Genomic DNA, 115,343 nt, shown 5'->3' with positions numbered 1-115,343 from the left:
GCCATCTAAAGCTGTGATTACATGATATTCTGCCTGTTTTAAATTGTATTCTAATAATGTTGATATCGAAATTTCATCTTCAATAATTAAAACCTTTGGGTTCATGTTTTTGCCTCCGCAGTAGTAGAAAACTTTATAATGGATGTGTAGGCGGAACTGCGACAATAGTTCCTTTTAATACAATCTCTTCTTTACTGTCTTTTCCTTCGACTGAAATAATAACTTCAGATTGCTCACGTTTGATTTCTTTCAATATTAACTCAATACTTATCGTATCGTAATGATACAAGGGTTTTGGGTATTGGAAGTGTTGCTCTCTTATATAGGCGCCTGGTCCTGGCAGATGCTTAGAAACGGCAGAACTAACAACACCTGCAAGCATGATTGCAGGCACTACGGGTTTTTCAAAAGATGTTTCCGCAGCATAGTCATGTTGAATGTATAATGGGTTATTGTCATTGGTAAGACCTAAATACAACAAGAGATCTTTATCTTCAATTTTCTCAGTCAGCAAGATTGAATCGCCTACGGCTAGTTCTTCTAAACTTTTTCCGAGTTTTCTTTTTTTATCGAGTAACACAAGAACCCCCCTTTAGAGCTTTCTATATTTCCATAGTATCAGCAATTGACTGAAAAATCGAGTTATTATCCAAAATTAAAAGGGATAGGCAACTATCACCTATCCCCCTACTTCAGATGCTAGGAAAGTACATTCATCACATTTTTTACGGCTTCAGCCGAGTTGTCCAAAGAGGCTTTTTCATCTGTGGTTAAGTCCAACTCAATAATCTTCTCGATGCCGTTGCCTCCGAGAATTGTTGGTACTCCAAGATATATCCCATTGTAGCCGTATTCACCTTCCAAGTAGGCAATGGAAGGTAAAATCCGACGTTGGTCACGTAAGATGGCCTCAGCCATTTCTACAAGAGCAGCAGCCGGTGCGTAGTACGCAGAACCATTACCAAGCAAGTTAACGATTTCTCCTCCACCTGTCCGTGTGCGGGCCACAATTTCATCTAGGCGTTCCTTTGGAATTAATGTTTCAAGCGGTATTCCCCCAGCATACGAATAGCGGGTAAGCGGCACCATTGAATCGCCATGACCACCAAGCACGAAGCCAGTAATATCTTTAACAGAAAGATTTAATTCCTCAGCGACAAACGTGCGGAAGCGGGCAGTGTCTAGAACTCCTGATTGGCCAATAACACGATTTTTGGGGAAGCCTGACTCTTTATATACGGTGTATGTCATCGCATCAACCGGATTGGTCAACACGATAATAGTAGAACCAGGCGAATGCTTTACAATCTCTGCAGTTACAGATTTCATAACAGATTGATTGATTTGCACCAAATCATCTCGGCTCATACCGGGCTTTCTAGCAACACCTGCTGTAATAATGACGATATCCGAATCTTTGGTATCTTCGTAGTTTGCTGTGCCGATGACTTTCGCGTCAAATCCTAGTACAGGTGCAGCTTCTGCCATATCTAAAGCCTTACCCTTCGTAGAATTCTCTGCTTGAGGAATATCAACTAAAACAACATCACCCAATTCTTTTTGCGCTAATAAAAATGCCGCTGTTGCACCAGTAAAACCTGCTCCGATAACGGAAATTTTTTTTCGATTAGTTGCCATTCTTACCCGCTCCTTTTCGTATAGTGTAAAAAAAGGAAAAGGGAGCAAAACTGTTCCCTTTTCCTTTTTGTTAAATTACATATTTTTGATTAGTTCATCTGCGAATTCAGATGTTTTTACTTCTTTCGCACCGTCCATTAGACGTGCAAAGTCATAAGTTACAACTTTAGAAGCAATTGTATTTTCCACAGAAGCAGTGATTAAATCAGCAGCTTCTTTCCAGCCTAAGTGTTCAAGCATTAATACGCCTGAAAGTAGTACTGATGATGGGTTTACTTTATCTAAACCAGCATATTTAGGAGCTGTACCATGTGTAGCTTCGAAAATAGCGTGTCCAGATACATAGTTGATATTCGCTCCTGGAGCAATACCGATACCACCAACTTGTGCAGCCAATGCATCAGAAATATAGTCGCCGTTTAAGTTCATTGTTGCAACAACATCAAATTCTTTTGGACGAGTCAAGATTTGTTGTAAGAAGATATCAGCGATAGAATCTTTAATTAGGATTTTACCAGCAGATAATGCTTCTTCTTGAGCTTTATCAGCAGCTTCTTGACCTTTTTCTTCTTTAATAGCATCATATTGGTTCCAAGTGAAAGTCTTGTCTGCAAATTCATTTTCAGCTACTGCATAGCCCCATGATTTGAAAGCACCTTCAGTGAATTTCATAATGTTACCTTTATGCACTAAAGTAACCGATTTGCGGCCTTCTTTGATTGCATAGTTGATTGCAGCGCGTACTAAGCGTTCTGTACCTTCTTTGGAAACAGGTTTAATACCGATACCAGAAGTTTCTGGGAAGCGGATTTTGTTTACGCCCATTTCAGTTTTAAGGAAGTTGATGACTTTTTTCACTTCATCTGAACCTTCTTTGTATTCAATACCAGCATAGATATCTTCAGTGTTTTCACGGAAGATTACCATGTCAACATCTTCTGGACGTTTAACTGGAGAAGGAACACCTTCAAAATGACGTACAGGACGCAAGCAAACATAAAGGTCAAGTTGTTGGCGAAGCGCCACGTTTAGAGAGCGGATACCTCCACCGATTGGTGTTGTAAGAGGACCTTTAATAGCGATTAAATATTCATTGATTTTGTCTAAAGTTTCTTGTGGCAGCCATTCACCTGTTTTGTCGAATGCTTTTTGGCCAGCTAAAACTTCAAGCCATTCAATTTTCTTTTCACCATTGTACGCTTTTTCTACTGCAGCATCGATAACTCGTGAAGCAGCTGCCCAGATATCAGGACCGATACCGTCACCTTCGATAAATGGAATTACAGGATTGTTTGGTACGTTTAGTACACCGTTTTCTACTACGATTTTGTCATTAGCCATTTGTTCCTTGCCTCCTATATTCATACACATAGGGCAAGCGCTATAGAAGCGTCGCCCTATTTATTTTACCCTACATTTACGTGCACGACACCTTCTTGGCAGCCGCTGCCTGTAATGCTGGGTTCAACGCTCAAACATTAGGAATATTCCAATGTTTGCCGTTTACTTACCAAATCTTGCAAACTATCTTTCTTCTACTGGCACATAAGTTTGCATACCCGGTCCAACGTATTCTGCACGTGGACGGATTAGACGGTTGTTCGCATATTGTTCAAGAATATGAGCTACCCAACCAGATACGCGTGAAACCGCAAATACTGGTGTAAATAGATCGTGTTCAATACCTAACGCGTCATAAACAGATGCAGAGAAGAAATCAACATTTGCTGGAAGGTGTTTTTGCTCTACGATCATATCGTGAATTTTCACTGACATTTCGTAAAGTTCAGGATTGCCATTAAGTTTTGTTAATTTTTCAGACATATCACGTAAGTGCTTCGCGCGAGGATCGCCTTGGCGGTATACGCGGTGTCCGAAGCCCATGATTTTTTCTTTGTTGTCTAATTTATTTTGGATATAAGATTCAACATTATCAATAGAACCAATTTCTGATAACATTTTCATCACTTGTTCATTGGCACCACCATGAAGAGGGCCCTTAAGAGCGCCAATCGCTGCAGTAACACCTGAATACATATCAGATAATGTAGCTACACATACACGAGCAGTGAATGTAGAAGCATTTAGTTCATGGTCTGCATGAAGCACTAAAGCTTTATTGAATGCTTCTTCTTCGATTGGTTCTGGAATATTACCAGAAAGCATGTACAAGAAGTTCGCCGCATAAGATAAATCTTTTTTCGGTGCAATCGGTTCTTTGCCTGCACGAATACGAGCAAATGCTGTTACAACTGTTGCCATGCGAGCTTGCAATTTGATTGCTTTGCGATAGTTCGCTTCGTCTGACATAACTTCAGCATCTTCATCATATAAAGCTAGTAAAGAAACTACTGTACGCAAGGCAGCCATAGGATGTACTGCTTTGATGTCGTAAGTTTTGAAGTGGTCTAGCACTGCTTGTGGCACTTCCATTTGATCAGCTAGCTGTTGTTTCATTTCTGCTAGTTCGTCCGCTTTAGGCAAGCGTGTGTGCCATAGTAAGTACACTACCTCTTCAAAAGATGCGTTTTCAGCTAAATCATCAATGTTATAGCCTACATATGTAAGAGTATCATCAATGATTGAGCTAATTTTTGTTTCAGCTGCTACAACGCCTTCTAAACCTTTAGTTGTTGCCATTTTATCTCGCTCCTTTTTGTACCAAATTATGTTGATAATATCAACATTGAACGTGATCCATATGAACCTATAAGTAAATCGCTTACAATGATATTATAATAAACTTTGTCGTATTTGTGAATGAAAAACACTCATTCATTAAAAAATTGGGTTTTTGGAGATTATCTATGCATTTATTAAGCAATTAATAGAATTTTCGATTTAATGTAACTAAAAGGAATTAGTGGAAGTTGGAGGAATAATTATAAAAATTTCTGATAAAAAATTGCAATCAAAGCTCAAATTTTGGGGCTTTGTACTGCTTTTAGCTCTATTTTCTTGGGCCATATTGCCAATTACGCTCGCCATTGTGTTCGCATACTTTCTATCGCCTATTCTTCATTTTTTACATAAACGTTTGAAAGTCCCCTCATTTTTAGCAGCATTACTGGCTGAAATTTTCATTATTGCGAGCATTGCTGCTGTCTTTTTATTTATAGCAACCGTTCTAATCGATACGTTGCCTGTGCTTAAAAGCCGTTTATCCGAAATGTCTGCATTGATTCATATTCCATCAGGGATTATCGCTCAAATTCAAGATCAATTACTATCTCTTATCGATGTTATGTTATCGAAGATTTTTCAATCCATCCAAGATATTATGCAAAATCTAGTGGAAGTAACGATATTTATCATTGCTTTCTACTTTGCCCTATATGAAACAAGCAGGAATAGACAATGGTTTTTTGTCTATATTCCTGCTCGTTTTAGAGAATCTATTCAAAGGATTTTTGAAGAAGCTGCTTTATTATTTAGCTATTTCATTGGTGTTGAAATTCGGCTTGCTATATTAACATTTGCGTTACTGTCGATATCCTTTTATGCACTGGGTTTCGAACAACCTGTTGGTAAAGCTTTCTTAGTTTCCGTTTGTGACTTTCTGCCTTTTTTAGGAATAGGTTTATTTCTAATTCCTTTAGGCGCCGTATTCATCATTATAGGAAAAGTTGCTCTAGGCATCCAACTTCTCGTGATTTATGTGGCTATTCAACTAATCAGGCAATTTGCAGAATCCATGATGTGGGCTTCTACAATGCAAATCCGTTCAGTCCATGCATTTATCATCAGTGCCATTTGCTTACTACTTTTTGGAGTAGCAGGCATTATCATCAGTCCATTTGTTCTTTTAATAGCCGTTAAATTCAAGCAACATCCTATCTTTGCATCAAGATAGTTTGCTTACTCTTCATTTTTTTACGTAGCCAGTAATAAATTCCTGGTTTCGCCATTTTTCTTACGAATGGAAGCATAAGCAATAAACCTAAAATATCCGAAACAAAGCCAGGCAATACTAATAAAATAGCACCTATCAACGTTAATACTCCATCAATAATAGCATCACCAGGAGCTTGTCCGTTTTTGATCGACTTCTGCAGCTGTTCAAAGGCTTTTAATCCTCTTGTTTTCGCCATATATACACCTAATATCCCTGTGAAAAGGATCAATAATAGTGTGGGTAAAAGCCCAATCATCTTTCCACAAAGCATCACAAAAATCAGTTCAATGAACGGGATTGCGATTAATAGTAGGAGAAACTTTTTCATGTCCTTCACCTCTTTTTGTTGGAGAAGCACCATTACTGAATATAGTCATGGCTAATTAGCAACTGTTAAAAACTACAGTATACGCGAAGAACCGTAATAGATTACCCCAGAAACGGCATCCATTGATACTTCTTGCCCTTCTGAAATAATTTTTGTAGCATCTTTAACACCTACGATAACTGGTATGCCTAAGTTCAGGCCAACTACTGCGGCATGGCTTGTTAAGCCGCCTTCTTCTGTAATCAAACCAGCACATTTACTTAAAGCAGGCATCATATCCCGATCAGAACCTATTGTTACTATAATGCGATCTGTCGAATCTTGTGCTAATGCTTCCTCAGCATTGCGTGCTACTAGTGCTTTACCGATTGCTGTAGTCTTGCCGATGCCCTGTCCTTTTGTAATCATATCTCCAATTACATGCAGTTTCATTAAGTTGGTTGTACCAGCTTCACCTACTGGTACACCCGCTGTAATGACAACTAGGTCCCCATGTTTTACGTAACCTTTTTCTAGACTAGAATGGACTGCTTGTTCCAATACTTCATCTGTTGATGTAACTTTTGGTCCTACTACTGGTACGACGCCCCATACTAAAGCCAGGTTGCGGCAAACTTCTTGTGAAGACGTCATAGCGATAATTGGAACACCTGGACGGTATTTCGCAATCATTTTAGCTGTGTTTCCACTTACAGTCGGTGCTAAGATGGCCGCAACTTGCAAGTTCAATGAAGTATCTGCTACTGCTTGGCTAATCGACTCTGTCAGATTTGTTCCTTTTTCTTTGCTGCGCTCATTAACGAAACGTTGGTGGTCTAATGTTTCCTCAATTCGGTGGGCAATTTTGTCCATCGTTTTAACAGCTTCTACAGGATATAGGCCTGCTGCTGTTTCTCCTGAAAGCATGATAGCATCTGTACCATCAAGTATAGCGTTGGCTACATCACTTGCTTCTGCACGTGTTGGACGTGGGTTGCGTTGCATAGAATCCAACATTTGAGTAGCTGTGATAACCGGTTTGCCAGCACAATTACATTTAGAAATCAAACTTTTTTGGACAACAGGTACTTCTTCTGCTGGTATTTCTACACCTAAGTCACCGCGAGCCACCATTAAGCCGTCAGAGACTTGGATAATCTCATCAATGTTATCAACGCCTTCTTGGTTTTCGATTTTAGGGATGATATGGATATGGCTGCCTTCGTTTTCCTCTAGCAAATGGCGAATTTCCATTACATCTGATGGTCGACGTACAAAAGAAGCTGCGATAAAGTCTACATTTTGCTGAATACCAAATAAGATATCTTCGGCATCTTTTTCTGTAATTCCTGGCAATTGAACAGAAACGCCTGGAACATTCACGCCTTTTTTATTTTTAAGTACACCTGCGTTCACGACAAGCGTATGGATAATACCTGCCTCATTATCTATGCCTGTCACTTGAAGTTCGATTAATCCATCATCGAGTAGAATGACAGAACCTTCTTTCACATCTTCAATTAATTTTTCGTACGTAATTGAGAACATTTTTTCAGTGCCAAGCACTTCAGACATAGAGATATCAATCGTTTGTCCTGCAGTAAGCTCAATAGCACCATTCTCCATATTATGTGTACGTATTTCAGGTCCTTTAGTATCAAGCAAGATTGCTACTACTTTGCCCGTTGCTTGAGCTGCTTCACGGATCGTTTTAATTCGCGCTCCATGTTCTTCATGACTTCCGTGTGAAAAGTTTAATCGAGCCACATTCATTCCAGCCTCTATTAAGGCAATCAGTGTTTCTTTTGATTCACTAGCTGGTCCAATCGTACAAACAATTTTAGTTTTTCTCATTATAGTACCACTCCAATTTTAGATCGATAGTTCTTGCGAAAGGGTATACATAGATAATTCCGCTTTATGTGCTTTATTAAACGCTTCACTCAATTCATAGTCTACCACCTGATGGTTACGAATGCCAATTGCCACTCCGCCTCGGTCTTCCATTAAAACTTCCACTGCCTTTGCACCGAGTTGGCTAGCCAATACACGATCGCGACCCGTCGGCGAACCACCGCGTTGAATATGCCCTAATACTGATACTCTTGTTTCTATATCCGCTTTTTCTTTTAATAGTGTAGCTAACTCGCCTGCAGACATAACACCTTCTGCGACGATAATAATACTATGTTTTTTGCCACGTTCATATCCTTGCTCTAAGCGTCTGACAAGTCCATCAATATCTGATGGAACTTCTGGAATAAGGATAGTTTCAGCACCGCCAGCAAGGCCAGCCCATAATGCTAAGTCACCTGCATCGCGTCCCATTACTTCAATAATGAACGAGCGCTCATGGGAAGTTGCTGTATCCCTGATTTTGTCTATGCTTTCAATAATGGTATTTAAAGCTGTATCAAAACCGATGGTGTAATCAGTGCCAGGAATATCATTATCAATCGTTCCTGGTACACCTACGCTAGGGAAACCTAATTTGCTCAAAGCCAAGGCTCCTCGATAAGAACCATCTCCGCCGATAACGACTAAGCCCTCGATGCCATGCTCTTTAAGCTGGCTGATTGCTTTTCTTTGTCCTTCTTCTGTTTTAAATTCTAGACATCTGGCAGAATGTAGCATCGTGCCACCCCGCTGGATGATATCACCTACATCACCTACGTCTAGATTTTCAATATTACCATTGATTAATCCTTGATAGCCGTGATAAATGCCCGCGACTTCCATGCCGTGAAAAATTGCTTTTCTGACAACTGCCCGAACAGCTGCATTCATACCAGGCGCATCTCCACCGCTTGTTAACACACCAATTTTTTTCATTTGTATAAATCCTCCTGCTGATAGGATTGATCCTATAGAATGAAAGAAATAGGCTGATTCAAACGACTTTTCTTCGTTTAAAACAGCCTTTTACTTTATAATATACCATTAATTGCACTTGTCAGACGTCTTTTTGTACTATTCTTCGGAAAAAACACCAATTTTCCTAAATTTGTTGTAGCGTTGGTCGATTAATTGTTCTTCATCTAGTGTTTTCAACTCACTCAATGATTTAGAAAGAACTTCTTTCAAATAAGATGCTTGTGTATCTATATCCTTATGTGCTCCTCCTAAAACTTCTGGAACAATTTCTTCAATTATTTCTTCTTCTTTTAAATTTGGAGCGGTAATACGCATCGCTTCTGCCGCTTTTTGAGCTAGCGTTGCATCTTTCCACAGTATAGAAGCGGCACCTTCAGGCGAAATAACAGAGTAAGTGGAGTTTTCCAGCATATGCACATGGTTTGCAACACCTAAAGCAAGTGCACCGCCGCTTCCTCCTTCACCGATAACAACACTAATAATCGGCACCTTCAATCCTGCCATTTCTAATAAATTCCGAGCAATCGCTTCACTTTGTCCGCGTTCTTCTGCTGCTTTTCCGGGATAAGCTCCTTTTGTATCAATGAAGCAAATGATAGGTCGTTTAAATTTCTCAGCTTGCTTCATTAAGCGTAACGCTTTTCGGTAACCTTCGGGATGAGGCATACCAAAATTGCGACGAATGTTTTCTTTTGTATCTTTCCCGCGTTGATGGCCAATAATCGTGATTGGTGTTCCTTCAAATGAAGCGACTCCCCCTACGATTGCTTCGTCATCACCGAAATTACGGTCACCGTGAAGTTCGATAAAATCGTCAAATAAAACCTTCACATAATCAAGTGTTGTCGGACGTTCAGGATGGCGCGCTATTTGCACACGATCCCACGGTTTTAAATTATGATATATATCTTTTTCAAGATTGGTGAATCGTTCTTCTAATTGTGTAATTTCTTTTGTTAAATCTACTTCTGCGTCAGAAGTATATTCCTTCAACTCAGTAATTTTTGTTTTCAATTGAACAAGTGGTTCTTCAAAAGGTAATGTTTTTACCATTAGACTGCCTCCTTCACGTGCAATTTCACTAAAGTGCCGACCGTTTTACGCATATCAGAGCGAGGGACAACAGCATCTAATTGGCCATGTGCCAATAAGAATTCTGCTGTTTGGAAATCATTCGGCAATTTTTCCCTTACAGTTTGTTCGATTACTCGGCGCCCTGCAAAACCAATCAGCGCTTGTGGTTCCGCCAAGTTAATATCTCCAAGGGATGCAAAGCTGGCAGATACTCCCCCTGTTGTAGGGTGAGTCATGATGGAAATAAACAAATTACCCTTTGCTCCGTGACGTTCTAATGCAACGCTAGTTTTAGCCATTTGCATGAGCGATATTACACCTTCTTGCATTCTCGCACCGCCGCTAGCTGTGAAGATAATAAATGGTACACCAAGCTCTGTCGCCTTTTCAATCGCTCTTGTAATTTTTTCACCGACTACAGATCCCATAGACCCCATGCGGAAGAAAGAGTCCATCACAGCGACAACCACTTTATTTCCTTCTAACATGCCTGTGCCCGTTAAAACAGCTTCATTTAAGCCTGTCTTTTTCATATCAGATTTCACTTTTTCAACATACCCGGGGAAGTTTAACGGATTGACTGTTTGCAAATGATCATCAAATGATTCGAAAGTGCCTTCGTCCAAGAAATCCTCTATACGTTCTTGGGAAGTTAATTTGTGATGATATTGGCAATTCGGACATACTTTTTGATTTTTTTGCAAATCTTTTGTCAGCATAACATGATTGCATTCAGGACATTTTGTCACAATTCCTTCAGGTACATCATGCTGTCCCTTGCTTGTCATCGTTTTTCGATTAGGTTTATTTTTCTTAAATATATCGCGAATACTCATATCATTCTCTCCCTTTATGTAGTAGCGCTGCCCATTCTTCAAAAGCCACAATCGCTTTTTGTGTATGGCCTAGCATCAGTTCACTCAAAAACATTTTAATTATCGGCTGTTCTTCGGCCGTTGATTGATTTTTATAGGGTTCATTACTGTATTGTTTTAAGAGAATCCAAATTTTTAAGACAAGCCTATTTTGTGATGCAATCATAATTTCTCTCATGACGTCTTCACGCTCAATCTTTCCATTTATAATCACATTTGTTAATAGACTTTCCCAAACCGGCAGATTTCTGAGCACCTCATCCTCAGCCACTATTCGAATGGCATCACGCTCAATAATCATCCTTGCCGCTTGTACGTTTCTAATATCTTTTTCTTCTTGCAGTATAAACATAGCTAATACTTCGACTAATTGATGATTATTAAAATCAGCTACAAAGGTCCCTCCACCTCTGCGCGTCTCAATTAAACCCAGCAATTCTAGGCTACGGAGCGCTTCTCTTATGGATGAACGCCCAACATTTAAACGTTCAGCCAGCACTCGTTCTGATGGAATTTTGCCCCCGGGTGGAATTTCTTCATCTTGAATAATCCCCCGTAATTCCCGCACAATTTGGATAAACATTTTTGTAGCAGGCTTTTCAGCGCTCATGCTATATCTCCCTACTATAAATAAATTGTCGAAAAATGTGGTCAGACCACTTTTGTTTATAATGATAGCAAAAAATATATATTTTAGTAAAGTGCTATAGAAAAAAACTGTGCGATAGTCACACAGTTTAGACAAATTCTCTATGATTTCATAGTGATTTTTGGTTTTACAGCAAAGTTTGTAAAAGAGTTAAAAAGATAGGCTGACAAACTAAAGCGCCTCAATCATTTCAACTCTATTTCCGAATGGATCTCTGAACTCAAAACGGTTGAAACCAGGAATTGGAACGCCCTCAATAATCTGAATTCCGTTCTGCTCTAATTTTTCTTTCCAGCTTGATAGATTCTTCACTTGATAGGCCAGATGGGCTTTTGTTGTTAATCGGTCAAAGCCTTCTTCTGTTCCAACATGGACTTCTCGATCTCCGACTTCCAACCAAAAACCACCTCTACCCTTCAGTGATTCAGGCTTTTCCCTTTCTGACAATCCGAGAATGCCACAATAAAATTCTCTCCCTTGATCTTCAGTTCCTTTAGGTATCGTAATTTGAGCGTGGTGCAATCCGAGTATCATAAAAATCCCTCCAGCAAATTTTTTCCTTCTCTAGGGGGTATTCTTTTTAATCAACTCAATATCCTCTTTTTTACGATGAAAGGACGGTCCCTTTTTTATAGATTACCTGAAACTGCCCTTTTCTTTGCTCCAAGTTGCCCTCTGCCATTATAATCTGTTCTTCCTTTAGCCATTCGATTGCCTGAAGATATTCTTTCGGGAATACGGTAAGCGAAAGGATACCCGTTTCGTCTTCTAGTTGTACAAAGGCCATCAATTCGCCTTTTTTCGTCCGAATTTGCTTTATCTCTGTTACTAAACCAACCACTTTCACAAAATGTCTTCCTGTTAGCCCTTTTAGGTTATCAAAAGCTGGTGTTACCAAATGTTGAGCCTGCTTCACCTTTTGAATCGGGTGCATCGATATATATGTACCGAGCACTTCTTTTTCGTACTGGAGCTTTAATTTTTCTGGAATTGGGCTCGCATTAGCGTGCTTTGGCTTTCCAAAGAAGAAGGAGTCATCATCTAATAATGTTGTTTCTTGATCTGGTCGATACAATTCCGCATGCTTCACAGCCGCATCAATCGTAGCCAACAGTACAGCACGATCCTTGCCGAATTCATCTAGCGCTCCAGCTTTAATAAGTGGCTCTACGGTTTTACGATTAAAATGGACAGCTGTTAAGTCTAAAGCTAAATCAAATATATCCTGCCAATTTCCATGACCATTTCTTCTCAGCTCTATTAGCTTGTTTAAAAATGGATGTGGAACGCCTTTAATAGCTGAGAGAGCATAGCGAATGGATCCATTCTGTACGTAAAATGAACGTCCACTACGATTGATGGATGGCGATAGAATAGCGATGCCTTTTTGCTTCGCCTCTTGCAGAATTTTATTAAATCGTTCTTGATTACCCATAGCAGATGTGAGCATGGCTGCATAAAAATAGGCCGGAAAATGAGCTTTCAAATATGCCATTTGATATGAGATCATACTATACGCTACCGCATGGCTCTTTGGAAATCCATAATTAGCAAATTTGACAATGAGCTGATAAACTTCCTCTGCTACTTTTCTGTCAAACCCTTGTTCAATACTACTTGTGACAAAGTGTTCTTGTTCTGAATCTAGCAATTCCTTCTTTTTTTTACTTACAGCTCGGCGTAAGAGATCAGCTTCTCCCATCGAGAATCCGGCCATACGGGAGGCAATTTGCAATATTTGCTCTTGATAGACGATGACACCATATGTTTCACCTAAGATCGGCTCTAGCACAGGGTGCAGCATTTCAACTTTTTCTAGCCCATGCTTTCTTTTACTATAGACAGGAATAAATTCCATAGGGCCGGGTCGATATAAAGCATTCACGGCAACAATATCATTGAAGGAAGTTGGCTTAATCTCTTTAAGGGCTTGCTTCATGCCTTCTGATTCTAATTGAAAAATACCATTGGTATCACCATTTTTCAGTAATTCAAAGGTTTTCGAATCATGTAATGGAATTTTCTCAAACTGTAAAAAGCGTTCTTCATTATATAAAATCATAGAGCGTATTCTCTCTAAGATTGTTAAATTGCGAAGTCCTAAAAAGTCCATCTTTAATAATCCGACAGATTCTACATCTCCCATCGGCCATTGTGTTAAATAGAGTCCTTCATTGCCTTTTTCTATCGGGACAATGTTGACAAGCGGCTCTGGCGATAGCACAACGCCCGCCGCATGTGTTGATGCATTTCGCGGTAAACCTTCCAATTGAAGAGCTATTTGAAACCATTTCTTATGCAGATCGCTAGAATTGACATGGTTTCTGAGGACATCTGATTGCTGCCACGCTTCTTGCAATGACAGCCCAGGCCTACTTGGCAAGAGTGAGGATATATAAGATAGTTCTTCAGTATTAAAGCCGAATACTCTCGCTACATCCCTTGCGACTGCCTTCGCGGATAATGTTCCAAATGTAATAATTTGTGATGTATAGTTTGCCCCATACTTCTCTGCTACATAATGAATGACTTCTTCTCTACGATAATCGGCGAAGTCGACATCTATATCAGGAAGTGTAATACGTTCGGGGTTTAGAAATCGTTCAAAAAGCAAGCCATATTGCAATGGGTCGACATCTGTAATACGCATTGTATACGCCACTAATGAGCTGGCTGAAGATCCCCGGCCGGGTCCTGTCAATATATTTTTGCTCCTTGCGTATTCAATATAATCAGCTACAATCAAAAAGTAATCTGCAAACCCCATTTTGGTGATAATACTTAATTCATATTGTAGGCGGCTATAATAATTTTCGTTTGCATTTGGAACTCTTTCGCGTAATCCAGTTAGACATTTATCCTTCAAAAGATCGGTTGCATTTACTCCATCGGATGTAGGGAATTTGGGCATATAGCTTTTCTTGTAATCTAGTTCTACCTGACAAGAAAGAAGCAAAGTTTCTGCTGCCTTTAACCACTCTTCTTTGTCCTGGAACCACTCTTTCCAATTAACTGAAGTAGGTATATATTGCTGTCTTTCTCGTAATGTCAGTTTTTCCTGATCTGCCATTTTGGTTCCTGATGCGATCGCCCTGGCCACTTGAAATGCATCAGCATGATCTTCTTGTAGAAAAGTGCTCAAATGAGTGGCGCAAATCGTAATAGCACGTTCTGTACAATAGTGAACTATTTGGTCTTCCCTAGGCGATTTAATTCCACCTGGTCGGTCTATGCCAATAGCAAAGTGCTCTGCATCAAAGATTTCCGCAATTTGCTCGATATCCTCAAATACCTTTTCCTGTTGCCAATTCTCATCATTAATAGGAAGCAAAGCAATGCAACCTGTCCGATACCCATGCAGCCATCGCAGCGGCAATGCTTCGTTTTCTCGCAATGATGTCGACGAACTGATTTTCAATAGATGATAATATCCTTCGTTATTTTGGGCATACAGTACAAGCGGCCTGCATATACCAGCGGAGAACTCAACTTGTACCGTTAAGCCAATGACAGGGTGTATTGAACTTTGCTTGAATGCTCGCCAAAAAGGCAATAGACCATATAATTTAGAATCAGTAATCGCTGCTGCCTTGGCCCCTTCCCTTTTTAAAAATGCAAGGAGTTCATCGATGCGTATGGTACTTTTGAGCATATCAGCCGCTGTAACGATTTGTGAATAGACAGGCTGCATTATCATCTCTACCTTTCTTTTTAATCCTTAATGGCAAAGTGTTTTTAGTTGTTGAATCACTTCGTCAGCCTCTGACCACTGATAGATTGTGGCACCAGATGCCATAGGATGACCTCCACCACGGTATTTTTTAGCCAATTCATTGATGATAGGACCCTTAGAACGTAATCGAACACGTATCTGGCTATCTTCCTCTACAAACATGGCCCATGCTTTAATTCCTTTAATATCGCCAAGCGTGCTCACTAATGCTGAAGTGTCGCTTGCGCTCACGCCATATTCTTCTAGTAGCTGTTTTGACAATTTTATATAAGCCGCGCCTGTTTCATCCATTGCGAAATTTTGATAAATATACCCTTGTAGTTGTAACAGATTAGGATCCAATTCATACATACTATTAAAAAGCTCAGTCCGATCAAAACCATAGGAGATGAGGTCACCCACTACTTTGAAGGTAGTTTCTGTTGTACTTGGATAAATAAAACGTCCGGTGTCCCCCACGATACCTGCGAATAATAACCTGGCACCGTTTTGGTCCATCTTCCAGCCGGCTGTTTCGCTACCTTCCTTATACAATTCATAAATCATTTCACTCGCTGAACTAGCAGCAGTGTTCACCCATAGTAAGTCGCCATATTGATCATCATTGGGATGGTGGTCTATCTTTATTAAAAAGTCACCGGTATGATAACGTTGATCATCAACTCGTTCCGTGTTGGCTGTATCTGTGCAAATGACTAAAGCTTTGTTATAGGCCTCATCCGATACTTCATCCGGCAAACCTAAGTAACTAAAGACATGGTCGTGCTCTCCTACCGCGTAGATTGTTTTCTCTGGATAAGTTGCTTGTAAAATAGCTTTTAACCCTAACTGTGAGCCGTATGCATCTGCATCTGGACGAACATGTCGGTGAATTATAATCGTGTCGTACTCAGCAATTGTATCGATAATCTCTTTTTTCATATTTTTTATCTCCTTTAAACGATAAATGAAGCTCCAATAGTTGAATTGTGCTTTCTTCGCTAATCTATTAATTATCTGTCTGCACATTTAATTACAAACTCCCGTCTCCTACTTTCTACTATCTTTTTCTACACAATATCAGTAGAATAAAGATAGCTTTGCATTTAGGAGGAACACGATGAGTAATATAGTAAATATTATTTTAGCATTATTAGTCGTGATAACGGTTGTATTTTACCTATATTTCAAAACAAAACAATTCCGAACAAACTTACCGATTCGCAAAAAGTGGTATGCAGGCCGTGCAGGTGTATCGCTTGGAGTATTGTTAGTCTTGTTTGGCATAAACCAAATCATCCTTTATCATACAGTACTTACATATGTGATTTGCGCTATTTTGATTGTATTTGGCTTCTTTGTTTTCATAAGCTACAGCAAACGAGTACGTCATTATGGTCAATATATCGCTGAAGAAGAAAAATTGAACAAAAAGTGATGCACAGCTGTGCATCACTTTTTTCACTTCTTTAACCGATTACGTCTATACGGTTTGCTTTATTTTCACCCACATGGGGATTATCCCTTATCGCTCAAGCAATTGGAAAGTAGCTAAAGCCTTGCCGACAAGCAAGTCTTCACTATAAACCTCAAAGTCCATCTTAGCGAATTTGCGGCTCATGTCTAAAATTCGTGGCTTTACTGTAATAGTTGACTCGATTTGGATCGGTTTAATGAAGTAAATCGAGATATTCTCCATTACACTTTCACCACGTTTTACTTTTTTAAGTGCGAAGGAACCCGATTCGACGATTAATGTAGTAAAAGCTCCGTATGAAATCGCGCCAAATTGATTGGTCATTTGAGGGGTCACGTTAAATTTGATCACCATCTCGTCGTTTGACACGTCCATCTCCATTTCCTTCTTCACCAAATCATCAATCGTCTCTCCGTGCTGTGGTTGCCTTTGTGCCATTTGCAGTGCTTTCAAGACATCCTGTCTGCTTACAACCCCCTGCAAAATGCCATGTTCATCTGCTACAGGAAGCAAATCAATCCCTTCCCAAATCATCTGATGGCCAGCTGTTGCTACACTCGTTTTTAATGATACTGTAATTGGATTTCGGGTCATTAATCGATCGATATGATCACTTTCATGTTTACCAATCAAATCACGTGATGTTACAATACCTACAATTTTGCCATGCTTATCAATTACAGGGAATCCGCCATGAGTAGTTTCAGCATTCAATAAGTTATATTCTCTTACTGTATCTGTTGTCTTCAAGTAGGATGTTCTTTTTAACGGAATCACGATATCCTCAATTAATAAAATTTCTTTCTTGATTAACTGGTCATAAATGGCTCGGTTAATCATCGCTGCAACTGTAAATGTGTCATAGCTTGTTGAAATGAGTGGAAGCTCAAGCTGGTCTGCCAGTTTTTTCACTTCTTCAGTGGTATCAAAACCACCTGTAATGAGGACAGCAGCTCCTTCTTTTAGAGCCATCTCATGCGTACGCGCCCGGTTGCCGACGATAAGCAAGCTCCCCGCTTCTGTATAGCGCATCATATCTTCCAGTTTCATGGCGCCAATCACAAACTTCGTAAGGGTTTTATGCAAACCGTTAATGCCGCCTAATACTTGTCCATCCACAATATTGACAATCTCAGCAAATGTAAGCCGCTCAATATTTTCTTTTTTCTTTTTCTCAATCCTGATGGTGCCCACACGTTCAATCGTACTGACAAGACGCCTTGACTCAGCTTCTTTAATCGCGCGATAGGCAGTACCCTCGCTAACAGACATTTCTTTTGCGATTTGGCGGACTGAAATTTTATCGCCCACTGGCAATGATTCAATATATTGGAGTATTTTTTCATGTTTTGTAGCCAAAAAATCACCTATTTCTTAACGGTCTCTTGGCTTAAGTGTACCATATTTACTTCAAACTGTTATAGTTACAATTCAAATTGATCGCCGGCATTCATAATTCTTACAGAACCATTGCCTACCATGTTAGAAAAAGCCTGTGGATCCTGTTCAATTACAGGGAAAGTATTGTAATGAATAGGCACAACCTCTTTTGGATTTAAAAATTCGACAGCTTTTGCAGCATCTTCAGGCCCCATTGTGAAATTATCTCCAATCGGTAAAAAGGCTATATCAATCGGATGCATCTCTCCGATTAATTTCATATCACTGAATAAAGCTGTATCACCTGCATGGTAAATTGTCTTTCCTTCGATAAATAAAAGGAGCCCGGCAGGCATACCTGTATAAATAATTTGCTTGTCCTCTGTTACATAAGATGAGCCATGGAATGCTTGAGTAAGCTTGACCTTACCAAAATCAAATTGACGTGCTCCGCCAATATGCATTGGATGTGTTTCTAATCCTTGCCATGACAGATAATCTGCTAATTCATTCGGAGCTACCACAAGTGCATTGGATTTTTTAGCAATTTCAACTGTATCTCCTACATGGTCATTATGTCCATGAGTCAGTAAAATGACATCCGGATTTTGATCATCTACATTTAAATCGGTTTGGCTATTTCCAGTGATAAAAGGATCAATTAAAATAGTATGGTTGATGGTTTGAATTTTAACAATCGAATGTCCATGGAATGAAATTTTCATAAAGTAATCTTCCTTTCAAAAGTTTCTCATAGTTGTATTCTCGCTTGGTACTTCATTTCCCTCTTTTTATGATAGACTGTATAGGGAGAGTATTTATACTCAATAAATAACACTCAAAGTCTCTAGTCTCTAAAGGGAGGATTTTTTTATGAATAAAGTGCAGCTGATTCAACAATACTTACAAGAAAAAAATATTGACGCGGCATTCATTACTACGCCAGACAATGTCTTTTACCTATCAGGTTTCCGTAGTGACCCACATGAACGCTTGTTGGGTATCATGATTTTTAAAGAAGCAGAACCATTTATGATTTGCCCTAAAATGGAAGTGCCTGATGCAAAAGCTGCTGGGTGGGCGTTTGAAGCTGTAGGCCATGAGGATACAGAAAACGCATGGGAAATCTTCCACCATACTACTAATACCCGAAACGTCCCATTACACACACTTGCAATTGAAAAATCACACTTAACAGTAGAACGTTTAGAAGCTCTTCAACATTTCTTTAACGACACAAAATATGTTGGTCTAGATGAGCAACTAAACCAAATGCGCCTCATTAAATCTAAGGACGAATTGGAAAAATTGCGTGAAGCAGCAAAATTAGCGGATTATGCGATTGAAGTTGGTTGCAATGAAATAGCTGAAGGCAAAACTGAAATCGAAATACTATCTGCCATTGAAGCAGCAATGAAGGCAAAAGGCGTTTATATGTCATTTGACACAATGGTTCTGACAGGATTAAACGCAGCTTCTCCGCACGGAACACCAGGAACGCAAAAAATCCAAAAAGGCGATCTTGTGCTTTTTGATTTAGGCGTTGTTTACGAAGGCTATTGTTCAGATATTACGAGAACGGTTGCATTCGGCGAAATCTCAGATGCTCAAAAAGAAGTTTATGAAACAGTGAAAAAAGCAAATGAGGCAGCTATCGAACTGGTTAAACCAGGTGTACTCGCTAAAGAACTTGACCATGCATCACGTAAAGTAATTGAAGATGCTGGGTTCGGCGAGTATTTTACACACCGTCTAGGACATGGTCTTGGCATTTCAGTGCATGAATTCCCTTCTGTGCATGGCGCGAATGAAATGGCGATGCAAGAAGGTATGGTCTTTACCATTGAACCAGGAATTTATAAAAATGACACGGCTGGCGTACGCATTGAAGATGATGTATATGTAACAGAGAACGGCGTAGAAGTGCTTACAAGCTTCCCGAAAGAATTGCAAATCATTCAACCAAAATAATGTTTACTATGAAAAAGGATGAACACAACTCATCCTTCTTTTTTGTGTAAATCTCATGAAACTCGAAAAAAGGCAAACCTGTAAGTTGGTTTGCCTTTAATCTATCTACTTATAATAATGAATCAACAGATACATATGGATAGTTTAATGCTTCTGCTACTGCCTCAAATGTTACATTTCCATCAAGAGTATTAACCCCTTTTTTCAACGCTTCATTTGTAAGACATGCGCGGCTATAGCCTTTGTTTGCAATTTCAAGTGCAAATGGCACTGTGTTGTTTGTTAGGGCCATAGTTGAAGTACGTGGAACTGCACCAGGCATATTCGCAACTGCGTAGTGTACAACGCCATGCTTGATGTAAGTTGGCTCATCATGTGTTGTGATACGGTCAGAAGTTTCAAAAATACCGCCTTGGTCAATTGCAATATCCACAACAACAGAACCAGGAGACATTGATTTAATCATCTCTTCTGTTACCAGTTTAGGAGCTTTTGCACCAGGAATTAGTACAGCGCCAATAACTAAATCAGAATTTTTTACAGACTCTGCAATGTTGTACGGATTTGACATTAATGTTTGTACATCTGTGCCAAATTGATCATCTAACTGGCGAAGACGTTCAGGGCTTAGATCAATAACTGTTACTTCTGCACCCATGCCGATAGCGATTTTCGCTGCATTTGCTCCAGCCATACCGCCACCAATAATTGTTACTTTACCGCGAGTAACCCCTGGTACACCGCCAAGTAAAATGCCTTTGCCGCCTTCTTGTTTTTCTAAATATTGCGCCCCAATTTGTGTTGCCATACGTCCAGCTACTTCGCTCATCGGCGATAATAGCGGTAAACTGCGATTTGGTAATTGAACTGTTTCATAAGCAATCGCAACCACTTTATTATCTAGTAATGCTTGAGTCAATTCTGGCTCAGGAGCTAAATGTAGGTAAGTAAAGAGAATTTGTCCTTCATAGAAATAACCGAATTCAGAAGAGATCGGTTCTTTTACTTTCATCACCATTTCTTGTTTCCATGCTTCAGCAGCAGTCTCTACAATATGAGCACCTGCAGCTTTGTAGTCTTCGTCTGTAAAGCCAGAGCCTAGACCCGCATTCGTTTCAATAAAAACTTCGTGACCATGCATTGTTAAATTCACAACACCTGCTGGCGTCATTGCTACACGGTTTTCGTTGTTTTTAATTTCCTTTGGAACACCGATTTTCATACCCCATCCTCCTAAATATAAAAAAGTGATCATTGTTTGTTATGTATTTGAATGTTCACATAATAACATGTCTATTGTAACAAATATTCTTCTATTTTTGTCAATAATTTTGAATATTAATAATAGCGGCTCGTTCACTACTTTTTATAATCTTCTTAAATATGTAAAAAAGTGAACGTAAATTGATGGGAAATGGTGGTATACTAGATTTATAAAAAGGAGGAATCGAATATGGCATTAGATTATAAAAACATTATTGTGGCAGTAGATGGTTCAAAAGAAGCGGAGTATGCATTCAAAAAGGCCGTTGCAGTAGCTAATCGTAATGAGTCTTCACTTTATTTAGTCAATATTATTGATACACGTTCATTTGCAGCCATTGAAGCATATGACCGTTCCATTCAAGAACGCGCGCAAGGATTCGCGGATGAGCTATTAGCTGGCTACAAGAAAGAAGCAGAAGCTGCTGGCATAAAAAATGTCAATATCTTAATCGAATACGGTTCACCTAAAACAATTATTACTAGAGATGTATCTAAAAAAGTAAATGCAGATTTAATTATTTGCGGTGCTACAGGGCTCAATACAGTTGAACGATTTTTAATCGGTAGTGTATCTGAAAGCATTGTACGATCTGCAAAATGTGATGTGCTTGTGGTACGCACAGATTCAGTAGAAGAAAGCAAATAATAAAAAGCCTGCAGAGCATTTAGTTGCTCTGCAGGCTTTTATCTTTTTGATTATGCTTTGTTTTCTTTTTTCCATTTGCGCACTTTAGCGAAGAACAGCTCTAATGCTTGCATGTTTTTCATATTTGGCACTTTTGCAAGCAACACTTCTTTGACGGCTTTTCCGCCATCCATTTTCTTTTGCAAAACAAATAAACTTTTTGCATGTGCTTTACTTGAGAACAAAGTATCCGGCAGTTGGACAACTGCCTGTATCCAAGCAGTTTTAGCAATCATCTTATTTAAAAGCTGTGATTGCTCTGATTCGAATAGATGATCAGGCACCAAGAAGAATAAATATCCGCCATCTTTTGTATATCTCAACGATTGCTCAATGAACAAATGATGGGCATATGTCATTCCTTCATCAGCTTTTACATCATATTGCTTAGCTATTTCTTCGTTTGGATAATAGCCTACTGGCAAATCACAAATAACAGCATCTACTGGATCAATCATCAAGTTTTCAAGAGCATCTTGTAGATATAACGACAATGGCTGCCCCTCTAACTCTGCAGATGATGCCGCAATTTGAATTAAAAGCTCATCAATTTCAATACCGAATCCCTCAATCTTGTCACCTAAGAGATTCATAACCGTCATCAGCAAATTCGCTGTGCCGATCGCTGGATCAAGCATTGTAATTTGGTGATCTTCTTTGATTTCTTTCTCGAAAAACTGTTCCACAAAGTAACCTACCAAAAGGCCAAGCGAATCAGGCGTCATCTGATGATTCGGTTGAGAGCTTTGTCTCATTCCTTTAAGAATCGCCAACTGGATAGCTTTACGAATTTCTTCTTTTGTTGGTTCAACTTCAGGCTTTATTTCAGCATCTAGCCATCTGTTTAACGTTATTAATAAACCGTCTAGATAGGTTGATTGATCTGATTCTGCATGTTTTTCTGTTTCTTTATCTATAAATGAAAAAAGGACTTCAATAGTTTCCATAATGCTCTCCTTCAAAACGGAAACCCACTCGACGATAGAGTGGGTCCCCAGCTAGAAATTTACTTATTTGCTAAGTGATTTGATAGCATCAATTGCATGGTCGTAATCAGGATGGTCTGTTCCTTCAGGCACATATTCTACATATGCCACTTTTCCATCTTGGTCAACAACGAAAATAGAACGTGCTAGCAAACGCAACTCTTGCATATGTACGCCATATGCATCACCAAATGACAAATCGCGATGATCTGATAAAGTATAAATATTTTCTATACCGTTTGCACCGCACCAACGTTTTTGTGCAAAAGGAAGGTCACAAGAAATTGTTAGAACCACAACGTCTTCACCTAAGCCTGTTGCCTCTTCATTGAAACGTCTAGTTTGAGCATCGCAAACACCTGTATCTAATGATGGAACCACACTGATTAAAACTTTCTTGCCTGCGAAGTCTGATAAATGTTTTTCTTGCATGTCAGTAGATAATGCAGTGAACTCAGGTGCCTTGTCACCAACTTTAATTTCTGGACCTACTAATGTTACGGGATTATTTTTAAATGTTACTTGTACCATTTCAACGCCTCCTTGACTTAATATTACTTGAATCTTTTAGCTTGTTGCAACTAGGAAGACTCTTATCATGAAACTTGACTCAGTATGTTTTCTATTACACGCACTGAGATTAAGAACGCTCACGATTTACATACTATTATCCCCAAACCCAAAAATTCTTTGATTCTCAATTTTTGAGTATGGGGAATCTATCTTATTAACACAAATTCAGTCACGGTAATTAAACTGTATGCGCACTCTGCTCTATTGCAATCGTTTTTTCTACCTTTTCATAGCTTTTCTCATGAATGACAGCAGTATCTGCAATATAATCATGGACAGCTTTATGCTTCGGTGTAAATGCGGCCACAAAATATAAAATTAAAATCTTTACAGATATAAAGCGCCCTATCCATTCTCTAAAAAGTATAGTACCCCATGTTAATGGGATTCCTTTGTCACTTACTACCTTAATACCGAAAACCATCTTTCCGAGTGTTTGAGCTCGCCACTTCGTCATTAAAACAAAATAACCATAAAACAGAATGGCTGCAGCAAATTTGTAGGGAGATAGATAAAGAATTCGTGCATCATCCCAACCCATCAAATCAAAAAGTGGGCCGATAGTTAAGGCTGTAAACGAACTGATCACGACCAAATCAATCAAATAAGCCCAAAAACGAGTCCAAAAACCTGCTGCCTTTAAATGGTACTCTGGTACTTTCTTTATTTCGAGTGGGCTTAAACTTGTTGCAGATTCATTTAGTGTCTCTGACATTTCAACGCCCCCTTTATTCTTCACCGTATAAGTACATCATTCTTGGCGCGCTGCTAGTAGACAACATTTTGCTAATTGCTTCTTTTTCAGCAGAAGGCATAAGTTTACTACTTAACTTCGCAGAGAAAATGGATCCCCAACCTTCGTCAGTACTATATTCAAATACCTCTGCTCCTTGAAGTTTGTTATCTTTCATCAGCGCTTTTAATGCATCCTCACTATAACCTAAACGATCCACTAAACCTGCTTTCACCGCTTGAGAACCATTCATAATGCGTCCATCAGCAATAGATCTAACTTCTTTTTCAGACATGCCGCGTCCATCTGCTACTACTTTAACAAAACGTCCGTAAGAATCATTCACCATGTTTTGAAGCAATTTCTTTTCTGCAGGTGTCATTTCACGCGAACCGTTCATTATATCTTTATACGGACCTGTCTTAATTGTGTTAAATTCAATCCCTAATTTTTTCGCTAATTTACTATAATCCATCCCTTGCATAATGACACCAATGGAACCAGTTAATGTTTCTTCATCAGCATAAATAACATCTGCTGGTGCAGAGATGTAGTAACCGCCTGAAGCGGCCATTGAACCCATTGAAACATAAATAGGAATGTTTCTTTCTTTTTTTATTTCCTTTATTTTGTCATAAATTTGTTTAGATTCATTCGTACCTCCACCAGGCGAATTTACTTTAAGCAACACACCTTTAACACTCTTATTCTTTTTGATATCTTCTAGCTGATCCATAAAATATTGGTGATTATATGTTTCACTACTGAAAATAGAAGTGCTCTCACCAGTGTCTTGTATCGTTCCATTCACAGTAAGGACTGCAATTTGCTTCGATGGATTTCCATTTTTTAACACATTATAATCATATGTACTATCTAGATCAGCAACAGATTCTAACCCTTTTTTGAAGTCCATTTTAGCAAATGATAAAGCAATACTTACAAAGGCAGACATAGCAAATAGTGCGATTGCTATGCCAAGCGCCACCCATCTTTTTACTGTCATTTATGACCCTCCTTTTCACCCTGCATTATAAACATACGAGACAAACCGTTAAATGTTTCATCATTTTCATGACTTGTGTGAAAGTCTGTATGTTTTTCTCATTTCCAAGATGGTCGAAATCGAAAAGATAATTAAGGCTAACCAAATAAATGAGAATGAAATTAATTCTGTGTGGCCAAATGATTCATGATAAAGAAATACGCCTAGAATTAACGTCATGGTTGGTGCAATATATTGTATAAAGCCCACTAAATATAAAGGGATATTTTGTGCCCCTACTGCGAATAAAACAAGCGGTAGAGCCGTTACAATACCTGTTCCTATTAAAAACACATTTGTTTTCATATCGACATGAAGAAACGACATATTTCCCTGGAAATAAAGATAGAAATAATAGATAATCGCTACTGGGAAGATAAACATTGTTTCAATGACAAGCCCTCTTGTTGCATCCAAAGCGATTTGCTTTTTCAATAATCCATAAAACCCAAAACTTAAAGCTAAACCAATGGATATCCATGGAATCTGCCCATAAGATGAAATTAAAATAATAACGCCAATAGCCGCCATTAGTAGCGCTAGCACCTGTGCTTTCGTCATTCGTTCTTTCAAGAAAATAATGCCAAGCAAAATAGAAAAAATCGGATTCATATAATAACCTAAGCTTGTCTGGATAATATGATCATGATTTACTGCCCATATGTAAATAAACCAGTTTGCCGATACTAAATAAGCTGCCAAGCACAAACTCCAAAATGCTTTTTGATTTTGCCATAATTCCCGAAAATCTTTAACTAATACTTTACCTTGCTTAATCAGCAGGACAAAAATAAGTGTAAGAATAAATGACCAAATCACACGGCTAGCCAATATTTCACCACTTGTAACATGCTGAATCACTTTCCAATAAAGAGGAAATAGTCCCCACAATATATACGCAAAGACTGATGCAACTATCCCCTTTTTTTCATTTTCCATCCTACTCGCCTCCTTTTGGCTTCTAGCCATAATTAAAAGACTACCAATAATAAGTAGTCTTTTCAATAACTTAAGAATGCAGTTTTCTATTCTCGTGTTCTCGTAACTCTATTCGTCTTATTTTTCCGGATGTCGTTTTAGGAAGTTCCTCAACAAATTGTATCTTACGCGGATATTTATAAGGTGCTGTCAGTTCCTTTGCATGATTTTGAAGCTCTTTCACTAATTCGTCTGAAGCTTTTGAGTGATCCTTCAATACAACAAATGCCTTTACTATGCTGCCGCGTACCTCGTCAGGACTCGCAACTACTGCGCATTCCTGAACTAACGGATGCTTTACGAGAGCATCTTCCACTTCAAATGGACCAATTGTATACCCTGAACTAATAATGATGTCATCGTTCCTACCTTCAAAGAAAAAGTATCCGTCTTCATCTTTTCTAGCACGATCTCCTGTAACATAGTAATCTCCTCTGAACTGTCTTGTCGTTCTTTCTGGATCATTCAAATATTCTTTAAACAATGCTGGAGTTGATCGATGGACAGCTATATCGCCCACTACACCAGCTGGACATGGAATACCTTCATCATCAATCACTTCTACAAGATTGCCCGGTGTAGGTTTGCCCATAGAACCTGGTTTAAATGGTTCATCCTTCAAATTGCCAATCAATAATGTATTTTCGGTTTGTCCGTAGCCATCCCTTACATCTAAATCGAAATGTTTTCTAAAGAGATTAATCACTTCTTGATTCAGCGGTTCGCCGGCGGAAACTGCGCTTCGCAATGTCGTTAAATCATATGCATCAAGATTGTCTACCTTTGCCATCAGCCTATATTCAGTAGGTGTACAGCACAATACTTGAACCTTGTATTTTTCGAGAAGTGATAAATATTTTTCCGGCTGGAAGCGGCCATTATAAACAAAACCAGTTGCTCCGCTTCCCAGTACTGACAGGAATGGACTCCAAATCCACTTTTGCCAGCCAGGGCTTGCTGTTGCCCATACTAAATCTCCCTCTTGAATACCAAGCCAATGTGCAGCTGCTGTTTTTAAATGGGCATATGCCCATCCATGCGTATGCACTACACCCTTTGGATTACCCGTTGTACCACTGGTGTAAGAAAGAAATGCCATATCGCTGCTTTTCGTATCAGCCATTTCATACACATCTGACGCTTGCTCTGTTTCTTGAATCAGTTCAATCCATGGTGCAGGGGCTTGGCCAATCACATACTGTTGGACGTCCTGAAGATTCTCTACCTGTTCAAATTGTTCTATAAAAGGTTCATAAGCAATAACAGCTTTGGCTCCGCTATGTGCTAGACGATAGTCAATCTCTTTCGCCCTTAACATTTCAGAACTTGGTATCACAACAAGACCTGCTTTTAATGCTGCGATATATGTAATATAAGCGTCAATTAAACGCGGTACCATAATAAGAACAACATCGCCTTTTTGCAAACCATGGCTCGCAAATACGTTTGCCATTTGATTTGCCTTCTGGATTAATGCCTTATATGTGATGGTATCTGTACTTCCATGCTCGTTTTCAAAGCGTAAAGCCGTTTTCGTAGGTTCCGCTGCATATTTCTCTATTTCTTTGACCAAATTATATACTTCAGGTGCAATTAATTCCTCTCGTTTCATTGAAAATCACTCTCCTTTGTTGAAATATTATATAGAATTTTCAGAATACTGTCCAATTTTAGCCATAAAAAAAGCCAAGGAAGAAATACTTCTTCCTCAGCTTTTTCTCTATATTCAATTATTTGTTTTGGGAAAAACCGTTCATTTGTTGTTCAGCCATCGCAACTAAACGCTTAGTAATTTCTCCGCCAACGGATCCGTTAGCACGCGCTGATGCTTCTGCCCCAAGGTTTACACCGAATTCTTGTGCGATTTCGTATTTCATTTGGTCGATCGCTTGGCGAGCACCGCGTACTTCTAATTGTCTTGAACCTGAATTGTTGTTTGACATGTTGTTAACCTCCCTTTTTTGAAGTGAATAAACTTATAATAAAGCTTATTTCAAATCCTATCCTTTGTGAAAATTGGGTATGCTAAGGTATGACCCAACTTATTTTTGTAAACCGTTCATTTGTTGTTCAGCCATTGCTACTAAGCGTTTAGTAATCTCTCCGCCTACTGAACCGTTTGCACGAGAAGATGCTTCTGCACCAAGGTTTACACCGAACTCTTGTGCGATTTCATATTTCATTTGGTCAATCGCTTGACGAGCGCCGCGTACTTCTAATTGTCTTGAACCTGAGTTGTTGTTTGACATGTTGTTCACCTCCTTGTGCATATAGAATGTCTCAGAAGCGAAAAAACATACAAGGTATTTTAAAAAAAATTAAAACCTCTTACAACAACTCAGAAAAATCATCACTTTTTGTTTTAGGGAATGAGTGAATTTCACGGTTTTTCACAGCACGTTGAATCATTTCTTCGAAATCAGTAAAGCTTTCGTAGTAATTCATTTTTTCAACTCTCGGCTTTGTTTTTGGATTAGCTGGCGTAAATACTGTACAGCAATCTTCATAAGGTCGAATTGAAATATCGTACGTACCGATTTTTTGGGCTACATCGATGATTTCTAACTTATCAAATGTTATTAATGGACGCAAAATAGGTGTTGTCGTTACATCATTGATGGCAGCTAAACTTTCTAGTGTTTGGCTAGCAACTTGTCCTAAATTTTCGCCTGTAACAAGCGCTTTTGCATCTATTTCTTTTCGTACCTCGTCCGCAATTTTCATCATCATTCGGCGTGTAGAAGTCATTGTGACGTTTTCAGGTACACTATTTTGAATAGTTTGTTGGGTTTCAGTAAAAGGTATAATATGCAGGCGAATATTACCGCCAAAACGGCTAATCTTATCGCATAGTTCTTTCACTTTAGTTAATGATTGATCACTTGTAAATGGCGGACTGAAAAAATGGATGGCTTCAATTCGAACGCCACGTTTCATCATATAATAAGCTGCAACAGGGCTGTCAATTCCACCAGAAAGAAGTAGTAGCGCCTTTCCGTTCGAGCCAATAGGCAAACCACCTGCACCTGCAATAACATCTACCATCATGTAAACAGCTTTTTCACGTACCTCTACTCGCAGTTCAATATCTGGTTTTTTCATTTGAACGGTCATGCCTGGCAATGTTCCTAATACATGACTGCCTATTGTTTGTTGCAATTCATACGTATCTAGAGGAAAGTTTTTGAATGAACGTTTTGCATTTACCTTGAATGTTTTTCCTTCGTAGTCCAACCCTTGTACGATTTCAACAGCTAATTCCTTCATAGCTTCAACTGTTGGTTCACATTCTGCTACAGGGCTAAAGGAGTGAATCCCAAAGATATGAGGCAGACGGTTCAGAATTTCCTCCATCTCAGTGTCTACCTCACTGCTCAAATACATACGATCTCTTTCAGAACGGATACGCATATTAGGAATATCTGCAAACGTATACCGCAAATTTTCTTTAAGACGATTAATAAATAATTTTCTGTTTTTGCCTTTTGTTGTGATTTCTCCGTATCTTATTAATATTTCATGCCATTTCATCTATTTAAAACTCCTTTACTTGCATCATTACTTTTTTAAACGCAATTTTAAATGCTTGTATATCTTTTTCAGTAATACCTTCACCAAGGCTTATCCGAATTACTCCTTTTTCATAAGAAGGATCAATTTCTATGGCCTTAACTACATGACTGATGCTATGATCCTTAGAAGAACATGCACTTGATGTAGAAATAATAAACCCTTCATGCTGCATAGCATTGACTAATATTTCGCCTCGAAGCCCTTGTACAGCACAGCTTATTATATGTGGTGCACCATTGTTAGAGGATAGAGTGCGAACATACGGAAACTGTTGTAAAAAGGCATGCAAATCATCACGCCATTGGCTAAATTGTTCTTCATGTGCTGGTTGTGTTTCATGCGCCATTCTTACAGCTTTTGCTAAAGCGACAGCCTGTGGTACCGCCACCGTACCGCTTCTCAATCCCATTTCTTGCCCGCCGCCATGAATTATTGTTTCGATATTTACTTGTTTGCGAAGAGCTAGGAAACCAGTGCCCTTCAAACCATTAATTTTGTGGCCAGAAACAGTAAGAGCATCTGGTCCTTCTTCCCCAGCAAAATGAACAGGAATTTTCCCGAAACTCTGCACAGCATCCATATGGAAAAAGGCACGGCTGTTTTCATGCACAATACGAGCAATTTCTGAAATAGGTTGAAGCGCTCCTATTTCATTATTTACATGCATGATGCTGACTATAACCGTATCTTTTGTTAATTTCTTTTTTAAGTCTTCTATTGAAATAACACCGTATTCATTTACTTGAACTTTTTCTACTGTATAACCTTCTTTTTCAAGCGCTTTGGCACTTTCTTCAACAGACGCGTGTTCGATAGCAGAAATTAGTATCTTTGTGCCACGGTGTTTATTAGCTCTTGCTAATCCTTTGATGGCAAAATTGTTCGATTCAGTTCCACCAGAGGTAAAAATAATTTGTTCAGGTTCTGTTTTTATAATAGCCGCTATTTGTTCTCTTGCTCTCGACAAAAGCGTGTTTGTTTCAACACCCATTTGGTGTAGAGAAGCTGGATTTGCATAATAACGTTCGTTGGCTTGGACAAATGTTTCTAAAACGGATTTATTCGGTTTTGTTGTCGCACTATGGTCTAAATAAATCATTATTGGTACCTTCCTTCCAAAAGAAAACCACCTGCACAAAAACCTGTGCGGTGGCTTAATGCATTTCTATTATGAACGCCAAACCTAATCCTTGGCAAGTACTTGAATTTTTTTCATAGCCCCTGGCTCAGCCGCTTCTACGGCAGTTGCAGCCGTCTCCAGAGCTTTGGCATACCTCATATCACGAAATGCTGCTTCAGCTTCTAATAATTGTTGATGCATGGCTGGATTTGTCTTGCGGTAACGGTTGCCATACTGAATAATTGATTCAATTAATTGAACATTCTCAAGCATTTCAACTGCTGTTTGTCGAACTTCTTCTATACATTTTTCTGCAATTTCCAAGTTCTTATAAACCGTTTCCATATTAAGAGGGATCTCTTGCAGATTGTTGACCACAATAAAGATTCTTTCAGTAGCTTCTTCTAATCTAGCATCCATTTCCTCCGGAATACCTGGAAGATTTGCTTTATGTATCATTCGTTCAGTATCAGACAGCATTTTTCTTAAGTTGTTCAATGTAGCTCTTGCTTTATTTTCATCTATGCGAAGGTTGTTCATGCGTTCAGCAAATTGTTTTTGTTCTTGGAATAGATTTTCTATTGAGTCCTTCAGCTCTTTTAGAACCTCTTCCATGCTTGAATAAGCAGATTGTTCTTCTCGTACCTCTACAGCTAAAAAGTCATAGCGTTGTTGAAGAGCCAGCAGCTGTTGTTTGCAGTTTTTAGGAATTTCTGCTTCCCGTGAAGGCAATCGATAGCTTTTTTGGACTGCTTCCGCTTCTATAGCCATTTCCTCTGTCGCTTTTAAAGTTGATTCCAGTTGCTCGCCGATAGAGACAAAATGAAGATCAACATATTTCTTCCCAATGACTTCTTTTTCTAATGCATCGTAGAAGGATTCAATCTCATCTTTTATTACTTCTACTTGCTGTTGAACATTATCAATATCCAAATCAGCTACTTTTTGTTTGAATTCAGCTAAACTTTTTTCCATTTCCTCTAGCTTGTCTAAAATCTCCAAATGTACAAGGAAGTAGGATTGGTCTTCCATCTCTCGATGCCCATTTCTAATTTCGTGAATATCTGATGGAATTTTGTGTTGAATTTCTGTAAGGAGCGTTGGGATTTCATTAATCAATTTAAAGGTTTGTTGTCCTTCATTACTTAAATTCACAACTAATTCCCTTGCCTTCAGGTAATTTCCTGAGCTCGTTAATTCCTCGTATTCTTCGAATTGTGGAGTAAATGTTTCTAGTCTTTTCTCAAGCGGAACAGCAGCAGGACCATATGAATATTGATGGGCAAGGAGAGTCTTACGAGCCGAACGATATTGTTCCTTCAACTGTTCAATCTCAACTCTATTTTTCTCTTCGCTTCCAACTAATTCATCCAACTCTTTCAAGATGATGGCCATTTCATTGTCATACTCAGTTATGCGCGAATCGATATCTTTTTCTATTTCTGTCGCCTTGCCAAAACGAAACTTATCTACTTGCTCTTCTGCATCAAAGAGCAGTTCGTCAATTTTCGGCATCTCAACATCCATGAGCTCTGTCCATTTATTTCGCCAACGTTCAAACATTTCTTCTGTTTGACCATTCATGTTGAGTGCCTTTACTTTCATCAACTCTTCTAGCACTGGCTTATTTTGAATTTGTTGCTTATTTTGTTCTAGTCTTTGAATTTCAGTTCGATGTTTTCGACGAAATATAAAGACAATTGCTATAATTATACATAATACGATGATTGCGGCAATGAAAAAACTCATCGTAAGCCCCCTGTCCCTAATCAGTTTTTCAGCATCTAATTAAGCTTAATATTACCATGTTTTTTGTTTTTTTGTTTATCTATATGAATGATTTCTCATTAATTTATCTATAATTCGATTAATTTTTTAAAAATGGAGGGATTTTATGAAACGTGACGCCCATATTCATACCCCTTTTTGTCCTAACGGCACTACAATTCCTTGTGAAGATTATATCAAAAAAGCAATTAAATTAGGCTATGAGGATATCACCTTTACAGAACATGCCCCATTGCCTTCAAATTTTGTCGACTTTTGCCCGAAAGAAGGCCGAACAATGAGTCCAGGACGTTTACTTGTTTACATGGATGAAATGCAAAGACTTAAAGAAAAATATAAAGAACTCATTCATATTCGCATTGGCTTTGAGGTAGATTATCTTGAAGACTATGAAAGAGAAACGACAAGTTTTTTAAACCTTATAGGCCCACATATCGATGATGCAATGTTAACTGTCCGATTCCTCAAGTGTGGTCAATCTTATACATGTGTCGACCATTCTTTTGATCAATTGACAAGTCTCGCAAGAAAAAAGGATACGCTACAATCCTTTTACAACCTATATTATAAAACCATAACAAAATCTATCCAATCAAACTTAGGGAATTATAAACCAAAGAGAATCAACAATCCTTTGCTTTTCCCTACTGATGAGCTACAAGAAAATCTACTATTTAAACAACAATTAATAGATATTTTAAAACTCATAGCAAAACACAACTATGAATTGGATGTAAATTATGCTACTCTATCAAAACTTTATTGCAATGAGTCACATCCAACCGTATCATATATATCATACGCAAAATCATTAGGAATTCCTATTATTCATGGTTCAGATGCCCATCACCCAGATGATTTGCATCCTTATGAGGAAGGACTTTTTCCATTTGATCGCTAAACAACGGGAGGTATAGGAATGTTTCAAAAAGTAAATTACAGCGGCGATATTACAGCCCAATATCAATTACTAGCTAAGCAGTTGGATGCATTATTAGATGGAGAAATGGATTCCATCTCGAATTTAAGCAATGCTTCAGCTTTACTTAACCAATTTTTAGATAATATTAATTGGTGCGGATTTTATCTTATGAAAAATAATGAATTGCTTCTAGGGCCTTTCCAAGGACTCCCTGCATGTGTGCATATCCCGCTTGGCAAAGGCGTTTGTGGTACATCGGCCTCCACGCGAGAAACATTAGTTGTAGAGGATGTCAATGCTTTTCCTGGGCATATTGCTTGTGACAGTGCTTCGCAATCAGAGATTGTTGTCCCTCTAATCGTTAATGGAGAACTCTATGGGGTGTTAGATATTGATAGCCCTATAAAAAATAGATTCAGTAACGACGATCAAGCTGGTCTTGAACAGTTCGTTAATGTATTAGTCCGTCATATTCACCTATAACAAAAAGCTGATGCTTAAGCATCAGCTTTTTCATTTATATTCGGTCCTTGAAAGATGCAATATTTATTTTTCCCTGTATTTTTAGCTTCATAAAGAGCCACATCAGCATTTTTAAAAACACGTTGGTACGTAAACCGCGCATCGCTTCTCCATAATGCAATACCTGATGAAATAGTAACTGGAGGGCTAGTCACCTTTGGTATGCTATTAATAATCTTGCCAACTAAAGCCATTGTTTCATCAAGTCCTTTGTTAGGCAAATAAATAGCCATTTCTTCTCCTCCCCAACGCGCACAAATACCTTGGTTCTCTACCAAACTCTGTAGATGTTTTGCTATCATAAGTAGAGTAACATCACCTGTCTGGTGGCCGTACGTATCATTTATCTTCTTAAAATCGTCAATATCACATAAAATAAATGCGCCGAAATCATCTACTTCCATAGAATGTTCTATATATCTTTCTAAATATTTACGAGCATACAGTGTTGTTAAGTGGTCTCTATCAATCATTTCCTGGAGTTGCTCTCTAAGTAGAATATTAGAAATTGCTAAGGAGGAATGCCGAATTAAAGACTGCATTAGTTTATAACTATCAAATGAGAAATAGTAAGAGTCCACATGGAATATTGCACAATATCCTTGTACCTTCTCATTTATAATAATAGGGACAACGATCATTGAATTATACTTTGTCTTTTCTGCCACCACTTGGCTAAACTCAGCTATAAAGAGAGGCTCCATACTTTTCTCAAAGTGTGTTGCTATAAACTCTTTGTACACAGAAGCGTTTTCCTCGCAAAAGAAAGCAGCCGTATCTCCCATATATTGATAACCATCATGAGATTTAAAGACAAAACAAATTTCTGATGGCAAAAAAGATTTCTTTAGTTGCATTGTCAAAAAAGTAATGATTTCTTCCTTATTAAGCTTCATATTTAACCTTTGCGATGTTTCATTGATTAGCTGCAGATCTGCTACTAGGCGATGCGACTGGTGATAAAGTTTTGCATTTTCTAGAGCATTGCCAGATGTCTGTGCTAAATGAGACAAGAATTTCTTTTCTTTTGAGCTAAAATGATAATTAGGTGAAGCAAAAATTTGGAGCACACCATATATGCCTTGCTTTCCAATAATAGGCACATTCAGCAAGTAGCTGTTGATATCCTTGGCTTCCTCCGATGTAATCTCTCCTGATACATAAGCTTCAATCGTAGAAGGTCTTTCTAATAAATAATCAAATACCTCTACATCTTCAATTTGTAGACGGTCTTGGTCATTCGATAAGATCAATTTTGATTTAAATTGTGGAAATGTCCTTTTAATGCTTTGAATCATCGCCTCTAAAATCGTATTAATATTCATAGTGGAATGAAAAATAGCCGTCATTTCATATAATTCTCGATTTAATTTTGCTTCATAAAAGTTTTTCTCTTTACTTATAAGAGACAGTATTAGAGTTGATAACAACGTTTCTAATTCTTTTACGTAAGGCGTCGAGGCAAAACATTGCCACTCGGGTGTGCTTTCAACAATAATTAAAGCAAAAATATTGTCTTTTTCATCTTTTAGGATGATGGCGTCACTATCTATTTTAAGTACTTTATTTATCAACTTTGCACTTGTGTCAGATAAAGGATGTGTTTCTCCAACATAAGGTGCAATTGAATTAAACGGAAGTGCTTGTAAGGTTGAATTTGGTAAAGGACATAATAAGCCGTGTTCTAGCTTTAAATATTCTACTTTTTTCATTTTAAATTCTTGTTTGGCGATCATTTGAAATTCATGCAAATATTCAGTATCTGTCAACGACTGATCTACATGAGCAATCCAAAAATCCAATAGGTAGCTTTTAATGTTTTGTATTATTTGGAGATTTCTCAATATTATATCACCTTTTTCTTTGACCATTATCTAAGTAGTTATGACTATTTCCGAATAAAATAAATAAGTATATTAAACTATTAATAATTAATAATTTATTCCGATAATCTCAATTATAAATCACTGTGTAATTTTTTGCCACTGGATTTCTCAACTATATTTAATTGATTTGCTTGACAGAAAACAGTCCAAATACTACAATATACTTTGTGTAAAATAAACGCAGCGGTTGTATGGTTTGGTTGTTCATTTTATTCCTCTATTTAATAGACGGTGTATTGGTAACTCTTCGGCTGCATGAGCGAAGATACATGAAAATAAAATGGCAATGGAGCTAAATACAATTGGTTTTTATTTTATGCTAAATAAAAAACCAAAGGAGGAGACTATTAATGTCTCGTTATACAGGTCCATCTTGGAAACTATCACGTCGCTTAGGTATTTCTTTAAGCGGTACAGGTAAAGAAATCGAAAAGCGTCCATACGCTCCAGGTCAACACGGCCCAACTCAACGCAAAAAATTGTCTGAGTACGGCTTACAATTACAAGAAAAACAAAAACTTCGTCATATGTTCGGTATGAACGAACGTCAATTCCACAACCTATTTGTTAAAGCTGGTAAAATGAATGGTGTTCATGGTGAAAACTTCATGATCCTTCTTGAAACTCGCTTAGACAACCTTGTTTACCGTCTTGGTTTAGCTCGCACTCGTCGTGCTGCTCGCCAATTAGTAAACCACGGTCACGTATTAGTTGATGGCAAACGCGTTGACATTCCTTCATACAGCGTTAAACCAGGTCAAGTGATTTCTCTTCGTGAAAAATCTCAAAACCTTGCAATCGTTAGCGAATCAATCGAAGTAAACAACTTCGTTCCAGAATATCTTTCATTCGATGCTGACAAAAAAGAAGGTACATTTGTACGTCTTCCAGAACGCAGCGAATTATCTGCTGAAATCAATGAAGCGTTTATCGTTGAGTACTACTCAAGATAGTCTTTAAAGATTTCAAAAGAACTCTTTTTAAAAGCCTTGTTCCCGTTATATCAACGGTTGCAAGGTTTTTTTGTTTTTCTCTGTTCCCCAATCCTCCTCATAATCACCCGTTTATTTTTGGGGGATGTACTGGGGGAACCCTCTGATTAATCATCAATATGCAGCTTCAAAAGCACTGGGGGAGCCTCCAAACCCTTGATAATACTGTTGGGGAGTATATTAATATTACAGGCAGCCGAAAAAACGGCATTCCTCTTCAGATACTTTTAAAGAGTGCCGTTATTTATACTTTTTCATGATGTATAACAAATCGGTTTCTAAATAAGTTATTTTAACCTATATTTTACTAAGGTTCGATAAAAATTCGAATTCAGCGCCCCTATCCAATATCGTTAGAGATTTATCCTTTACAATAATTTTTAAATAATGGTTTTTAACTTCTTCTTTATTTAACTTTTAATTTGGTGTGAAACTAATCCAAACAGTCCATAAGAGAATAACTTTTTTCAATAGAATAACACTTCCTAATAAAAGGTATGTTCTTTTTTACTGAACCTACCTATATCGTTTCTCTTATATAGATTTCATTAAAGATAGCTCTTATTATACTTTGATAGCTATGTTTTTAACCTCAACCAATTTTTTAGATGTAGTTGCAATAATTCTCATTAAGCTAACCTTAAAATAACAATAGACGCGCTGATAACTGCTGGAATCCCTGCAACATTCCCATTGAATAAATTTTTTGGAGCAGTATTAATATTTCTTAAAGTAAGGACATCTGATGCGTTTAAAGATGTGATTACTTGACCATTTTGTGTTGCAGTATTAGGAATACCTCCATAATTTGATCCTGCTATTTGGTTATCGCCATTAAAAAGAGCAAATGCATAAGGGCCAGCCAAAACAGTCACTTCAAAGATAATAAGATAATTACCTGTTTGATTTATAGTAATCGGTGCTGTACCTGGTATATGTGTTACAAACCCTGCAGGTGTAATATTGCCATTTGTATTGAAAGTAATTGAGCCATTGCTTGGGACAACTTGTGGTTCAGTATCATAAATATAAGCAAACCCTGGAAGCCCCGTACCTACAGGTTGTTCTGGAACCTGTACTCCATGAAAATTGTTTTTGTTATTACAACTTTCTTCGCAGCTTTCATTTAATCTGTAAATTTTTTTATTTCTTGCTCCCTTTTTAAAATTTTCAAAATCCATTTTATCACTCTCCTTGTCTTACTATATTATTCAATGGAGGGACAAATGAATTAGATAATTCGACTAATCCTGTATGAGATTTTAATAATTAAATAAAAAACCACTATATAAGTCATATTTTGAACAATGGATATATTGGTACATAGAATATCCCTAGTAGCGGATATAAGCATTTTTTAAAAGAAATAATGTATAAGTACTATTTGGATGCACATTCTATTTAAGTCATATTATTAAAATACGAGTGGAGTGTTAAGAATGGGTATGTTAAGCGGAAATCCGAAAGAACAGCCATTAAATTATGGAGAAGCAATCACTATTTGGACGAATTTTGCCACTAATAATGGTTTAATTGCGGCTTACCAAACATTATACAATCATACAGGCGATAAAGAATTAGGCAAACTCCTTGAAGAGGCCATTCAATGCTGTAAAGAAGAAAATGAACAATTAGAAACTTTGTTGAAAGTGAATGGAATTGCCCTTCCTCCAGCACCACCTGAACGACCAAATGCTAATTTAGAGGATATTCCAGCTGGTGCTAAATTTAACGATCCGGAAATCTGTGCAATGCTTGCTGCAGACACTGCTGCTGGATTAATGGCTTGTAGCCAAGCTCTCGGCATGTCTATCAGAGAGGACATCGCCATGATGTACGCTCAGTTCCATATGAAGAAAGGCCAATTTGCAGGAAAAGTGCTCAAATTGGAAAAAGAAAAAGGCTGGCTTATTATGCCGCCATTGCATTTAAACTATCCAGATGAATAAAAAGAGTGAGGCTACCTATGAACTCTGGGTAGCCTTCCTTCATTTTTAGCTTCACTATTAAACCTTGTGATTTTACCAGTACTCCTCTATAGTTTTATACATAAACTATAACAACAGGAGGATTCTTGAATTGCCTACAGACAAAAAATTCATTTATAAACTAGGAATTGGACTTTTAATCTTCTCTATGGTTCTATGGCTAATACCTGTTATAACTCCATTTTTCCCAATTTCATTAAAGTTAAAGGCAGGAATTATAACTAGCGTGCTTATAATTGCGGAAGTTATCTTTTGGATCGGTGCTTTGCTCGTTGGTAAAGAGGCAGCAGCAAAGTTCAAAAGTTATTTAAATCCTAATACGTGGAAAAAAGCAAAAAGAAATAAATGACCCATCACTTACTCAAAAAAATTTCTATTTTCTTTACATAATTAGGTTTCTATTAAAGTTGCAGTATGGAAAAACCCATTGCATCAATAGGCAAATGACCGCTGTGTTTATTTTCAAGTGTCATATCTTATTAAGGACACACACCTTAACACACAAAGGAGGTCATTTGAATGAATAGAAGACATCCCCACCATTGTCAGCCTTGCAATATGCCAGAATTTTGCCCACCGCACATGTTACCTGCACAATATGATCCGCCGCGGGTATCTCCTACACGCCAAGTTGTAAGAACTAATATTATTCCTACTGTCGTACCACATATACATCCAACACATGTAACAACAGTTAATCGGCATGTAATCAACAATCAACACTACTTCCCACAAACACATTCTGTTGTGGAAGAATGCGTTGAGAATAACACAGTTTGCCCTATGCCAATGCCTCATCCAAGACACCAAATGCATCACAGAGGTCGCTGTTAGTCAGTGAATAATGAATAAAGCTAAGGCGTACAAACGCCTTAGCTTTTATTATTTTACTAAACACTCAAAAGTACATCCCACCAAATTTTTGCTGCTGTTATGATTAGCAGGCCAGCGAACGTCCATTGTAATTTTTGAACAGATAATTTTTTACTAATACGAACACCAATAGGAGCACCAATTAAACCAGCAACCGCCAGCCAAATGGCCAATCGATAATCAATGCTATGTGATAATATTTTTCCAATGATGGTGCCTATAGAGGATAAAAAGGTTATGGCAAGAGATGTCGCCATGGCTGTACGTGTTGGAATTCGGATAACTTGAATCATTAGAGGGACAAAGAGAAACGCTCCTCCTGCTCCTATCATACCTGCAACAAAGCCGACGATAATACCTGTAGCAACAGCTAATACACCTGTCACATTTTTCGCCCATCTACTTTCCCCTGCATCCTTCTTAGGAAGAAACATCATCAATACTGCAACAATCGCTAGAATGCCATATAACATATTTAAATATGTATCAGGTACTTCCTTGGAGACTAATCCGCCTATAAAACCACTGACTAACGCAGGAAGCCCTATTAGCCATATAAGATTGCCTCGCAGGGAACCATCATTTTTATGTGTCAAAATACCGCTCAATGTTGAGAAAAATACTTGAAATGCCGTTAAGCCGGATACTTCTAACGAAGTAAATTTTTCGAAACCAAGCAAGGGTGGTACGAAAAATAATAAAGGGTACATCACAATGGCCCCACCGACACCTACTAACCCTGAAAAAAACGAACCGATAATCCCAAGTATGATTAATACAACGATTAGCCCCATTCTTCCCCTCCTATTCTCATATTAACTACAAGCAAAAAAGGGCACGCGGATTGCATACCCTATTTTCATCTATATAGCTAGCTATTCAATAGGACCGTCCCAAGCCAACATTCCGCCTTCCATATTGACCGCTTGAAATCCCTGTTCCTCCAAATATTGAGTTGCTTGTCCACTTCGATTGCCTGAACGGCAGACCATAATATATTCCTTATCTTTGTCTAATTCATTTAGGTTTCCTGGTAATGTGCCTAGCGGAATCTCTTTTGCTGTACTAATTTTCCCAGAAGCTATTTCCTCAGGTTCACGTACATCAATAAGAGAAAGTGCTTGTCCTTCTGCTAATTTCTTTGCTACTTCGCTTGGTGTAATTGTTTTCATGACTATCTCCCCTTTATTATCTGCTTTTTACTAATAATTCAACCGCTTCTTTAATCAACGTTTCTGAATCCTTGCCGTTTGAATTTTTTTCTTCTTTCATACAATGCACTAAGTTGGTGCTCACAATCAGTCCAATAGTACGGTCGATAGCTGAGCGAGAGGCAGAGAGTTGCGTGATGACATCCTTACAATCCTTATCTTCCTCAATCATTCGCAGAACACCTCGTAGCTGCCCTTCAATCCTTTTTAAACGGTTGCGAATTTGATCATTATATTCCATATACTCACCTCACAGGAACTTCTACTCATATGCTTATATAATATACCCAGATAGGTATCAAATCAAGAAGAACAGATTTATTCCTCTTGCATTATAATACCCTATGTTGTATAGTTTACATACCTATTAGGGTATAATCAGGGAGGAAGATATGATGAAACTTGATATAACTATATACTCTACATCGAATTGCGGTTATTGCGATTTGATGAAAAGTTTTTTGCAGGATCAAAATTTACCCTATAAAGAAGTCCACATTGGAAACAATCCAGACGTGGCACAATTTTTAATGCAAAAAACCGGTCGACTAGGAGCACCACAGACTTCTATAAATGGTGAATGGGTGTTAGGATATGATCCGAATACAGCAAGCCGCATTATTAACAGATTTAAAAGATTTTCTTAAATAGATTTGCAAAAAGTTTAAACAATGTATTGAATCTACTTCTAAAATTATAAAACCGCAATGTTGGGAATTTCTAAATTTCCCCCATTGCGGTTTCTTTTTTTTAATTAAATTTCACCATATGATATTTCTTTTTACCTCGACGAATGATAGCAAACGCATCTTCCATACGATCTTTTGCATCGACTACATAGTCTAGATCCTTTACTTTTTCCCCGTTAATTGAAATAGCGCCATTTGTAACATCTTCACGTGCTTGGCGTTTAGAAGAAGAAATGTTTGCTTCAACTAATAGATCTACAATATTTTTTTCTTCTTTTTGCAATTCAACTGATGGTATGCCTGAAAAAGCAACTTTCATTTCGTCTGCTGAAAGTGATTTCAAATCACCAGAGAACAATGCAGCAGTAATGCGAAGTGCTTGATCTAACCCTGCTTCTCCATGGATAAGCTTTGTCATTTCCGCAGCCAATGTTTTTTGAGCCTCGCGAAGATGCGGCTCTGATTCCACTTTCTCAGCCAACGATTCAATATCTTCCCTGCTTAGGAACGTAAAGATTTTCAAATACTTAATCACATCAGCATCCGCAGTATTCAACCAGAATTGATAAAATTCATAAGGAGACGTTTTTTCAGGATCAAGCCAAATCGCTCCTCCTGCTGTTTTACCGAATTTCGTCCCATCTGATTTTGTTACTAATGGAATTGTAAAACCGAAAGCTTTTGCTTCTTCGTCATGCGTTTTACGAATTACTTCAAGGCCTGTTGTAATATTACCCCATTGATCAGAACCACCAACTTGGATTTTAACATTGTAATGATCATATAAATGGTTAAAATCCAACCCTTGAATCAAGGTATACGTAAATTCAGTAAATGACAATCCAGATTCTAAACGAGAAGCAATAGTATCTTTGCTTAGCATGTAATTGATGTTGATTAACTTGCCGTAGTCGCGTAAAAATTCAATGGTACTTAATTTTCCAACCCACTCGTAGTTATTAACAAGTTTTGCGCCATTTTCACCCTCAGAGAAGTCAAAAATTTGTTCTAATTGTTTTTTAATCCCTGCTACGTTGTTATCAATCTGTTCGGCTGTCAAAAGACTACGTTCTGATTGTCTTCCGGATGGGTCGCCAATCATACCAGTTGCGCCGCCAACTACCAATATTGGTCTATGTCCAGCTTGTTGGAAGCGACGAAGAGTTAACATAGGTACAATATGGCCGATATGCATCGAGTCAGCAGTCGGATCAACGCCTACATATAGAGAAACACTCTCTTCAGTCAATAACTTTTCCATGCCTTCCTCATCTGTTTGCTGATATAGCAATCCTCGCCATTGTAAGTCTTCTAGTAGTGCATTTGTCATCATTTTCCCTCCTAATAAAAATAAAAACGCCCCTGCATTTAAAAAATGCAGGGACGTTAATTACCAATTTAACGCGGTACCACCCAGCTTGAAGATTTCCATCTTCCGCTTAAATCGCTTTATCGCAGCGGCTGCGTTCTTGCTCCCCATGTGTAATTCACGTCCATACTATGACTAGCTTGCACCAACCGCTAGCTCTCTAAACAGGAAATATGTCCATTACTCAGGCATGCTTCATCGCAAGAATATATTAATGACTATTTTACTGCATTTTAAGTTGTTGTCAATAAGTAATCTTGTCGTTGATTCGACTTATGGTATAATAGACAATATTTTAAAAGGTTATAAAATAGCACTTTGGATTATTGCTTGTATACTAAAATATTTGTATAAATACATATAGAAAGAGATAGACTATATAAAATGATACTTCACCAATCTGCATTAGGCAGACGTACAAAAAATAGTATTCTTTATTATGTTCTTTTTTATACAAAAACATTAGAATCATAGCATGTATTCGTGCCTATAACCTGGACTTCTTAGTACAACAGATGCTACCAAGGTAGCCTTTGGATGGGCACTATTATAGCAGTAGTGCGCATTTCTTTTGGAATTCATACTATAAAAGGAGGTAGGCCTCTTGCTAAAAGTGGATCATCTAACAAATGATATGATTTTTTAGCATTGGTCGCGTGTGATTGAAAAAATGAAAGAATGGATAGCCACTATAAATCAAAAGCTCGATCAATTAGCCGAGAAAACAGGAATGAAGTATTTCCGTATTACTTCTAGCGTCATTTGGAATTTATTTTTGATCTTCATTCTGTTTGTTGTAATGGGGCTGGTATTTATCGGCTCGATTGGCGCTGGCTACTTCGCTTCGCTTGTAAAGCATGAGCCGAATATGCCAAAAAGCGAAATGCGACAAGCAATCTTTAATTATGAGGAGACGAGTACCCTCTATTTTTCTGGCAATAAATATTTAGGAAAAATGAGGACTGACCTTGAGCGTCAAAGAACAACACTAGACAAAATATCTCCTTATGTTATTGATGCAGTGCTTGCAACAGAAGATGAATACTTCTATCAGCACAATGGAATTGTACCGAAAGCAGTATTACGAGGCGTTTTTCAAGATGTCAGCAACTCCTCTACCCAAACAGGCGGTTCAACTCTAACACAGCAATTAATCAAAAACCAAATACTTACAAATGAAGTGTCCTATGAACGGAAGGCGAAAGAATTACTATTAGCTATGCGTTTAGAACACTTTATGTCAAAGGATGAAATATTACAGGCCTATTTGAATGTTATTCCTTATGGTCGGAATGCCAGTGGACGGAATATTGCCGGCATTGAAACAGCAGCACAAGGTATTTTTAATAAAAGTGCTAAAAAACTAAACCTAGCTCAATCAGCTTATATCGCAGGGATTCCACAATCACCTTACGCGTATACACCCTTCACACAAAAAGGTGTGTTGAAAGATAAAGAAAACCTACGCCTAGGTATTAATCGGATGAAAACTGTATTGTACAGAATGAACGATACAGGCTATATAACTGATAAGCAGTACAAAAAAGCATTAAAGTATAATATTGTGAAAGACTTTAGGAAGCCTGAAGTACAAGCAGAAGAAAAGTATCCTTATGTTACGTATGAAATTGAATATAGAGCCAAAGAAATTATGGCACGCATTTTGGCTAAAAAAGATGGTATTGATACGAATCGACTAAAGAATGAAGACAAACTAAAAGAGAAATACACCATTTTAGCTGACCGTGAACTGAGGTCAAAAGGCTATAAAATTTATTCAACTATCGACCAAAAAATGTATGATCATATGCAAGAAGTTAAAAATAATTTCCCGTATTATGGTCCAACACTTAGCACCCAAAAAACTGACCAAGAAACAGGTAAGGTTAGCACTACCCCTGATCCTGTTCAAGTAGGTAGTATTGTGATAGAGAATAAAACAGGTAAGATTCTCAGCTTCGTCGGTGGTCGGGATCATAATATTAAAGAGGTCAACCATGCATCTCGAACTACTCGTTCAAATGGTTCGACAATGAAACCTTTGCTTGTCTATGCACCTGCCATTCAATATGGCTTGATTGGAGCTGGAAGTCCGGTTCCTGACGTAAAATTCCAAATTGGTGTTGGGGAAAATGCATATAAGCCTACAAACTATACAGAGACAGATGAACGCGGGTTGATATCTGCCCGGGAAGCATTAAAAGACTCTCAAAACTTGCCAGCTGTCCGTTTGTACGCAAAAATTATGAATCGGAAACCTATGGAGCTATTAAAGAAAAACGGGATTACAAGTATAGCACCATCTGATTATACGGCTTATGCAGCTGCACTCGGTGGTATAGCTAATGGTATATCCGTCGAGGAAGATACAAATGCATATGCTACTTTTGCTAATGGAGGAAAGTTTGTTGACGCATATATGGTCAGCAAGATAGTTAATAATGAAGGCAAAGTAGTGTATAAACACAAAGTAAAATCTAAACGAGTTTATAGTGATCAAACATCCTATATTACAACTGATATGCTGCGCGATGTATTAAAATCAGGCACCGGAACAACTGCCAATAGCAATTTGAAATTCAGAGCAGACTTTGCAGCAAAAACAGGTACTTCAACAAACTATAACGATGTTTGGTTTGTAGGTTATAATCCTGATATTTCCTTAGGTGTTTGGATGGGCTATGATCAACCACAAACATTAAATCAAGGTAATGCTGTTTATGGTATTCCAAGTACACGTGTAAACTTATTATGGGCTCGCCTAATGAATGCCTTGTATGATACAAACCCGGGTCTTGCAACAGCAGGAGGAAAAACATTTAAGCAACCTGCAGGAGTAGTCAGCCGAACATTCTGTGGCTATACAGGTAATGCTCTTACATCTGCTTGTGCAGGACACTCAAGAACCGATTTATTCAATGCAAATGTGATGGTACCAGGAGCTGAAACTGGTTTTTCTGGTGGTCGCTTATCAGATACATTTATTCAAAATATGCTGGCTCCGTTTGGTGGGGATCCATCAAAAATCTATGGACCTAAACCATTGAAAGAAAAGAAATCACAAACGCAAAATCGCTCAGCAAACAAGCCAAACAGTAATTCTCAATCAACACAGTCTACGACACGAAACAAACAAAATACTCAACAGAATAACAACTCCTCTACTAGCAATTCAGAGGATAAATCTATAGGCCAAGGCAGCAACCAATCAAATCAAACGGGTCAAACAAATCCAAATAAAGATAAAGACAAAGATAAAGACGAAAATCCGTCAAGCAATAATCAAAATAACTCAAACAATGCATCAGACAACAAAAAAGATGACGGCCAAAAAACTGAGCCAGATGATGATTAAAAAGCAAAAAAAAGCATTTCAACCGCTCCCATACGGTGAAATGCTTTTTTGCTGTTCATGAATCCATAGAAAGTGGATGCAGACCAGCTCTATAAATACCCCTTTAGTTGAACTTTCTCCCTCCAACCACCTTTTATTATAGTACATTTTTACAAGAATATTAATTCTTTTTTGTAGATTGCACAAATTCTCCTTTCTGAAATCATCCATACAATATTCTTAATTCCTCCGTTTTTTTCTGCTTTAGTCATGTATAATACTTATAATAACTCACTGAAGGTGGTGAATGAATGGAACACATCCGGCGTTATCATGCGAGAGAACTAGACACAGCGCATGGCAAGATTATAATTGAAGGCCCTGTCCCACCAGAGGAATTACAAAAACTGTCATTCCATCAAGATTTGACGGCTTTTCGGACACCTGAAAAACAATTTGCTGCTATTATAAAAATAGCGAAACGACCAGAGGGCCGAATGATGATTGCTCGGTTGGATAATACAATTATCGCATACGCCACATTCCTTCATCCAGATCCATTAGAAAGATGGTCCGAAGGCAATTTAGAAAACTTAATAGAATTAGGCGCCATAGAGGTCGCCTCAGAATATCGAGGGAATCGGATCGGTAAAAGCCTGCTTCAGGTGTCGATGCTTGATGATATGATGGAAGATTATATAGTCATTACGACGGAATATTATTGGCATTGGGATTTAAAGCGTACAGGGCTTACAATCTGGCAATACCGAGACATGATGATTAAAATGATGCAGGCAGGTGGGCTAGAGGTTGCTGCAACGGATGAGCCTGAGATTGCCTCACATCCAGCCAATTGCTTAATGGTTCGAATCGGCAAACGTGTAGACCAAACATCGATTGATAGATTTAATTCCTTACGCATAGTCAATCGCTATAACAAGTGATACCTAAAGGGGTGACCATATGTTAATTGAAGAGATTATGAATAAACAAGTACTGACATTACAGCCTACTCACACGATGGCAGATGCTGCAAAGCTCATGAAAGAAAGAAAGATTCGCCATGTGCCAGTTGTAGATGAGAATGGGAAACTCTTAGGCCTAGTAACAGAAAGAGACTTAAAAAATGCATTACCTTCTTCCCTATTAAAAGATGGTGACACATCACTTTACCACCGAACATTGGATCAAATCATGATAACAAACCCTATCATTGGGCATCCTCTAGACTTTGTTGAAGAGGTAGCCCTCATTCTTTATGAGCATCGCATCGGCTGCTTGCCAATCGTCAGCAAAGGTGAACTGGTTGGCATTATCACAGGAACAGATTTACTTTACACTTATATTGAAATTACGGGTGCGACTAAGCCAAGCTCACAAATGGAGATACGAGTCCAGGACCGAATTGGCGCGCTACACGAAGTTACCAAAATTTTTGCTAATCATCATGCAAGTATATTAAGTGTTTTAATCTATCCGGATTCGAAAGACGATGAAAATAAAATATTGTCTATTCGGCTAAAAATAATGAATCCGCTTCCAATTATTGATGAGTTACGCAAGGAAGGATTTGATGTGCTATGGCCCAATATTCCAACCAAATCTCGCCAATGAAAAAAGCGGTGTTCGTATACTCACCTGAACAGTTGGATTATAAATTTTCTGAAACACATCCTTTCAATCAGAAGAGGCTTGAACTTACAGTAGACCTTTTGAAAAGCATTCATGCGTTAGATGACGAGGATATCATAACACCTCGCGCTGCAACAGATGAGGAGCTTTTGCTTGGGCATGATTCCCGCTATATTGAAGCCGTAAAAATGGCGGGGCATGGTCATCTAACAGCAAAGCTTGGAGAGCCTTTTGGTATCGGAACAGAAGATACGCCGATTTTTCAAAATATGCATGAAGCCAGTTCTAAAATTGTCGGCGCTACATTGACAGCCTGCGACTTTGTCATGCAAGGCAAATCACAGCACGCCCTTAATCTCGGTGGCGGACTACATCATGGTTTTAAAGGGCGAGCTTCTGGATTTTGCATTTATAATGATAGTACAGTCGCTATTAAATATATGCAGCAAAAGTATAACGCACGTGTTTTATATATAGATACGGATGCCCACCATGGAGATGGCGTGCAATGGAGCTTTTATGACGACCCCAACGTTTGTACAGTTTCCATCCATGAAACGGGGCGCTACCTGTTTCCTGGCACCGGGGCTGTAACTGAACGTGGCAATGGACCTGGATATGGGACGTCCTTTAATTTTCCGATAGACGCCTTCACTGAGGATGAATCTTTCTTAGATGTTTATCAAACGGCATTAAAGGAAATTACAGCTTATTTTAAACCTGATGTCATTCTTTCTCAAAATGGAGCAGATGCTCATTATTTTGACCCATTAACACATCTATGCGGCACAATGAATATCTATAGAGAAATTCCTAAGCTAGCTCATGAACTTGCACATGAATTCTGTGATGGTAAATGGATTGCAGTTGGCGGTGGAGGATATGATATCTGGCGTGTAGTACCAAGAGCTTGGTCCATGGTTTGGACAGAAATGACGGACAAGGGTACACCGATAGGCAGCATCCCTCAAACTTGGCTTGACCAGTGGCAAAAAGAATCCCCTGTAAGCCTTATTCCAACTTGGGATGATCCCGAAAATATGTATGATCCAATTCCACGCAAAGCTGAGATTAGTGAAAAGAACCAACAAGTATTAGATAAAGCACTATATCAAATACGCACAAAACAGAACTCTCATTAATATAAAAAAGACGCATTCCCTTTCTTAGAGAATGACGTCTTTTTCTTTAAACACTATTTAGTAGAGTTTCTTTCAATCATGCGATATGGCAATATAACTTGGCCATCTTCTACATTTTCTTTGTTCATGTATTTTGTTAATAAACGCATCGATACAGCTCCGATATCATACAAAGGAAGAACAACACTAGTTAATTGTGGCCTTACCATACGTGCAAGTTTTGAATTCTCAAAGCTGATGACTTCATAGTCCTCTGGCACACTCTTGCCTAGATCTTGTGCTCCATGGATGATGCCAATGGCCAATTCATCGCTTCCAGCGAAAAAGGCAGTTGGTGGATCGGCTAGTTGGCTAAGTGTTTCAAAATCCTCCAAACCGCTATCGTATGAATCCTCAGTTGCAATAACAAGATCTTCATCTAAAGCAATGCCCTCTTCTTCTAAGGCCTTCTTATAACCTTCAAACTTAAATTTTTTATTAATGGTTGAAGAGAAAGGACCAGATATATAGGCGATGCGGCGGTGACCATTGGCGATTAGATGTTTCACCGCTTCATAGGCCGCTTGCAAATAATCAATATTGACAGATGCTATTTCCTTCATCTCGTCTAATGTACCTGCAAGTACGATAGGGACAGGTGAATGACTCATTTTATTTTGCAGCTCTTCGCTTACTTGGTCGCTCATCATCACGATCCCATCAACTTGTTTTCCATACATATTATCTAGCAGCTGTAGCTCCTTCTCTTCCCTTTGATCAGAGTTAGATAAGATAATATTATAACGATACATAGTCGCGATATCTTCTATTCCTCTCGCTAATTCAGCATAGAAAACATTTGAAATATCAGGGATAATAACGCCTACAGTTGTCGTCTTTTTGCTTGCTAATCCGCGCGCTACTGCGTTCGGTCTATATTCTAAGCGTTCGATTACATCGAGGACTTTTTTTCTAGTTGTGGGTTTCACATTTGGATTGCCATTGACCACGCGTGAAACCGTAGCCATCGAAACATTTGCTTCGCGTGCTACATCATATATTGTAACGGTCAATTTTTTGCCTCCTTCTTTATCTCGTGTTAACAGACAGTATAACCTTTCGTTTTGATAAAAAGTCAACTGCCCATCACTGCCCGTTTGGGTCCTCCAATACACAGTGAAAGCAAAATATTCTTCCGCTATGTAATGCTACACTTTGTTATACCCTCTATAATACGATAGAATGAAAACGTTTTTCAAGAAATTAAAAACGGCGACTCAACTAACGAATCGCCGTTTGTCTTTGAAAATAGGTAAGATTATATCCAATCTAGGTGAGTGGCACTGACTGCCATTCCCCTAAATATTACTTTTCGATTTGGTAATTTTTCATGAATTGTTGCATTTGATTGTAGAATTCATCAAATTGCGGAATACTCATTTGCTGCTGTGAATCTGACAAAGCAACAGCGGGATCTGGATGAACTTCTGCCATAACACCATCTGCTCCAATAGCAATAGCAGCTTTTGCGCAAGGCAATAACAAATCACGTCGCCCAGTGGAATGCGTAACATCCACTAATACTGGTAAATGTGTTTCCTGTTTCAGAATAGGAACAGCTGAGATATCCAATGTGTTGCGAGTTGCTTTTTCATATGTGCGAATACCGCGTTCACAAAGAATAATTTGATCATTCCCTTTAGAAATAATATATTCAGCTGCATTGATAAATTCATCGATTGTAGCGGCAAGACCGCGTTTTAATAACACAGGTTTCTTCGTTTCTCCAGCAGCTTTTAACAATTCAAAGTTTTGCATATTACGCGCACCAATTTGAATAACATCTATATAATCAAGTGCTTCATCTAGATGTGCTGGCGTAACAATTTCAGAAACAACACCTAGACCATATTTAGCCCCTACTTCTTTTAGGATTTTTAGCCCTTCTAAGCCTAACCCTTGGAAATCATAAGGGGAAGTACGTGGTTTATATGCCCCGCCTCGCATTAATTTTAATCCTTTATGGCTGATTGCTTCTGCCACAAGTGCAGTTTGTTCATATGACTCTACTGCGCAAGGGCCAAATACGAATGTTGGTGAGCCCTGGCCGACCGTTTCGCCATTAATCGTTACAATCGTATCCTCTTTCTTCTGCTTCCGTGAAACTAACAGCTCTTTTTTATGATCAGTCTCTTGAAGTTTCAATGCAGATTTGAAGATTTCCTTAAAGATATGTTCAACAGTCCCTTGGCTCAGCGGACCATCGTGATGTTCTTTTAATAGATTTAACATATGCCGTTCACGAAGGGGATCATAACGGTTGACACCTTGTTTTTCTTTAATTTTTCCAATCTCTTGAACTACTTCAGCACGTTCATTGATTAAACGCAATATCTCAAGGTTTAATTCATCAACGCGGTCACGCAGGTGATCTAAATTTTGATGACTCATGCCGTTTCTCCTCTCTCCCGTGTATCCAGACCTTTCAGAAGTCTGAAAACTATGATACATTTTATGATAATAGGATTATTATAATCGTTTTTAATATGAATGTCACGCATATTTTCTTTAACGCTTCAACGCGATAAAGTTATTCTTAATTATATTCATTTTTTTGAAAGGTTGTGTGTATGTGTTTAGTAAATTTTTTGCGTTAGATATCGGCACCCGCTCCGTTGTCGGCATTATTCTTGAACAACAGGGAGAACAGTTCCATGTAGTTGATTTAATTTCAAAGGAGCATAAGGAACGTGCCATGGTAGATGGCCAAATACATAATGTGATTCATGTCTCTTCAGTTATAAAAGAAATTAAAGAAGAATTAGAGGAAATACATGGTCCTCTTCTTAAAGTAAGTGTAGCTGCAGCAGGACGAGCCTTAAAAACAGAGCAGGCATCAACAAAGCTTAATTTAATCAACCGCCAGCCTCTTACAGAAGATGATATTCATCGTCTTGAATTAGCAGCTGTACAATTAGCAAGCCGGCAGTTACTAGAGCATAAAGAACAAAAGAGAGGCAGTCATTATTATTGCGTAGGTTACTCTGTTTTATACTATCGCTTAGATGGCCAAGAAATTGGTAGCCTCCTAGATCAGCAAGGAGAAGAGGCAGAGGTAGAAGTCATTGCGACTTTCCTTCCTAGAGTCGTAGTCGAATCGTTAATTGCTGCTTTAAAGCGCGCAGATTTAGAAATGGAAGGCCTTACGTTAGAACCGATTGCAGCTATCAATGCGCTAATCCCCTCTACAATGCGTCGATTAAATATTGCATTGGTTGATATAGGAGCAGGCACTTCTGATATCGCTATCACAAATAAAGGCACTGTTGTAGCATATGGCATGGTACCAACCGCCGGAGATGAGATTACAGAAGCCTTAAGCGATCATTATATACTGGATTTCCCTGTTGCAGAAGAAGTGAAAAGAGCCCTATCAACACAGGAAGAAGTGCTGATTGCTGATATTCTTGGTTTTGAGCAAAGCTATCCGAAAGAAGAAATTGTTGATATCTTGCGCCCTGCTGTCACATCGCTTGCGGAAGCTATTGGCCAAGAGATTTTTCATTTAAATAATCATACTGCCCCAAAAGCAATACTTCTGGTAGGGGGTGGAAGCCTGACACCCGAGATCACGACTGAAATCTGCAAATTCCTTCAGATTCCTTCTAATCGTGCTGCTGTTCGTGGAATTGATGCGATTCAAAAGTTGACATTTGAAGAACATGTGTCGGCTTCACCTGAGCTAGTGACCCCTATTGGTATTGCGATGGCAGCAAAAAATACACCGATCAAGTACATGTCTGTCGAAGTGAATCAGCAAACAGTCCGCTTATTCGAGCTAAAAGAAATGACCGTTGCAGATGCCTTGCTATCCGCCAATATCAATATTAATCGACTATATGGTAAGCCTGGATTAGCCATGTGCGTCAATGTGAATGGGCAGGATATATTTGTACCCGGCGGTCACGGCGAACCGACTGAGATCTTTGTAAATAACGAAAAAGCGAGTATCAAAAAACCAATTAAAAATGGTGATAGTATATATTTAATTGAAGGTAAAGATGGAGAAGCCGGTACTGCTACCATTGCAGATATTATCGAGTATAACGGTCCAGCGAAAATAACTATAAATGATAGTTTGCATCAAATCGAGCCAAGCATTAGAATAAATACACAACACGCAGATATCGCTGCAAGCCTATCAGATGGAGATGTTTTGGTATTTGACCATTCCCATACAATAGAAGAGTGTTTACGACTAACAGGACAAAGTCATCTCGTCCAACGGCTAGAGCCATTCCCTATTTCATTGGATGGACAATCCTATACTATCCAAAATGCTGAAGGTTCAATTTTAGTCAACAATCTCCCTGCATCCATCCAGTCTAAAGTGAAAGACGGTGATGTGATTGATATTAAGAAGGGAGAGTATCCCTCGGTACAAACTGTAATGGCGCAGATGAATCTTCTGTCTGCTAAACAGATAACTGTATCCTTTCAACAGAGAGAGGTACGATTAGAAAAAGAATGCTATCAAGCTATCGTTAATGGTGAACCCGTTCCCTTTACAACACAATTAAATAGAAACGATCATGTAGAATTAAAAGCTATCCAACTTGACTCCTTTAAATTCCGTGATGTGTTTCGATATGCTGATTGGAAAATGCCCGATCAATTCAAGGGCACATTTACACTTCTTCGAAATAATCAACCTTCTACGGTAGAAGCAGAGATATTTGGGGGAGATCAATTATCAATTCAGTTAGTTCCTGCTGTGAATTAAAAAACCTAAAGCATAAAAAATACGCCAGAGTAATTAACTCTGGCGCATTTTTTATTTTTTCTGAGATTCTTCTATTGCTGACATTGCTTCTTCTACAGCATTGCTTACTGCCGTAGGTTCATTGTTTTCTGATTCATACTCAGCAATTGTTTTCTCCATTGTTTCCATAATATCAAGCGGCTCTTCACCTTCTGAAGAAACAGTTCCATCATCAAGCGGCGGAGTAGCAGCTGGTTTCAATGATTTCACCTTATCAACCAATTGGCCAGATTGCACTTGGACTTTTTTAGAAATCTCTGCTGTTTTTTCTTTTGCAGAGTTTGTAATGCCAGCACTTTTTTCTTTTAATTGACCTGCTTGTACTACTACATCGTTGCGAAGCTCTTTACCTGCTTTTGGAGCTAAGAATAAAGCTGCTGCAGCCCCTACAATACCGCCGACAAAAGCACCGATGACAAAGTCTTTCATATTGACGCTGTCTTCATCTACCGCGTATAAAGCGTCCGAACGTGATTCATAGGGTTTTGGCAAATATGTTTGATCCTGATTCTCATAACCTATTTTTCTTACGTCGCCATAATTTGGTTTTTGTTCCATCAAAAGTAGCCCCCTTTTAGATATTACGATTATTACTTGTTGCTGCATCATCATAGATGGTATTCGCAGCTTTTTGCTTTTTCATTTGTGCACGAATGCCTAAAACAGCATTTCCCCATTGAATCACTTGTGCGATTTGCTCACTATTTTTTGAGACATTCGTGTTAACAGAAGAAGTGACATGTTTAACTGAATCACTTAACCCTTTCACTGAATCTCCAAATCCTTTAACTGCTGTTACAACTGAATTCAATTCTTGTGATTTCACTTGAATATCAGCAGCAAGTAGATTTGTTTTTTCTAGTAGGTTTGTAGTTTCTCGTGTAATGCCTTGCATTTGTCCTTCGATGCCAGCCATTGTACCAGCAACATGATCCATTGTTTTCTTCAAGGCGCCTAGTGTCTTAGCTAAACTAATGCACAAAATAAGAATTCCTATTCCCACTAGCAACGCAGCGATGTATAAAATGACAATCATTTTTAAACCCTCCATTTCTGTATATATTGGATTTTTCCACAAAATAAGTGTATTTAAACATCACTTACCTAATTACATTCTACAAACTTTCTTGAACTCCTGCCAGTTAAAACTCTAACTAAGCTGATAAAAGAGCCAATTGCCTTATATATAACCGCTTTTAACCATAAAAAAACCGCAGAAACAGAAAAGTCTGTACTGCAGTTTTCATTACTATGCTTCTTGTAAAAGTTCTTCGAATGCGGTCTGGAATTTATGTATATCTCCAGCTCCCATAAATAAAAATACCGCATTTTCATGGCTTAACAATTCGTTGATGTTTTCTTTGTTTAACAAATGGCTTTCCTCAATTAAGTTCGCCAAATCCTCAATTGATAAGGCGCCTCCCTTTTCACGAGCCGAGCCAAAAATATCGCACAAATAAACACAATCTGCCCCGCTTAAGCTATTAGCAAAATTCTTTAAGAAAGCTTGCGTACGTGTAAACGTATGAGGTTGGAAAATTGCAATCAGCTCTTTATTAGGGTACTTCTGGCGGGCTGATTCTATGGTCGCACTAATCTCAGTTGGATGATGCGCATAGTCATCGATTAATATGCGGCTTCCTCGTTCTGTTTCAGTAAAGCGGCGTTTTACTCCATGATACGTATGCAGTCTCTCTTGAATAAGGGCTGCTGGAATACCTTCATAATGGCAAAGCGAAATAACAGCCAATGTATTTAAGATTGTATGATCTCCGTACATTGGAATGAAGAATTTACTATAGTATTCATTGCGAACATACACCTCAAAAGATGTACCTTCTGTTGTTTTTTCTACATTGCGTGCTTCAAAGTCATTTTGAGAGCCAAAACCATAATATACAACTGGAACATTGGCTTGAATTTTTTGTAAGTACTCATCGTCACCACAAGCGACAATCGCCTTTTTCACTTGCAATGCCATGGATTGGAATGCACTAAATACATCATCAATATCCTTATAATAATCTGGATGATCGAAATCTATATTTGTCATTACTGCATAATCGGGATGATAAGCTAGGAAATGGCGCCTATATTCACAGGCTTCCATAACAAAGTTCTTAGCATCTTTCATTCCTCCACCAGTACCGTCTCCTATAAGAAAGGATGTAGGAGTAGCTCCTTCCAGTACATGAGCCATTAAACCGGTTGTTGATGTTTTACCATGAGCTCCCGTAATAGCAATGGAAGTAAATTTTTCCAAATATTCGCCCAAAAATGTATGGTAGCGTATAACTTCCAAGTTCATTTCCTTTGCCCGTATAATTTCCGGATGGCTATCTGGGAAAGCATTTCCAGCAATAATAGTCATCCCTTCCTTAATATTATCAGGGTCAAACGGCAAAATTGTAATATTTCGTTTTCTTAGCGGTTCTTCTGTAAAGAAATGTTTTTCAATATCAGACCCTTGCACAGATTCACCTGAATCGAATAATATTTGTGCAAGTGAACTCATTCCTGAACCTTTAATACCTGTAAAATGATAAACTGTCATGTTGAAACCTCCCGGGAAAGTCTCCTTACCCTTGAATAATCAAATCTCTGTAACGGCTCGCTATAAATTTCATGTCATTCAACAATCCTTTCAAAAGCATAAAGGATGAAGAGATGGCAGATTAGTCTAAAATAAGCAACCAGCCATCTTATATATATAACTCTTTTTATGTCGATGCCTTATTAAAACAACTACCATTATAACATGAAACTATGCGGTTCTAAACTATCCGTATATTTCAATAAAATGAAACTTTCACTTAACGGTGTAATCTTAATCCTCTAACTGAGGAAAGTATTTCAATCAAAAATTATCAGGTTGTTGTCCCCACTTCTATCCCTCTTTATATCACTCTAAGTGCTATTGTGGGGCCAAGCGCCTGTTATTGCGGTATACATTTTGCTTATAAAGTAAATAAAGTATGGGAATTACGCGTGATATTATACATGTGAGCCGTTGAATATGTTTTCAAGATCTTGTTCAGTCAAAAAGACATCTCTTGGTTTAGTGCCTTTGGATTCTGAAATAAAACCTTGCGCCTCCATCATATCTACTAATCTCGCTGCACGGTTATAACCTATGCGATATTTTCTTTGCAATGAGGATACTGACACAGTTCCTTCCCTACAAATGAATCGGCAGGCTTCTTCAAATAGCTCATCTTGTTCTTCAATAGAGTCAACTTTTTTTAGTAGCTCTTCTTGTTGGAATAAGTAATCTGGTTCGCCTAACGACCTTACATAGGATGTAACCTCTTCAATCTCATCATCCGTTACAAATGTTCCCTGTACACGAACCGGAGCAGACATTCCGTTACCTAAATAAAGCATATCGCCTCTGCCTAATAATCGTTCAGCGCCTTGGCTATCTAAGATCGTACGTGAATCCACATGTGATGATACAGAGAATGCAATTCGTGTAGGTATATTAGATTTAATCAACCCTGTAATAACATCAACTGACGGCCTTTGGGTCGCAAGTACAAGATGAATACCACAAGCTCTAGCTTTCTGTGCAATACGGCAAATGGATTCTTCTACTTCTTGAGGAGACATCATCATTAAATCAGCCAATTCATCAATTACAATGACTAAATAAGGCATTTTTAGAGAAAACTTGCGGTCTGCTTCTACCATTTTATTGTAGCGAGTAATATCCCTCGCTCCAGCATGTGCAAATAGCTGGTATCGTCGCTCCATCTCTTCCACAGCCCACTTCAGTGCAGCAGTTGCTGCTTTCACATCAGTGATGACAGGACTTACTAAATGCGGAATATGATTAAATGGCGCTAATTCTACCATTTTAGGATCAATCAACATTAATTTAACATCCTGTGGGCTTGCTTTTAATAACAAGCTAACCAATAGTGAATTAATGCAAACAGATTTACCAGACCCTGTTGCCCCTGCAATCATTCCATGCGGCATTTTCCTCAAATCAATCGTCATCGGTTCTCCTGTCAAATCCAATCCGAGTGCTGCTTCAAGAGGAGAATCTGAGTTAATGAAAGAAGAATGTTTTACGACTTCAGTAAGTCGGACAGCACGTGATGCACGATTTGGTATTTCAATACCTATTGAGCTTTTACCAGGTATTGGAGCTTGAATACGTATATCTCTTGCTGCAAGTGCCAGCTTTAAGTCATCCGCCAAATTCCGGATTTTACTTACCTTCACACCGTGCCCTACCGTTATTTCAAACTGTGTTACAGCAGGCCCTTGCACAATTTGAACAATCTCCCCATCGATTTGGAAGTAAGATAATGCTTCAATCAGCTTTTCACCTTGTGCATCCATCCAACCAAAATCCTCAGTTTGCTCTTCAGGAGGCTTTAAATAAGCGATTGCTTCGTCCAAATGCTCGTTGACTGTAGAAGGTTTGTATTCGACTTGCTCTTTTTTGTCTTCGATAGAAGCTGTTTCCGTATTTATCTGAGCTGAATGAGATTCCTGCAAAACCTCTGGTGACTTTTCGATAATCTCTTCTTGGATTTCTTCCTCTATTTCTGATTGATTTGGCATTGAAGCTGCTGGCACTTCTTTAGGCTGTACAGCTTCTTGTTTTGAAGGAGTACTGAAAGATGTTTTATTCCTCAATGGTGTTTCAATATTGCTGTAAGGGTTTAGCTTTTCCTTATCTGTCTTTAACATCACCACATTAAACGGAACTCTGCTACCTGAATGCTCTGTTGCATTTGGTATTTCAGCTTCATCATTTTCAGGTATTTCTCCTTCAAATGCTTGCACTGTTTCTAATTCAGCTTTCTGTACTTCTAGTAATTCATGCTCTTCAACAGTTACACTAATTGCCTCTGTTGCTTCTTCCTGATTCAACGTCTCTATTTCTTGTACAGTCTCATCATTGACAGGGTTAGTTATTTCTTCTACAACAGGCTGGTTAATTGGCAACTTCTTTCCTGACCATGATATATCTATGTTGCTAAATGGATCTAATTTTTTCTTATCTGTTTTTAGCATGACAACATTAAATGGGATTTTGCTACCTGAAGTTTTGTTTTGTACTGTCTCTTCTGGTATTTCAGTTACTTCAAATTCCTCTAGTTCTTCTAGTTCTTCTAGTTCTGCAGTTACTTCCTGTTCTTCTATTACTTCCTGTTCTTCTATTACTTCCTGTTCTTCTATTACTTTCTGTTCTTCTAGTTCTTCTATTACATCAGCTGCAATCTCAACGTTGGTTTCAATTACCTGCGCTTTTTCATCATGTATAGGTTCTTGCACAATTGCATTACATTCGTCTTCATGCTCATGATCTTCTTCCCCACTCCTATTTGTTTCTACAACCATGTGTTCACTTTCTGATTTGGCAGACAATTTTTCTAGTGTGGGCGATTGCTGAATTTTAGTCTTTTCTTCAACTATATGTTGAGATGTATTATTTGGAACCTGTCCTACTTGTTCTTCTATTCCCTTGTCTAGATTTTTTGGCAACTCAGGCTTTATTACGGACCCGCTAGCAGGTAAATCTGCTTTTGTTGTTTCATTTTCAATAGCCTTTTGCTTGTTCATATGACTATCAATCAAAGCTTCTGTTGTCTTTGGAAGAGGCTCTTTTGCCTTTTTTTCCTTTTCATCTATTAGTTTTTGAATATCTTTTGGACGCTTAGGTCTTTTAAAACCATAGACAGGCGATGGCACATCTGTTGGGACGAACTTCTTTTTCACTGGGTAGTCTACTTGCTTCGTATCCGCTTTTTCTTTCTCTCTATCTTTATTTATCTCTTTTTCTTGAGAAGGATAAATTGCCTTTTTTTCATACTTGGTCTCTTGCTTAAATGCCTTTTTTTCATATTTCATCTCTTGCTTGTATGGCTCGTGAGCTGGTTTTATAGGCTTAGAGTTACTTGATCGAAAAGGGTTATAGTTTTCCCTACTTTGCTTTTCTACTACACCTTTTAATCCTTTAGGCTCTCGACTAAATGGAGAATAGTCTTTAGGCCTTACAGTAGATTGTTGTCTATCTTGCCAAGTTGAATGGATTTTCGTCTGCTGCCTTGGCTGTTCAAAGTGTCCAGACGTCTCTGCAGAAGGAATATTATAGTCCTCAGCTTCTTCCTCATTACTTTCTTTCACATATTCATCTGAAACCATTGGAAAGTTAAATGACGGATGCGGTTCCTGAGATTGTTCTGTTTCTATCATTTCATCTCTATAAGCAGTATAGTCATATTCATTTTCATTATAGTAATCTTCAGAATTGTTTTCTTCAAATTGATCATATGATTGATAGGGTTGATCTTCTTCATATTCATTGTAGGTCTGATTTTTTCCTGGCGTTTCTTCTGCTTCGTCGCCAAGAATTCGAGTTACGATTTTTTTAAACCAACTCATTATATGCACCACTCTTTTCTAAATCATTGACTACATTTTAGCAGTAACAAATAGCTTCATGCAACGCGTTTGAGACGAATCTGTCACAACTCCCTATTTTTTCACGTAGAATTTGGTGATTCGAAAAAAATCGCGGGGATATTTTACTAGAGTTATTTGTTCATTTTTAGGTCAATCCAACACCCAGAGCCCAGGACAGCAGATTTTCTTAACGATGATCTCTTTGAAAAAAACCGCCTCCAAATTCAACAGGAGACGGTCGTATATATTTTAATTCAAATTCTATTTAAATACGCTACTTTAAACAACCAATAAGGCTATAATGGCGGCAAAACTATACTTCAAATGCTGCTCCCACTTTTGAATCTTCATCAAGTACCATAATTCCTTTAACTTGAGGAGCATTAGGGATAGCTAATTCACGTGCTGAGCAGAGCATGCCGTATGAATCTACTCCTCGTAACGCTGAAGCTTTGATAAGCATTCCTGAAGGCATAACTGCTCCTACTTTTGCTACTACAACTCGCTGTCCCTCCGCAACATTTGGTGCTCCGCATACAATTTGTAGAGGTTCTTCTTCGCCAACATCTACCTTGCAAATATGTAATTTGTCAGCATTTGGATGTTCAGATACTTCTTTCACATGGCCAACAACAAATTTAGGAGACAGATCAACATCAAAGTATAAATGAGCATTATTTTTATTGACGGCATCTTTCAATTCAGAGATCAGTTCCTCTGTAATGGGTACATTCCCTGCTTCTTCAATTTTCAAATAGTTGCTTGCATTGAATAAATTAAAGCCTTTAACTTCACCTGTTGCCTTTTCTTTTAAAAATACTAGGTCGTTATGTTTTTCGATTTCTGTTTTTACAATAGGTTCACTTGAAAGCTGAACGAGTAAAACATCCCCGACAAATTCTTTGTTGTATGATACGATCATGATTCTTCTTGCTCCTTCTTCACTCTATTTTTAGCTAAGATAAATATGGGTTCTAGTTTGCCGTCTTCGTATATGAAGGACAATGAGGTAATAGGTACAGCCCCAACCGTAAAGAAATGCATGGTCATTTGTGCAAGCACATCATATCCAGTATTATTTCTTATATCCCCTATAATGAGAACATCTTGATGAGGAACGGACACCGTCATATCCCCTTCTACTTGGCTTTGCATTTCCTTTAAGAAAGCGTCATTTAAAATTCGGCTTGCATCATAGCCATCATTTTCATTTAAAAAGTAAAAGATATTGCCGCCTACCTCATCTTTTTTTACATGAGTAGGAAGTTTACGAACTTGAAAACGTGCAGATTCTTTTACTCTTTCAGCAGGCACACCTAATTGGCTGAGCATTGATTCATCTATAAGCCTATATGTAGTGCCTAAATCAAGTGCATAGTAGATAACCGTTTCAGCTGTATGTTCTGATGTGAGGAACGGTTGTCCTTCTTTAGACTTCTTAGGAAAAGAACCAGAACGAATGACTGGATAGACATTCGAGAGATCTTTGAATCCCTGCTCTTTTTCTGCTTTCAATGCCTCGAATGTCTGTTCAATGGTATAGACAACTTCATCAATCGCTTTATCTTTGCGCTCATCATATTTAGTTAGCACATCACCAAGAGAAAGATCCATCCCCTTGCCAGTTGAACGTTGGTCTATTCGCAATTTGTTGGTCTTATTTTCTAGTTTCCATTCATAGTGAGTTTCCCCTAGACGGTCTTTTAAAATAGCTACTAATTCTTTCGCTTTAATCGTACTCACTCCTTTTGGAAAATTACTGTTTATCAAAAGTCCAGATAGCTCACTGTCCCTCTGCGAATTTTATTGTGCTTGAAGGAATTTTTCGATTTCCTCTTGAGTTTTGCGGTCCTTTGAAACAAAACGGCCAGTTTCTTCCCCATTAGAATAAGCGATAAAACTTGGGATGCCGTATACATTCAATTCCACGCATAAATCAATAAAGTCATCACGGTTGATTGAAACAAAAGTGAATTCGCTAAATTTCTTTTCAACCTCTGGCATAAATGGGTCAATAAAGCGGCAATCCGGACACCAGCCAGCAGTAAATAAGAAGACATGCTTCCCTTGTCCTTTTAATTCATGAAATTGTTCGACAGATTGTAGTGTTTCCATTTAATCGTTACCTCACTTATTTTTTATTTGTACAGAATGGGCAATTTCCATTAGCTCAGGAATCGTATGGTCAATATTTTGTTGGCCTGATACGCCAGTAATTTTGACTCCGCCAGTACTTGCGACTACCCGATAATTGTGATTATCGTCCTCTAACACACTTGCAAAGCCAAATTGACCGTCTTTCTCATAAGTCTGTTCCTTTACAATGGCATCCTTTTCCTTTTGTTGTATAGCCTTGTAGAACTGCTTGCTTTGCTTTGGCTCATGCGGGTTAATGAATAATGAAAAAGTTTCATCACCTTTTTTAAGAAGTATATTTGTTTCATCCGAAGATGATTTAATCGTAAAGTCCTTTGGCAAATAAAATTGCAGATGTTCTGTTGAGGCAGTACTTGTCTTTGGTTTTTGCTCAAAAACTTGGTCTGCACTTTCAAAGCCTTTTGAAATTTTTGTATCCACATTATTGCTACATGCTGCTACAGTGAATACAAACGCACTGCAAATCATTAGTCTTGTACATTGACGGAACATGTCCATTCCTCCATTCGTACTTTTACTAATTTCATTGTAGAATGCCCGATAGGTCAATGCAACTATCATGTTTTTTCATGCTATTTCGATTTTTTTTGATAGAAAAAGTATTGGCCGACTAGCTCTTGAAGAATATGTTCGAACATCTCTTTGCGGTCAATCAATCCATCTGTAAAAACGCCAATCGCACCGGCATTTTGCCTAGTATCCAGCTGTTTTGTGTATTCGTCCATTATTGGGCCAAGCTCTTGTGTGCCAGTCAGTTTGGTGGCAATTTCTTGCGGTAAAGGAATTTGAGCTCCGGCAGCAGTTAACACCTTACCATTCGGCAAAGCTAAGGCTCCCCAATTGCATAGGTACATGATATCTTCTATTATCGTAACGCCGCCTTCCAAACCGAAGGCTAGATCTGCATTTGACTCTGCCAACGTTTTTTTCGCACGGTTGATAGCGCCTCTCCTTGTCTCTTCAGTAGACATAGGCTGAGGAGAAACATCAGAAGAAACCGATAAATGTTCGAACGTTAATATATCATGAAAATGCTTTGTCACCACTGAAATTACCGCTGATACTTTTGCTTTATTTGTTGTACCAATTCCTACTTTCATCATAAACACTTCCTCACAATAAGTTAAGGGGAGATCCCCTTATTAGGAAATCTCCCCTTACTATATCAAATAGGCATGAATAGTTTCCACAATCCAAGCACTGGTATATATCTTTGACTACTGCTGACGGATTGATTCTAGTGTAGACCGGTCCGCATTTTTTACTAATTGAACGAGCAATTCTTTTGCTGCATCAATATCATCTGTATGCACAATAGAAGCATGCGTATGAATGTAGCGTGAGCAAACGCCAATTACTGCACTAGGTATACCATCATTGGATGTATGGACAACACCTGCATCCGTGCCGCCTTGTGAAACGAAATATTGATAAGGAATGTTATTGGATTCTGCTGTATCAAGAACATATTCCCGCATGCCCTTATGCGTAACCATCGTTCTGTCCAATATGCGAAGCAATGTCCCCTTACCTAGTTGACCAAACTGTGTTTTATCACCTGTTGCATCATTTGCAGGGCTTGCATCTAATGCAAAGAATAGATCAGGTTTAATCATATTAGCCGCTACTTTTGCACCTCGCAGGCCGACCTCTTCCATTACATTCGCGCCTGAATAAAGCGTATTCGGCAATACTTCATCTTTTAATTCTTTTAATAATTCGATGGAAAGACCACAGCCATAGCGATTGTCCCAAGCCTTGGCCATAATCTTTTTCGGATTGACCATAGGGGTGAATGGGCAGATTGGAAGAATTGGTTGACCTGGACGGACACCCGCCTTTTCAGCTTCTTCTTTGTTGTCAGCACCGATATCGATCAGCATATTGCTAATCTCCATTGGTTTTTCTCGCATTTCTGGTGTTAATAGGTGTGGCGGTACAGAAGCAATCACACCCGGGATCTTGCTATCTTTCGTATAAAGCTCCACACGTTGTGCGAGCATAACTTGGTTCCACCAGCCGCCAAGTGTTTGGAAGCGAATCATGCCATTATCCGTAATACCTGTCACCATGAATCCTACTTCATCCATATGTCCAGCTACAAGAATGCGTGGACCATTTTCGTCACCTTTTTTCAGTCCAAATATGCCACCTAAGTTATCTTGTACAATTTCATCCGCGTATTTAGATAATTCTGCCCGCATGTATGCACGTACAGCATGTTCATTGCCTGGAGCTCCTGGCAATTCAGTAAGTGTCTTAAACATCTCTAATGTATCTTGTTTCACAGTGAAGCCTCCCTTTATACAGTCTCTTTTATTGTAGACAAAATAGTAGGAAAATTCCACTTCTATATTTCGAATTACGAAGTTTATGACCACCTATTCTATTTCCCTCTGAATGTTCATTTCAATCTATTTGTGATACACTGTATATATGAAAAGGGGGCATTTATAATGAAATTAGGAGACTTCTTATTAGGCGTTGCAACTGGTATTTCAGCTGCTTATGTAGTAAAACGGGTCGGCGAAAAAGTAAGTCCGTACGAAAATGCAGACCATGTTCTCAACAATATAAAAGAAGCTTTTAAAGAACAAGGTCCTATTGATGGTTCATGGATTTATATGCAACCAGAAACAGTTTACAAAGAAAACATTGAAATTCCTGTATACAAAGGCGGTATTTCTCGTGTGCAAGAAGGAGAAACCGTGAACTTTGAATTCTCAGCTGATGCAAGAACAGGTTCAGTAGTCGATTTAGTAAAAGTATAATTTATTAATCTATTCCCCCATCTTACAAATAAGATGAGGGATTTTTTGTTATGCTGTTGTATGTGTCTCTCTCGTACGTGGCAATTCTGCAATAATCTCTTTTCCAGATTGATCCCATTTGATTAATCGTTTATGGGCATCGTGATAGAAACTTACCCAATAGCCGTTCTTTAGTATTTCGTCTACCAGTTTTTCTTTTGCAAAGACAGATGTCATTGGATAATCATCATACGCGAGTACCCATAGCGGATTTTGATGCGCATGTGTCGGCATTATGTCCGCCATATGGATGATTGTTTCGCCTGCTTGTGTTAGCCGAATAATGGCATGTCCCTCACTATGTCCACCAGTATGGAACATTGTAATACCAGGCATTACTTCCAATTCTTCCTCAAATGTTTGAACTTGTCCTATAATTGGCTTCCAATTTTCTTCCCAATACGTATTTGCTGAACGAATATTCGGTTCTCTCATCTCATCCCATTCAATTTGAGAGGCCATAATTTTAGCATGAGGGAACGTAGACACCAATTCATCATTTTGCCACTTGGTCAATCCACATGCATGATCAAAGTGCAAATGAGTCATGAGCACAATATCAATATCTTCTGTTGTAAGTCCTAACTCTTTTAAACTATCATCGATTTTCGATTGCTCTTCCACACCATAATTGCGCAGCTGCTTCTCTGTAAATTTCCCATTGCCCACACCTGCATCAATCAATAAATTTTTCCCTTTATACTGAATCAAAATCGGGTCTGTTCGAAGTTCAATTTGATTATTCTCATTGCTAGGATATTTTCTTGACCATAAAGGCTTTGGCACAACGCCAAACATCGCGCCGCCATCTAAATAGGTTACTCCCCCATTTAACCACGTTAACGTCATATCATGAAATTGAAATGTATCCATTGAAAATCCCCCTTTGTGTAATAAGACCACTGAAAAGTCGGTTAATGTTCATGAAGAAATCAATAAAAATCTCTTATTTTTTCTTCTAGTAGTCTCAAGTTAAGACAGCATCGATAGTAGATACCGTTATAATTGTAACATAATTTAGAAAACTTAGAGTACATCTATCGCTTATGCTGGGAGCCATTATTCTATTCTTTAGTAGAAAACAGTTTCCGGTAAATTAATTCTAATAAAAGCGCATGGCTTTATCTACCATGCGCTTTTTCTATTTCATATTCGCGAAAGTTCAAATATATTAGCTATTTTTTAAGCTGATATTGAGCTTCAAGACGATAGATCGGTTGTCCCTTCGCAGAAAATTTCTCTTCATACTCTGTCATCACGTTATCTTCAGGCATTTCCACATGTAAGTCAAGTGAGACTTTATTTAGCAGCATGCCGTAATGAGACAGGCTGACTAATGAATACTCAAACAACCCTCTATTATCGGTTTTAAAATGGATTTCTCCCTCATCAACTAAGATGGATTCATATATTTTTAAGAAGCTTTCGTGCGTTAGACGGCGTTTGGCATGTCTTGATTTAGGCCATGGATCAGAAAAGTTTAGATAAAGGCGATCCACATCGTTTTTAGTAAAGTATTTCTCTAAATCAGCGCCATTAATAAGCAATAAACGAACATTTTCTGGCGTACCCGCAGCGATCACTTTTTCAGCAGCTTTTACAATAACGCTATCAAATAATTCAATTCCCAAATAATTAATGTCTGGGTTTTGAAGTGCCATTCCGGTGATAAACTGACCTTTGCCGGATCCTACTTCGATATGAAGCGGATGGTCATTCCCAAATAGTTTTTGCCAATTTCCTTTATATTCTTCTGGATTTGGTATAATGATTTCAGGGTGTGCTTTAATAAAATCTCCAGCCCACGGTTTATTACGAACTCTCATTATATTTCCTCATTTCTTTTATTCATATAATCAACATTTAATTATTCAAGAAGTTATAGGTTGAGTCAAGGGCTTTCCGGACAAAAAGATGGCAAAGAGCAGTATTTTTTTCTTTTAATCTCTGCAAACCCTGCTATTAATGCGAAGCTGCATCTTCACCTGGGTCCATCTTATTGTACGAAGTAGTTAACACGTTTTGCAAAAGTGATTGCGCCGCTTTTAATTGCATTGCCTTCATAGGTGATGAATTTTTCTTTAAATAGCTAAACCAATCTGGATATGTTTTTTTATCGATATATTCGATACCAAAACTCGTATTTGTATCATTAATATAACCATTTCTAGATAGCACAATTTTTTTGATAGGCATCTCAATGCCATTTTCCCGAAAAATTTGCTTTACAATACTTTCTGTTCGATTTAATCCAATTAGCGGACTTAAAATCTTTTTGTCAATCTTGCCAATTTTTTTCGTCCAAAAGCGGCTACCATCTGGAATAAAAGCTGCTTGGACCTCCTCTTCCAGTACTCCGATACAGAGACATTGTGTAGGAGTTAACAAGATAATACCCGCTTCTACAGGAGCCCGTTTGATTTGAAAAACAGGTCGATATAATAATAAATAGCTATCTGGCAAACGTTGTGTAAATGCACGCAGCAACGTATCTCTTGTATATCTCGGGTTCAGATGTGATTCCTCTCGCAATGTTGAGCTCGCCCATTTCATTTGAAACTGAAACAACTGATCAATATACATACGTTTTAAATCATCCATTGTTTGCGGTGCGAAATAGAAAGACGGCTGAAACGTATATGCATTTTCTTCTTCGTGCATATCTGGAACCAACTCTCCATTTAACTCTTTTTCATTCTCTGTAAAAAAGGATTCTGTACTACCTTCGATGTTTTCATCATCCTGTGTCTTTTTACTTTTTCTACGGAAAAAGCGTGGCAAAAAGCTCTTTTTTGGTTTTTCTTCTGCTTCTTCTACCTCAAGCTCTCCATGAATATTACCTGTTTCCCAATCGCTTTTCATACGAATCCATTGTACCTTTTTAAGACGGACAAATTGGGTTGTGTATCTCTTTAAATCTTTTTCATATCGAGAAACATAATCTTGCAATTTTACTAGCTGTGCCAAATGAACACCTCCCATATGAAGTTTTCTTTTTATGTACCCCCCATAAAAATGGGGGTATCTCGCAAATTTATTTTACCATGTTTTTTATATACCCATTATTAGCGCCAGTTTAATAACAAGATTTTTTCTGGATTATTGTACTCTAGATACTTATTGTTAATGCGGGCAAATACTTCTTCTGTATCAATCAAATCATTTGTTTTAAGTAATTCCTTTTCAGCATTTGAAAGCTTGTCTTTAATTTCTTTATATTGTTCCCCTGGACCTGTATTTTGCCAAGCAATAAATTGGATGGGTCGGCCCACTTTTTCAAAAGTATTGTATTGGATTTTGGGGTGAATCGCTCCACTAGATAGAATACCACGTTTTTCTGGATCACCTTTGGCCACATTTTTTATTACGTTTTCTGCTATGGTTGGGTTCATCCAGTTCATAATCCGTATAGCATCATTTCTGGTCGTATCAATTATATTTCCATAAATAACGATTTGTTTATGTGGATTTCCCTCTGAATATTTATGAGTTCCGATAGCTCGATCTAAATTCTTAAACTGATTGTTGAGAATTAGAATCCGTTTATTGGCTGTTCGATCAAAATTGCTCCATTCAGAACTCCACCCAAGAGTCGTTTTATCCGGCGTATCTAGGTTAATCGCTTCTTTCACATGTCGAGCTGATGGAATGGAATTGAAAAATTTGTTATCTCGAATAATTACATTTTCCGAGGCGTCCATTTCAATAAAGTGTCCGCCGTTCATATTTTTGAACTGTATATTTTGTATCTGTACATTTTTATTGTGCCCCATGATAATCGCAAAGCTGAATAATTTGAACTTCAGATCAAAAATCACTTTCCCCTTGCCAATAAAGCGAATGTTTTTTTCACCTTTATGACCACCTACAACTCGCTCTTTCTTTGATAAAGAAGGCCGGATCAGCTGGAAGATGGAATTAGAAGGGTTGATGGTCGTACTCCCCGTATGATCACCTTTAATTATTTCGACGCCATCTTCAAACTCAAGTGTCACATTGGACGGCACATATAAAACATTGGTAATTGTATATTTTCCTTTTTTAAAAACAAGCTTTCCGCCACCTTGCTTCTCAAGCTGCTCCATGTATGAGCGCAATGCGTAATACTGCTTTGTCTGGTCTGTATAAGAATTACGTAAGAGGTATTCCTTATTTAAGGTGACTGACTTTGGTGTGACAGTATATACAGCCTTATTAAGATCCTTTAGATTGGTAATCTCAATTTTTTCTAAAAACTGGTCGTGTTCGATGGGGATGGCATATTCTTTAAGCTGTTCACCCTTATTCGAAGCAAGTGCTTTTTTATTGCTAAGAGTGACCGTGTTTTCGCTCACTGTGCCATTCGAAGTATACTCTGCTAGCTTGACGGGAATCTTCATTTTTTTCAATTGGTTCAGACGTATGACAGGCTTGTAGGAACCTAAAACATAAACCCCATAGCCTTTTGCATCTTCTAGAGTGTTGTCTTCAACTGTTGAAAGACGCCAGTTGTTCATCACAATCATATTCGAGCTTGCGTGAGCTATTTTGTTTTTTCGAATTACGATTTTGTTTTGAGGCTTTCCATCTGTAGCATTTTTTGAACTAATCGCTTGGTAAATATCATAGAAATAGTTTTGCTCAATCGTCGTATGCACATTCGGCGTTCCATCATACATACTCCAGCTGACCTGGTAGTTGCCATCCTTTTCTTCTGCTGTATCCAAACTGATGACTGGTTTGGAAGAAGAATGTTGATGAAGGAAGGTGTTGTTTTGAATGGTCGCATGTTTTGTACCAGCTAATTGTATAAAATAGCCTTCATTCGCATTAAGGAATTGAATATTCTTAATAAGCAGGTTCTCATTATGTCCAGCGATTATTCCATTTACATTTTTTTGATGATTCAAATCAATGGTGGCCTTTCCATCACTTATTATACTGATATTAGTAGAACCGTTATAATCATATTCCATGCCAATCTTCTTTACCACGCTAGGCGCTACCAATTGGAACATGGAATACGAAGGCTTTAATGTATTCTTGCTTCCCGTATTCATACTCTTTTTCAAAATCACTCCGCTATTTAGTTGAATAGTTACGTTTGAAGGCACAAATAATGTATTGGTAATAGAGTATTTGCCTTTTTTTAATACAAGCTTGCCTCCACCCTTTTTTTCCAGCTCCTCTAAATAAGATCGAATGGTATAGTAGTTTTTCGTTTCTTTTGTATAAGTGGAATAGCCTTGCATTTTCTTATTGAGGGGTTTCGTATTTGGTGAGATAGTGTAATCTTTTTGCTTCGCTGAGGCATCAAAAAGCTCAAATTTGCAGAAAAGCAATGACATGATAAAGGATAGTAAAATTATGTATAAAAAACGTTTAGCAAAATACATAGAAAGATCACTCCTACTTTACACACTAATTTTCATACTTGGCTTTATTATGTACTGCTGGTATACAATTATCCTTCCAGAACTAATTTCCTTTAAACGCTGTCTTGGTTCCTCTTCACAAAACAACTATTTCAGCAACAACCAAAAAACCTCCATCTAAATTAGACGGAGGTTTCCTATCACTATTTCGTACCAAGCTCCACGATTGCATCTGCATAGATGGCAGCAGCCTTTACGAGATTTTCAATTACTACAAATTCATCTGCTTGGTGAGCGACGTCTGGTTCGCCTGGGAACAACATGCCGAACGCTACGCCTGTTGGCAATTCACGTGCATATGTGCCTCCACCAATAGATAATAATTCCGCTTTCTCCCCCGTATTTCGTTCATATACTTTAGAAAGCTTTTGAATTAATTCTTCTTCTGGTTTTACATAGTGTGGTTCTGAATTATCATCTACGACTAGATCAAATCCAAGTTTAGCAGTCGCTTGCTTACCAGCAGCGATTTTCTCTTCATAAGGATATGTTACTGAATAGCGCATACTGACATCTATTCTTCCACCTTTTCCTTCTTCAAATGACACAATGCCTGCGTTCAACGTTGTATCGCCTGACATTTCATCTGTGAATGCAAGATCTAGCGCATGGCCTCTTGTTTCATTTGCGAAAGCTGTTACGATGAACCCTGTAAATTCTTTAGATTGAGGTGTTGTCAACACTGTGTTTAGATATTGAGCAAGTTTTACCGCAGCGTTAATCCCAGCGTTCGGCTCCATTGCATGTGCTGATTTACCTTTTACTGCTAATTTATGTCCCTCTTCTGTCTTTTCGATGGATCCTTCCAATTGTGATGAAGCTAAATAAGCATTAAAAATAACTTTAGACTCCTCAGGCATATTGCGTACAATGGCTTCAGCAAAATCCGGCACCATATTCATACGATGACCCGCATGGAACGAAATTAATTGTTCGTTTTCTTTTGAAGAAGCTTGTTGACGGAAAGAAACCTCAGCGATTCCTTTTTCAGCATTAATAATCGGGAAGTCTGCATCTGGCGCGAAGCCTAATGTAGGCATTTCTTCTTTTTCTACATATCTTTTAACGCAACGGAAGCCTGACTCTTCATCTGACCCTACAATCATCCGGACTCTGCGGTTTAATGTTATACCTGCATCTTTCACCATCTTCATCGCAAGCCATGCAGCCATTGTTGGTCCTTTATCGTCGATGGCGCCTCTTCCAAATAACTTGCCATCTTCTACTACAGCACCAAATGGAGGGTGTACCCAATCACTTCCTGCTGGCACTACATCAACATGACAGAGAATACCGACTAATTCATCGCCTTCTCCCATTTCTATGTAGCCAACCATATTATCAATATTTTTTGTTTTTAATCCTTGCTTCTCACCTTGTGAAAGCATCCAGTCCAACGCTTTTTTCGGCCCTTCACCGAAAGGCATCTCCTCTGTAGCTATACTTTCATCCAAGACACTTTCGATTCTCACTAATTCTTGCAACTCTGCAATTAGTTCATCTTGTCTTTCCTGTGCTTTTTGTAACCATTCCATAGTTTTTATTCCTCCTTTACATTCCAACTATATTTTACACTGTTTTGAGAGTATACACATAGGACAAACCAAAAATCGAACCTTTTTCCATTTTCTAATATTTTCGTTCGCCTATGGCTCTATTTATGTATGCGCCAAACTTCTTAAATCAAACAAAAGGTTGGAAATCAACTAAAAGATTCGTTATAATGAAATTGTCAAATAACTTTTGACAAACCAATTTGAAAAGGGGATGTCTAAGGCAAACTAAATTAGGAGCCTGAATACCTCGCAATTATTGTCGTCCGCTAGTCTTTTAGAATTAAGATGAAGGAGTGTTCAATATTGAAACACACAACTGATCGGATGCTCAATCGAATTAAGGACGTGTACATGTATATACACAGTAAGGGAACTGTGACTACACAAGACCTTGTCGATGAATTCGGCATCACTCCTCGCACCATTCAGAGAGATTTGAATGTGTTAGCCTTTAATGATTTGGTCGAAAGCCCAAGTCGAGGCAGATGGACAACGACGCGTAAGAAAGTGAAAATGACATCTTAGAAAGATTCGACGAGTTGGATCTCACGCTTTTCGTTGAATAGACGATGAACCGAGCCAATATGCTGATGGCCATTCGTCTTATGTTATGAATGAAATTAAATTTACGTAAAAAAAAGAATGACCATGCTGCGTCGCTTGGTCATTCTTTTTGGTGTTTATTTTTTTATAAAAAACAAATTACTCACTAGTTCCAGCCATCAATCTGTTCAATCTCTTCTGGTGTTAACTCTCTATACTCTCCAGTTTCTAAACTCTCATCAAGTTCTAAGTTCCCCATTGATAGACGTTTCAAATAGGTTACTTTTTTGCTCACCGCTTCGAACATTCTTTTGACCTGATGGAACTTTCCTTCTGATATCGTTAACTCGATTTCTGATGAAGCACCTGATTTTATAATTTTTAATTCACCCGGTTTTGTTTGGTAACCATCCTCCAATACAACACCTTGGCGAAATGCCACTACATCTTCTTCGGTTACACAGCCATCAATTGTTGCATAGTATACTTTCGGCACGTGTTTTTTTGGTGACAGCAATCGATGTGCAAGAGATCCATCATTCGTTATAAGAAGGAAGCCCTCCGTATCTTTGTCCAAACGGCCTACAGGAAACGGTTCGAAATGCGCATAAAAAGGATCAATCAAATCAATAACCGTTTGATCATATAAATCCTCTGTCGCAGAGACGACGCCTGCCGGTTTATTCATCATTAGGTAAATGAACTCCTGATAGATGACACGCTCGCCAAGCACCGTTATGCTCTGTTTTTCAGGATCCACATGTAATGAAGGATATTTGGCCTCTTCCCCGTCGATAGCGACTGCTTTTGTTTTTAATAATTTCTTTATATCTTTCCGTGAACCATAACCCATGTTTGACAATAATTTATCTAAACGCATAACACTCTCTCCTACATTCCAAATTTACGTGCAATTTTTGCAATCTTATCACCTAACAACTTTTGTGCAAGCTTTGTACGGAGTGATAAAAAGGCATACACGAGACCACCCACTGTAATACATACAATGAGATACAGTAGCGCAGCAATTTTAGAATGCGCTACACCAAACATCAGAACAAGTAGCTTATGTGTAACGATGACAGAGGCAGCCATAATGAGCGTCAGTAGAATAATAAGCACTGATCTTCTTACAACCACTTTTGACTTATAATGTAACGCTTTTTTCAATACAAGGATGTTAATAACGATTGACACCATATAACCAATAGCTGTTGCAAGAATCGCGCCTTGTGTTTCCATCGCCTCAATCAGAGGTATATTCAGAGATAGCTTCACAAGAATACCTGTCAATAAACTAAAGACAATCCATTTTTGATAATCGATACCTTGTAACAGCGCAGCCGTCACTTGGAAAAATGCAAACAGAATGGCAACCGGCGCATAAGCAGCTAAAATACTTGAAGCAACAGCGCTCTCTGAATAAAGCAGATGATAGATGTCTGCAGACAATATAGAAATACCTACGACTGCTGGCAACGTGATAAATAAAAGAATTTGATAGGTTTTATCCATTGTATTGATTAAGGCATTATGCTGATTCTTTGTAAAGTAATTAGTGATTGCCGGCACAAGTGCCATAGAAAACCCTGTCGCAAGCATAACAGGTATAATGACAATCTTTTGCGTTGTAAAATTCAGCATTCCTAGATAATCATCCGATACCTTTGCCAGTCCGATATTAGACATCGCTGTATTAAACGTCAGCATATCCACTAGTTGGAATAAGGGATTGGCAATACCGACAAATACATACGGAATGGAATAAGTCACAACTTCTTTATAGATACTTTTATAAGAAAGCTGACCTGTTGAAACGCTGTTCTGTAACTTCAGATTAAACTCCGGCTTAAACTTTCGCCAGTAATACCAAAGGGCGAGCAAACCACCCAAAGCTCCTATAAAAGCAGAAAATACAGCGAATGAAATAGCTGTTTGCGCTGTACCATGAAAAACCCTCATGACTAAGAAAGATCCAATTAAGAGAACAATAATACGAACAATTTGTTCAATTAATTGTGATATGGCAGTTGGTTCCATATGGTCGTAACCTTGGAAGAAACCTCGCACTAAGCTCATGAAAGGAACCACAATCAATGCAAAACTTACCCAACGAATAACGCCCGCAATTTGAGATACACTAAAGATTTGTTCTTCATCTTTGATGACCATATGCGCTATTGGAGTAGCCATAAAATATAGAACTAAAAAAGATAAAAAACCTGTTATGGTCATAATAAGCAAGCCCGAGCGGACAAGCTTACGCCCTGAGTCATAATCACCAAGGCTATTATACTTCGCTACAAACTTTGATACTGCAATCGGTGCGCCTGAGATGGCTACAGATAGCATTATTGTATACGGAACATAGGCATACGAATATAAAGCCACGTTTTTCTGCCCAATAATCGCATAAAACGGAAAAATATAAACGAGGCCCAAGACTTTCGATAAAAACATACCAATCGTTAGAATGGCAGTTCCTTTCATTAATGAAGACATATTACCCAACAATCCTTCCAATTCGGAATCATCCAATTTAACCGGGCTTTGATTGACAATTTCTCGAGCCGCTACTTTTCGTATTGGCTTTTATTGCCCATTAAAATAATAAACCTAAATGTTAGTTTACAACTCGCCATGCAATTACTCAAATAGTTTTCTTTTATCATGTATAATAAATATAAAAAAAGAAAGTGAGTTCCATTTTATGTATGATGTAATCGTAATTGGCGGTGGCCCTTCAGGTCTCATGGCCGCTATCGCTGCAGGCACTGAGAATAAAAAAGTTCTTTTAGTAGAAAAAGGACATAAATTAGGGAGAAAGCTTGCAATATCAGGCGGTGGACGCTGTAATGTCACAAATCGACTCCCGATTGATGAAATTATTAAACATATTCCTGGCAATGGCCGTTTTTTATATAGTCCTTTCTCTGTTTATAACAATGAAAATATTATTTCTTTCTTTGAAAATCTAGGTGTTTCTTTGAAAGAGGAAGACCATGGCCGCATGTTCCCTGTCTCCAATCGAGCCCAAGATGTAGTGGAGGCAATGCTTAGGGAATTAGCACGCTTACAAGTCGAAATCCGCCAAGATACTACCGTTGCGAAATTACTGATGGATGCCGAAAGAATAAGAGGCGTTCGCTTAAAAGATGGTACAGATCTGCAAGCGAAGGCGGTTGTAGTTGCAGTCGGCGGCAAAGCCGTCCCACAAACGGGTTCTACTGGTGACGGCTACCCTTGGGCTGAGCAGGCGGGACATACTGTAACAGATCTATATCCGACGGAAGTCCCTTTAATCTCCAATGAGACGTTTATTAAAAACAAAGAGTTGCAAGGACTAGCTCTTCGCGACGCTGAAGTTTCAGTCTTAAACAAAAAAGGCAAAACTATTATAACGCACAAAATGGATATGTTGTTCACCCATTTTGGTTTAAGTGGACCAGCTATTTTGCGTTGCAGCCAATTTGTTGTAAAAGAAATGAAGAAAAATGGCGGCAAGCCTGTCCGAATTCGGATTGCTGGGCTAACTGGTTATAATGCAGAATCTGCTTTTCAGTATCTATTAAGCTTGGCGAAAAAAGAGCCTAAAAAGGCTTTAAAAAATACATGGAAAGGGATTGTACCTGAGCGCTGGCTGATCTTCTTAATGGAGAAGGCAAATATCGACGATTCTCTAACAGGAGCAGAACTTTCCTCAGAAGCAGCACGCCACCTAGCAAATGAGTTGGTTGGTTTTGAAATGTTGGTCAACGGCACTCAGCCTTTAGAAAAAGCATTTGTTACTGGCGGGGGCGTTTCTGTGAAAGAGATTGAACCAAAAACTATGGCATCTAAAAAGAAAATAGGGCTTTATTTCTGTGGAGAAGTCTTAGATATTCATGGTTATACAGGCGGCTATAATATTACATCTGCACTTGTAACAGGCCGAATAGCGGGAATGAGCGCAGCTTCATCCATCGATTAAACGAAAGATGAGGCTTGGACACCAATGTTACAAAATACTTTTCACAATAGAAAATAATTAAAATAAAGCCGAACAAATGTAATTTTACATTTAGTTCGGTTTTATTTAGTTATTGATTTTTCGATAGATAATGAATAAATTCACTTGTTTGTCAATTTTTTGACTAAATATATGAATATACATTAATTACCTCTTTATTTCTCTCTTATTAAAGCCTATTCTTATAGTAAGAATGCAAAATTATTATTATTTTTAAAGGGGTGAATAATTTGCATGCAAACGACTCCAAAAGAACCATCTTCTATTCCGTTTGAAAATGATCCTAATTTCTATAAACAATTAGCTCAGCAGAATTTCAAACGCATGTACGCTCTGGCCAAATTCTTTCTGTGGGTAAGCTTAGCTCTAGTGCTTGCTACAGTTTGGTGCCATTTCTTTTTCAAGAGTTACCCCCATTACCATAGTGTTTATATAATTCCTTATGGCTTAATGTTTCTTTCCAATTTCATGGTCTTACTATTAGCAAACCCAAAAAAGTTCAATCAAAATGGCAGCCTTGATTATTATAAACAGCTCGAAGAAATTACGGCTTACTATATTTGCTGGCTCTTGATCCTTAGTTTAAGTATCTCACTAATAGACTTTCATTATCAACATCATACAGTTGCTTATATTATGTCATTGGTGATTTGTGCTAGTTTCTTTATTATGCGTCTTCGTTATTTTATAGCACCGTTGATCGTAGCAGTAATCGCATATATATTAAACTACTTTACTTTAGATGAACCTTACATTCGATATACCTTCGAGATGCACCTGGCTATATTTCTTACACCTGTTTTACTTGTTGTAGCCCATTTTAATTATCAAAACTTTATTACTTCCTTTCAACAAGAGAAATATTTGTGTAGGGAGACTACTCGCTCAAGACAATTAGCAAATGAACTTGCTGCAGCCAATACAGAATTGCAACGATTATCTGCAACTGATGAACTGACAAAAATCGCTAACAGAAGAGGCTTTCATCAATACAAAGCTGCTCTTGAGGAACGGGTTCATCCTTACACACTTACCGTTTTAATGCTCGATATTGATTATTTTAAGGTTTACAACGATTACTATGGACATGCTTATGGGGATATGGTGCTAGCTCGTGTGGCAACAGTATTAAATCATATAGCTCTCTCTACAAACTCTTTTGCTGCGCGGATGGGAGGCGAGGAATTTATCATGCTGATACCTGATCAACGACCGGAGGAAATCGTGATTATATATAAACGAGTCATCAGGGATATTCAACAATTCAACCTTTCTAATGCAGCATCCAAGGTATCAGACCAACTTACATTCAGCGCAGGAGCCTATAGAGGTGAGATTAAGACGAATGATGAGATTGAAGAGTTTATGCATAAAGCAGACACCCTCCTTTATGACATTAAAAAAGCTGGTCGTAATGGCTTTAAATTAATGGAAGACGAAGAAGTTCTCTATCATCTTCAGCCGATCATCAAACATAAAAGGCCCTAGCATAGTGAATATCATGCTAAGGCCTTTTCATTTTGGTTATCCTCTAACCATCTCCCATTGAAGAGTCGGGCTGTATTCGAATGCAGGTTGTAATTTCCTACCATTGCCAAGAAGCCATTTAAAGACTTCATGTAGTTGGCTTGTTAGCTCTAATTCTATTTCATCCTCATAACATTCTATTGAACGTGCACATGCCCCCAATATTTGGCTATCATTTAAAATAGCATTTAATTGAGATTCAATAGGCATTTCTTTGGATAATTCAACGACAAGATTATGTTTCTTTAAATAATCTAAATTAATTTTTTCTTGGCCCGGAAGATGTGAATGAACGATGATTGGAAGCTTTTTACGTAAAGCCTCGCTAATCGTCACACCGCCAGGCTTAGTAATAATGGCATCCATTTTATCATATAGCTTGTCCATTTCTGTTCTTGAACTAATATATGACAACGGCTTAATATGTGATTCTTTCCATCCATGAATTTCATCGTAGAGTTTTTTGTTGTTTCCGCAAAGAATATAAAATTGAAATTCAGGATGCTTTTTTAATTCAGTAGTCAGGCTCGATATCCCGCCAAGCCCGCTATTACCGCCAGCTACTAATATATGGGGTCTATCATTTCTCTTATTTCTACTTGTCCCTTTTTTAATTTCCTCATGAACGGGTATGCCTGTAACAATAATGTGTTTTCTAGGGATACCAAATTCACGAATCAGATGCTCTTTCACTTCCTTGCTCGGTACAAAGTGTAAATCGATGCCTTCTTTTGCCCAAATACCATTAATAAAAAAGTCTGTATAGGCATTGATAACAGGGACTTCACATTTCCCTTGCACTTTCAATCGGCTGATCAGACATGATGGAAAGCCATGTGTACAAACGATAGCATCAGGCTTTTCTAGTTCAATCAGTTGCTCCATCTTCTTTAAAAAATGGTTTTCATAGAACTTTTTTGGCTGGTTTGCTGTACAGTATCTTTTACTATAAATAAAATTATAAGAGTTAGGAAATAGGCGAATCCAATTCAAATAGCTTCGAGAGAGCATTTTCTCTAATCCTGGATGCCAATAACTAATCAAATCAATCTTCTTTATCTCATATTCTTCATTGCGTCCCCTCACCATGTCCATTAAAGCATCTGCGACTTGATGATGGCCGGATTGCATCCGCAATAGCGGAAAGAATAATATTTTTTTCATATCGAAGAACCCCTTTTCAAATAGCACGATTTTTAAGATAAGGTTGAAGGGAATTTGTCCTTCTTTACTATCTGTCATTACCCGCTCTCTCTAACTAAAAAACAGTCATTAATCAGAATCATTACTTGACTTATTTTTCTTAGATCGTCCTATTATCTTTTTCACAATATAATAAACAATAAATAATATAAATAATATAATTCCTAAATATGGTACATAATCCGGATTAATATAAATCGTATTCGCAGTAAAATAACCTAACAAAACAAAAGGCATTGTCCAGATAATACTGCCAATGAGAGAAAAAAGAATAAATGGCTTAAGTGGCGTATTGGTTATTCCCGCAAAGTACGGGCTGATTTGACGCATGCCCGGTAGGTAAAAACCGAAAGTAATTGTTCTATATGCATTCTTATTATATTTGTTTTCAATCTTCGCCCACCGCTCTGGATTGAGTCCAATATATTTACCAAAGCGTTTGATGAAAGGAGCCCCTAGGTATTTGCCCAAAAGATACGCTACTATCATTCCAATGAAGGCACCTAATTCTATAAAAATGAGCGAATGAGCCATTGACAGCTTTCCATAACTTATTAGAACTCCTGTCAAAAATAACAATGATTCTTCAGGAGCAGGAATACCGACAATGCCGAAAAATAAACAAATGAAAAGAATTACATATCCATAAAGACTTAAATAATGCATTAATTGATCAATATTCATAGCATCTTATTCCAACACATCTTTCAATGTGATGAATTCTATATTTTTTTCGTGACAATCTTCTAAAAAAAGCTCCAAATTTCGCAGCATATATGAGGGTGCCTCCTTTTCAGCGCCTTGTGTGTCGCCATTATCATGTAGTACAAAGATAGAACCAGGACTTGCATATTGCTTCAGTTCTTCTAGCAAACCATTCCGTGCTTTTTCTACTTTCCAGTCGCCAAAAATATGGGACCACATGATTTTTTTATATGTTTTTCCGACGAATAATGTAAACAAATTAAAATGTCCCCAAGGCGGGCGGTAAAATTGTACCGGTTCACCTGTCGCTTCTTCTATTGCCTGATTAGCCAGCGTTAATTGCTTTTTCAGCTCTAATGGACCAGTTAACCAATTGGAAACATGTTGATTATGATGAATACCTATAGTATGCCCTTCATCTGCCATCCGTTTAACAATTTGAGGGTTTCTTCTCACATGGTCTCCAACTACAAAAAATGTTGCCTTTACGTGATATTTTTTTAATAAGTCCAGTAATTGCGGTGTATAAACTCCGTGTGGTCCATCGTCAAATGTTAACGCAATCTGTTTTCCAGGAATGGTCTTGTAAATCCCTAGCTTGCTTAAGCGAATAAAAACGGTCGGGAGCGGGCCGTAACATAAAAACAAGATGACTAGACAAAGTATAATAATTAACAATAATTTCATATTCCACAGCCCTTTTCCGTCAATAGTAATTCCTTACCCGAAAACTAATCTACTAATCATCATCAAAAATTCGTTTCAGATGGTAGATGAGTCGCAGTAGATTGGTGAATAAATTAATGAAGTCCAAATACAAATTTAATGCCACTAGCGGTACTTCCTCATCCGATATGACCTTTTTTGCAATTTGGTTCATATCATAGAGCGTATACCCGATAAAGAGTAACACTCCAATTCCACTAAGAACGATCATCATCATATCGCTGAATCCTACAAAGATATTAATCACTGAAAAAATTAATATTCCGATGAGTATGATGAATAAGAATTTCCACCAGTTAGAAAAATCTCGTTTTGTATTGTAGCCGATGAGCCCAGCTACGATAAAAATAAGTGCAGTAGAGCCAAAAATAAGCAAAACAAGCTTTCCGCCTAACGCTCCAATATAGAAATTCAGCAAACTATACAGCGTAATGCCAGTTAGAAACGCAAACAGCACAGAAATGAATTTACTCGCTTTCCGAGCAGCACGGCTAACCATAACAATTATCAATAAGATGACTGTTACTATGCTGATTGGCAAAATCATCGGTTGTGGTACATAAACCCCTGCAAATAATCCTATCGCTGTAAACAACCATAACAGAGTGAAGAAACGAAGGACCTTTGGAAATTGTGATTCCATTTATAGACCTCTTCTCAAATTTTTTTCGTCCTTAATTATACGTATTTAGTCACAGAAGGTTTCGTTTTTATGTTGGATTATTTTAGCAAAAAACCTTCTTCCAACTAGGAAGAAGGTTTTTATTTCGCCAATTACTTCGCGACAATATTGACTAATTTTCCTGGCACAGCAATCACTTTCTTAATATCTTTGCCTGCCAATTGTTCTTGTACTTGATCATTTTCAAGCGCCGTTTTCTCTAATTCTTCACGACCTGCATCTTTAGCAACCATCAATTTAGCACGAACTTTGCCATTGATTTGTACAACCACTTCAATCTCATCATCTTCTAATTTAGATGAATCGAATGTTGGCCATTCTTCATATGTGATGGTTTCGTTATGGCCTAATTTTGCCCATAACTCTTCCGCTACATGTGGTGCAATTGGTGCAAGCATCTTAACAAATCCTTCTGCATACTCACGGGGCACAACACCAGCTTTGTAACATTCGTTAATGAATACCATCATTTGAGAAATAGATGTATTAAAACGAATATGCTCGTTGTTGTCCGTTACTTTTTGAACTGTTTGATGATAAACTTTTTCTAATGTTGTATCATTTGATGTTTGAATTTTTTCAGAAAGCTCGCCCGTTTCTTCATTGATGAAGAGTCTCCATATACGATCTAGGAAGCGGCGCGCTCCATCTAAGCCATTCGTAGACCAAGGAATAGATGCTTCTAGTGGTCCCATGAACATTTCATAAAGTCGTAGTGTATCAGCTCCATGGCTTTCAATAATATCATCCGGATTGACAACATTACCTTTAGATTTAGACATTTTTTCATTACCTTCACCAAGAATCATCCCTTGGTTGAATAATTTTTGGAAAGGTTCTTTTGTTGGTACTACCCCTAAATCATAAAGGACTTTATGCCAGAAACGTGCATACAACAAGTGTAGCACCGCATGTTCTTGACCGCCGATATAAATATCAACAGGCAACCAGCGTTTCAATAATTCTGGGTCTGCCAATTGTTCGTTATTATGCGGGTCGATATAACGCAGGAAGTACCAGCTTGAACCTGCCCATTGTGGCATTGTATTCGTTTCGCGTCGGCCTTTTTTACCTGTCTCAGGATCTACGACATTTACCCATTCATCAATGTTGGCCAATGGTGATTCACCGGTACCTGATGGATGGATATCCTTTGTTTTCGGCAACACTAATGGTAAATCTTCTTCTTTTACTGTTGTAATGGTGCCATCTTCCCAATGAATGATTGGAATTGGCTCTCCCCAATAACGTTGGCGGGAGAATAACCAGTCGCGTAAACGGTACGAAACTTTTTTCTCTCCTACTTTATTTTCTTCAAGCCATGTAATTGCCTTTTGAATGCCTTCTTCTTTGTCTAATCCATTCAAGAAATCAGAGTTAATATGTTGGCCATCACCTGTAAAGGCCTCTTTAGAAACGTCGCCACCTTCTAATACAGGAATGATTGGTAGGTTGAATTGTTTTGCAAATTCAAAATCGCGTTCATCATGTGCTGGTACTGCCATAATGGCACCTGTACCATAGCTTGCTAGAACGTAATCTGCAATCCAAATCGGTATTTCTCGACCATTGATTGGGTTGATTGCATAGGCACCTGTAAATACGCCTGTTTTCTCTTTCGCTAAATCTGTACGTTCTAAATCAGACTTAACTTTGACTTTTTCTAGATATGCTTCTACAGCCTCGCGCTGTTCTTTAGTTGTAATTTCATCCACAAGCGCATGTTCAGGTGCAAGGACTGTATAAGTTGCACCAAATAGAGTATCAGGTCGTGTAGTAAATACACGGAACTGCTTATCTGAATTTTTAATAGAGAAGTCTACTTCAGCGCCCTCAGAACGACCGATCCAGTGACGTTGCATATCTTTAATATTCTCTGGCCAATCCACATCTTCCAAATCATCAATCAAACGATCTGCATAGGCTGTGATCTTCAACATCCATTGTTTCATTGGACGTCGTTCTACAGGGTGTCCGCCGCGCTCAGACTTGCCATCAATTACTTCTTCATTCGCAAGTACTGTGCCAAGTGCTGGACACCAGTTGACTGCTACTTCATCGATATAAGCAAGACCTTTTTTATATAGCTGAATAAAGATCCATTGTGTCCATTTATAATAGTTTGGATCAGTCGTATTGATTTCGCGATCCCAGTCATAACTAAAGCCTAATTCTTGGATTTGGCGTCTAAATGTATCAATATTTTTTTGTGTGAACTCAGCAGGGTCATTTCCAGTGTCAAGGGCATATTGCTCTGCTGGAAGACCAAATGCGTCCCATCCCATTGGATGCAACACGTTGTAACCCTGCAGACGCTTAAAGCGTGAAAGGATATCTGTTGCTGTGTAACCTTCTGGGTGCCCTACATGCAAGCCTGCACCTGAGGGATATGGAAACATATCCAATGCATAAAACTTCGGCTTCGATTCTTCATTTGTTGTTTTAAAAGTTTTGTGGTCAGCCCAATACTTCTGCCATTTCTTTTCAATTTCTTGATGATTAAAATTCATTCTTGACCCTCCATACTCATATTCTTGAAAATAAAAAAACTCTCGTCCCTATAAAAGGGACGAGAGCCTATATCTCCCGCGGTACCACCCAAATTAGTGTAAAACACTCAACTTGATTCCTTAACGCGGATTAACGGCAATGGCTATCAATGGTTCACCATAGCGACTCCTGGGCGAGTTCAGTTGAATGATTTGCTGGCTTTCACCTACCGCCAACTCTCTAAAAAAATCAAGTGCAACCTACTATTCCCATTCGCTGTCATTACATATATTGAATCCTATTCTAATTCAATATACTGTAATTGACAAGAGATTTAACAAATTCAATGAATTATACCGTTTCTTTTTCCACTTTGTGTTTATTTTTTAACGGTCGATCATAAAGCATGTATGGGATAAAAGCAATGAGCAGAATCCCGATTAATACATAAAACGTAATCTTCATGCCATATTGGTCTGCTAGAACACCGCCTAAGAATGGACCAATCATTTTGCCTATAGCACTGAAACTATTGACCATACCTTGATAAAACCCTTCTCTTCCCTTAGGTGCTAACGTACTGGCAATTGTCGGTACAATCGGCCAAATAAACATTTCACCAAATGTTAAAATGATAATCGCCACTAAAAACATTTTAAATGTTCCCGCGAAGCTAACCACTACAAAGGAAATGACGAAAATAGCTAAACCAAGAAAAATTTGTTCCTTGAACCGTTCGCCCATTTTTTTAATAATCGGATTGATCAATGGTTGGCCCAGTACGATTAGCAAACCATTCGCTGTCCAAAGCAAGCTGTATTGGTTCAGAGAAATATGCAATGTTTGTGTATAAGATGAAATTGTTGTTGTCCATTGGGTATAGACGAGCCAACTAAGTAAGAAACCAATCCCCAAAATACTCAATGCGTAAAATGATGAACGATCTTTTACTTTTGAGCCTTCACTTATTACAGATGCAGGCGCAATGGCGTATTCTGTAGAAATCCCTTTATATGTGAATGCCACAAAGAAGAAGACGATATACATAGCTAGATTGGCAATAAATAAATAGTCAAAGCTATGCTTTGCAACAATACCTGCAAGAGCTGGGCCAAATGCTACCCCTAAATTTTGAGCGAGATAAATGGCATTAAATCCTTTTCTCCCGCCTTCTGGCCATGCTGTTCCGACCATAGCAAACATACTCGGAAATACAATCCCACCACTAAAACCTATCAATGTCAAAAACCACACATAATGCGGCCAGCCATGCCAAAACACAAGACACGTAAGGCCAATAATGGATATGATTGTTCCTATCATGATGGACTTAAAGCCGCCAAATTTGTCAAAGACATACCCGCCTAAAAGATTGCCTACTACACCAGCTGCAGCATTGGCCATCAGAACGAGCCCGGCTATTGTAAGCGACTGTCCGAGTTCATCATGCATATAAATCGTATTCATCGGCCATAAAAATGAGCTGCCGACAGTATTAATCAGCATACCGATGATTAATAACCAAACACTTCTAGGCATTCCAAGTCCCCCATTTATTTCGAATATCTAAGCAATAGTAACAAATCTTTGATCCTATTTACAACCATCTTTTCATATTTAAGCTCAAATATTAAACGACCGTTTCCATTGTCTTCTAGCAGGTCAATAATTATAGTTGCCAAGATATTCCCAAACCACTTTTTTTCGAGTTTTTTCTCTATTCAATCTCCTCCCTCTAAATAGAAGAATATTGTTTTTTCTATTCTATAGCATTTCACATAAAGTGAAAGTTCACGCGAGATAAGGTTTTTCCCATCTTTACTGAAATTTTATGGGCAGTTAAACCCCCCTCTTAAACTTCTTTGCTAAGCTTACGTTTTGAAGTAGAAGTCTTACTGAAAGTTAAAGCGAGATAAAAGAAATTTTTCCCCTTTGACGTTGTCATGTTAAAATAGATAGTTGAGGAGTGAAATTATACTATGACTGATATTAATTATACTGATTTCCCGTTTCCCTCTGATGGGAAACGTTATTATACATGGAATCGCTATTTGCGTGATGAATTTGGCTGCAAGGTATACAAGGTAGCGCTTGATGCAGGCTTTGATTGTCCTAATCGTGACGGCACTGTTGCATTTGGTGGATGTACTTTTTGCAGTGCAGCAGGCTCTGGTGACTTTGCCGGCGATCGTGTGGACCCTATTTCTGTTCAATTTGAAAAAATTAAAGAGAAAATGCAGCATAAGTGGAAAGACGGCAAAACTATGGCTTATTTCCAAGCTTATACGAACACACATGCACCGCTTCCTGTCCTAAAAGAAAAATTTGAAGCAGCTTTAGCATGTGAAGGTGTTATGGGATTAAGCATTGCAACCCGTCCTGATTGTTTACCTGATGATGTCGTGGAATACTTGGCAGAATTGAATCAACGCACATACTTATGGGTCGAGCTTGGACTACAGACTGTGCATGATAAGACAGCCAATTTAATTAATCGTGCACATGATTATACGACATATGTGGAAGGTGTGGAGAAACTCCGCAAACATGGCATTCGTGTATGTACACACATCATCAATGGCCTACCTCTTGAAGATTATGACATGATGATGGAAACTGCCCGTGCAGTGGCGAAGCTAGATGTACAAGCAATCAAAATTCATTTACTTCACCTATTAAAGGGGACACCACTTGTAAAGCAATATGAAAAAGGTATGCTTGAGTTGATGGACAAGGATGCCTATATCAATCTTGTCGCAGATCAATTAGAAGTCATTCCGCCAGAAATGGTCGTACAGCGAATTACTGGTGATGGACCGATTGACTTAATGATTGGGCCTATGTGGTCTGTGAACAAATGGGAAGTATTAAATGGCATCGATGCTGAACTAGAACGTAGAGGAAGTTATCAAGGAAAGCATTATCAAAAAGAAGAAGTGGGAACACGATGAAACTTCAACGTGTACTGCAATACGCACAATTTCTTTTGAAAGAGACCGTTCATCCTGGTGACATAGTAGTGGATGCAACTGCAGGAAATGGCTATGATACGGCCTTTCTAGCACAGTTAGCCGGCAATGAGGGCCATGTCTATGCATTTGATGTCCAGCAACAAGCGATCTCTTCGACAGAAGAGCGCGTACGGGAAGCAGGCCTTGAAAATCGAGTTACAGCCATTTTAGATGGACATGAACATGTAGCAAAACATGTCTTAAAACCGGTTCAGGCAGCTATTTTCAATCTCGGCTACTTGCCAGGTAGTGATCATGAAATTATTACAACGCCTTCCACAACCTTAAAAGCCATCCAAGACTTACTACAGCTTTTAAAAGTCGGCGGCATGATTATTCTAGTTGTTTATCATGGACATCACGGTGGGAAAGAAGAACGAGATGCGCTGATAGAATATGTGAGTACATTGCCGCAAAAATATATCCACGTATTGAGATATGAGTTTATCAACCAAAAAAATGATCCGCCATTTATCATTGCTTTAGAAAAAGTGAAGCAAATGGCATAAGAAAAAGAGTTGTCCGTAAATCTATGGACAACTCTTTTTTCATTTACTTTCCAAAAAAGCGAGAAAGAATACTATTCTCTTGTACCCTTTGTTTTTTATCTTCCTCATTTTGTTCAATCTCCTGTGTATGCTGCCATACATTCAGTTTATTGAGCACAGCCATAATTGCACTGTTTTGCTGTTCAATACGGTCCATTTGGCGGTTATCATTTTGCCTTTTTTCAGTCAATGGCGCGAGCGATTCAACGACTTGCCTAAATTCCCTTTTCATGGAATCATTTTGCTCTGCCAACAATACATTTTGTTTTCGCTCTTCTTGAATCAATTGAATTAGCTGAGCGTTTTGGACTTCTACTCCATGGATATGCTCTGCCAATAGCTCCATCGCATGGCTCAATTCCTCATATCGCTGGATTTCCTCTTTTCGATCAATGACATCAGGATTGGCTACAGTAATGCTTACCTCTTGGATGTTAAAATTCGGGGCTACTACTACCTCTGCCGCTTCTTTAAGGGTTAATCCTTTATTTTTATGCAGTGAACTATATGCTTGCAATATTGCTACGTCTTGATCTGAAAACTTCCGATAATTTCGTCCGTCACGTTCTACTTGGTAACCGTAATCTTCTAATATTGAAATGTAATGCCGAATCGTCGATTTATTAATGCCAACGATTTGTGCAAAATTTGCCATTGTATATGTATGAGCCACAAAAACCCTCCTAACCTATTGTGACACCTTCTCAATTAACATTATTGTAGCATATTGTTATGTTTCTGTTAGACAGTGTGCATAGTTTTATAGAATTAATTTTAGGGAATACGTATTTTTCCAAATAGTAAATCGTACACTATTTTGATACGAGAAGAAAAAGGAGATCCTAAAATGCCCAAAATCCATGCAGTTAGTACACACTGCCCTCCCCACGCATTACCTCAAAATATGGCAGAGGAATTTATAAAAGAACTTTTTTCTGGGAAAATAGCCAAACTTGATCGTTATTTGAAAGTATTCAAAAATGGCGAAATACATAACCGCCAACTGGCTATGCCAATCGAATGGTATAAAGAAGAACACAGTTTTTCAGAAAGAAATGAATTATACGTAGAACTTGCTACAGAGTATACAGCGAAAGTAATCGAGGACTGTTTAGAAAGCGCATCAGTAGAAAAAGAAGCAGTCGATGCCATGATCTTCATATCAAGCACGGGCATTTCAACACCAAGTATTGAAGCACGCGTTATGAACCAGCTATCACTTCCCAATGATATAGTCCGCATTCCCATTTGGGGACTTGGATGCGGTGGTGGAGCTGCGGGGATTAGCCGAGCAAATGATTATTGCCTTGCACACCCTGATGCAGTAGTGCTTGTCGTATGCCTGGAGCTATGCAGCCTTACATTCCAGCCAGATGATTTGGATAAAAGCAATTTTATCGGGACATCTTTATTCGGTGACGGTGTAGCATGCGCTCTCGTTGCAGGTGACGAAGCATCACTTTCGTCAAAAGAAGCTTTACCTTCAATTAAAGGGAATGCTTCCCGTCTTATGCCTCATTCAGAAGATGTAATGGGGTGGCGAATCGAGGATAACGGCTTGCATGTTATTTTCTCTAAGAGTATCCCGCCAATTGTTGAAAATTGGTTTGCCCCTTTTGTGCATGACTTTTTAAATACTCATGATTCCAAGGCACAAGATCTCACACAATTTATTTTGCATCCTGGTGGCAAAAAGGTTCTTACAGCCTATGAAAAAGCTCTCAATCTGCCAAATGACTTGTTAGCACCTAGTTCTCATATTTTAAAACATCACGGCAATATGTCTTCTCCAACAGTTTTATATGTCTTAAAATATATTATGGAAAACAAGCCATCAAAAGGCGAAAAAGGTTTAATGGCATCACTTGGACCAGGTTTTAGCGGTGAACTTGTTTTATTGGAATGGGAGTGAATGTATGCTATTTATAATTGTATTTGCACTAATTTGCATTCAACGGCTAGTAGAACTCCGTGTGGCAAGAAATAATGAGCGTTATATGAAAAACCAAGGAGCAATTGAATTTGGGCAGGCACACTATAAATATATCGTGATGCTCCATGTCGCTTTTTTGGCTTCATTCTTCATCGAGTACATGGTAAAGGAATCTACATTGAGTCCCATATGGCCATGGCTACTTGCAGTATTTATCGTCCTTCAATTAGGTCGGATCTGGGCAATTAAATCGCTCGGTCACTTTTGGAACACAAAAATTATTGTATTGCCTAACGCTCAATTGGTAAAAAAGGGTCCCTATAAATGGATTCCTCATCCAAACTATGTCATCGTCGCCCTAGAAATTCTTGTCATTCCATTGATATTCCAAGCATATGTAACGGCTATTTTCTTCACCCTTTTAAACATGTTGATGATGTATGTACGAATTCCTGAAGAAGAGCGTGCGCTAAATAGCATTTATAAAAAACAAGAACAATATTAAACGAAAAAAACGAGAGCCTAAATGGCATCTCGTTTTTTATTATCTTTTGCATTCTTTTCTTTATTATATTCAACCCAAAAATCTGCATCTTTTATTCCTAAAGGAGTAGGATCGAATACTGGATCTTTGCCTTCTTTTTTCTGTCTTTCATAATCTTTCAAAGCCCTAATGGCCGGTTTCGCAACAATCAGGATACCAATCACATTAATCCAAACCATCAATCCAAGGCCTACATCTCCAAGAGCCCATGCTAGTGTTGACGCTTTGTATGAGCCATAGAAGTTGGCTGCTAAATACACAATACGTGTAATCCACATTGCTATGACTTGAGTTTTCCCTTTAAATAAGTACGCAATATTTGTCTCAGCAATATAGTAATACGCCATTGTAGTAGTAAAAGCAAAGAAGAACAAGGCTATTGCTACAAAACCTGATCCGAACCCAGGGAATGATTGGTCTACCGCAAATTGCGTATAGGCAGAACCTGCGGATACTTGATCAGCGATAGTGCCTGATCCGAAGTCTCCTAAGAAGATAAATTTCTTTTTAGCTTCATCGAATACATTAAAGGTACCAGAAAATAGAACCATAAATGCTGTAGCAGAACAAACCAATAATGTATCGATATAAACAGAAGCAGCTTGAACTAGGCCTTGTTTAGCCGGATGAGAAACTTCCGCAGCAGCTGCCGCATGAGCTCCTGTACCTTGGCCAGCCTCATTAGAGAAGACGCCACGTTTTACTCCCCATGCAATCGCTGCTCCAAGCATACCGCCAAAAGCTGAATCGAATCCGAAAGCGTTTTCAAAGATAAGCTTTAATACATGTGGAATTTCACCAATATGCATACAAATAATAACAACAGCCATAATCATATACAAAATGGCCATGAATGGCACTACATATTGTGCTACAGTTGCAATGGCTTTAACTCCACCGATAACAATAACTGCTAATAGAACAGTCACAATCAATCCAGTTATCCACTGGCTAACACCAAAAGCATTATGCATAGCATCTGAAATAGCGTTTGTCTGAACACCAGGCATTAGGACGGCCATCGCCATCAATGCTGCAATGGCAAAAATAATACCAGCCCATTTTTTCCCTGTTCCCTTTTCAATATAGTAAGCAGGACCGCCACGATATTGATCATCTCGTTCTTCTTTATAAATTTGTGCTAGTGTTGACTCTACATATGCAGTAGCCGCTCCGATAAAAGCAATCATCCACATCCAAAATACAGCGCCAGGACCACCGAATGCTATGGCAGTAGCTGTACCTGCGATATTACCGGTACCTACACGTCCTGATAAGGCAATAGATAATGCCTGGAAGGATGAAATCCCCTTTTCTGATTTTTCCCCTTTGAACATTAATAAAACCATGTCTTTAATAAATCTTACCTGTGGAAACTTCATAATGATTGAAAAGATTAATCCAACAACCAATATGCCGTAAATCATCCACGGCCCCCACAAAATGTCATTTATTGCTGCAACAAAATCCCCCATAAAAAAACCCCTTTATAGTTTTCTTATAATTCAATATATTTTAAATATTGATAGATTGCAAACAAAATTTTCTAAATAATCTATTTTTATTTTTCTACCATATAAATACATAATTTGTTATGCTATTTCATTTCGACTCCTCCTCAACACATTTAGTAGTAAGATTTACACATGATATGCCGCCTAGAATCTGAATATGTGACAAAAAAAAGACATATGCAAAATTTAAGCATATGCCCAGATTTATATTTTTTTTGCTACGGCTCAAAAGAATTTTACCTGTTAAAAACACACTTCCATTTAATTTAAATTAGATAATATACCCGATATTGCGTAAAGCATTAAACATAAAGGATTCCATATATTGATAGATATCTTCCCGTTCTGGTTCTTGATAAAGATCGTGATAGCAAGATTTCCACTCTTTATATTGGAATTCAGACGTTTCTTGTTGAGAAAGCCATTTTTTACTATAGGCTGGAGACACAATTTTATCGTTGCCCCCATTCATCAGCAAGACCGGGATATCCGGAATTGTTTCTCTCTTTGTCCACAATGCTTTCATAAACTGCTGCAGTTCTTTATACCATCCCACAGTTATGCCTGAAAAATAGTAGGGATCGTCCTTTTGTTCTTTATAAAATTCGTAACTGCGTGAAAGATTTTTGATTGGTATATCATGCTGTATCTTTAAATTCCCTGTTAATTTGCTAATCCCTGAAAGAGCATTAGAAAATTTTGATGGCTGATGTGTAAGATGCAGCCATGGAGATGTTAGTATCATGCCTGCGCATTCGTATTTCCGTATTTGTATTAATTCCATTGCAAGGCTTGCGCCAAGACCATGCCCCATTATAAAGATTGGTAAATTATAATTTATAGCAACCTCCATCATTTGTCGAATGAACTTTAGGTACTCTTTAAATCCTTCATCATGCGCTTTCTTTTTCCGGCTCACTTCGCCATGTCCAGGCAAATCACCTGTGATAACATGCATGCCAGATACACGTAGCTTTTCAATAAGCCATGGATATCTCCGATGATGTTCATATGCACTATGTATAAAAACAACAACAGCTTTCGCTTGTCCCTCTGCTTCCCATTTCCACATTCTATTCCGCTCCTCAATTCTTCACTTTTCCCGTATTAATGGCTACCAAAAATTAGAATGATATGCTTCTTTATTTTGACCATCAATACCTGATAGGTTTAGGTAACAATCAGAGATGATAAAATTCACTGATTGTCGTATCACTCTATTTTAACGTATTTTACAGATTTCAGTTTCCTTCCAATCTACCATTTGTTACGATATTAATAACATCATAGCTTGAAATGAGGCGAATTTTCGATGATTTACTCTTATCACGACAAAAAACCTAATATCGATCCTTCTGTTTTCATAGGAGATCATGTCGTTATCACTGGCGATGTGACAATTGGACCACACTCATCTGTATTTTATAACACAGTGATTAGAGGTGATGTATCCCCTACTATTATTGGAAGTAAAGTGAATGTACAAGATTTGTGCTGTTTACACCAAAGTCCCGGCCGACCGCTTGTCCTTGAAGATGAGGTAACAATTGGCCATCAAGTGACACTACATAGCTGTCATGTAAAAAAAGGTGCGCTTATAGGTATGGCATCCATTGTTTTAGACGGCGCAGAAATTGGCGAGGGAGCATTCATCGGGGCAGGAAGCCTTGTGACACAAGGCAAAGTAATACCTCCGAATACGATGGCTTTCGGACGACCAGCTAAAGTTGTACGGGAATTAACTGATGAAGATAAAAAAGACATGGTCCGCATTATCAACGAATATCATGAAAAGGGCCAATTCTATAAATCTGTCCAACAAAATTCAGAAAGATAATAAAAAGATGGCTTCTCTCAAAAGGGAGGCCATCTCTTTACTTTTATTCTTCTTGTTCCTCTCCATTGATGTTGCCTTTGAGTGACTTACCATATTGTCTGTCACGAATTTCCTTTGATAGCGCGAAAGAGGTGTATAAGACAAATATGATCCCTAACCAATAGTATCCCTTTTCGACAAGCTCCCATTCTGTATTCCAAACACTTATCATCCCTATTCCAAATGAAGCAATCGTTGATAAATAACAAAGGAGCAAATATTCTTTTGTTACTTTAATTCCGTCGTGCCGATCGCGAATTGTCTTTACAAGTGAAAAAGCAGAAAAAGTAATCCACCCCAACAAAATAGTATAGAATCCTCGCTCAACAAGTTGCCAATCTGTATTCCAAATCGCAACTAAGACAAAACCAAAGCCGGTTAAAAAAGCAGCCCATGTGAGAAAAAAGAATTCATTTGTTTTCAACCATCTCTCCTCCTTGAACTTCTTATTAACTTATTCAAAGAGAGAAAAGGTTATGAACCGAAATTATATTCATCTCTGTGTGCACGGTTTTTATTTTGTCTTCATTTTATTTTTAAAGAATGGTTTGTTCACACCCTATTAAGAATAATGGAGAATAAAAACAAAAAACCCTATCACAAATGTGACAGGGTTCTCATAAGAATCAGCTTATCGCTTCATGGAGGAAAAACCTCCATAGTATGAATTCAATTTATTTAAACTTAGCTTTCAATTCTTCAGCTTTATCTGTATTTTCCCAAGGTACATTTAAATCAACACGACCGAAGTGCCCATAAGCCGCTGTTTGTTTATAGATTGGACGGCGAAGATCAAGCATTTTAATAATGCCTGCAGGACGCAAATCAAATGTCTCACGCACGGCTTCTACTAATTCGCTTTCTGTGACCTTTCCTGTACCAAATGTGTCTACAGAGATAGAAACTGGCTGAGCTACACCGATCGCATATGCTAATTGAACTTCTGCGCGCTCTGCTAAGCCTGCAGCTACAATATTTTTAGCTACATAACGTGCTGCATATGCTCCAGATCGGTCCACTTTTGTTGCATCTTTCCCTGAGAATGCACCGCCGCCATGACGCGCATACCCACCGTATGTGTCGACGATGATTTTGCGACCTGTAAGACCTGCATCCCCTTTTGGTCCACCAATTACAAAGCGGCCTGTTGGGTTAATGAAGTATTTTGTGTTTTCATCCAGTAATTCAGCTGGCACTACATTATTGATTACTGTTGATTTAAGATCTTGTTGAATTTGTTCTAAGGTTACATCTTCATCATGTTGAGTTGAGATAACAATTGTATCCACACGCACTGGATGGTTGTTTTCATCATACTCAATTGTTACTTGTGTTTTTCCATCCGGACGCAAGTATGCAAGTTGACCAGTCTTGCGAACCTCTGTTAAACGACGTGCCAATTTGTGCGCTAAGCTGATTGGAAGCGGCATTAACTCAGGTGTTTCATTGCAAGCATAGCCGAACATCAACCCTTGGTCCCCTGCACCAATTGCTTCGATATCTGCATCTGACATTTTTCCTTCACGAGCTTCCAGTGCTTGGTCTACACCTTGTGCAATATCAGGTGATTGTTCGCCAATTGCTACAAGTACTGCTAGGTTTTCTGCATCGAAACCGTATTTACCGCGTGTGTAACCAATTTCAGCTACTGTATCTCTTACAATTCCTTTGATGTCAACGTATGTTGAAGTCGTCACTTCTCCTGCAACAAGGACAAGGCCTGTTGTGACAGTTGTTTCACATGCAACTCGCGCATTCGGGTCTTTTGCAATAATGGCATCTAAAATGGCATCCGAAATTTGGTCACAAATTTTATCTGGATGTCCTTCTGTTACGCTTTCTGAAGTAAATAATCTTCTGTTAGTCATTTGGTTGGTTTCCTCCTAAATCAACGAGATCCTCTCGAAAGTGATACGGTACTCATTACCCATGTCCGTTTAAATGGATTAAACGCCAAGCTTTAGCTGCTTTTTAAACACGAGGATATAGAAAGTGCCCTTACATACATGCTATATATTAATATGAAACAAAATCAATTTGCCTCAATTTTTACACAAAAAAACCTTTCGCTCATTCGCACAATGAGGAAAGGATATGTTTCGTAAGCACCTTTCACTCTTATCGTTCAAGGAATATTCCTTGCATCAGATTAGCACCAGCACATTTAACACTTGATAAAATGCAGGTTGCCGGGTTTCTTAGGGCCTGACCCTCCACCAGCTCGGGATAAGAGTATCCGTTCTATAGCATATAGTAAGCGAATTGAACAAGAAAGTCAAATTTTCGATGAAAAATAAAGAAAAAAGTTGATTTTTGATGAATTTTGTTGTGTGATGTAGTTAAGCGTTTTCGTAAAGTAAATTAATGAATTAATTTATATAGAAAACTTTTAAAAAATAACGAGTTATTAGTATAGACTAATACGCTTAATGTGTTATACTAATTCTCGAAATGATTAATACTCACCCACTTAGCAAGGGTAATAATATAAAAAGGATGGTACGTACACAGATGAATTCAGTAGAAATTGCGAATGAACTGAATGATTTATTACAAGGGCGCAATATTTTAGAACAGCTTTCAGTTCCACAATTAGTGGAAAAAGCAACTTCACGTGGAGAAGCAATCTTAACGGTAGATGGTGCTGTTCGCGCAGTAACTGGCAAATATACAGGACGTTCTCCTAAAGATAAATTTATGGTAGAAGAAGAATCCTCTAAAGACAAAATTGATTGGGGCAAAATCAATCAACCTATTTCTTCAGAAGTTTTCGATTCATTATATACGAAAGTAGTAGACTATTTAAAAGAAAAAGAAGAAATTTTTGTTTTCAAAGGATTTGCGGGTGCTGACCCTTCATCCCGTCTTGGCATTCGTGTTGTGAACGAATTCGCATGGCATAATTTATTTGCACATCAATTATTCATCCGCCCTACAGCTGAAGAATTAGAAGAACATGAAGCAGATTTCACTATTGTTTCTGCTCCTACCTTTAAAGCTGATCCAGCAGTAGACGGAACATCTTCTGAAACATTCATTCTCGTATCTCTAGAAAAACGCATTATTTTAATCGGCGGCACAGAATATGCTGGCGAAATGAAAAAATCAATCTTCGGCATTATGAATTACCTATTACCACAACAAGGTATTCTGTCTATGCACTGCTCTGCAAATGTTGGTGAATCAGGCGATGTAGCATTATTCTTCGGCCTATCCGGTACAGGTAAAACGACTTTATCTGCTGACAGCAATCGCAAATTAATTGGTGATGATGAGCACGGCTGGTCAGACAATGGAGTATTCAATATTGAAGGAGGCTGCTATGCGAAAACAGTCAACCTTTCTGCTGAAAAAGAACCTGAAATCTATAATGCTATCAAATTTGGCACAGTGCTTGAGAATGTAACGATTGATCCAGAAACACGTATACCTGACTATGATGATACTACATTAACTCAAAATACACGTGCTGCATACCCAATCCAAAATATCGAAAATATTGCAAGTCCATCTGTAGGTGGTCACCCTAAAACAATTATTTTCTTAACAGCTGATGCGTTTGGCGTATTGCCTCCAATCAGTAAATTAACAAAAGAGCAAGCGATGTATCATTTCTTATCTGGCTTCACTTCCAAAATTCCTGGAACAGAACGCGGTGTCGTAGAACCAGAACCAGTATTCTCTACATGCTTTGGTGCTCCATTCTTCCCACTGCATGCTTCTGTATACGCAGAAATGTTGGGTGAGAAAATCGATGCTCATGAAGCTAATGTATTCTTAGTTAATACAGGCTGGACTGGCGGCAGCTATGGTGAAGGCAGCCGTATGAAACTATCTTATACTCGTACAATGGTTCGTGCTGCAATCGACGGCAAGCTAGACAATGTATTCACAGAGCAAGATCCATTCTTTGGTCTATCTATGCCTACACAAATCGAAGGAGTGCCAACAGAAGTTTTAAATCCGCGTAATGCATGGGCGGATAAAGATGCTTATGATCAAAAAGCTAAAGAACTTGCTGGCATGTTCCATGAAAACTTTAAAAAATTCGGCGTCATTTCAAAAGATATTTCTGAAAAAGGCGCGCCAATCGTTTAATTGCTACAACTTATCGCTTACAACCTATAAGTAAATCCAAATCGCAAAAAATCCCCGGCAGGCCCAAGGCTAGCCGGGGATTTTTGGTTTTTTAATCTGTATCATCTGGAAAAAATTCTGCTTCTGTATCGTATTTCTTAAACATTTCGAGAATAGGTTCGGCATCTTCTCTCGTTACTTGATTAAAGAAAATTTCTTCTGCGTAATTTCTTATTTCAATGCCTTCTATTCCATGATCATCATGGAACAGAATAGAAAACCATTTTAACTGTTCTTTTGAATCGGCTGAGTGGTGAATAAAATAATCTCTTATTTTATCATTTAAGGTGACACGCTGAATTTTTACTAAGCCTTCATCCTGTGAACTAAAACTGAATTGTTCCAGTTCTTGAATTGCCTCGCTTTCTTCCTTCCAATTTTGCACCTGCAGCTCATTGTAGGGTCCAGAATAAACCTCCCATAATTCCTGCCAGAAAGGATAGCGTTTTTTAAACGGCAAGGTATCACTTTTATGCCTTACATCATTTGTCGCTTTAAGATAACCCATCTTTTCACCTACTTATTTTATTGTAGTTTCATCCATTGGCATGCCCCTCGGAGGACATTGCGATTAGCTACACCCGGGAAGTAATGAGTGAATTCGGGATAATACCAGGTTTCAACTCTTTTATCCAATTCCTTTAAGCGCTCTTCAAGTAGTTCAGCATGCTTAAAACTCACATTGTCATCTTTCATCCCATGAATAATTAAGACCGAAGCATTAATTTCTTTTATTCGGTCTAAAGGCGTGCGCTCTTCATATGCAGCTGGATTGGTCATAGGAGAACCTCCGAATACGCGTTTCATCATCCGACGCATATCAACCCGTTCTTCGTATGTGTACTCAATGTTAGAGACGCCTCCCCATGTAACAATGGACGTGATGTCATTTCGAATAATACCAGTCCAAAGAGCCATAAGCCCACCTCTAGAAAATGCGAACAAATGAATTCTCTCACTGTCACAAAAACGCTTCAGCACTTCGACAGCATTTACTGCATCAAAGCGGTCTTCGCCAGCAAACATATCCTTTCCTTCACCACCGCGTACACCTCTATAATACGGCGCGAATACGACAAAGCCATTTGCCGCAAGCTGTGTAATACGAGCAGGACGTACCATCCCCACATTTTGAATGCCGCCTCGCAAATATAGGATTCCTTCACTCTTTGGATTTTGTAGAGGCGTAGCAAGAAGCCCTTTCACTTTTAAACCTTCCGACCAATATGTAATCTCGGCAAGTTTGACATTTGGATTGGGCGATGGATAATCCCTCATGTAATGGATATCACCATTGATATTCACGTTCACTCACCTTCTCTAACATTTTTTTCATCCCTGCATCTTTCATATAAAAACTTAGATTGGTGCAGTGATCTAATTCTTCCTCATCCAACAGGCATGTGCCAGCTGTTTCTTTATACTGGTGATTTTGTTCGATTGCTTGGACAGAGGCTATAAATACCGCCTTCGTAAAAGGCCTTTCTGCGTGAACTATATAAGTGGCAAACCAAACTATATCCGAGAGCACGGCCCCTGTTTCTTCATATACTTCCCTTCTTGCCGCATCTTCTAACATTTCCCCCTTCTCTACCTTACCGCCCGGAAATTCAAGACCGCGAAGAGGGTGCTCGGTCAACAACCATTTCCCATTATATTTCGCTAAAACCAACACATGTTGAGGTTTGATGGAAAAAGAATTCTTTTTAAAAGAGAGTTCACAACCAAAGCCATTTAAATCTGTATATGTAAACATACCTTCGCTCACTCCTTGTTTTTATAAGTGTAACGAAGGTAAATCAATCCATCAACTGTAATAAGGCATTCCCTCAATAAATTTCTTAGTCTCTTCATCGCCGTATTCATGAATGATGGCATAAACTTTAGCCAACCGTTTATCTACTTCATTGTTTTGTGCATCAAGATGATAAGGAACAGCTGGAAGGTGTGCACGCCACATACCACTTGCTTCCCACCCTTGCATTTGTCTAAAAAGTAAATCAAGTACCTTTAACATTTCAGCATTCGTATTGATTTGGAATTCCCAAGGTGCTAGGTCTGGGGAAAAATTATAATATTTATGCATTACCGACACATAGGCATCTACTTGTTCTGACATCATGTAATCCTCCTTTATTTGGCCACGTTTTTTATAGCATGGTTGTGTTTAATTTTTTTATACGAGGATTAGGCATTTAAAACGTTTCTTGCCTTTTAACTTGCATATTATATAAGGAAACGGAAAATTCAGAAAGTGGTGAGGCTATGCATCTATTCACTGGGGTCTTCTTAGCTGGTCTTCTTATTGGTCTATTTCTTGATGCGCTCACACTTATATTCTCTCCTCGTTCTAAACATGCAGTGCGAATGACAGTATTATTTATCACATCGATTTTTCTTTTTATTATAAGTTTATTTTTGAGCAGCACGCTCGGAACCATGATTGGCTTTTTAAGTCTTGGTATTTATACGACAGCCCTTCTATTAGCTTTATTCGGTATATGCAGGATATGGAGAATGAGAACCTATTATGGGATAGTCATATTCGTCGTCTGCTGGTTTATTCTTTCTTTATTCAGATAAAAAGTGATACCAAATAAAAAAATTTAAAACCCCACAACCGGCAATTGTGGGGCATTTATATGAAATCTCCAACAATTGGGGGAGATGTGTTTTGAGAGTACACTTATTGTTCAACAAGAAAATTTACAGTATCAATATCTGAACTCGTCGGCAATTCAAAGTCTTGCTGGTACATCTCAGCTCCCTTTCCAGTAATAAATACCCAATCATTTGCATCTGCTTCATCTATCGCTTTTTGTATTGCAAGGGTGCGGTCAGGAATAATCAAGCATCCATCATTCACTTGCTCTAATGCTTCTTTCATCTCTTCCTGGCTCAGATCATTTAAATCATCGAAGGTAAGAATTTGTACATCGCTATTATTTTTGGAGTTTTGGATCATGTCCTTACGTTTTGTTGTATCTCGATTTCCTCGAAAACCAAAGACATGGAATATACGGTTTGCCCCTTCTTCTTTTGCTGTTTCTAAACAATAATTAAAGGCATCTGCTGTATGTGCATAATCAACGACGATAGTGGTACCTTTTGGGTGGGTGATTTTTTCAAAGCGTCCTGGAACTCCTGAAAAGCTCTCCAGTGCTTGAATAATTTCTTGGGGAGGAATACCAATCTTGCTTGCCGTTAAAAAAGCTAGCGCAGCATTTAATATATTATGTTTGCCATCAATTTGAAGGTGAAGTTTGTGAATAGAATTCTTTTGTAATGCGAAGGTTCCTTTTCGGGTTTGGATGGATGTAAGGTGAAGGTCATGATGGGGTTTATCCCCCATTGAATAGAATGTGGAATTATTTTTTAATAAACGGTTTGCTAATATCTCACCATAACGATCTCCCCGATTAATGATTGCTCTGCCAGTAGGTTTCATTTGGTCAAATAAACGTGCTTTTACAGAAAAATAATCATCAATGGTTTTATGGAAATCTAAATGATCATGGTCTAAGTTTGTAAATAAACAATAATCAAATTCCACACCGGTAACACGATGCTGGGCAATTCCATGTGAAGAAACTTCCATCAAGATATATTCATCCTGGCTTGCATTTAATTGTTTATTCAGCTGTAGCGGGCATGGTGTGGTATTGGCAGAATTGCATACTTTGCCGTTGATTTCATTTTGTACAGTACCAAATAAAGCACATTTATTTCCTGTGCTCTCTAAGATATGCTTTAACATATAAGAGGTGGTAGTTTTACCATTTGTTCCGGTAATCCCAATCATTGTTTTCCTTTTTGATGGATGATTATAAAAAGTACAAGCTAATTGAGCCAACGCTGAGCGTCCATTTTCTATTTGAAAATAAGGTACCGTAACATGATCCAATTTTTTCTCACCCACAACAGCTATGGCACCGGCTGCAATTGCATTGTCAATATATTGATGCCCATCCGTTTGGTATCCTTGTATAGCCACAAAGAGTTCATTTGGTAGAGTTTCTTTGGAATTCGTGGAAATCCCTTTAATCTCTATCTCCCCATGCTGTTCATCTATTTCGCAAGCCAGGCATGAGATTAGTTCCTTTAATTTCATTTTCTCACCTCTTAAAGCATTGCAACGAATTATGCTTATCATGGCCGTTAATCCGGCTTCTATACAAAATAAAAGCGCAAATCCAAAAGGATTTGCGCTTTTACCTGTTATTTTCTTCTCATTGCTTTCATAATTAGGCTGACAATAAAGATTAAAATGATTGCACCTAATAGAGCCGGAATAATATAGAAATCACTTACTTTTGGTCCCCATTCGCCTAATAAGTTACCACCAATCCATGCACCAATAATACCAGCAATAATGTTACCGATAATACCGCCTGGAATATCTTTACCTAAGATTAGACCTGCTAACCAACCTAGGATACCTCCGATAATTAAAAACCAAATAAAACTTAACATGATATCAACTTCCTTTCTTTCTTTCTGTTTGTTTGGCTCTGCTTATATATTCCCCGATAGAATGAAATTAAACTCCTTTTTTAAAAATAGTTATATACCAAGCGCTTGCTTTTACTATTTTCTTAAAGGAAGATTACTATTTTTTTTAGAACAGTTGCAGTAAAATAAAGTAGATTAATCAATAGATTATAAAGGAAGTTGACATATATTGAAAAAAATTCTCATACTGCCTATTCGCTTTTATCAAAAAGTGCTATCACCATTAAAGCCACCTAGCTGCCGTTTTTACCCTACTTGTTCTAACTACGGAATTGAAGCTATTGAAAAACATGGTGCATTTAAAGGTAGCTACTTGGCGATTCGACGGATATTACGTTGCCAACCATTTTGTGAAGGCGGCTATGATCCAGTGCCAGAAGAATGGCCTCCGAAAAAGAATTAATTTTCGGGGCTTTTTTTATTGTATTTTCTACAGATATCTTGTATAGTAGTTATTGTTTAAAAAACAAACCGTAATGATTACTATTTATGAGGTGCTATAATGAAAAAGTTTTATATAATTTTTTTAGTAACGGTCATAGCTTTATTTACAGCTGCTTGTGGAACGACTAAAAATGAACAAGACACTGCCAATAAAAAGACGCTTAATATTTACACAACTGTTTATCCACTTCAATATTTCGCAAAACGAATTGGTGGAAGCCATGTTAATGTTTCATCTATTTATCCACCTGGCTCAAATGAACATACATTCGAACCAACGCAGCGGGATATGATGAATTTAGCAGATGCAGATTATTTCTTTTACGTTGGTTTAGGACTTGAAGGATTCGTTGAAAAGTCAAAAAAATCTCTTCAAAATGAACAAGTCCAAATGGTTGAGACTGCCGCACAAGTATCAAAAGACAAACTTGCTGTCAGTACCGGCAAGGAAGAAGACGAACATGAAGGAAATCATGAAGACGGTCACGAGCATGGCCAGTATGACCCACATGTTTGGCTTTCGCCAGTTATCAGCCAAGATTTAGCAAAATCTATTAAGAATGCTTTAGTAAAAGCGCAACCTAAGAACAAAGCTGAATTTGAAACGAATTATGAATCACTTGTTAAAGATTTAAACAAGTTGAATAACGATTACAAAACAATGGCAAAGAATGCAAAGCATAAAACATTCTTTGTTTCACATGCTGCTTTTGGCTATATTGCAGGCACATATGGATTGAATCAAGTAGCCATTGCTGGTCTTAACTCCCAGGATGAACCATCACAAAAAACACTGGCTCATATTGTAGACCAAGCAAAAGAGGATAATGTACGCTACATTCTATTCGAGCAAAATGTTTCTTCAAACCTTGCTAAAGTCATTCAGAACGATATCGGAGCACAACCTCTAACACTCCACAATCTAAGTGTACTGACAAAAGAGGACATTCAACATAAAGAAGATTACTTTACATTAATGCAACGAAACATAGACACATTTAAAAAAGCATTGAATTAATAAAAGATGGCCTCATCCAAAATTGGATGGGCCATCTTTATTTTATCCTAAGAATGCATTTAACATCCATACATGCTTTTCTAAGCTTTGATAAATGGAGTTAAGTAAATCCTCTGTCATATCATCATTTTCATTAGATGCTTCTGTCATACCAGCTTTCAAACTTTCCATAACCAGATTAAAATCTTTAATCAGTGTATCCACCATTTGTTCAGCTGTTTCGCTACCTTGAGCTTCTTGGACATTCGAAATCTCTAGATGCTCTTTCATAGTTGCTACTGGTTTGCCACCTAGAGATAAAATACGTTCAGCAATATTATCCAGATGTTCTGCTGCTTCGTTGTATAGCTCTTCAAACTTGGCATGCAATGTGAAGAATGTTGGTCCTTTTACATACCAATGATAATTGTGAAGCTTTGTATATAGCACTGACCATTGAGATACCAATTGATTTAATTGTTGTTGTAAATTAGACATAACGTACACTCTCCTAATATTAATTTCTTCTCGTGTTTAGTATTCCTTCTCTTTGAACAAATTAAACATATGAATTGTTCGTCTTAACTAATTTAAATTTGATATACTAAAGTAAGTGATAACTTTTTTATTACGAATTCAACAACATAGAGGTGTAATGTAATATATGTTTCGATCTCATTTAATCCAATGGGTAAAAGGAGCATTTGCCATAAACAAGACACCATTTCCACTGTCTCGGGCGCTATGTGCCGGCATTTGCTCTGCAACTCCAACTTTAATAGGCATTTTATTTAACCATTTTTCATACGGACTAATGGCCTCGATTGGCGGCTTTGCTTACTTGTATGTATGGAATGAACCCTATCTTCAACGAGCGAAGAAAATTTTCCTTGTTGCAGCCAGCTTTTCTGTACTTATGATGTTAGGTGTATTGACGTCCTCTTCGACTATATTATTTTCTTTATTAATAGGCCTTGTAGGAGCATTAGTGACTTTCATATTTGGTGCACTTAAAATACCTGGCCCTGCATCCATATTCTTCGTGATGATATTTTCAATGTCTTCTGCAACACACCCTGATCCCCATCTTGCATGGCTATACGGTGGCCTGGTAATGTTAGGCGGCATTTTTTCCTGGATAGTCGCTATGATTGGCTGGTTCTGGCATCCATATGGCCCAGAAACCAAAGCAGTCCATGCAGTTTATACCGAAATTGCAAGATTAATCGACAAAGTGGGCACAGATCAATTCGATTTAGCTTGTGAAAAAACGGTTCAGATCTTAAATAATGCAGATACCGTTTTATTAGCCGGCTATTCTCCTTGGCACAGCTCTCTTAGTTACAAGCGACTTTATCTGCTAAACAATCAAGCCAACCTCATTTTCTCAGATATTCTGGAACTTGTTGCAGATGGCTATACAAAACTCCCTAAAGAAGTCGGGCAGTCTGTCAAAGCTCTTGCTGACTTGATTGATAATCCCTCCTCTGGTGTAAAAACAATTTTACAACCTAAAGAAACGACTCAAAAAATCAGCGCTTTATTGTCAAAAATATATGATGCTGATGCTATTTTGAATAAGACTTTAAAAAATATAAATGCTGAATTAAACATATCTAAACCTTCTGCATTTAAATCGCTGAGCCATGCTTTGGACAAGGATTCCATTGTCTTTACCAATTCGATAAAATACGGCTTTGTCTTAATCATTGCTGCATTAATTGCATTCTCATTTGACTTTCAACGTTCATATTGGATTCCTGCTTCCTGTGCAGCTGTTATGATGGGCTCTACCATTATAAGTACTTTTCACCGGGCCATCCAACGATCACTTGGTACAATCTTAGGTGTATTGATTGCATCTGTTATTCTCTACAATCAGCCAACAGGTATCTTAGTGGCATTGTGCAGTCTTGTCTTTAGCTTTTTTACAGAATTATTTATCGTGAAAAACTATGCGTTTGCGGTTATATTTTTAACGCCCAACTCCATTTTAATTGCAGAGAATACAACACAGATCAATAATCTTTCTTTCTTTGCAACTACACGCGTAACAGACATTATTATTGGAGCAATTATTGGGTTAATAGGTGTGCTCCTAATCGGCAGACGAACTGCTTCAAGCAGGCTGCCCAATATTATCGCCAAAACGATTCGTAGTCAATCAGAGCTACTGTTTAATTTATTTTCAGCTCAAACACAATACTCAGCAACAGACCGTACAAATAAAATGAGTAAGATGCAAATAAATATGACAAATCTTCGTACAGTCTACACGACAGCGTTAGGAGAATTACCTAGCAATAAGACTTTAGATTTCTTATGGCCAACTATCGCTTCGTTGGAGCAGCTCAGCTTCCATCTAAGCTCGCTGAACCAGACATCCCAATCGGTCGTGTTAGAGGAAGAAAACTTATCAAAATTGCTCTATCTATTTGAATCCATGGCTAAAAACATGGAGCAACAGCAAATCACAGCAAAACACAATGTACCTTTAATTAAAGGCTACGGCAAAATAAAAAAAGAAATTTTAAACCTTCAAGATGCACTCAATCTTTACCAAACTAGAGTCACAAATCAAACATAAAAAGCCTTCCGGATTGGAAGGCTTTTTGCCATTATATAAACAATTCAAAAATACCGATAAAAATAAGTAGTACGCCTGAAAGGATAGTAGCCTTTCTTCCAATGACCGTCTTCGATATGCGCAAGCCAAATTCTCCGCCAATCGAAAAAGCAACAACAGAAAAAAAGCCGATGGATAAAACTGTCCAAATTGCCGAAATTCCATTTGCCCCTATCGCAATCCCCGTAGCCAAACAATTGATAGATAGTATAAGCCCAAGTAATGCAGCCTCTTTGAATGATATTATATTATTTTGATCTTTATCTATTTTATCCAGGTTGAAATTTTTTTTGGTTTTCAACAAATCATCGACAATCATATAAATACCTATCCCTGCCAATAAGAAGCTCCCAATCATATCTGCAAGATGAGGCGATAAATAATGGGCTATGGCACTCCCAATCTTGACGGAAATATATGTAACGGCCATAGATATGAAGGCAATGGTTACATTAGAAAGCAAGGGAATTCTCGTTTTTTTTATGCCATATGCCAGTCCTATCCCTAAATTATCTAAATTAGCCGCAATGCCAATCAATATAATCGTTATCCAGTGCATCTCATTCTCCTTCGCATAGATAGGTATTGCCTATTTTATGCTTTAAGACATAAAGGAATTGGGCTGAGAAAAAGCAATAAAACACTTCCTTATAAAGAAAGTGTCTTATTCACATCATATAAGCTTTGGCAATTCTCTTCGCAAGAGCTTGTTCGCCCCATTACGAGGTAAGTCCTTGACAATAAATATCCGTTTCGGCACTTTATAGCCCGCTAAATGTTCTTTACAGTAGATTAACAAATCTTCTTCGTCTATATTCCCTTTGGTAACGACAAAGCCATAAGGCACTTTACCCCATTTTTCATCCTCAACACCGCAGACACCCGCTTCTCTAACAGCAGGATGCGAGATCAATGCATTTTCAATTTCAGCGGGGTATATATTTTCGCCGCCTGAAATAATCAAATCCGCACGACGATCAACAACAAATAGGTAACCTTCATCATCCAAGTAACCAATATCACCGCTATGTAGCCAGCCTTCTTGTAAGGCAGATTTTTCTTTAAATCGTCCAATATAACCTGGTGTGACATGAGGTCCGCGAATCAATATTTCACCTTCCTCGAATGGCTTAGATACACCTTCAATCGAAATTTGGTTAAAGAACAGTGGTTTCCCAGCTGACCCAATTTTCCGCATAGCATCTTCACTGGAAAGAGTAGTGGTTTGTGAAGCTGTTTCTGTCATCCCATACGTTTGGGCAATCTCGATTCCAAGCTCCGCTGCTCGCTCCAAATAATCAATCGGTACTGGTCCCCCGCCCGCAAGCATCGTTTGAAAGCGTTCAGAAGCCCTCTGCCCACGTTTTTCTAATTCTTCGATAATCCTTGCAAGAGTTACTGAGACAACAGACATGCGCGTCACAGAGCCTTCTACTAATTGATCAGCCACCTTCTTAGCATCAAATTTTGTATAAAGCACAAGTTCCACACCGTGTAATATGCATTTACAAAACATCGAAAATCCGCTGATATGGAATAGCGGAACTGTACATAGCCACGCTTCCTCTTTTAATAACCCCGTATTATAAAGCGATGACGTAGCGCTGGAAAGATGATTTCCTACCGTCTGACGCACACCTTTCGGAAAGCCTGTTGTACCTGAGGTATACATAATAGTCATCGTATCAGACTCATTCCATTCACTAGAAGGACTAAACCCCTTCCCTTCAGTAGCAAAAATATCTGTGAAAGCGTAGGTTCTTGTATCACTAGAAGGCAGCTTATCAACCAAACTATCCTCCGCTAATATAGCCGAGACTCTTGCATCCTCTATCTGATAAGCCAGCTCCGTTTTGCTTAAGCGTAAGTTTAACATGACCATTTCACATTGTAAGTGCATGCATCCGCCTATCATGAAGATTAATTCAGCTGTGGAAGAAGCATAGAGGGCAATTCGGTCTCCACGCATGATGCCAAGGGACACTAATTGTTTTGCAATGAGGAGAGATTGTTCATTTAACTCTTGATATGTCCATGATTTGTCTTGATAACGCAATGCTATACGATTTGGCGTCAAGCTTGCGCGTTGGATGATCCAATTTGGAACCATGATTTCATTCACCTTCTCCGTTCTATTATTTTTATTTTACCACAGAAAAAAAGAGCCAACGTATACGTTGACTCCTTAGAAAATGAGTACTCTTCGGTTTATGGGAAACGTGGGAATTGACCAAAGTCCGGCTTGCGTTTTTCTTTGAACGCATCACGGCCTTCTTTCGCTTCGTCCGTTGTGTAATAAAGTAATGTTGCATCTCCACCGAATTGTTGTAATCCTGCTAAACCATCTGTATCAGCATTGAATGATGCTTTTAGGAAACGTAGTGCAGTTGGAGATTTTTCAAGCATCTCTTCACACCATTGTACAGTTTCATCTTCTAAGCGTTCATATGGTACGACTGTATTGACTAGCCCCATATCCAACGCTTCTTGTGCATTGTATTGGCGGCATAGGTACCAAATTTCGCGTGCTTTTTTATGGCCAATGATACGTGCCAAATAGCCAGCACCATATCCAGCATCGAATGAACCTACTTTTGGACCAGTTTGTCCAAAGATAGCATTGTCAGCAGCGATTGTTAGATCACATACGATATGTAGTACATGTCCACCACCGATAGCAAATCCTGCAACCATAGCAACAACCGGTTTTGGAATCTTACGGATTAATGTTTGAAGATCAAGCACATTTAAACGTGGAATGTTGTCATCGCCAACATAGCCGCCATTGCCGCGTACTTTTTGGTCTCCACCTGAGCAGAATGCTTTTTCGCCTTCGCCAGTCAAAATAATTGCGCCGATTTTAGCGTCGTCGCGCGCACGTGTAAATGCATCAATCATTTCCGTTACTGTTTTCGGACGGAAGGCATTGCGCACTTCTGGACGATTGATTGTTATTTTTGCGATGCCATTATAAGATTCATATTTGATATCTTCGTAGACATGTTCTGTTACCCATTCACGAGTCATTAATGAGTCCTCCTATTCGTCTTCTAAATGTTCCTTTATTATTGTAGCAAAGATTTGAGGATTTTCCACATGTATTGCATGGCCAACAGCTGGCACGATATGATGCTCACAAATTGGAAACTCTTCTTTCATCTCTATTGCTTTTTGAATAAATTTTCGATCGAGTTCTCCAGTTAGCATGACAACAGGTTTTTGAAAATGTTTAAGCTCATGCCAATAGGACGACTGCTTCCCCGTCCCCATTCCTCTCAAGCTATTGGCAAGTCCAACAGGTGATTGGTTCAGCCTTTCATCTCTTACTTGCTGTTTAATATCAGCTGGCAAATGTTTTTGTGATTCAAATAAAGGAATGTTCTCCCAATAATTCACAAATGCTTCTACGCCATCTTTCTCAATACGCTCTGCCAACTGCCGATCATTTTTTATCCGGGTTCTGCGTTCATCTTCGGTCTTTAAACCTGGAGAGGCACTTTCTAAAACTAGCTTTTTCACTTTATCAGGATACCTAATGGCAAAAGCTAGTGCCACTCTACCTCCCATTGAGTACCCAACCAATGTACACGTATAGATTCGGCGGGCTTCGAAGAATTCACGCAGCAACTCCACTTGTTCATCCATCGAGTAGGCCTCTACGCTATAAGGAGAATCCGTTAAACCATGGCCCATTAAATCAATTGAAATCATACGATACTTTTTGGATATCCATTGTTCAGTGGATTCCCAAGTCTTTGTGCTGCCTGTAAAGCCATGGAGAAAAACAATGGTCGTTTTTGCTTCCGGATTAACCACTTGATAATGGATATTCTGGCCACGAATACTTGTCATTACACTTGCCATTTCTTGTCTAACTCCTTGCCAATTGCATCCCAAAGATTACGATGTGCTTCTAAATTCTGCGCACGATTGGTGAACACTTCAATGATTCGCAACGCTTTAGCCTTCGGCCGTTGCACTACTTTCTTAAGTTCTTCCTTTGTATGGACAGGTTCGTACTCTGCATCATACATTTTTGCCAAATCAGCAAATTGAAGTCCTGAAGGTGTGCCAAATAGTTCCTCATAATGTTGTTCAACTGTCGATTGCGACAGATAAGAGAAGATGCCCCCACCATCATTATTCATAATGACAATCGTTATATCACATTCTTGATATCGTGTAGCAATTAATCCATTGCTATCATGTAGAAACGCTAAATCGCCTATCAACAAATACGTATCCCGCTTTGTTGCCAATTGCGTACCTATTGCCGTGGATACAACCCCATCAATGCCATTTGCTCCTCGGTTAGCGTAAATATGAATATCACGCGAGGTTTTCGAAAAGAAAGTATCGACATCTCGTATTGGCATGCTGCTACTTGCAAATAAGTTACTTTCATCTGGCAATGACTGGAATAAAACAGCTGCCATTGCCCCTTCATCGGACTCTTCTAGCTTGTATGTTTCAACTTTAGCTTCTGCAGCTTCATTTGATTGTGTCCACAGATTTACATAAGCTGAATCTATATTTGCTGGATTGATGATAAGATCATTTAGCCACTGATCGATAGATGCCTGAATATGCATGGTTGAGAGAGAAAGCGAATCACGAAACATCGGATCTTCATCTACTACCAAATAGGTACTTGGCTCACAATACGTTAAAAATTGCATCAATGGTTTAGAAACAGGCTGAGCGCCGAAGCGGATCACTGTATCTGCTGCTGCCATCTGTTTAAATGCTTCATTCTTCAGCAATGCATCGTATTGATCAATAATATAAGCTTCGCAGTCTTCTGGCACATTCGCTCGCAATTGGGATAGACTATCAGCGAGAACAGGCCATTTTAGCCGGCGAACCAATTGCCATATATAGGTGACATCTGTGCGTCCTGGTAACTCCCCAACGATAATAAACCCTTTTTTCGCTTGTTCAATGACTGTTTCAAACAGATTCATTGCGTGCTCTGTTGGCTTCAATTGAGAGGATATGCTCTCTGTAAAGGAGACTGCTGGCAACTGTTCCGGAAAATCAATCAATAATGGCTCTCTAAACGGCACATTGACATGAACTGGTCCATATGGATGCGTGCTTGCAATAGCCACCGCACGAGCGATATGGCGCTCAATAAACGGCAATGTCTGTTGTGAGTCATCTGGTATTGGAAAATCAACTGTCCATTTTACTTGATCTCCATAAAGATGGGTTTGCGCAATCGCTTGGGGTGCTCCTACTTCACGTAACTCATGCGGACGATCTGCCGTTAATACAATTAAAGGTACACGTGCTATTTTAGCTTCTACGATCGCTGGGAAATAGTTTGCTGCTGCCGTACCTGATGTACACACAAGGACAACAGGTTTCGTACTAGCCTTGGCAAGTCCCAATGCGAGAAAAGCAGCTGACCGCTCATCCACTTGTCGATATAGCGTAAATTCTTTTCTGTGGGCAAATGCATAAGCAAGTGGTGTAGAACGAGAGCCAGGGCTCACTACAACATCTTTTATGCCGGTAGCATGCAATGCACTCACAAGTTTATATACATAGTTATTTAAAATCTCTTTATTCGTCATCTAATTGCCCCCCTAAAGCGCGAACCATTGGGCGGAATTTTACAAGTGTCTCTTCATACTCACTTTGTGGCGTTGAATCAGCTACAATGCCTCCACCCGCATATAAAAAGGCTTTACTCGAATTTAATAATGCTGATCGTATTGCAACTGCAAATTCACCATTATTTCGGTCATCCAGCCAACCAATTGGTGCTGCATATAATCCTCTGTTCATCGGTTCATATTGGCGTATCACTTCCATAGCGCGCATTCGCGGCACACCGCCTAAAGCAGGAGTCGGATGCAAGGTTTTCGCCAATTGCAAAATCGTAGCTCCATTCTTTAAATGTCCCTCAACAGGTGTAAACAAGTGTTGGATATCCCGGATTTTTAATAGCTCAGGCTGGCTAGGGATTGTATAAGAAGAACAATTATCCTTAAATGTCTTGCCGATCATATCCACTACATATTGATGCTCTGAACGGTTCTTCGTATCATTATATAATTCAAGCCCTAAGCGTTCATCTTCATCGCTTGTTCTCCCACGTTTAATAGAACCCGCTATGCATGATGAATACGCATAAGCATCTTGCACTTTTACTAAACGTTCAGGAGAGGCGCCAAAAAAGAAACTGTTTTTATATTCTAAGCCAAACAGATAGCTATTTTGTTGTTCATTCATTAGTTGTGCAAGAACATTTGCTGAAACAACTGGCTCTTGAAATTTCAAAACATGTGAACGCGCAATGACTACCTTGTCCGCTTCTTTCTTCTGAATAAGATTTGTTACTTGTTCAATCGATGTAAGGTAAGCTGCTTTATTGGGCTCTGTACTTTCAACCACTATTGGTTTAGCGTATTCCACTTTCTCCAATGTGTAGCTTGCACGGAGAAGTTCATCTCTTTTTTTGCAAAGCTTCTGAAACAGTCCTGCATCTTCCCGTTCTGCTATATAGTTTGTGCTAATATAGCTGTGTCCGTTACGGATAATTAACTGGTAGGTAGCAGCTGCGAAAAATGCTTCTGGCACATCATCCCACTCGCCTGACTGTGTGTTGGCAGGATCAAATGTAAAACCTCCGAATAATACGGGTCTTACATTCTCCTCATTTGTGAGTACATGCTGCGTGAGCTTCTTCCATTGCTGGTCGACCTCTTCAAAACGTCCCTCATTTAATCCGCTTTCGATTATATGTGCATGGCCTAAGCCAACTAACGTAAAAGTTTGATCAGGATTTTGCCAGAAAAAACGTTGTCCAGTAAATTCTTCTTCACCTGCATGAAAAAAGGCTAATGCAGACAAAGAGCTAACTTCGATTGTTTCTGAGAAAAACTGCAGTGTTGTTTTTTCTGTATCCTTTTGGTCGCCGATTGTTGACGACAACTGATGATTCATGAAAATTACCTCCGTCAGTAGATCATTTATCTACTAAGTACATACTTCTATATATTCTATCATACAACTTTCATTAATTTTCGGCACTTATTTGCTTTTTTAATGACTAATCATGGAATTTGGACAAAACAAAAAGACTGCGTAAATGCAGTCTTTTATAAATCTGTATCATAAGTTCCATCAGATTCGCTTCCTTTATCAGATGGTGAATCCGATGAACCATATTCTTCGACAACCAGAAAGCTATCTTCACCGTCAACACGGTAATCCTTCAAATTACTTGGATGTGAAGTATTCCCTGTGAGAACTCCTTCTTCAACTGAACGTTCCGTTGTATCTAGTGTATCCTCTGCATGCTCTATGCAAGTCAAAGTTCTAGGCATTGCTTCTAAGCGTTCGTAAGGAATTTCTTTACCACACACTACACAGGTACCATACGTACCATTCTCCATGGCCCGAAGCGCTTCTTTAATTTCTTCTTTTTGAAAGTCATGGAATTTATCCATTGCTAGCTCTGTTGCTTGGTCTGTCAGATCTGTCGCCTGATCAGCAGGATGGTTATCATAGTTAGAGAGCTCCGTTGATTCAAAAACCCTGTCATTATCAGGTCTTTCTTCAATACGTTTCAGCTCATCCAATAATTCATTCTTTAAATGTTGTAATTGTTGTTCGTTCATATACTTAGCCTCCCATTCTTTCTTATTTATTCCCCAAAAACAACTTTTCAAAGCCATTTTTCGATTTTTAAGAAAAGAAAAAAGATGAGATGGAAATTCTAGAAATATTGAACGGATTAACATAACAATAAAAAAGTCTTTAGAACATAAACTGTTCTAAAGACTTAGTATGACCCCTACGGGATTCGAACCCGTGTTACCGCCGTGAAAGGGCGGTGTCTTAACCGCTTGACCAAGGGGCCAATTCTATGGCGGAGAAGGAGGGATTTGAACCCTCGCGCCGGTTGCCCGACCTACACCCTTAGCAGGGGCGCCTCTTCAGCCACTTGAGTACTTCCCCATATGGCTCCGAAGGCAGGACTCGAACCTGCGACCCTCTGATTAACAGTCAGATGCTGCTACCAACTGAGCTACTTCGGAATAATAAATGGTGGGCCTAAATGGACTCGAACCATCGACCTCACGCTTATCAGGCGTGCGCTCTAACCAGCTGAGCTATAGGCCCATTTTGGAGCGGGTGAGGAGAATCGAACTCCCGACAACAGCTTGGAAGGCTGTGGTTTTACCACTAAACTACACCCGCATCATGGTGGGTCGGGACAGAATCGAACTGCCGACACTTAGAGCTTCAATCTAATGCTCTACCAACTGAGCTACCGACCCATAATGCTTTTGAAAAAAATGGCGGTCCGGACGGGACTCGAACCCGCGACCTCCTGCGTGACAGGCAGGCATTCTAACCAGCTGAACTACCGGACCATTTGGTTGCGGGGGCAGGATTTGAACCTGCGACCTTCGGGTTATGAGCCCGACGAGCTACCGAACTGCTCCACCCCGCGATAATGTTATATATTATTTTATGATAATGGAGGAGGAAGAGGGATTCGAACCCCCGCGCGGTTTGACCCGCCTGTCGGTTTTCAAGACCGATCCCTTCAGCCAGACTTGGGTATTCCTCCGATATTTAAATGGTGGACCTTGCAGGACTCGAACCTGCGACCGGACGGTTATGAGCCGTCTGCTCTAACCAACTGAGCTAAAGGTCCTTTAATATGGCGGCCGAGGGGATCGAACCCCCGACCTTACGGGTATGAACCGTACGCTCTAGCCAGCTGAGCTAGGCCGCCATGATATTATATTTTAAAATTTGGTGGAGCCTAGCGGGATCGAACCGCTGACCTCCTGCGTGCAAGGCAGGCGCTCTCCCAGCTGAGCTAAGGCCCCAAATTAATTTTTTTAATGGTCGGGAAGACAGGATTCGAACCTGCGACCCCTTGGTCCCAAACCAAGTGCTCTACCAAGCTGAGCTACTTCCCGGAAATGGTGCGCCCAGCAGAAGTCGAATCCACAACCTTCTGATCCGTA

Annotated in this window: 107 protein-coding genes, 13 tRNA genes, 1 riboswitch and 2 other annotated features (1 of these 123 running past the window's edge); of the genes, 29 read left to right on the top strand and 91 right to left on the bottom strand. The window is 38.5% G+C overall.

The genetic code is table 11. The features are described from left to right. The 5 genes from RCJ93_RS00600 to citZ all read right to left on the bottom strand — a co-directional run. Positions 1-105: the beginning of a response regulator transcription factor gene (locus tag RCJ93_RS00600; protein ID WP_446738120.1), read on the bottom strand. Its footprint begins 606 nt before the window's first position; only the first 105 of its 711 coding nucleotides appear in the window; its start codon is at positions 103-105; its stop codon lies beyond the left edge, outside the window. Between the two features lie 28 nt (positions 106-133). Further along, entirely contained in the window at positions 134-580 is a 447-nt protein-coding gene (locus RCJ93_RS00595; protein WP_147195970.1) for a MaoC/PaaZ C-terminal domain-containing protein, read from the bottom strand. 119 nt (positions 581-699) lie between these two features. After that, positions 700-1,638: a malate dehydrogenase gene (gene mdh / locus RCJ93_RS00590; protein WP_251647159.1), complete on the bottom strand. Its 939-nt coding sequence runs from the start codon at positions 1,636-1,638 to the stop codon at positions 700-702. A 75-nt stretch (positions 1,639-1,713) separates the two neighbouring features. After that, positions 1,714-2,979: an NADP-dependent isocitrate dehydrogenase gene (icd, locus tag RCJ93_RS00585; RefSeq protein WP_066788824.1), complete on the bottom strand. Its 1,266-nt coding sequence runs from the start codon at positions 2,977-2,979 to the stop codon at positions 1,714-1,716. 183 nt (positions 2,980-3,162) lie between these two features. Next, positions 3,163-4,278, bottom strand: a complete 1,116-nt coding sequence (gene citZ / locus RCJ93_RS00580; protein WP_066788827.1) for a citrate synthase — start codon at positions 4,276-4,278, stop codon at positions 3,163-3,165. A 223-nt stretch (positions 4,279-4,501) separates the two neighbouring features. Here citZ and RCJ93_RS00575 point away from each other — a divergent pair, with 223 nt between their 5' ends. Further along, positions 4,502-5,491, top strand: a complete 990-nt coding sequence (locus RCJ93_RS00575; protein WP_066788829.1) for an AI-2E family transporter — start codon at positions 4,502-4,504, stop codon at positions 5,489-5,491. On the opposite strand, the gene RCJ93_RS00570 is transcribed toward RCJ93_RS00575, so the two are convergent. The 9 genes from RCJ93_RS00570 to RCJ93_RS00530 form a co-directional block, all read right to left on the bottom strand. Then, complete coding sequence (locus RCJ93_RS00570) at positions 5,472-5,861, bottom strand: FxsA family protein (protein ID WP_446738119.1); 390 nt, start codon at positions 5,859-5,861, stop codon at positions 5,472-5,474. The genes RCJ93_RS00575 and RCJ93_RS00570 overlap by 20 nt on opposite strands. Before the next feature lie 72 nt (positions 5,862-5,933). Further along, positions 5,934-7,694 (bottom strand): pyruvate kinase, encoded by a 1,761-nt coding sequence (gene pyk, locus RCJ93_RS00565; protein WP_150284801.1) that lies wholly within the window; start codon positions 7,692-7,694, stop codon positions 5,934-5,936. 18 nt (positions 7,695-7,712) lie between these two features. Then, positions 7,713-8,672: a 6-phosphofructokinase gene (gene pfkA / locus RCJ93_RS00560; RefSeq protein ID WP_066788838.1), complete on the bottom strand. Its 960-nt coding sequence runs from the start codon at positions 8,670-8,672 to the stop codon at positions 7,713-7,715. 138 nt (positions 8,673-8,810) lie between these two features. Beyond that, positions 8,811-9,767, bottom strand: coding sequence for an acetyl-CoA carboxylase carboxyl transferase subunit alpha (gene accA / locus RCJ93_RS00555; protein ID WP_066788841.1), 957 nt, complete (start codon positions 9,765-9,767; stop codon positions 8,811-8,813). Next, on the bottom strand, positions 9,767-10,624 hold the full coding sequence (gene accD / locus RCJ93_RS00550) for an acetyl-CoA carboxylase, carboxyltransferase subunit beta (RefSeq protein ID WP_066788844.1): 858 nt from the start codon (positions 10,622-10,624) through the stop codon (positions 9,767-9,769). Before accD ends, accA begins: the two co-directional genes overlap by 1 nt. Before the next feature lies 1 nt (position 10,625). Then, positions 10,626-11,273: a FadR/GntR family transcriptional regulator gene (locus RCJ93_RS00545; RefSeq protein WP_150284804.1), complete on the bottom strand. Its 648-nt coding sequence runs from the start codon at positions 11,271-11,273 to the stop codon at positions 10,626-10,628. Positions 11,274-11,483: 210 nt separating this feature from the next. Then, positions 11,484-11,846 carry a VOC family protein gene (locus tag RCJ93_RS00540; RefSeq protein ID WP_249774585.1) on the bottom strand — a complete coding sequence of 121 codons (363 nt, stop codon included), beginning with the start codon at positions 11,844-11,846 and terminating at the stop codon, positions 11,484-11,486. 70 nt (positions 11,847-11,916) lie between these two features. After that, positions 11,917-15,003 carry a DNA polymerase III subunit alpha gene (gene dnaE / locus RCJ93_RS00535; RefSeq protein ID WP_446738118.1) on the bottom strand — a complete coding sequence of 1,029 codons (3,087 nt, stop codon included), beginning with the start codon at positions 15,001-15,003 and terminating at the stop codon, positions 11,917-11,919. A gap of 27 nt (positions 15,004-15,030) precedes the next feature. Further along, positions 15,031-15,966, bottom strand: coding sequence for a DHH family phosphoesterase (locus RCJ93_RS00530; RefSeq protein ID WP_251647171.1), 936 nt, complete (start codon positions 15,964-15,966; stop codon positions 15,031-15,033). 178 nt (positions 15,967-16,144) lie between these two features. Here RCJ93_RS00530 and RCJ93_RS00525 point away from each other — a divergent pair, with 178 nt between their 5' ends. Continuing rightward, positions 16,145-16,462: a YtpI family protein gene (locus RCJ93_RS00525; RefSeq protein ID WP_223823560.1), complete on the top strand. Its 318-nt coding sequence runs from the start codon at positions 16,145-16,147 to the stop codon at positions 16,460-16,462. A gap of 87 nt (positions 16,463-16,549) precedes the next feature. Here the strand turns inward: RCJ93_RS00525 and RCJ93_RS00520 are convergent, their stop codons facing one another. Next, positions 16,550-17,860, bottom strand: coding sequence for a DRTGG domain-containing protein (locus tag RCJ93_RS00520; RefSeq protein ID WP_066788858.1), 1,311 nt, complete (start codon positions 17,858-17,860; stop codon positions 16,550-16,552). Positions 17,861-17,925: 65 nt separating this feature from the next. After that, positions 17,926-18,606 (bottom strand): metal-dependent hydrolase, encoded by a 681-nt coding sequence (locus RCJ93_RS00515; protein WP_446738117.1) that lies wholly within the window; start codon positions 18,604-18,606, stop codon positions 17,926-17,928. Positions 18,607-18,754: 148 nt separating this feature from the next. Here RCJ93_RS00515 and RCJ93_RS00510 point away from each other — a divergent pair, with 148 nt between their 5' ends. Next, entirely contained in the window at positions 18,755-19,852 is a 1,098-nt protein-coding gene (locus RCJ93_RS00510; protein ID WP_446738116.1) for a M24 family metallopeptidase, read from the top strand. Between the two features lie 109 nt (positions 19,853-19,961). Here RCJ93_RS00510 and ald read toward each other — a convergent pair whose 3' ends face one another. Beyond that, complete coding sequence (ald, locus tag RCJ93_RS00505) at positions 19,962-21,074, bottom strand: alanine dehydrogenase (protein ID WP_066788867.1); 1,113 nt, start codon at positions 21,072-21,074, stop codon at positions 19,962-19,964. A gap of 231 nt (positions 21,075-21,305) precedes the next feature. Between ald and RCJ93_RS00500 the strand changes: the two genes are divergently transcribed. Then, entirely contained in the window at positions 21,306-21,764 is a 459-nt protein-coding gene (locus tag RCJ93_RS00500) for a universal stress protein (protein ID WP_066788870.1), read from the top strand. A 50-nt stretch (positions 21,765-21,814) separates the two neighbouring features. Here the strand turns inward: RCJ93_RS00500 and RCJ93_RS00495 are convergent, their stop codons facing one another. The 11 genes from RCJ93_RS00495 to ezrA all read right to left on the bottom strand — a co-directional run bounded on the left by RCJ93_RS00495 (position 21,815) and on the right by ezrA (position 32,560). Continuing rightward, complete coding sequence (locus tag RCJ93_RS00495; RefSeq protein WP_150284811.1) at positions 21,815-22,750, bottom strand: class I SAM-dependent methyltransferase; 936 nt, start codon at positions 22,748-22,750, stop codon at positions 21,815-21,817. Between the two features lie 63 nt (positions 22,751-22,813). After that, complete coding sequence (gene tpx, locus RCJ93_RS00490; RefSeq protein WP_147196000.1) at positions 22,814-23,320, bottom strand: thiol peroxidase; 507 nt, start codon at positions 23,318-23,320, stop codon at positions 22,814-22,816. Positions 23,321-23,540: 220 nt separating this feature from the next. Then, complete coding sequence (locus tag RCJ93_RS00485) at positions 23,541-24,077, bottom strand: RDD family protein (RefSeq protein WP_251647177.1); 537 nt, start codon at positions 24,075-24,077, stop codon at positions 23,541-23,543. A 13-nt stretch (positions 24,078-24,090) separates the two neighbouring features. Beyond that, the gene (gene sppA, locus RCJ93_RS00480) at positions 24,091-25,101 is read right to left on the bottom strand and encodes a signal peptide peptidase SppA (protein ID WP_249774592.1); all 1,011 of its coding nucleotides are present in this window, start codon (positions 25,099-25,101) and stop codon (positions 24,091-24,093) included. A 66-nt stretch (positions 25,102-25,167) separates the two neighbouring features. Next, a complete protein-coding gene (gene rarD, locus RCJ93_RS00475) occupies positions 25,168-26,079 on the bottom strand; it encodes an EamA family transporter RarD (protein WP_249774593.1) in 912 nt (303 codons plus the stop codon). A 70-nt stretch (positions 26,080-26,149) separates the two neighbouring features. Continuing rightward, positions 26,150-27,730: an acyl-CoA synthetase MbcS gene (gene mbcS / locus RCJ93_RS00470; protein ID WP_251647181.1), complete on the bottom strand. Its 1,581-nt coding sequence runs from the start codon at positions 27,728-27,730 to the stop codon at positions 26,150-26,152. A 118-nt stretch (positions 27,731-27,848) separates the two neighbouring features. Further along, positions 27,849-28,061, bottom strand: a complete 213-nt coding sequence (locus RCJ93_RS00465) for an alpha/beta-type small acid-soluble spore protein (RefSeq protein ID WP_251647183.1) — start codon at positions 28,059-28,061, stop codon at positions 27,849-27,851. A 99-nt stretch (positions 28,062-28,160) separates the two neighbouring features. After that, the gene (locus RCJ93_RS00460) at positions 28,161-28,367 is read right to left on the bottom strand and encodes an alpha/beta-type small acid-soluble spore protein (RefSeq protein WP_066788894.1); all 207 of its coding nucleotides are present in this window, start codon (positions 28,365-28,367) and stop codon (positions 28,161-28,163) included. Between the two features lie 79 nt (positions 28,368-28,446). Continuing rightward, a complete protein-coding gene (gene thiI, locus RCJ93_RS00455; protein WP_150284816.1) occupies positions 28,447-29,649 on the bottom strand; it encodes a tRNA uracil 4-sulfurtransferase ThiI in 1,203 nt (400 codons plus the stop codon). A gap of 4 nt (positions 29,650-29,653) precedes the next feature. Next, positions 29,654-30,790, bottom strand: coding sequence for a cysteine desulfurase family protein (locus RCJ93_RS00450; protein ID WP_251647184.1), 1,137 nt, complete (start codon positions 30,788-30,790; stop codon positions 29,654-29,656). An 84-nt stretch (positions 30,791-30,874) separates the two neighbouring features. Continuing rightward, positions 30,875-32,560: a septation ring formation regulator EzrA gene (gene ezrA / locus RCJ93_RS00445; protein WP_446738115.1), complete on the bottom strand. Its 1,686-nt coding sequence runs from the start codon at positions 32,558-32,560 to the stop codon at positions 30,875-30,877. A gap of 145 nt (positions 32,561-32,705) precedes the next feature. Here ezrA and hisJ point away from each other — a divergent pair, with 145 nt between their 5' ends. Continuing rightward, positions 32,706-33,500, top strand: coding sequence for a histidinol-phosphatase HisJ (gene hisJ, locus RCJ93_RS00440; RefSeq protein ID WP_446738114.1), 795 nt, complete (start codon positions 32,706-32,708; stop codon positions 33,498-33,500). 18 nt (positions 33,501-33,518) lie between these two features. Then, positions 33,519-34,004, top strand: a complete 486-nt coding sequence (locus tag RCJ93_RS00435) for a GAF domain-containing protein (protein ID WP_066788911.1) — start codon at positions 33,519-33,521, stop codon at positions 34,002-34,004. A 14-nt stretch (positions 34,005-34,018) separates the two neighbouring features. Here the strand turns inward: RCJ93_RS00435 and RCJ93_RS00430 are convergent, their stop codons facing one another. Further along, complete coding sequence (locus RCJ93_RS00430; RefSeq protein WP_446738113.1) at positions 34,019-35,887, bottom strand: diguanylate cyclase domain-containing protein; 1,869 nt, start codon at positions 35,885-35,887, stop codon at positions 34,019-34,021. 392 nt (positions 35,888-36,279) lie between these two features. Here RCJ93_RS00430 and rpsD point away from each other — a divergent pair, with 392 nt between their 5' ends. After that, complete coding sequence (gene rpsD, locus RCJ93_RS00425; RefSeq protein WP_066788927.1) at positions 36,280-36,882, top strand: 30S ribosomal protein S4; 603 nt, start codon at positions 36,280-36,282, stop codon at positions 36,880-36,882. Between the two features lie 668 nt (positions 36,883-37,550). On the opposite strand, the gene RCJ93_RS00420 is transcribed toward rpsD, so the two are convergent. Continuing rightward, on the bottom strand, positions 37,551-38,102 hold the full coding sequence (locus RCJ93_RS00420) for a hypothetical protein (protein WP_446738112.1): 552 nt from the start codon (positions 38,100-38,102) through the stop codon (positions 37,551-37,553). A gap of 258 nt (positions 38,103-38,360) precedes the next feature. Between RCJ93_RS00420 and RCJ93_RS00415 the strand changes: the two genes are divergently transcribed. From RCJ93_RS00415 to RCJ93_RS00405, 3 genes are all read left to right on the top strand, one after another. Further along, positions 38,361-38,870: a DUF3231 family protein gene (locus RCJ93_RS00415; RefSeq protein WP_446738111.1), complete on the top strand. Its 510-nt coding sequence runs from the start codon at positions 38,361-38,363 to the stop codon at positions 38,868-38,870. Positions 38,871-39,000: 130 nt separating this feature from the next. Beyond that, on the top strand, positions 39,001-39,258 hold the full coding sequence (locus tag RCJ93_RS00410) for a transporter suffix domain-containing protein (RefSeq protein ID WP_223823561.1): 258 nt from the start codon (positions 39,001-39,003) through the stop codon (positions 39,256-39,258). Between the two features lie 170 nt (positions 39,259-39,428). Next, a complete protein-coding gene (locus RCJ93_RS00405; RefSeq protein ID WP_223823562.1) occupies positions 39,429-39,743 on the top strand; it encodes a CotD family spore coat protein in 315 nt (104 codons plus the stop codon). A 56-nt stretch (positions 39,744-39,799) separates the two neighbouring features. Here RCJ93_RS00405 and RCJ93_RS00400 read toward each other — a convergent pair whose 3' ends face one another. The 3 genes from RCJ93_RS00400 to RCJ93_RS00390 all read right to left on the bottom strand — a co-directional run bounded on the left by RCJ93_RS00400 (position 39,800) and on the right by RCJ93_RS00390 (position 41,234). Next, a complete protein-coding gene (locus RCJ93_RS00400; RefSeq protein WP_446738110.1) occupies positions 39,800-40,576 on the bottom strand; it encodes a sulfite exporter TauE/SafE family protein in 777 nt (258 codons plus the stop codon). An 81-nt stretch (positions 40,577-40,657) separates the two neighbouring features. Continuing rightward, complete coding sequence (locus RCJ93_RS00395; protein WP_446738109.1) at positions 40,658-40,954, bottom strand: rhodanese-like domain-containing protein; 297 nt, start codon at positions 40,952-40,954, stop codon at positions 40,658-40,660. A gap of 16 nt (positions 40,955-40,970) precedes the next feature. Beyond that, positions 40,971-41,234, bottom strand: a complete 264-nt coding sequence (locus RCJ93_RS00390) for a metal-sensitive transcriptional regulator (RefSeq protein ID WP_150284824.1) — start codon at positions 41,232-41,234, stop codon at positions 40,971-40,973. A gap of 151 nt (positions 41,235-41,385) precedes the next feature. On the opposite strand from RCJ93_RS00390, the gene RCJ93_RS00385 reads away from it, so the two are divergent. After that, positions 41,386-41,640: a glutaredoxin family protein gene (locus tag RCJ93_RS00385; protein WP_446738108.1), complete on the top strand. Its 255-nt coding sequence runs from the start codon at positions 41,386-41,388 to the stop codon at positions 41,638-41,640. A 103-nt stretch (positions 41,641-41,743) separates the two neighbouring features. Here RCJ93_RS00385 and tyrS read toward each other — a convergent pair whose 3' ends face one another. Next, positions 41,744-43,012, bottom strand: coding sequence for a tyrosine--tRNA ligase (gene tyrS / locus RCJ93_RS00380; RefSeq protein WP_446738107.1), 1,269 nt, complete (start codon positions 43,010-43,012; stop codon positions 41,744-41,746). A 46-nt stretch (positions 43,013-43,058) separates the two neighbouring features. Then, positions 43,059-43,259 (bottom strand) — a binding site (T-box leader). Between the two features lie 462 nt (positions 43,260-43,721). Between tyrS and RCJ93_RS00375 the strand changes: the two genes are divergently transcribed. The 4 genes from RCJ93_RS00375 to RCJ93_RS00360 all read left to right on the top strand — a co-directional run bounded on the left by RCJ93_RS00375 (position 43,722) and on the right by RCJ93_RS00360 (position 49,159). Beyond that, complete coding sequence (locus RCJ93_RS00375; protein ID WP_446738106.1) at positions 43,722-46,406, top strand: transglycosylase domain-containing protein; 2,685 nt, start codon at positions 43,722-43,724, stop codon at positions 46,404-46,406. 290 nt (positions 46,407-46,696) lie between these two features. Beyond that, a complete protein-coding gene (locus tag RCJ93_RS00370; RefSeq protein ID WP_251647213.1) occupies positions 46,697-47,329 on the top strand; it encodes a GNAT family N-acetyltransferase in 633 nt (210 codons plus the stop codon). A 19-nt stretch (positions 47,330-47,348) separates the two neighbouring features. Beyond that, the gene (locus tag RCJ93_RS00365; protein ID WP_446738105.1) at positions 47,349-47,999 is read left to right on the top strand and encodes an acetoin utilization AcuB family protein; all 651 of its coding nucleotides are present in this window, start codon (positions 47,349-47,351) and stop codon (positions 47,997-47,999) included. Continuing rightward, entirely contained in the window at positions 47,996-49,159 is a 1,164-nt protein-coding gene (locus tag RCJ93_RS00360) for an acetoin utilization protein AcuC (RefSeq protein WP_446738935.1), read from the top strand. Before RCJ93_RS00365 ends, RCJ93_RS00360 begins: the two co-directional genes overlap by 4 nt. 53 nt (positions 49,160-49,212) lie before the next feature. Here RCJ93_RS00360 and ccpA read toward each other — a convergent pair whose 3' ends face one another. Further along, a complete protein-coding gene (ccpA, locus tag RCJ93_RS00355; RefSeq protein WP_066788961.1) occupies positions 49,213-50,211 on the bottom strand; it encodes a catabolite control protein A in 999 nt (332 codons plus the stop codon). Between the two features lie 292 nt (positions 50,212-50,503). After that, positions 50,504-51,589: a bifunctional 3-deoxy-7-phosphoheptulonate synthase/chorismate mutase gene (locus RCJ93_RS00350; protein WP_066788964.1), complete on the bottom strand. Its 1,086-nt coding sequence runs from the start codon at positions 51,587-51,589 to the stop codon at positions 50,504-50,506. Positions 51,590-51,770: 181 nt separating this feature from the next. Between RCJ93_RS00350 and pilM the strand changes: the two genes are divergently transcribed. Beyond that, entirely contained in the window at positions 51,771-53,921 is a 2,151-nt protein-coding gene (gene pilM, locus RCJ93_RS00345; protein WP_446738104.1) for a pilus assembly protein PilM, read from the top strand. Positions 53,922-53,972: 51 nt separating this feature from the next. Here pilM and RCJ93_RS00340 read toward each other — a convergent pair whose 3' ends face one another. The 10 genes from RCJ93_RS00340 to RCJ93_RS00295 form a co-directional block, all read right to left on the bottom strand. Then, complete coding sequence (locus tag RCJ93_RS00340; RefSeq protein WP_066788967.1) at positions 53,973-54,518, bottom strand: YtxH domain-containing protein; 546 nt, start codon at positions 54,516-54,518, stop codon at positions 53,973-53,975. A gap of 16 nt (positions 54,519-54,534) precedes the next feature. After that, positions 54,535-54,996, bottom strand: a complete 462-nt coding sequence (locus tag RCJ93_RS00335) for a DUF948 domain-containing protein (protein WP_066788971.1) — start codon at positions 54,994-54,996, stop codon at positions 54,535-54,537. A gap of 213 nt (positions 54,997-55,209) precedes the next feature. Beyond that, positions 55,210-56,514, bottom strand: a complete 1,305-nt coding sequence (gene murC / locus RCJ93_RS00330) for a UDP-N-acetylmuramate--L-alanine ligase (protein WP_446738103.1) — start codon at positions 56,512-56,514, stop codon at positions 55,210-55,212. A gap of 440 nt (positions 56,515-56,954) precedes the next feature. After that, positions 56,955-60,362, bottom strand: coding sequence for a DNA translocase FtsK (locus RCJ93_RS00325; protein ID WP_251647221.1), 3,408 nt, complete (start codon positions 60,360-60,362; stop codon positions 56,955-56,957). Positions 60,363-60,696: 334 nt separating this feature from the next. Next, entirely contained in the window at positions 60,697-61,305 is a 609-nt protein-coding gene (gene ytpR / locus RCJ93_RS00320; RefSeq protein WP_446738102.1) for a YtpR family tRNA-binding protein, read from the bottom strand. After that, a complete protein-coding gene (locus tag RCJ93_RS00315) occupies positions 61,302-62,126 on the bottom strand; it encodes a DUF1444 family protein (RefSeq protein ID WP_236717705.1) in 825 nt (274 codons plus the stop codon). The genes ytpR and RCJ93_RS00315 overlap by 4 nt, the downstream gene beginning before the upstream one ends. 60 nt (positions 62,127-62,186) lie before the next feature. Then, positions 62,187-62,498, bottom strand: coding sequence for a thioredoxin family protein (locus tag RCJ93_RS00310; protein ID WP_066788983.1), 312 nt, complete (start codon positions 62,496-62,498; stop codon positions 62,187-62,189). Positions 62,499-62,510: 12 nt separating this feature from the next. Further along, on the bottom strand, positions 62,511-63,032 hold the full coding sequence (locus tag RCJ93_RS00305) for a hypothetical protein (protein WP_066788986.1): 522 nt from the start codon (positions 63,030-63,032) through the stop codon (positions 62,511-62,513). 80 nt (positions 63,033-63,112) lie between these two features. Next, positions 63,113-63,643 (bottom strand): DUF84 family protein, encoded by a 531-nt coding sequence (locus RCJ93_RS00300; RefSeq protein WP_446738101.1) that lies wholly within the window; start codon positions 63,641-63,643, stop codon positions 63,113-63,115. Between the two features lie 114 nt (positions 63,644-63,757). After that, positions 63,758-64,807: a M42 family metallopeptidase gene (locus RCJ93_RS00295; protein WP_285842849.1), complete on the bottom strand. Its 1,050-nt coding sequence runs from the start codon at positions 64,805-64,807 to the stop codon at positions 63,758-63,760. A gap of 189 nt (positions 64,808-64,996) precedes the next feature. Between RCJ93_RS00295 and RCJ93_RS00290 the strand changes: the two genes are divergently transcribed. Further along, positions 64,997-65,311 (top strand): peptidase M4, encoded by a 315-nt coding sequence (locus RCJ93_RS00290; protein WP_066789000.1) that lies wholly within the window; start codon positions 64,997-64,999, stop codon positions 65,309-65,311. A gap of 48 nt (positions 65,312-65,359) precedes the next feature. On the opposite strand, the gene RCJ93_RS00285 is transcribed toward RCJ93_RS00290, so the two are convergent. The 5 genes from RCJ93_RS00285 to pepV form a co-directional block, all read right to left on the bottom strand. Continuing rightward, positions 65,360-66,223 (bottom strand): YtnP family quorum-quenching lactonase, encoded by an 864-nt coding sequence (locus RCJ93_RS00285; protein ID WP_446738100.1) that lies wholly within the window; start codon positions 66,221-66,223, stop codon positions 65,360-65,362. Positions 66,224-66,525: 302 nt separating this feature from the next. Next, positions 66,526-67,176 (bottom strand): tRNA (guanosine(46)-N7)-methyltransferase TrmB, encoded by a 651-nt coding sequence (gene trmB / locus RCJ93_RS00280; RefSeq protein WP_150284836.1) that lies wholly within the window; start codon positions 67,174-67,176, stop codon positions 66,526-66,528. A gap of 136 nt (positions 67,177-67,312) precedes the next feature. After that, on the bottom strand, positions 67,313-68,317 hold the full coding sequence (locus RCJ93_RS00275) for an NERD domain-containing protein (protein WP_150284837.1): 1,005 nt from the start codon (positions 68,315-68,317) through the stop codon (positions 67,313-67,315). Between the two features lie 98 nt (positions 68,318-68,415). After that, a complete protein-coding gene (locus RCJ93_RS00270) occupies positions 68,416-70,725 on the bottom strand; it encodes a right-handed parallel beta-helix repeat-containing protein (RefSeq protein WP_446738099.1) in 2,310 nt (769 codons plus the stop codon). A 182-nt stretch (positions 70,726-70,907) separates the two neighbouring features. Then, a complete protein-coding gene (gene pepV / locus RCJ93_RS00265) occupies positions 70,908-72,299 on the bottom strand; it encodes a dipeptidase PepV (protein WP_446738098.1) in 1,392 nt (463 codons plus the stop codon). 324 nt (positions 72,300-72,623) lie between these two features. Here pepV and RCJ93_RS00260 point away from each other — a divergent pair, with 324 nt between their 5' ends. Next, positions 72,624-72,845 (top strand): DeoR family transcriptional regulator, encoded by a 222-nt coding sequence (locus RCJ93_RS00260; RefSeq protein WP_066789033.1) that lies wholly within the window; start codon positions 72,624-72,626, stop codon positions 72,843-72,845. Between the two features lie 184 nt (positions 72,846-73,029). On the opposite strand, the gene RCJ93_RS00255 is transcribed toward RCJ93_RS00260, so the two are convergent. Then, entirely contained in the window at positions 73,030-73,743 is a 714-nt protein-coding gene (locus RCJ93_RS00255; protein ID WP_446738097.1) for a pseudouridine synthase, read from the bottom strand. An 11-nt stretch (positions 73,744-73,754) separates the two neighbouring features. Further along, entirely contained in the window at positions 73,755-75,365 is a 1,611-nt protein-coding gene (locus tag RCJ93_RS00250) for a putative polysaccharide biosynthesis protein (RefSeq protein WP_446738096.1), read from the bottom strand. Between the two features lie 208 nt (positions 75,366-75,573). On the opposite strand from RCJ93_RS00250, the gene RCJ93_RS00245 reads away from it, so the two are divergent. Both RCJ93_RS00245 and RCJ93_RS00240 read left to right on the top strand, forming a co-directional pair. Continuing rightward, on the top strand, positions 75,574-76,833 hold the full coding sequence (locus tag RCJ93_RS00245) for an NAD(P)/FAD-dependent oxidoreductase (protein ID WP_446738095.1): 1,260 nt from the start codon (positions 75,574-75,576) through the stop codon (positions 76,831-76,833). A gap of 273 nt (positions 76,834-77,106) precedes the next feature. Next, positions 77,107-78,360, top strand: a complete 1,254-nt coding sequence (locus tag RCJ93_RS00240; RefSeq protein ID WP_446738094.1) for a GGDEF domain-containing protein — start codon at positions 77,107-77,109, stop codon at positions 78,358-78,360. Positions 78,361-78,396: 36 nt separating this feature from the next. Here RCJ93_RS00240 and RCJ93_RS00235 read toward each other — a convergent pair whose 3' ends face one another. The 6 genes from RCJ93_RS00235 to RCJ93_RS00210 form a co-directional block, all read right to left on the bottom strand. Continuing rightward, complete coding sequence (locus tag RCJ93_RS00235) at positions 78,397-79,563, bottom strand: MGDG synthase family glycosyltransferase (protein ID WP_446738093.1); 1,167 nt, start codon at positions 79,561-79,563, stop codon at positions 78,397-78,399. A 108-nt stretch (positions 79,564-79,671) separates the two neighbouring features. Next, complete coding sequence (locus tag RCJ93_RS00230; RefSeq protein ID WP_446738092.1) at positions 79,672-80,286, bottom strand: DedA family protein; 615 nt, start codon at positions 80,284-80,286, stop codon at positions 79,672-79,674. A gap of 6 nt (positions 80,287-80,292) precedes the next feature. Next, the gene (locus RCJ93_RS00225) at positions 80,293-80,994 is read right to left on the bottom strand and encodes a polysaccharide deacetylase family protein (protein ID WP_066789047.1); all 702 of its coding nucleotides are present in this window, start codon (positions 80,992-80,994) and stop codon (positions 80,293-80,295) included. A 52-nt stretch (positions 80,995-81,046) separates the two neighbouring features. Continuing rightward, positions 81,047-81,676, bottom strand: a complete 630-nt coding sequence (locus tag RCJ93_RS00220; protein WP_150284843.1) for a Bax inhibitor-1/YccA family protein — start codon at positions 81,674-81,676, stop codon at positions 81,047-81,049. 131 nt (positions 81,677-81,807) lie between these two features. Beyond that, complete coding sequence (gene leuS / locus RCJ93_RS00215) at positions 81,808-84,225, bottom strand: leucine--tRNA ligase (protein WP_446738091.1); 2,418 nt, start codon at positions 84,223-84,225, stop codon at positions 81,808-81,810. Between the two features lie 52 nt (positions 84,226-84,277). Further along, positions 84,278-84,491, bottom strand: a binding site (T-box leader). 65 nt (positions 84,492-84,556) lie between these two features. Continuing rightward, positions 84,557-85,744: an MDR family MFS transporter gene (locus RCJ93_RS00210; protein WP_066789064.1), complete on the bottom strand. Its 1,188-nt coding sequence runs from the start codon at positions 85,742-85,744 to the stop codon at positions 84,557-84,559. Between the two features lie 440 nt (positions 85,745-86,184). On the opposite strand from RCJ93_RS00210, the gene RCJ93_RS00205 reads away from it, so the two are divergent. Then, on the top strand, positions 86,185-87,156 hold the full coding sequence (locus RCJ93_RS00205) for a TIGR01212 family radical SAM protein (RefSeq protein ID WP_066789067.1): 972 nt from the start codon (positions 86,185-86,187) through the stop codon (positions 87,154-87,156). After that, positions 87,153-87,725 (top strand): class I SAM-dependent methyltransferase, encoded by a 573-nt coding sequence (locus RCJ93_RS00200; protein ID WP_150284845.1) that lies wholly within the window; start codon positions 87,153-87,155, stop codon positions 87,723-87,725. Before RCJ93_RS00205 ends, RCJ93_RS00200 begins: the two co-directional genes overlap by 4 nt. Before the next feature lie 43 nt (positions 87,726-87,768). Here RCJ93_RS00200 and RCJ93_RS00195 read toward each other — a convergent pair whose 3' ends face one another. Then, positions 87,769-88,437: a MerR family transcriptional regulator gene (locus tag RCJ93_RS00195; protein ID WP_066789073.1), complete on the bottom strand. Its 669-nt coding sequence runs from the start codon at positions 88,435-88,437 to the stop codon at positions 87,769-87,771. Between the two features lie 174 nt (positions 88,438-88,611). On the opposite strand from RCJ93_RS00195, the gene RCJ93_RS00190 reads away from it, so the two are divergent. Both RCJ93_RS00190 and RCJ93_RS00185 read left to right on the top strand, forming a co-directional pair. Then, a complete protein-coding gene (locus tag RCJ93_RS00190; RefSeq protein ID WP_150284847.1) occupies positions 88,612-89,676 on the top strand; it encodes a type III polyketide synthase in 1,065 nt (354 codons plus the stop codon). Positions 89,677-89,680: 4 nt separating this feature from the next. Next, entirely contained in the window at positions 89,681-90,202 is a 522-nt protein-coding gene (locus tag RCJ93_RS00185) for an isoprenylcysteine carboxyl methyltransferase family protein (RefSeq protein WP_150284848.1), read from the top strand. A gap of 17 nt (positions 90,203-90,219) precedes the next feature. Here RCJ93_RS00185 and RCJ93_RS00180 read toward each other — a convergent pair whose 3' ends face one another. Then, complete coding sequence (locus RCJ93_RS00180) at positions 90,220-91,716, bottom strand: alanine/glycine:cation symporter family protein (protein WP_446738090.1); 1,497 nt, start codon at positions 91,714-91,716, stop codon at positions 90,220-90,222. 310 nt (positions 91,717-92,026) lie between these two features. Continuing rightward, positions 92,027-92,827 (bottom strand): alpha/beta hydrolase, encoded by an 801-nt coding sequence (locus tag RCJ93_RS00175; protein ID WP_251647252.1) that lies wholly within the window; start codon positions 92,825-92,827, stop codon positions 92,027-92,029. 240 nt (positions 92,828-93,067) lie between these two features. Here RCJ93_RS00175 and RCJ93_RS00170 point away from each other — a divergent pair, with 240 nt between their 5' ends. After that, positions 93,068-93,592: a gamma carbonic anhydrase gene (locus RCJ93_RS00170; RefSeq protein ID WP_446738089.1), complete on the top strand. Its 525-nt coding sequence runs from the start codon at positions 93,068-93,070 to the stop codon at positions 93,590-93,592. Between the two features lie 43 nt (positions 93,593-93,635). Here RCJ93_RS00170 and RCJ93_RS00165 read toward each other — a convergent pair whose 3' ends face one another. Next, positions 93,636-94,055 (bottom strand): YiaA/YiaB family protein, encoded by a 420-nt coding sequence (locus RCJ93_RS00165; protein WP_066789087.1) that lies wholly within the window; start codon positions 94,053-94,055, stop codon positions 93,636-93,638. A gap of 250 nt (positions 94,056-94,305) precedes the next feature. Next, positions 94,306-95,499 carry a methionine adenosyltransferase gene (gene metK / locus RCJ93_RS00160; RefSeq protein WP_066789097.1) on the bottom strand — a complete coding sequence of 398 codons (1,194 nt, stop codon included), beginning with the start codon at positions 95,497-95,499 and terminating at the stop codon, positions 94,306-94,308. A 247-nt stretch (positions 95,500-95,746) separates the two neighbouring features. Continuing rightward, positions 95,747-95,864, bottom strand: a riboswitch (SAM riboswitch). 278 nt (positions 95,865-96,142) lie between these two features. On the opposite strand from metK, the gene pckA reads away from it, so the two are divergent. Beyond that, complete coding sequence (gene pckA, locus RCJ93_RS00155; RefSeq protein WP_066789099.1) at positions 96,143-97,729, top strand: phosphoenolpyruvate carboxykinase (ATP); 1,587 nt, start codon at positions 96,143-96,145, stop codon at positions 97,727-97,729. Positions 97,730-97,820: 91 nt separating this feature from the next. On the opposite strand, the gene RCJ93_RS00150 is transcribed toward pckA, so the two are convergent. From RCJ93_RS00150 to RCJ93_RS00125, 6 genes are all read right to left on the bottom strand, one after another. Then, positions 97,821-98,276, bottom strand: coding sequence for a hypothetical protein (locus RCJ93_RS00150; RefSeq protein WP_150284851.1), 456 nt, complete (start codon positions 98,274-98,276; stop codon positions 97,821-97,823). Positions 98,277-98,293: 17 nt separating this feature from the next. Continuing rightward, complete coding sequence (locus RCJ93_RS00145; RefSeq protein WP_150284852.1) at positions 98,294-99,073, bottom strand: alpha/beta hydrolase family protein; 780 nt, start codon at positions 99,071-99,073, stop codon at positions 98,294-98,296. Continuing rightward, a complete protein-coding gene (gene ytkD, locus RCJ93_RS00140) occupies positions 99,057-99,524 on the bottom strand; it encodes an RNA deprotection pyrophosphohydrolase (RefSeq protein WP_446738088.1) in 468 nt (155 codons plus the stop codon). The genes RCJ93_RS00145 and ytkD overlap by 17 nt, the downstream gene beginning before the upstream one ends. Positions 99,525-99,575: 51 nt before the next feature. Continuing rightward, the gene (locus tag RCJ93_RS00135) at positions 99,576-99,887 is read right to left on the bottom strand and encodes a transposase (protein ID WP_066789107.1); all 312 of its coding nucleotides are present in this window, start codon (positions 99,885-99,887) and stop codon (positions 99,576-99,578) included. A 567-nt stretch (positions 99,888-100,454) separates the two neighbouring features. Beyond that, positions 100,455-101,879, bottom strand: coding sequence for a UDP-N-acetylmuramoyl-L-alanyl-D-glutamate--2,6-diaminopimelate ligase (locus RCJ93_RS00130; protein ID WP_446738087.1), 1,425 nt, complete (start codon positions 101,877-101,879; stop codon positions 100,455-100,457). 107 nt (positions 101,880-101,986) lie between these two features. Further along, positions 101,987-102,241 (bottom strand): GlsB/YeaQ/YmgE family stress response membrane protein, encoded by a 255-nt coding sequence (locus RCJ93_RS00125; protein ID WP_066789114.1) that lies wholly within the window; start codon positions 102,239-102,241, stop codon positions 101,987-101,989. 208 nt (positions 102,242-102,449) lie between these two features. Here RCJ93_RS00125 and yidD point away from each other — a divergent pair, with 208 nt between their 5' ends. Together yidD and RCJ93_RS00115 are read left to right on the top strand one after the other, a co-directional pair. Next, positions 102,450-102,683, top strand: coding sequence for a membrane protein insertion efficiency factor YidD (gene yidD, locus RCJ93_RS00120; protein WP_066789117.1), 234 nt, complete (start codon positions 102,450-102,452; stop codon positions 102,681-102,683). Positions 102,684-102,782: 99 nt separating this feature from the next. After that, positions 102,783-103,742 (top strand): metal ABC transporter solute-binding protein, Zn/Mn family, encoded by a 960-nt coding sequence (locus RCJ93_RS00115; RefSeq protein ID WP_251647266.1) that lies wholly within the window; start codon positions 102,783-102,785, stop codon positions 103,740-103,742. A 42-nt stretch (positions 103,743-103,784) separates the two neighbouring features. Here the strand turns inward: RCJ93_RS00115 and RCJ93_RS00110 are convergent, their stop codons facing one another. Next, positions 103,785-104,219 (bottom strand): Dps family protein, encoded by a 435-nt coding sequence (locus RCJ93_RS00110; protein ID WP_066789125.1) that lies wholly within the window; start codon positions 104,217-104,219, stop codon positions 103,785-103,787. Between the two features lie 166 nt (positions 104,220-104,385). Between RCJ93_RS00110 and RCJ93_RS00105 the strand changes: the two genes are divergently transcribed. Continuing rightward, the gene (locus RCJ93_RS00105; RefSeq protein WP_446738086.1) at positions 104,386-106,308 is read left to right on the top strand and encodes an FUSC family protein; all 1,923 of its coding nucleotides are present in this window, start codon (positions 104,386-104,388) and stop codon (positions 106,306-106,308) included. A gap of 31 nt (positions 106,309-106,339) precedes the next feature. On the opposite strand, the gene RCJ93_RS00100 is transcribed toward RCJ93_RS00105, so the two are convergent. The 20 genes from RCJ93_RS00100 to RCJ93_RS00005 all read right to left on the bottom strand — a co-directional run bounded on the left by RCJ93_RS00100 (position 106,340) and on the right by RCJ93_RS00005 (position 115,295). Next, on the bottom strand, positions 106,340-106,906 hold the full coding sequence (locus tag RCJ93_RS00100; protein ID WP_251647268.1) for a manganese efflux pump MntP: 567 nt from the start codon (positions 106,904-106,906) through the stop codon (positions 106,340-106,342). A gap of 114 nt (positions 106,907-107,020) precedes the next feature. After that, the gene (locus RCJ93_RS00095) at positions 107,021-108,457 is read right to left on the bottom strand and encodes an o-succinylbenzoate--CoA ligase (protein ID WP_446738085.1); all 1,437 of its coding nucleotides are present in this window, start codon (positions 108,455-108,457) and stop codon (positions 107,021-107,023) included. Between the two features lie 98 nt (positions 108,458-108,555). Then, the gene (gene menB, locus RCJ93_RS00090) at positions 108,556-109,374 is read right to left on the bottom strand and encodes a 1,4-dihydroxy-2-naphthoyl-CoA synthase (RefSeq protein ID WP_147196102.1); all 819 of its coding nucleotides are present in this window, start codon (positions 109,372-109,374) and stop codon (positions 108,556-108,558) included. 12 nt (positions 109,375-109,386) lie between these two features. Next, on the bottom strand, positions 109,387-110,211 hold the full coding sequence (gene menH / locus RCJ93_RS00085; RefSeq protein WP_446738084.1) for a 2-succinyl-6-hydroxy-2,4-cyclohexadiene-1-carboxylate synthase: 825 nt from the start codon (positions 110,209-110,211) through the stop codon (positions 109,387-109,389). Continuing rightward, the gene (gene menD, locus RCJ93_RS00080; protein WP_446738083.1) at positions 110,199-111,926 is read right to left on the bottom strand and encodes a 2-succinyl-5-enolpyruvyl-6-hydroxy-3-cyclohexene-1-carboxylic-acid synthase; all 1,728 of its coding nucleotides are present in this window, start codon (positions 111,924-111,926) and stop codon (positions 110,199-110,201) included. The genes menH and menD overlap by 13 nt, the downstream gene beginning before the upstream one ends. Then, entirely contained in the window at positions 111,916-113,301 is a 1,386-nt protein-coding gene (locus tag RCJ93_RS00075) for an isochorismate synthase (RefSeq protein WP_446738082.1), read from the bottom strand. Before RCJ93_RS00075 ends, menD begins: the two co-directional genes overlap by 11 nt. A 155-nt stretch (positions 113,302-113,456) precedes the next feature. Then, positions 113,457-113,978 (bottom strand): TraR/DksA C4-type zinc finger protein, encoded by a 522-nt coding sequence (locus RCJ93_RS00070; RefSeq protein WP_066789142.1) that lies wholly within the window; start codon positions 113,976-113,978, stop codon positions 113,457-113,459. Positions 113,979-114,148: 170 nt separating this feature from the next. After that, positions 114,149-114,220: transfer RNA gene (locus tag RCJ93_RS00065), tRNA-Glu, on the bottom strand. A 7-nt stretch (positions 114,221-114,227) separates the two neighbouring features. Then, a tRNA-Ser gene (locus tag RCJ93_RS00060) sits at positions 114,228-114,318 on the bottom strand. A gap of 3 nt (positions 114,319-114,321) precedes the next feature. Beyond that, positions 114,322-114,398 (bottom strand) — tRNA-Asn (locus tag RCJ93_RS00055). Between the two features lie 8 nt (positions 114,399-114,406). Next, positions 114,407-114,483, bottom strand: a tRNA-Ile gene (locus tag RCJ93_RS00050). A gap of 4 nt (positions 114,484-114,487) precedes the next feature. Then, positions 114,488-114,561 (bottom strand) — tRNA-Gly (locus RCJ93_RS00045). A 4-nt stretch (positions 114,562-114,565) separates the two neighbouring features. Further along, positions 114,566-114,641, bottom strand: a tRNA-Phe gene (locus RCJ93_RS00040). A gap of 19 nt (positions 114,642-114,660) precedes the next feature. Continuing rightward, positions 114,661-114,737 (bottom strand) — tRNA-Asp (locus RCJ93_RS00035). A gap of 3 nt (positions 114,738-114,740) precedes the next feature. Continuing rightward, a tRNA-Met gene (locus tag RCJ93_RS00030) sits at positions 114,741-114,817 on the bottom strand. A 27-nt stretch (positions 114,818-114,844) separates the two neighbouring features. After that, a tRNA-Ser gene (locus tag RCJ93_RS00025) sits at positions 114,845-114,937 on the bottom strand. A gap of 10 nt (positions 114,938-114,947) precedes the next feature. Beyond that, positions 114,948-115,024, bottom strand: a tRNA-Ile gene (locus tag RCJ93_RS00020). Between the two features lie 7 nt (positions 115,025-115,031). Continuing rightward, positions 115,032-115,105, bottom strand: a tRNA-Met gene (locus RCJ93_RS00015). 21 nt (positions 115,106-115,126) lie between these two features. Then, positions 115,127-115,202: transfer RNA gene (locus RCJ93_RS00010), tRNA-Ala, on the bottom strand. 16 nt (positions 115,203-115,218) lie between these two features. Continuing rightward, positions 115,219-115,295, bottom strand: a tRNA-Pro gene (locus RCJ93_RS00005). Positions 115,296-115,343: the final 48 nt, after the last annotated feature.

The sequence above is a fragment of the Rummeliibacillus sp. BSL5 genome (assembly GCF_052928305.1).
The sequence above is the reverse complement of the archived record's forward strand: the minus strand, read 5'-3'. Positions and strand labels throughout refer to the sequence as shown.

Excerpts from the sequence above, each read along its gene's own strand:
- mdh (WP_251647159.1), bottom strand. The coding sequence starts at position 1,638 with ATGGCAACTAATCGAAAAAAAATTTCCGTTATCGGAGCAGGTTTTACT.
- icd (WP_066788824.1), bottom strand. The coding sequence starts at position 2,979 with ATGGCTAATGACAAAATCGTAGTAGAAAACGGTGTACTAAACGTACCA.
- citZ (WP_066788827.1), bottom strand. The coding sequence starts at position 4,278 with ATGGCAACAACTAAAGGTTTAGAAGGCGTTGTAGCAGCTGAAACAAAA.
- RCJ93_RS00570 (WP_446738119.1), bottom strand. The coding sequence starts at position 5,861 with ATGAAAAAGTTTCTCCTACTATTAATCGCAATCCCGTTCATTGAACTG.
- pyk (WP_150284801.1), bottom strand. The coding sequence starts at position 7,694 with ATGAGAAAAACTAAAATTGTTTGTACGATTGGACCAGCTAGTGAATCA.
- pfkA (WP_066788838.1), bottom strand. The coding sequence starts at position 8,672 with ATGAAAAAAATTGGTGTGTTAACAAGCGGTGGAGATGCGCCTGGTATG.
- accA (WP_066788841.1), bottom strand. The coding sequence starts at position 9,767 with ATGGTAAAAACATTACCTTTTGAAGAACCACTTGTTCAATTGAAAACA.
- accD (WP_066788844.1), bottom strand. The coding sequence starts at position 10,624 with ATGAGTATTCGCGATATATTTAAGAAAAATAAACCTAATCGAAAAACG.
- RCJ93_RS00545 (WP_150284804.1), bottom strand. The coding sequence starts at position 11,273 with ATGAGCGCTGAAAAGCCTGCTACAAAAATGTTTATCCAAATTGTGCGG.
- RCJ93_RS00540 (WP_249774585.1), bottom strand. The coding sequence starts at position 11,846 with ATGATACTCGGATTGCACCACGCTCAAATTACGATACCTAAAGGAACT.
- dnaE (WP_446738118.1), bottom strand. The coding sequence starts at position 15,003 with ATGCAGCCTGTCTATTCACAAATCGTTACAGCGGCTGATATGCTCAAA.
- RCJ93_RS00530 (WP_251647171.1), bottom strand. The coding sequence starts at position 15,966 with ATGAAAAAAGAGATTATCGATACAATTGCTGAGTACGACACGATTATA.
- RCJ93_RS00525 (WP_223823560.1), top strand. The coding sequence starts at position 16,145 with ATGAGTAATATAGTAAATATTATTTTAGCATTATTAGTCGTGATAACG.
- RCJ93_RS00515 (WP_446738117.1), bottom strand. The coding sequence starts at position 18,606 with ATGAAAATTTCATTCCATGGACATTCGATTGTTAAAATTCAAACCATC.
- RCJ93_RS00510 (WP_446738116.1), top strand. The coding sequence starts at position 18,755 with ATGAATAAAGTGCAGCTGATTCAACAATACTTACAAGAAAAAAATATT.
- ald (WP_066788867.1), bottom strand. The coding sequence starts at position 21,074 with ATGAAAATCGGTGTTCCAAAGGAAATTAAAAACAACGAAAACCGTGTA.
- RCJ93_RS00500 (WP_066788870.1), top strand. The coding sequence starts at position 21,306 with ATGGCATTAGATTATAAAAACATTATTGTGGCAGTAGATGGTTCAAAA.
- RCJ93_RS00495 (WP_150284811.1), bottom strand. The coding sequence starts at position 22,750 with ATGGAAACTATTGAAGTCCTTTTTTCATTTATAGATAAAGAAACAGAA.
- tpx (WP_147196000.1), bottom strand. The coding sequence starts at position 23,320 with ATGGTACAAGTAACATTTAAAAATAATCCCGTAACATTAGTAGGTCCA.
- RCJ93_RS00485 (WP_251647177.1), bottom strand. The coding sequence starts at position 24,077 with ATGTCAGAGACACTAAATGAATCTGCAACAAGTTTAAGCCCACTCGAA.
- sppA (WP_249774592.1), bottom strand. The coding sequence starts at position 25,101 with ATGACAGTAAAAAGATGGGTGGCGCTTGGCATAGCAATCGCACTATTT.
- rarD (WP_249774593.1), bottom strand. The coding sequence starts at position 26,079 with ATGGAAAATGAAAAAAAGGGGATAGTTGCATCAGTCTTTGCGTATATA.
- mbcS (WP_251647181.1), bottom strand. The coding sequence starts at position 27,730 with ATGAAACGAGAGGAATTAATTGCACCTGAAGTATATAATTTGGTCAAA.
- RCJ93_RS00465 (WP_251647183.1), bottom strand. The coding sequence starts at position 28,061 with ATGTCAAACAACAATTCAGGTTCAAGACAATTAGAAGTACGCGGTGCT.
- RCJ93_RS00460 (WP_066788894.1), bottom strand. The coding sequence starts at position 28,367 with ATGTCAAACAACAACTCAGGTTCAAGACAATTAGAAGTACGCGGCGCT.
- thiI (WP_150284816.1), bottom strand. The coding sequence starts at position 29,649 with ATGAAATGGCATGAAATATTAATAAGATACGGAGAAATCACAACAAAA.
- RCJ93_RS00450 (WP_251647184.1), bottom strand. The coding sequence starts at position 30,790 with ATGATTTATTTAGACCATAGTGCGACAACAAAACCGAATAAATCCGTT.
- ezrA (WP_446738115.1), bottom strand. The coding sequence starts at position 32,560 with ATGAGTTTTTTCATTGCCGCAATCATCGTATTATGTATAATTATAGCA.
- hisJ (WP_446738114.1), top strand. The coding sequence starts at position 32,706 with ATGAAACGTGACGCCCATATTCATACCCCTTTTTGTCCTAACGGCACT.
- RCJ93_RS00435 (WP_066788911.1), top strand. The coding sequence starts at position 33,519 with ATGTTTCAAAAAGTAAATTACAGCGGCGATATTACAGCCCAATATCAA.
- rpsD (WP_066788927.1), top strand. The coding sequence starts at position 36,280 with ATGTCTCGTTATACAGGTCCATCTTGGAAACTATCACGTCGCTTAGGT.
- RCJ93_RS00420 (WP_446738112.1), bottom strand. The coding sequence starts at position 38,102 with ATGGATTTTGAAAATTTTAAAAAGGGAGCAAGAAATAAAAAAATTTAC.
- RCJ93_RS00415 (WP_446738111.1), top strand. The coding sequence starts at position 38,361 with ATGGGTATGTTAAGCGGAAATCCGAAAGAACAGCCATTAAATTATGGA.
- RCJ93_RS00405 (WP_223823562.1), top strand. The coding sequence starts at position 39,429 with ATGAATAGAAGACATCCCCACCATTGTCAGCCTTGCAATATGCCAGAA.
- RCJ93_RS00400 (WP_446738110.1), bottom strand. The coding sequence starts at position 40,576 with ATGGGGCTAATCGTTGTATTAATCATACTTGGGATTATCGGTTCGTTT.
- RCJ93_RS00395 (WP_446738109.1), bottom strand. The coding sequence starts at position 40,954 with ATGAAAACAATTACACCAAGCGAAGTAGCAAAGAAATTAGCAGAAGGA.
- RCJ93_RS00390 (WP_150284824.1), bottom strand. The coding sequence starts at position 41,234 with ATGGAATATAATGATCAAATTCGCAACCGTTTAAAAAGGATTGAAGGG.
- RCJ93_RS00385 (WP_446738108.1), top strand. The coding sequence starts at position 41,386 with ATGATGAAACTTGATATAACTATATACTCTACATCGAATTGCGGTTAT.
- tyrS (WP_446738107.1), bottom strand. The coding sequence starts at position 43,012 with ATGACAAATGCACTACTAGAAGACTTACAATGGCGAGGATTGCTATAT.
- RCJ93_RS00375 (WP_446738106.1), top strand. The coding sequence starts at position 43,722 with ATGAAAGAATGGATAGCCACTATAAATCAAAAGCTCGATCAATTAGCC.
- RCJ93_RS00370 (WP_251647213.1), top strand. The coding sequence starts at position 46,697 with ATGGAACACATCCGGCGTTATCATGCGAGAGAACTAGACACAGCGCAT.
- RCJ93_RS00365 (WP_446738105.1), top strand. The coding sequence starts at position 47,349 with ATGTTAATTGAAGAGATTATGAATAAACAAGTACTGACATTACAGCCT.
- RCJ93_RS00360 (WP_446738935.1), top strand. The coding sequence starts at position 47,996 with ATGAAAAAAGCGGTGTTCGTATACTCACCTGAACAGTTGGATTATAAA.
- RCJ93_RS00350 (WP_066788964.1), bottom strand. The coding sequence starts at position 51,589 with ATGAGTCATCAAAATTTAGATCACCTGCGTGACCGCGTTGATGAATTA.
- RCJ93_RS00340 (WP_066788967.1), bottom strand. The coding sequence starts at position 54,518 with ATGGAACAAAAACCAAATTATGGCGACGTAAGAAAAATAGGTTATGAG.
- RCJ93_RS00335 (WP_066788971.1), bottom strand. The coding sequence starts at position 54,996 with ATGATTGTCATTTTATACATCGCTGCGTTGCTAGTGGGAATAGGAATT.
- murC (WP_446738103.1), bottom strand. The coding sequence starts at position 56,514 with ATGACAGTTTATCATTTTACAGGTATTAAAGGTTCAGGAATGAGTTCA.
- RCJ93_RS00325 (WP_251647221.1), bottom strand. The coding sequence starts at position 60,362 with ATGAGTTGGTTTAAAAAAATCGTAACTCGAATTCTTGGCGACGAAGCA.
- ytpR (WP_446738102.1), bottom strand. The coding sequence starts at position 61,305 with ATGATCGTATCATACAACAAAGAATTTGTCGGGGATGTTTTACTCGTT.
- RCJ93_RS00310 (WP_066788983.1), bottom strand. The coding sequence starts at position 62,498 with ATGGAAACACTACAATCTGTCGAACAATTTCATGAATTAAAAGGACAA.
- RCJ93_RS00305 (WP_066788986.1), bottom strand. The coding sequence starts at position 63,032 with ATGTTCCGTCAATGTACAAGACTAATGATTTGCAGTGCGTTTGTATTC.
- RCJ93_RS00300 (WP_446738101.1), bottom strand. The coding sequence starts at position 63,643 with ATGATGAAAGTAGGAATTGGTACAACAAATAAAGCAAAAGTATCAGCG.
- RCJ93_RS00295 (WP_285842849.1), bottom strand. The coding sequence starts at position 64,807 with ATGTTTAAGACACTTACTGAATTGCCAGGAGCTCCAGGCAATGAACAT.
- RCJ93_RS00290 (WP_066789000.1), top strand. The coding sequence starts at position 64,997 with ATGAAATTAGGAGACTTCTTATTAGGCGTTGCAACTGGTATTTCAGCT.
- RCJ93_RS00285 (WP_446738100.1), bottom strand. The coding sequence starts at position 66,223 with ATGGATACATTTCAATTTCATGATATGACGTTAACGTGGTTAAATGGG.
- trmB (WP_150284836.1), bottom strand. The coding sequence starts at position 67,176 with ATGAGAGTTCGTAATAAACCGTGGGCTGGAGATTTTATTAAAGCACAC.
- RCJ93_RS00270 (WP_446738099.1), bottom strand. The coding sequence starts at position 70,725 with ATGTATTTTGCTAAACGTTTTTTATACATAATTTTACTATCCTTTATC.
- pepV (WP_446738098.1), bottom strand. The coding sequence starts at position 72,299 with ATGGAATGGTTACAAAAAGCACAGGAAAGACAAGATGAACTAATTGCA.
- RCJ93_RS00255 (WP_446738097.1), bottom strand. The coding sequence starts at position 73,743 with ATGCGTTTAGATAAATTATTGTCAAACATGGGTTATGGTTCACGGAAA.
- RCJ93_RS00250 (WP_446738096.1), bottom strand. The coding sequence starts at position 75,365 with ATGTCTTCATTAATGAAAGGAACTGCCATTCTAACGATTGGTATGTTT.
- RCJ93_RS00245 (WP_446738095.1), top strand. The coding sequence starts at position 75,574 with ATGTATGATGTAATCGTAATTGGCGGTGGCCCTTCAGGTCTCATGGCC.
- RCJ93_RS00240 (WP_446738094.1), top strand. The coding sequence starts at position 77,107 with ATGCAAACGACTCCAAAAGAACCATCTTCTATTCCGTTTGAAAATGAT.
- RCJ93_RS00235 (WP_446738093.1), bottom strand. The coding sequence starts at position 79,563 with ATGAAAAAAATATTATTCTTTCCGCTATTGCGGATGCAATCCGGCCAT.
- RCJ93_RS00230 (WP_446738092.1), bottom strand. The coding sequence starts at position 80,286 with ATGAATATTGATCAATTAATGCATTATTTAAGTCTTTATGGATATGTA.
- RCJ93_RS00225 (WP_066789047.1), bottom strand. The coding sequence starts at position 80,994 with ATGAAATTATTGTTAATTATTATACTTTGTCTAGTCATCTTGTTTTTA.
- RCJ93_RS00220 (WP_150284843.1), bottom strand. The coding sequence starts at position 81,676 with ATGGAATCACAATTTCCAAAGGTCCTTCGTTTCTTCACTCTGTTATGG.
- leuS (WP_446738091.1), bottom strand. The coding sequence starts at position 84,225 with ATGAATTTTAATCATCAAGAAATTGAAAAGAAATGGCAGAAGTATTGG.
- RCJ93_RS00210 (WP_066789064.1), bottom strand. The coding sequence starts at position 85,744 with ATGCCTAGAAGTGTTTGGTTATTAATCATCGGTATGCTGATTAATACT.
- RCJ93_RS00205 (WP_066789067.1), top strand. The coding sequence starts at position 86,185 with ATGACTGATATTAATTATACTGATTTCCCGTTTCCCTCTGATGGGAAA.
- RCJ93_RS00200 (WP_150284845.1), top strand. The coding sequence starts at position 87,153 with ATGAAACTTCAACGTGTACTGCAATACGCACAATTTCTTTTGAAAGAG.
- RCJ93_RS00190 (WP_150284847.1), top strand. The coding sequence starts at position 88,612 with ATGCCCAAAATCCATGCAGTTAGTACACACTGCCCTCCCCACGCATTA.
- RCJ93_RS00185 (WP_150284848.1), top strand. The coding sequence starts at position 89,681 with ATGCTATTTATAATTGTATTTGCACTAATTTGCATTCAACGGCTAGTA.
- RCJ93_RS00180 (WP_446738090.1), bottom strand. The coding sequence starts at position 91,716 with ATGGGGGATTTTGTTGCAGCAATAAATGACATTTTGTGGGGGCCGTGG.
- RCJ93_RS00175 (WP_251647252.1), bottom strand. The coding sequence starts at position 92,827 with ATGTGGAAATGGGAAGCAGAGGGACAAGCGAAAGCTGTTGTTGTTTTT.
- RCJ93_RS00170 (WP_446738089.1), top strand. The coding sequence starts at position 93,068 with ATGATTTACTCTTATCACGACAAAAAACCTAATATCGATCCTTCTGTT.
- metK (WP_066789097.1), bottom strand. The coding sequence starts at position 95,499 with ATGACTAACAGAAGATTATTTACTTCAGAAAGCGTAACAGAAGGACAT.
- pckA (WP_066789099.1), top strand. The coding sequence starts at position 96,143 with ATGAATTCAGTAGAAATTGCGAATGAACTGAATGATTTATTACAAGGG.
- RCJ93_RS00150 (WP_150284851.1), bottom strand. The coding sequence starts at position 98,276 with ATGGGTTATCTTAAAGCGACAAATGATGTAAGGCATAAAAGTGATACC.
- ytkD (WP_446738088.1), bottom strand. The coding sequence starts at position 99,524 with ATGTTTACATATACAGATTTAAATGGCTTTGGTTGTGAACTCTCTTTT.
- RCJ93_RS00135 (WP_066789107.1), bottom strand. The coding sequence starts at position 99,887 with ATGTCAGAACAAGTAGATGCCTATGTGTCGGTAATGCATAAATATTAT.
- RCJ93_RS00130 (WP_446738087.1), bottom strand. The coding sequence starts at position 101,879 with ATGAAATTAAAGGAACTAATCTCATGCCTGGCTTGCGAAATAGATGAA.
- RCJ93_RS00125 (WP_066789114.1), bottom strand. The coding sequence starts at position 102,241 with ATGTTAAGTTTTATTTGGTTTTTAATTATCGGAGGTATCCTAGGTTGG.
- RCJ93_RS00115 (WP_251647266.1), top strand. The coding sequence starts at position 102,783 with ATGAAAAAGTTTTATATAATTTTTTTAGTAACGGTCATAGCTTTATTT.
- RCJ93_RS00110 (WP_066789125.1), bottom strand. The coding sequence starts at position 104,219 with ATGTCTAATTTACAACAACAATTAAATCAATTGGTATCTCAATGGTCA.
- RCJ93_RS00105 (WP_446738086.1), top strand. The coding sequence starts at position 104,386 with ATGTTTCGATCTCATTTAATCCAATGGGTAAAAGGAGCATTTGCCATA.
- RCJ93_RS00100 (WP_251647268.1), bottom strand. The coding sequence starts at position 106,906 with ATGCACTGGATAACGATTATATTGATTGGCATTGCGGCTAATTTAGAT.
- RCJ93_RS00095 (WP_446738085.1), bottom strand. The coding sequence starts at position 108,457 with ATGGTTCCAAATTGGATCATCCAACGCGCAAGCTTGACGCCAAATCGT.
- menB (WP_147196102.1), bottom strand. The coding sequence starts at position 109,374 with ATGACTCGTGAATGGGTAACAGAACATGTCTACGAAGATATCAAATAT.
- menH (WP_446738084.1), bottom strand. The coding sequence starts at position 110,211 with ATGGCAAGTGTAATGACAAGTATTCGTGGCCAGAATATCCATTATCAA.
- menD (WP_446738083.1), bottom strand. The coding sequence starts at position 111,926 with ATGACGAATAAAGAGATTTTAAATAACTATGTATATAAACTTGTGAGT.
- RCJ93_RS00075 (WP_446738082.1), bottom strand. The coding sequence starts at position 113,301 with ATGAATCATCAGTTGTCGTCAACAATCGGCGACCAAAAGGATACAGAA.
- RCJ93_RS00070 (WP_066789142.1), bottom strand. The coding sequence starts at position 113,978 with ATGAACGAACAACAATTACAACATTTAAAGAATGAATTATTGGATGAG.